This is a genomic window from Streptomyces sp. Tu6071, assembly GCF_000213055.1.
Taxonomy (GTDB): Bacteria; Actinomycetota; Actinomycetes; order Streptomycetales; family Streptomycetaceae; genus Streptomyces; species Streptomyces evansiae.
In genome coordinates this window covers 2069445-2184787 of sequence record NZ_CM001165.1, presented here as the reverse complement: position 1 = coordinate 2184787, position 115343 = coordinate 2069445, and the positions used below count along the sequence as shown (strand labels likewise).

The 115343-nt window shown below is 73.4% G+C and carries 88 protein-coding genes, 3 pseudogenes and 1 riboswitch (1 of these 92 only partly in view); of the genes and pseudogenes, 59 read left to right on the top strand and 32 right to left on the bottom strand.

The window, feature by feature from the left end:
* Positions 1-915, bottom strand: the 5' portion of a protein-coding gene (locus STTU_RS08785; RefSeq protein WP_007821904.1) for a M4 family metallopeptidase. 618 nt of this gene lie to the left of the window's left edge; only the first 915 of its 1533 coding nucleotides appear in the window; it begins with the start codon at positions 913-915; its stop codon lies off the left edge, out of view.
* Positions 916-1539: 624 nt separating this feature from the next.
* Positions 1540-2187, bottom strand: coding sequence for a TetR/AcrR family transcriptional regulator (locus STTU_RS08780; protein ID WP_007821903.1), 648 nt, complete (start codon positions 2185-2187; stop codon positions 1540-1542).
* Between the two features lie 126 nt (positions 2188-2313).
* Here STTU_RS08780 and STTU_RS08775 point away from each other — a divergent pair, with 126 nt between their 5' ends.
* Positions 2314-3762 carry an MFS transporter gene (locus tag STTU_RS08775; RefSeq protein ID WP_007821901.1) on the top strand — a complete coding sequence of 483 codons (1449 nt, stop codon included), beginning with the start codon at positions 2314-2316 and terminating at the stop codon, positions 3760-3762.
* 121 nt (positions 3763-3883) lie between these two features.
* Here the strand turns inward: STTU_RS08775 and STTU_RS08770 are convergent, their stop codons facing one another.
* Together STTU_RS08770 and STTU_RS08765 are read right to left on the bottom strand one after the other, a co-directional pair.
* Positions 3884-5968 carry an ABC transporter ATP-binding protein gene (locus STTU_RS08770; RefSeq protein WP_043254613.1) on the bottom strand — a complete coding sequence of 695 codons (2085 nt, stop codon included), beginning with the start codon at positions 5966-5968 and terminating at the stop codon, positions 3884-3886.
* Positions 5965-7671 carry an ABC transporter ATP-binding protein gene (locus STTU_RS08765; RefSeq protein ID WP_043254610.1) on the bottom strand — a complete coding sequence of 569 codons (1707 nt, stop codon included), beginning with the start codon at positions 7669-7671 and terminating at the stop codon, positions 5965-5967. The genes STTU_RS08770 and STTU_RS08765 overlap by 4 nt, the downstream gene beginning before the upstream one ends.
* A gap of 316 nt (positions 7672-7987) precedes the next feature.
* Here STTU_RS08765 and STTU_RS08760 point away from each other — a divergent pair.
* The 3 genes and pseudogenes from STTU_RS08760 to STTU_RS08750 form a co-directional block, all read left to right on the top strand.
* Positions 7988-8704: pseudogene (locus tag STTU_RS08760) on the top strand (ABC transporter ATP-binding protein); the annotation flags it as partial.
* A gap of 77 nt (positions 8705-8781) precedes the next feature.
* Positions 8782-9474 (top strand): hypothetical protein, encoded by a 693-nt coding sequence (locus tag STTU_RS08755; RefSeq protein ID WP_007821892.1) that lies wholly within the window; start codon positions 8782-8784, stop codon positions 9472-9474.
* 170 nt (positions 9475-9644) lie between these two features.
* Positions 9645-10940 carry a hypothetical protein gene (locus STTU_RS08750; RefSeq protein ID WP_043254608.1) on the top strand — a complete coding sequence of 432 codons (1296 nt, stop codon included), beginning with the start codon at positions 9645-9647 and terminating at the stop codon, positions 10938-10940.
* 43 nt (positions 10941-10983) lie between these two features.
* Here the strand turns inward: STTU_RS08750 and glgX are convergent, their stop codons facing one another.
* On the bottom strand, positions 10984-13296 hold the full coding sequence (gene glgX, locus STTU_RS08745) for a glycogen debranching protein GlgX (RefSeq protein WP_007821888.1): 2313 nt from the start codon (positions 13294-13296) through the stop codon (positions 10984-10986).
* Positions 13297-13654: 358 nt separating this feature from the next.
* Here glgX and STTU_RS08740 point away from each other — a divergent pair, with 358 nt between their 5' ends.
* The 4 genes from STTU_RS08740 (at position 13655) to STTU_RS08725 (ending at position 17568) form a co-directional block, all read left to right on the top strand.
* Positions 13655-14908: a L,D-transpeptidase gene (locus STTU_RS08740; RefSeq protein ID WP_007821887.1), complete on the top strand. Its 1254-nt coding sequence runs from the start codon at positions 13655-13657 to the stop codon at positions 14906-14908.
* A 178-nt stretch (positions 14909-15086) separates the two neighbouring features.
* Positions 15087-15854 carry an enoyl-CoA hydratase/isomerase family protein gene (locus STTU_RS08735; RefSeq protein ID WP_043254606.1) on the top strand — a complete coding sequence of 256 codons (768 nt, stop codon included), beginning with the start codon at positions 15087-15089 and terminating at the stop codon, positions 15852-15854.
* 210 nt (positions 15855-16064) lie between these two features.
* Positions 16065-16667 carry an ATP-binding protein gene (locus STTU_RS08730; RefSeq protein WP_007821885.1) on the top strand — a complete coding sequence of 201 codons (603 nt, stop codon included), beginning with the start codon at positions 16065-16067 and terminating at the stop codon, positions 16665-16667.
* A gap of 73 nt (positions 16668-16740) precedes the next feature.
* Complete coding sequence (locus tag STTU_RS08725; RefSeq protein ID WP_007821883.1) at positions 16741-17568, top strand: polysaccharide deacetylase family protein; 828 nt, start codon at positions 16741-16743, stop codon at positions 17566-17568.
* Positions 17569-17595: 27 nt separating this feature from the next.
* Here the strand turns inward: STTU_RS08725 and STTU_RS08720 are convergent, their stop codons facing one another.
* The gene (locus tag STTU_RS08720) at positions 17596-18237 is read right to left on the bottom strand and encodes a hypothetical protein (RefSeq protein ID WP_007821882.1); all 642 of its coding nucleotides are present in this window, start codon (positions 18235-18237) and stop codon (positions 17596-17598) included.
* Between the two features lie 104 nt (positions 18238-18341).
* On the opposite strand from STTU_RS08720, the gene STTU_RS08715 reads away from it, so the two are divergent.
* Positions 18342-18557 carry an EF-hand domain-containing protein gene (locus STTU_RS08715; RefSeq protein ID WP_010270056.1) on the top strand — a complete coding sequence of 72 codons (216 nt, stop codon included), beginning with the start codon at positions 18342-18344 and terminating at the stop codon, positions 18555-18557.
* 56 nt (positions 18558-18613) lie between these two features.
* On the opposite strand, the gene STTU_RS08710 is transcribed toward STTU_RS08715, so the two are convergent.
* From STTU_RS08710 to STTU_RS08685, 6 genes are all read right to left on the bottom strand, one after another.
* Entirely contained in the window at positions 18614-19459 is an 846-nt protein-coding gene (locus STTU_RS08710) for an ABC transporter ATP-binding protein (RefSeq protein ID WP_007821880.1), read from the bottom strand.
* Positions 19460-19584: 125 nt separating this feature from the next.
* Positions 19585-20622 carry an iron-containing redox enzyme family protein gene (locus STTU_RS08705; protein WP_007821879.1) on the bottom strand — a complete coding sequence of 346 codons (1038 nt, stop codon included), beginning with the start codon at positions 20620-20622 and terminating at the stop codon, positions 19585-19587.
* A 160-nt stretch (positions 20623-20782) separates the two neighbouring features.
* Positions 20783-21874 carry an ATP-binding SpoIIE family protein phosphatase gene (locus STTU_RS08700; protein ID WP_043254603.1) on the bottom strand — a complete coding sequence of 364 codons (1092 nt, stop codon included), beginning with the start codon at positions 21872-21874 and terminating at the stop codon, positions 20783-20785.
* On the bottom strand, positions 21862-22284 hold the full coding sequence (locus STTU_RS08695; protein ID WP_043254600.1) for an anti-sigma regulatory factor: 423 nt from the start codon (positions 22282-22284) through the stop codon (positions 21862-21864). Before STTU_RS08695 ends, STTU_RS08700 begins: the two co-directional genes overlap by 13 nt.
* A complete protein-coding gene (locus STTU_RS08690) occupies positions 22281-22658 on the bottom strand; it encodes an STAS domain-containing protein (RefSeq protein ID WP_009068791.1) in 378 nt (125 codons plus the stop codon). The genes STTU_RS08695 and STTU_RS08690 overlap by 4 nt, the downstream gene beginning before the upstream one ends.
* The gene (locus STTU_RS08685; protein ID WP_007821875.1) at positions 22655-23524 is read right to left on the bottom strand and encodes an STAS domain-containing protein; all 870 of its coding nucleotides are present in this window, start codon (positions 23522-23524) and stop codon (positions 22655-22657) included. The genes STTU_RS08690 and STTU_RS08685 overlap by 4 nt, the downstream gene beginning before the upstream one ends.
* 204 nt (positions 23525-23728) lie before the next feature.
* Here STTU_RS08685 and STTU_RS08680 point away from each other — a divergent pair, with 204 nt between their 5' ends.
* Positions 23729-24085 (top strand): hypothetical protein, encoded by a 357-nt coding sequence (locus STTU_RS08680; protein ID WP_007821873.1) that lies wholly within the window; start codon positions 23729-23731, stop codon positions 24083-24085.
* Positions 24086-24319: 234 nt separating this feature from the next.
* On the opposite strand, the gene STTU_RS08675 is transcribed toward STTU_RS08680, so the two are convergent.
* The 5 genes from STTU_RS08675 to gcvT all read right to left on the bottom strand — a co-directional run bounded on the left by STTU_RS08675 (position 24320) and on the right by gcvT (position 31766).
* Positions 24320-27073: a SpoIIE family protein phosphatase gene (locus tag STTU_RS08675; protein WP_007821866.1), complete on the bottom strand. Its 2754-nt coding sequence runs from the start codon at positions 27071-27073 to the stop codon at positions 24320-24322.
* 178 nt (positions 27074-27251) lie between these two features.
* A complete protein-coding gene (locus STTU_RS08670; RefSeq protein WP_007821864.1) occupies positions 27252-28619 on the bottom strand; it encodes an L-serine ammonia-lyase in 1368 nt (455 codons plus the stop codon).
* Positions 28620-28789: 170 nt separating this feature from the next.
* Entirely contained in the window at positions 28790-30058 is a 1269-nt protein-coding gene (gene glyA, locus STTU_RS08665) for a serine hydroxymethyltransferase (protein ID WP_007821861.1), read from the bottom strand.
* Positions 30059-30105: 47 nt separating this feature from the next.
* Positions 30106-30489 (bottom strand): glycine cleavage system protein GcvH, encoded by a 384-nt coding sequence (gene gcvH / locus STTU_RS08660; protein ID WP_007821858.1) that lies wholly within the window; start codon positions 30487-30489, stop codon positions 30106-30108.
* Between the two features lie 137 nt (positions 30490-30626).
* Positions 30627-31766 (bottom strand): glycine cleavage system aminomethyltransferase GcvT, encoded by a 1140-nt coding sequence (gcvT, locus tag STTU_RS08655; RefSeq protein WP_043254596.1) that lies wholly within the window; start codon positions 31764-31766, stop codon positions 30627-30629.
* A 144-nt stretch (positions 31767-31910) separates the two neighbouring features.
* A riboswitch (glycine riboswitch) is annotated at positions 31911-32014 on the bottom strand.
* A 251-nt stretch (positions 32015-32265) separates the two neighbouring features.
* Here gcvT and STTU_RS08650 point away from each other — a divergent pair.
* From STTU_RS08650 to STTU_RS08600, 11 genes are all read left to right on the top strand, one after another.
* Positions 32266-33201: an AAA family ATPase gene (locus tag STTU_RS08650; protein WP_007821854.1), complete on the top strand. Its 936-nt coding sequence runs from the start codon at positions 32266-32268 to the stop codon at positions 33199-33201.
* A gap of 227 nt (positions 33202-33428) precedes the next feature.
* A complete protein-coding gene (locus STTU_RS08645) occupies positions 33429-34199 on the top strand; it encodes an enhanced serine sensitivity protein SseB (protein ID WP_007821847.1) in 771 nt (256 codons plus the stop codon).
* A 182-nt stretch (positions 34200-34381) separates the two neighbouring features.
* A complete protein-coding gene (locus tag STTU_RS08640) occupies positions 34382-35227 on the top strand; it encodes an enhanced serine sensitivity protein SseB C-terminal domain-containing protein (RefSeq protein WP_043254593.1) in 846 nt (281 codons plus the stop codon).
* Positions 35228-36126: 899 nt separating this feature from the next.
* Positions 36127-37125 carry an ABC transporter permease gene (locus STTU_RS08635; RefSeq protein WP_007821844.1) on the top strand — a complete coding sequence of 333 codons (999 nt, stop codon included), beginning with the start codon at positions 36127-36129 and terminating at the stop codon, positions 37123-37125.
* A 62-nt stretch (positions 37126-37187) separates the two neighbouring features.
* Complete coding sequence (locus STTU_RS08630) at positions 37188-38975, top strand: ABC transporter substrate-binding protein (RefSeq protein ID WP_007821842.1); 1788 nt, start codon at positions 37188-37190, stop codon at positions 38973-38975.
* 122 nt (positions 38976-39097) lie between these two features.
* Complete coding sequence (locus tag STTU_RS08625) at positions 39098-40096, top strand: ABC transporter permease (protein ID WP_007821840.1); 999 nt, start codon at positions 39098-39100, stop codon at positions 40094-40096.
* On the top strand, positions 40093-41277 hold the full coding sequence (locus STTU_RS08620; protein ID WP_043254590.1) for an ABC transporter ATP-binding protein: 1185 nt from the start codon (positions 40093-40095) through the stop codon (positions 41275-41277). Before STTU_RS08625 ends, STTU_RS08620 begins: the two co-directional genes overlap by 4 nt.
* Complete coding sequence (locus STTU_RS08615; protein ID WP_043254587.1) at positions 41274-42635, top strand: ABC transporter ATP-binding protein; 1362 nt, start codon at positions 41274-41276, stop codon at positions 42633-42635. Before STTU_RS08620 ends, STTU_RS08615 begins: the two co-directional genes overlap by 4 nt.
* A gap of 29 nt (positions 42636-42664) precedes the next feature.
* Complete coding sequence (locus STTU_RS08610; protein WP_009068804.1) at positions 42665-43327, top strand: trimeric intracellular cation channel family protein; 663 nt, start codon at positions 42665-42667, stop codon at positions 43325-43327.
* Positions 43328-43404: 77 nt separating this feature from the next.
* Positions 43405-44262: a thioesterase family protein gene (locus STTU_RS08605; RefSeq protein WP_007821833.1), complete on the top strand. Its 858-nt coding sequence runs from the start codon at positions 43405-43407 to the stop codon at positions 44260-44262.
* 138 nt (positions 44263-44400) lie between these two features.
* Complete coding sequence (locus STTU_RS08600; RefSeq protein ID WP_007821832.1) at positions 44401-45294, top strand: SRPBCC domain-containing protein; 894 nt, start codon at positions 44401-44403, stop codon at positions 45292-45294.
* 176 nt (positions 45295-45470) lie between these two features.
* On the opposite strand, the gene STTU_RS08595 is transcribed toward STTU_RS08600, so the two are convergent.
* The gene (locus tag STTU_RS08595) at positions 45471-46136 is read right to left on the bottom strand and encodes a TetR family transcriptional regulator (RefSeq protein ID WP_007821830.1); all 666 of its coding nucleotides are present in this window, start codon (positions 46134-46136) and stop codon (positions 45471-45473) included.
* A 126-nt stretch (positions 46137-46262) separates the two neighbouring features.
* Here STTU_RS08595 and STTU_RS34885 point away from each other — a divergent pair, with 126 nt between their 5' ends.
* The 3 genes from STTU_RS34885 (at position 46263) to STTU_RS08580 (ending at position 48201) form a co-directional block, all read left to right on the top strand.
* Positions 46263-46427 (top strand): hypothetical protein, encoded by a 165-nt coding sequence (locus tag STTU_RS34885; protein ID WP_007821828.1) that lies wholly within the window; start codon positions 46263-46265, stop codon positions 46425-46427.
* Between the two features lie 188 nt (positions 46428-46615).
* Entirely contained in the window at positions 46616-46828 is a 213-nt protein-coding gene (locus tag STTU_RS36175; RefSeq protein WP_050781489.1) for a hypothetical protein, read from the top strand.
* Positions 46829-47037: 209 nt separating this feature from the next.
* Positions 47038-48201: a cysteine desulfurase family protein gene (locus tag STTU_RS08580; protein WP_007821824.1), complete on the top strand. Its 1164-nt coding sequence runs from the start codon at positions 47038-47040 to the stop codon at positions 48199-48201.
* A 226-nt stretch (positions 48202-48427) separates the two neighbouring features.
* Here STTU_RS08580 and STTU_RS08575 read toward each other — a convergent pair whose 3' ends face one another.
* The 4 genes from STTU_RS08575 to STTU_RS08560 form a co-directional block, all read right to left on the bottom strand.
* Positions 48428-49690: a hypothetical protein gene (locus STTU_RS08575; protein WP_007821822.1), complete on the bottom strand. Its 1263-nt coding sequence runs from the start codon at positions 49688-49690 to the stop codon at positions 48428-48430.
* A gap of 355 nt (positions 49691-50045) precedes the next feature.
* Positions 50046-50429 (bottom strand): VOC family protein, encoded by a 384-nt coding sequence (locus STTU_RS08570; protein ID WP_043254584.1) that lies wholly within the window; start codon positions 50427-50429, stop codon positions 50046-50048.
* Positions 50426-50683, bottom strand: coding sequence for a hypothetical protein (locus tag STTU_RS08565; protein ID WP_234019191.1), 258 nt, complete (start codon positions 50681-50683; stop codon positions 50426-50428). Before STTU_RS08565 ends, STTU_RS08570 begins: the two co-directional genes overlap by 4 nt.
* A 43-nt stretch (positions 50684-50726) precedes the next feature.
* Positions 50727-51437: an N-acetylmuramoyl-L-alanine amidase gene (locus STTU_RS08560; RefSeq protein WP_043254582.1), complete on the bottom strand. Its 711-nt coding sequence runs from the start codon at positions 51435-51437 to the stop codon at positions 50727-50729.
* Positions 51438-51568: 131 nt separating this feature from the next.
* Here STTU_RS08560 and mnmA point away from each other — a divergent pair, with 131 nt between their 5' ends.
* Positions 51569-52717 carry a tRNA 2-thiouridine(34) synthase MnmA gene (gene mnmA, locus STTU_RS08555; RefSeq protein WP_009068814.1) on the top strand — a complete coding sequence of 383 codons (1149 nt, stop codon included), beginning with the start codon at positions 51569-51571 and terminating at the stop codon, positions 52715-52717.
* A 59-nt stretch (positions 52718-52776) separates the two neighbouring features.
* On the opposite strand, the gene STTU_RS08550 is transcribed toward mnmA, so the two are convergent.
* The gene (locus STTU_RS08550) at positions 52777-53103 is read right to left on the bottom strand and encodes a DUF427 domain-containing protein (RefSeq protein ID WP_007821812.1); all 327 of its coding nucleotides are present in this window, start codon (positions 53101-53103) and stop codon (positions 52777-52779) included.
* A gap of 143 nt (positions 53104-53246) precedes the next feature.
* Between STTU_RS08550 and STTU_RS08545 the strand changes: the two genes are divergently transcribed.
* The 14 genes from STTU_RS08545 (at position 53247) to STTU_RS08480 (ending at position 72832) form a co-directional block, all read left to right on the top strand.
* Positions 53247-53789 carry a TIGR00730 family Rossman fold protein gene (locus tag STTU_RS08545; RefSeq protein ID WP_009068816.1) on the top strand — a complete coding sequence of 181 codons (543 nt, stop codon included), beginning with the start codon at positions 53247-53249 and terminating at the stop codon, positions 53787-53789.
* 182 nt (positions 53790-53971) lie between these two features.
* Positions 53972-54661: an SDR family oxidoreductase gene (locus STTU_RS08540; protein WP_043254579.1), complete on the top strand. Its 690-nt coding sequence runs from the start codon at positions 53972-53974 to the stop codon at positions 54659-54661.
* A 268-nt stretch (positions 54662-54929) separates the two neighbouring features.
* Positions 54930-55937 carry a methionine synthase gene (locus tag STTU_RS08535; protein ID WP_043257218.1) on the top strand — a complete coding sequence of 336 codons (1008 nt, stop codon included), beginning with the start codon at positions 54930-54932 and terminating at the stop codon, positions 55935-55937.
* A 61-nt stretch (positions 55938-55998) separates the two neighbouring features.
* Positions 55999-58314 (top strand): NAD-dependent DNA ligase LigA, encoded by a 2316-nt coding sequence (ligA, locus tag STTU_RS08530; protein ID WP_007821806.1) that lies wholly within the window; start codon positions 55999-56001, stop codon positions 58312-58314.
* A 1074-nt stretch (positions 58315-59388) separates the two neighbouring features.
* Positions 59389-61569, top strand: a complete 2181-nt coding sequence (locus STTU_RS08525; RefSeq protein ID WP_007821804.1) for a putative bifunctional diguanylate cyclase/phosphodiesterase — start codon at positions 59389-59391, stop codon at positions 61567-61569.
* Positions 61570-61984: 415 nt separating this feature from the next.
* Positions 61985-62281, top strand: coding sequence for an Asp-tRNA(Asn)/Glu-tRNA(Gln) amidotransferase subunit GatC (gene gatC, locus STTU_RS08520; RefSeq protein WP_007821802.1), 297 nt, complete (start codon positions 61985-61987; stop codon positions 62279-62281).
* A gap of 4 nt (positions 62282-62285) precedes the next feature.
* Positions 62286-63779 (top strand): Asp-tRNA(Asn)/Glu-tRNA(Gln) amidotransferase subunit GatA, encoded by a 1494-nt coding sequence (gatA, locus tag STTU_RS08515; RefSeq protein ID WP_007821800.1) that lies wholly within the window; start codon positions 62286-62288, stop codon positions 63777-63779.
* Entirely contained in the window at positions 63776-64018 is a 243-nt protein-coding gene (locus STTU_RS08510; protein ID WP_009068823.1) for a hypothetical protein, read from the top strand. The genes gatA and STTU_RS08510 overlap by 4 nt, the downstream gene beginning before the upstream one ends.
* Before the next feature lie 16 nt (positions 64019-64034).
* On the top strand, positions 64035-65546 hold the full coding sequence (gene gatB / locus STTU_RS08505) for an Asp-tRNA(Asn)/Glu-tRNA(Gln) amidotransferase subunit GatB (protein ID WP_007821795.1): 1512 nt from the start codon (positions 64035-64037) through the stop codon (positions 65544-65546).
* A 426-nt stretch (positions 65547-65972) separates the two neighbouring features.
* Positions 65973-68243, top strand: coding sequence for an MMPL family transporter (locus STTU_RS08500; protein WP_007821792.1), 2271 nt, complete (start codon positions 65973-65975; stop codon positions 68241-68243).
* Positions 68244-68270: 27 nt separating this feature from the next.
* Positions 68271-68858 carry a GNAT family N-acetyltransferase gene (locus STTU_RS08495; protein ID WP_007821790.1) on the top strand — a complete coding sequence of 196 codons (588 nt, stop codon included), beginning with the start codon at positions 68271-68273 and terminating at the stop codon, positions 68856-68858.
* A gap of 157 nt (positions 68859-69015) precedes the next feature.
* Positions 69016-69402 carry a hypothetical protein gene (locus tag STTU_RS08490; protein WP_007821789.1) on the top strand — a complete coding sequence of 129 codons (387 nt, stop codon included), beginning with the start codon at positions 69016-69018 and terminating at the stop codon, positions 69400-69402.
* A 62-nt stretch (positions 69403-69464) separates the two neighbouring features.
* Positions 69465-72485, top strand: a complete 3021-nt coding sequence (locus tag STTU_RS08485) for a helix-turn-helix transcriptional regulator (protein ID WP_007821787.1) — start codon at positions 69465-69467, stop codon at positions 72483-72485.
* Between the two features lie 83 nt (positions 72486-72568).
* Positions 72569-72832, top strand: a complete 264-nt coding sequence (locus STTU_RS08480) for a DUF6191 domain-containing protein (RefSeq protein WP_007821785.1) — start codon at positions 72569-72571, stop codon at positions 72830-72832.
* Positions 72833-72879: 47 nt separating this feature from the next.
* Here the strand turns inward: STTU_RS08480 and STTU_RS08475 are convergent, their stop codons facing one another.
* Together STTU_RS08475 and STTU_RS08470 are read right to left on the bottom strand one after the other, a co-directional pair.
* On the bottom strand, positions 72880-74067 hold the full coding sequence (locus STTU_RS08475; protein ID WP_007821783.1) for a PQQ-dependent sugar dehydrogenase: 1188 nt from the start codon (positions 74065-74067) through the stop codon (positions 72880-72882).
* A 354-nt stretch (positions 74068-74421) separates the two neighbouring features.
* The gene (locus STTU_RS08470) at positions 74422-75528 is read right to left on the bottom strand and encodes an aldo/keto reductase (protein ID WP_007821781.1); all 1107 of its coding nucleotides are present in this window, start codon (positions 75526-75528) and stop codon (positions 74422-74424) included.
* 108 nt (positions 75529-75636) lie between these two features.
* Here STTU_RS08470 and STTU_RS08465 point away from each other — a divergent pair, with 108 nt between their 5' ends.
* The 6 genes and pseudogenes from STTU_RS08465 (at position 75637) to serA (ending at position 87144) form a co-directional block, all read left to right on the top strand.
* The gene (locus STTU_RS08465) at positions 75637-76590 is read left to right on the top strand and encodes a 2-hydroxyacid dehydrogenase (protein ID WP_007821780.1); all 954 of its coding nucleotides are present in this window, start codon (positions 75637-75639) and stop codon (positions 76588-76590) included.
* 510 nt (positions 76591-77100) lie between these two features.
* A pseudogene (locus tag STTU_RS08460) lies at positions 77101-79902 on the top strand (putative bifunctional diguanylate cyclase/phosphodiesterase); the annotation flags it as partial.
* A 1591-nt stretch (positions 79903-81493) separates the two neighbouring features.
* Positions 81494-83374, top strand: coding sequence for an acetolactate synthase large subunit (locus STTU_RS08455; protein ID WP_043257214.1), 1881 nt, complete (start codon positions 81494-81496; stop codon positions 83372-83374).
* Positions 83375-83401: 27 nt separating this feature from the next.
* Positions 83402-83926, top strand: coding sequence for an acetolactate synthase small subunit (gene ilvN / locus STTU_RS08450; protein WP_009068835.1), 525 nt, complete (start codon positions 83402-83404; stop codon positions 83924-83926).
* Positions 83927-84197: 271 nt separating this feature from the next.
* Positions 84198-85196, top strand: coding sequence for a ketol-acid reductoisomerase (gene ilvC, locus STTU_RS08445; protein WP_007821766.1), 999 nt, complete (start codon positions 84198-84200; stop codon positions 85194-85196).
* 352 nt (positions 85197-85548) lie between these two features.
* On the top strand, positions 85549-87144 hold the full coding sequence (serA, locus tag STTU_RS08440; protein WP_007821764.1) for a phosphoglycerate dehydrogenase: 1596 nt from the start codon (positions 85549-85551) through the stop codon (positions 87142-87144).
* Between the two features lie 269 nt (positions 87145-87413).
* On the opposite strand, the gene STTU_RS08435 is transcribed toward serA, so the two are convergent.
* Complete coding sequence (locus tag STTU_RS08435) at positions 87414-89048, bottom strand: MFS transporter (protein ID WP_007821762.1); 1635 nt, start codon at positions 89046-89048, stop codon at positions 87414-87416.
* A 164-nt stretch (positions 89049-89212) separates the two neighbouring features.
* Here STTU_RS08435 and STTU_RS08430 point away from each other — a divergent pair, with 164 nt between their 5' ends.
* Positions 89213-89803 carry a TetR/AcrR family transcriptional regulator gene (locus tag STTU_RS08430; protein ID WP_007821760.1) on the top strand — a complete coding sequence of 197 codons (591 nt, stop codon included), beginning with the start codon at positions 89213-89215 and terminating at the stop codon, positions 89801-89803.
* Positions 89804-90013: 210 nt separating this feature from the next.
* Here STTU_RS08430 and STTU_RS08425 read toward each other — a convergent pair whose 3' ends face one another.
* On the bottom strand, positions 90014-90973 hold the full coding sequence (locus STTU_RS08425; RefSeq protein WP_007821758.1) for a hypothetical protein: 960 nt from the start codon (positions 90971-90973) through the stop codon (positions 90014-90016).
* Positions 90974-91139: 166 nt separating this feature from the next.
* Here STTU_RS08425 and STTU_RS08420 point away from each other — a divergent pair, with 166 nt between their 5' ends.
* Positions 91140-93944, top strand: coding sequence for a M4 family metallopeptidase (locus tag STTU_RS08420; RefSeq protein WP_007821757.1), 2805 nt, complete (start codon positions 91140-91142; stop codon positions 93942-93944).
* Positions 93945-94195: 251 nt separating this feature from the next.
* On the opposite strand, the gene STTU_RS08415 is transcribed toward STTU_RS08420, so the two are convergent.
* Complete coding sequence (locus STTU_RS08415) at positions 94196-94594, bottom strand: hypothetical protein (protein ID WP_043254574.1); 399 nt, start codon at positions 94592-94594, stop codon at positions 94196-94198.
* 96 nt (positions 94595-94690) lie between these two features.
* Entirely contained in the window at positions 94691-95821 is a 1131-nt protein-coding gene (locus tag STTU_RS08410) for a PucR family transcriptional regulator (protein ID WP_007821750.1), read from the bottom strand.
* Between the two features lie 260 nt (positions 95822-96081).
* Between STTU_RS08410 and STTU_RS08405 the strand changes: the two genes are divergently transcribed.
* From STTU_RS08405 to STTU_RS35850, 4 genes are all read left to right on the top strand, one after another.
* On the top strand, positions 96082-97008 hold the full coding sequence (locus STTU_RS08405) for a proline dehydrogenase family protein (RefSeq protein WP_009068842.1): 927 nt from the start codon (positions 96082-96084) through the stop codon (positions 97006-97008).
* 84 nt (positions 97009-97092) lie between these two features.
* The gene (gene pruA / locus STTU_RS08400; RefSeq protein ID WP_007821748.1) at positions 97093-98724 is read left to right on the top strand and encodes an L-glutamate gamma-semialdehyde dehydrogenase; all 1632 of its coding nucleotides are present in this window, start codon (positions 97093-97095) and stop codon (positions 98722-98724) included.
* A 333-nt stretch (positions 98725-99057) separates the two neighbouring features.
* The gene (locus STTU_RS08395; RefSeq protein WP_007821746.1) at positions 99058-100878 is read left to right on the top strand and encodes an acyl-CoA dehydrogenase; all 1821 of its coding nucleotides are present in this window, start codon (positions 99058-99060) and stop codon (positions 100876-100878) included.
* 422 nt (positions 100879-101300) lie between these two features.
* On the top strand, positions 101301-101432 hold the full coding sequence (locus STTU_RS35850; protein WP_007821745.1) for a hypothetical protein: 132 nt from the start codon (positions 101301-101303) through the stop codon (positions 101430-101432).
* Between the two features lie 335 nt (positions 101433-101767).
* Here the strand turns inward: STTU_RS35850 and STTU_RS08390 are convergent, their stop codons facing one another.
* The gene (locus STTU_RS08390) at positions 101768-103354 is read right to left on the bottom strand and encodes a purple acid phosphatase family protein (protein WP_007821743.1); all 1587 of its coding nucleotides are present in this window, start codon (positions 103352-103354) and stop codon (positions 101768-101770) included.
* 128 nt (positions 103355-103482) lie between these two features.
* On the opposite strand from STTU_RS08390, the gene STTU_RS08385 reads away from it, so the two are divergent.
* From STTU_RS08385 to STTU_RS08365, 5 genes are all read left to right on the top strand, one after another.
* Positions 103483-104523 (top strand): 3-isopropylmalate dehydrogenase, encoded by a 1041-nt coding sequence (locus tag STTU_RS08385; protein ID WP_007821742.1) that lies wholly within the window; start codon positions 103483-103485, stop codon positions 104521-104523.
* A 263-nt stretch (positions 104524-104786) separates the two neighbouring features.
* Positions 104787-105869: a branched-chain amino acid aminotransferase gene (locus STTU_RS08380; RefSeq protein WP_007821741.1), complete on the top strand. Its 1083-nt coding sequence runs from the start codon at positions 104787-104789 to the stop codon at positions 105867-105869.
* Positions 105870-105963: 94 nt separating this feature from the next.
* Positions 105964-107295 carry an MFS transporter gene (locus STTU_RS08375; RefSeq protein WP_007821740.1) on the top strand — a complete coding sequence of 444 codons (1332 nt, stop codon included), beginning with the start codon at positions 105964-105966 and terminating at the stop codon, positions 107293-107295.
* Positions 107296-108026: 731 nt separating this feature from the next.
* A complete protein-coding gene (gene cimA / locus STTU_RS08370; RefSeq protein WP_007821737.1) occupies positions 108027-109682 on the top strand; it encodes a citramalate synthase in 1656 nt (551 codons plus the stop codon).
* Positions 109683-109809: 127 nt separating this feature from the next.
* Positions 109810-111186, top strand: coding sequence for a hypothetical protein (locus tag STTU_RS08365; protein ID WP_007821735.1), 1377 nt, complete (start codon positions 109810-109812; stop codon positions 111184-111186).
* Between the two features lie 211 nt (positions 111187-111397).
* Here STTU_RS08365 and STTU_RS08360 read toward each other — a convergent pair whose 3' ends face one another.
* Complete coding sequence (locus STTU_RS08360) at positions 111398-112012, bottom strand: YceI family protein (RefSeq protein ID WP_007821727.1); 615 nt, start codon at positions 112010-112012, stop codon at positions 111398-111400.
* Positions 112013-112331: 319 nt separating this feature from the next.
* Between STTU_RS08360 and STTU_RS08355 the strand changes: the two genes are divergently transcribed.
* The 3 genes from STTU_RS08355 to STTU_RS08345 all read left to right on the top strand — a co-directional run bounded on the left by STTU_RS08355 (position 112332) and on the right by STTU_RS08345 (position 115069).
* A complete protein-coding gene (locus STTU_RS08355) occupies positions 112332-112850 on the top strand; it encodes a hypothetical protein (RefSeq protein ID WP_007821726.1) in 519 nt (172 codons plus the stop codon).
* A 361-nt stretch (positions 112851-113211) separates the two neighbouring features.
* A complete protein-coding gene (locus STTU_RS08350) occupies positions 113212-114807 on the top strand; it encodes an acyl-CoA carboxylase subunit beta (protein ID WP_007821725.1) in 1596 nt (531 codons plus the stop codon).
* A 46-nt stretch (positions 114808-114853) separates the two neighbouring features.
* Entirely contained in the window at positions 114854-115069 is a 216-nt protein-coding gene (locus STTU_RS08345; RefSeq protein ID WP_007821724.1) for an acyl-CoA carboxylase epsilon subunit, read from the top strand.
* Positions 115070-115142: 73 nt separating this feature from the next.
* Here the strand turns inward: STTU_RS08345 and STTU_RS08340 are convergent.
* Positions 115143-115343 (bottom strand): annotated as a pseudogene (locus STTU_RS08340) (ATP-binding protein); the annotation flags it as partial.

Sequence of the window (115343 nt, the reverse complement as noted above, 5' to 3'; positions counted from 1 at the left end):
CGTCATGCAGAAGCAGCTGTCCTGCCAGAAGGCGTTGACGTAGTTGTTGCCGTAGTGGACCCGCGAGGTCGCGCCCTTGCCGTCCCCGGCGATGCCGGAGCGGCCGTGCACGTCCTTGTAGTAGTCCCAGGTCTCGGCGGCGCCGTAGGCGGCGTCGACGGCGGCGGTCTGCGGGTCGCTCGCGGTGCCGTCGCCCCACTCGTCGTCGTCGTCCGTGAAGAGCGTGCCGGTCCCGGAGGAGCCGTTGTCGAGGTTGTACGTCTTGTGCCCGCCGCGCTCCGCGTCGGTGAGCGTGTAGCTGCCCGCCGAACCGCTCGTGCCGAGCTCGACGTCGCCGTTGTACTCGCTGTGCCCGAGGCCGGTCTCGACGCCGTCCCACCGGGCGAGGCGCTTGCCGCTCGTCGCGTCGGTGACGGTGTGGATCTCGCTCGGCGTGCCGTCCTTCTTGACGGACTTCGCGACGGACTCGTAGGCGAGCACGGGGCCGCTGTCGCGCGGCGCCCACACGACCTTCGTGGCGTTGTCCGGTGCGGCCTTGAGCGTCTTCGGGCTCGTGTCGACCTTGAGCCCTGCCTTGCTCGCGCGGTTGACGCCGAGCTGCTTCCCGCTCTTCGCGGTGTGCACGACGAGGTCGCCGCCGAGGACCTTGAGGCCCTGGTACGTGCGGTCGTAGCGCGTGTGGACCGTGCCGTCGCGGTCCTTCACGACGTCCTTGACGTGCAACTCCTCCTGGGCGCCGAGCCCGAGGGTGCGCGCGGTGGCCGCCGTGTCCGCCTTCGCCTCCTTCAAAAGGCCGGCGCGCAGCGAGACGGTCATCGTGAGCGGCGTCGCGGACGGGGTGCGGTCCGCCGCCGTGGCGGGGGCGCCGAGGGCCCCCGCGAGCAGAGCGGCGGAGGCGACCGCGGTGGCGGACACCAGAACCGTTCTGGGGAAACGGGAGGTACGGGACGTGCCGGGGTTACGGGACAACGCTGACTCCCAGTCGATTCGTTCCAGTGGGGGGAGCGCGGTCCGGCGCCGTGACCCGGCGGGGCGTGGCCCTCGGTGGGGCGGTGCCTCGGCGGGGTCGTGCCTCGTGGGGGAGGCGGACGACGGGCCGCGCGGTGAACTGACGGGCGTGCGGGTGCTGCGGGGCCGGATCGTCCGAGGGCGATCCGGCCCCGAGGGGTGGGGGGTGTGGCCGACCGTGGGGGGTGGCGCATCGCCACCTTCGCATCGCGGGGCACCGCGTGTCATGACCACGAAGAGAGCTTGGCCGGAACCATGTCCCGCTCCGGCGCCGCCCGCCGGCCGCCGTCCGCGGGCCCCCGCGCGCCACCGCCGTTACGCGTCGGTAGCTCAACAAGGCCGGGGGAGCGGTTTCCGCGCACATGCCACGACGCGGTGCGCCGGGCCTGTGCGGCGGCTGTGGGCGAGGCTGTCAAGGGCCCGATGGGTGTCGGCCGTTGGCTGGAAAGTGGGGGGTGGGGGCTGCTGGTGCCGGAGGGGGCTCGCCGGGGATGGCGGGGTGGGGCCGCCGGGCGCCGCGGGTGCCGTCCCTCAGCCGTCCTCCGTACCCCCGCTCCACACCCCCGCCCGTGCCGCCGTCGCCGCCGCGTGGGCCGCGCGGCGGGCGTGGTGGTCCGTGAGCGGGGCGCCGAGGTTGAGGAAGGCGTAGTACAGCGGGGCCGATACGGCGGCGACGACCGCGTGCGCGTCCGTGCCGGGCGGGAGTTCACCGCGTGCCACGGCGTCCGTGACGCACCCGGCCCACTCCGCGACCCGCACCTCGTAGAAGCGGTGCAGTGCCGCTGCCGTCTCCGGGTCGCAGAGCGAGGCGGCGACGAGGGCGCGGAAGAGGCGGCCCTGGCGCGGGTCCGTGAGGGTCCTGACGACGAGGCGCGCGTTGGCGAGGAGGTCGCCCTCGACGGTGCCGGTGTCCGCGCGCGGCAGGGACTGCTCCGCCATGTCGGCGAGCAGGTCGGCGGCGAGCGCGGCCGGGGTGCCCCAGCGCCGGTAGACCGTCGTCCTGCCCACCTCGGCGCGGCGGGCGACGTCGGCGAGGTCCAGGGCCTCGAAGCCCCGCTCGGCGAGCGCGTCGCCGCTCGCGCGCAGGACGGCCTCCCGTACGCGGGCGGTGCGACCGCCGGGGCGGACGGTGCCGGGGGGCGGGGTGCCGGGCGGGGGCGGAGCGGCTGCGTCGGTCATGACCCCAGCTTAACGGAATTAGAGTTCCCTTACGGCGCCCGGCGGTGCTACGTTCTTCGCCGTAACGGGAATCCAGTCCCGTTACGGCGAACGGCGCGCCCGCGCCCTCGTACCGAAGGGTTCGTCATGTCCGTACTCCGCGCCGAGTCCGCGCCCGCGACTCCCGCGCCACCGCCCGGGGCCCCGCGCCTCACCGCCCGCCTCAAGCTCGTGCTCGCCGTCCTGCTCGTCGCCCAGTTCATGCTGGCCGTCGACTTCTCGATCCTGAACGTGGCGCTGCCCGCGATCGGCGAGGGGCTCGGCTTCTCGCTCGCGAACCTCCAGTGGATCGCGACGGCCTTCGCGCTGTGCGCCGCCGGGTTCACGCTCTTCTTCGGACGGATCGGCGACCTGATCGGCCGGAAGCGGATCTTCGTCGGCAGCATCGCGCTGCTCGGCACGGCCTCGCTCGTCGGCGGTCTCGCCACCAGCCCGGGAGTGCTGCTCGCCGCCCGCGTCGCGCAGGGCCTCGCGACGGCGGCGGCGACCCCGGCGGGCCTCTCGCTCCTCACGACGTCCTTCCCGGAGGGCCCGCTGCGGCAGAAGGCGCTCGGCATCAACGGCGCGCTCATGTCGGCCGGTTTCACGACGGGCGCGATCCTCGGCGGCGTCCTCACGGACCTGCTCTCGTGGCGCTGGGCCTTCTTCGTCAACGTGCCCGTCGCCGTCGCCGTCCTCGTGATCGCGCCGACCGTCATCAAGGAGTCGCGGCCCCCGGTGCGCCCGCGCCTCGACCTGCCCGGCGCGCTCGCCGTCACGCTCGGCCTGCTCGGCCTCGTCTACGGGCTCACGCAGGCCGGCGAGTACGGGTGGACCGGCGGCCGGGCGCTGACCGGGCTGCTCGGCGGGGCCGCCCTGCTCGCCGTCTTCGCGCTGGTCGAACGGAAGGCGCGCGAACCGCTCGTCCCACCGCGGGTCCTGCGCCGCCGGGGCGTCGCGCTCGGCAACGTCCTCGGCCTGCTCGCCTTCGTCACCGAGACCTCCCTCGTCTACCTCCTGACGCTCTACCTCCAGAAGACCCTGGGCTTCTCGCCGCTCGCGGCGGGCGTCTCGTTCGGTGTGCTCGGACTCGGCACCGTCGCGGGCGGCCTCCTCGCCCCGAGGGCCATCGCCCGCACGTCCACACGGGCCGTGCTCCTCGCGGGCGGCCTCGTCCAGACCGTCTTCACGGCCGCGCTCCTCTTCCTCGGCCTCCTCGGTACGGGCGCGGGCGCGGCGCTCGGCCTGCTGCTCCCCGCGACGTTCTTCGGCGGTGTCGGCAACATGCTCGTGATCGTCGGCTTCATGGTCACGGCGACGAGCGGACTCCCCGACGAGGAACAGGGTCTCGCCACGGGCCTCGCCTCGATGTCCCAGCAGATCGGCATCACGATGGGCACGCCCCTCATGTCGGCGGTCGTCACGGCGAGCACGACGGGCGCCGCCACCGCCGCGGCCGTCCGCCACGGCGTCACCACGGCGCTCGCGGTCAACGCGGCCCTCGTCCTGCTGGGCGTCCTCGTCGCCGCACTGCTCCCGCGCGAACGCCCCGCCTGACCGCCGACGCGGTGCGCGCAGGGCGGCGGTACGCGGGTGGCTGGGGCGCGCAGGGGGCGGTACGTGGGGGGCGGGCCGGTTCGCGTGAACCGGCCCGCCCCCCACGTGAGTCGCTGCGGTCTCAGGCCAGGCTCTCCCGCCACGTCCGGTGCAGGCCCGCGAACGTGCCCGTGCCGGCGATCAGTTGGTCCGGGGCGCCGTCCTCGATGACGCGGCCCTTGCTCATGACGAGGACGCGGTCGGCGATCGCCACCGTGGAGAGGCGGTGGGCGATGACGACGGCCGTGCGGCCGTGGAGGACCGTTTCCATCGCCTCCTGCACCGCGCGTTCGCCCGGGATGTCGAGCGAACTCGTCGCCTCGTCCAGGATCAGGACCGCCGGGTCGGCGAGCAGGGCGCGCGCGAAGGCCACCAACTGGCGCTGGCCCGCCGAGATGCGCCCACCGCGTTTGCGTACGTCCGTGTCGTAGCCCTCCGGGAGCGCGGCGATGAACTCGTGCGCCCCGATCGCCTTCGCCGCCTGCTCGATCTCGGCGCGGCTCGCCTCCGGACGGCCGATCGCGATGTTGTCCGCGATCGTCCCGGAGAAGAGGAACGCCTCCTGCGTCACCATGACGACGCCGCGCCGCAGCTCCGCCATCGGCAGGTCGCGCAGGTCGGTGCCGTCGAGCAGGACGCGACCCTCGGTCGGGTCGTAGAAGCGGGCCAGGAGCTTCGCGAGTGTCGACTTGCCCGCCCCCGTCGAGCCGACGACGGCCACCGTCTTCCCGGCGTCGAGGCGCAGACCGAAGCGCGGCAGCACCTCGCCGCCCGTCCGGTACGAGAACGAGACGCCCTCGAAGTCGACCTGGCGGCCCGGGAGTCCGGCCCGCGCCGGGGGCAGCTCGCGCGGCACGGCGGGTTCGGGCACGCCCGGCTCCTGCGCGAGCAGCCCGGCGACCTTCTCCAGCGAGGCCGCCGCCGACTGGTAGGCGTTGAGGAACTGGCCGAGCCGGTCGATCGGGTCGTACAGGCGCCGCAGGTAGAGCGCCGCCGCCGCGAGCGTGCCGAGCGCGAGCGTCCCGTCCGCGACCCGGTAGGCGTCCCACAGCACGATCGCGGCGATCGTCGTGTTCGCCACGAGCCGCGAGCCGACCACGTACCGCGCCATCTCGATGAGCGAGTCGCCGTTGCTGCGCTCGTGCTTCCGGTTGAGCGCGTCGAACTCGGCGTCGTTGACCGCCTCGCGCCGGAAGGCCCGCACCGGGCGGATGCCGTTCATCGTCTCGCCGAACTTCACGATGACCGAGGCGATCGCCGTCGAGCGCCGCGCGAAGACCCGCCCCGCGCGCCGCTGGTAGAGCCGCACGAGCAGGTACAGCGGGACGAAGGACAGCACGGCGAGCGCGCCCGTCCAGCCGTCGAGCACGAGCAGCACGACGGAGATCGACAGGAAGGAGAGGAGCGTGTTGATCAGCTCCTGGAGGCCCTCGTCGAGCAGTTCGCGCAGCGACTCGACGTCCGTCGTCGAACGCGAGATGAGCCGCCCCGAGGTGTACCGCTCGTGGAAGTCCACGCTCAGCACCTGCGCGTGCCGGAAGATCCGCCCGCGCAGATCGAGCAGCACGTCCTGGCTCACGCGGCCCGACAGCTTCGTGTACACGAACTGGAAGACGCCCGAGCCGAGCGCGCACAGCGCGTACGCCGTGCCGAGCGCGACGAGCGGCCCGTAGTCCTCGCGCCGCACCGCGGGGACGCCCTGGTCGATCGCGTACGCGACGAGCAGCGGGCCCGCCTGCATCGCCGCCTGCTGGAGCAGCAGGAACAGCACCGTGAGCGCGACCCGCCCCCGGTGCGGGCGCAGCAGCGCGCCGAGGAGCGCGCGCGTGGCGCCCTTGGCGACGGGCAGGTCGTCCTGGTCGAAGGGATCGGGCGGCGGGGTCGCGCCCGCCGGGGTCCCCTTCGCCGGGGCCCCGCCCGCCGGGGTCGCGTCCGTCAACGCCCCGTCCGTCAACGCCCCGTCCGCCAAGGTCGCGTCCGCCGGAGCGGCTTCCGCCAGAGTCCCGTCCGCCGGAGCGGCCTCCGCCGGGGTCGCGTCCGCCGGAAGCGGGGGCAGGGGCGTGGGCGGCGAGGTCAGCAGCGCCTCCGTGCCCGTACGCCCGGCCTGTGCGTCGCCCGGCCCGTCGCCCGCTCCGTCCGGGTGTCGCCGATCGGCTCCCGTCGTCATGCCTGTCCCTCCAGGGCCCGTTCCGCGCCCGACATGAGCCAGGCGTACTCGGCGTTCTCGCGCAGCAGTTGATGATGGGTGCCGACGGCCGTGATCCGGCCGTCGGAGAGGAGCGCGACCCGGTCGGCGAGCTGCACCGTCGACGGCCGGTGCGCCACGACCAGCGCCGTCGTCCCCTCCAGGACGCGGCGCAGCGCCGCCTCGACGGCCGCCTCGGTGGCGACGTCGAGCGCCGAGAGCGGGTCGTCGAGCACGAGGAAGGGCGGCGAGCCCACCACCGCGCGGGCGAGTGCGAGCCGCTGCCGCTGCCCGCCCGACAGGCTCAGCCCCTGCTCGCCCACCTCGGTGCTCTCCGCGTGCGGCAGGTCCTTCACGAAACCGGCCTGCGCCACGTCGAGCGCCCGCGCGAGGTCCTTCGTGCCCGCGTCGGGGCCCGCGCCCATCAGCACGTTCTCCGCGATCGACGCCGAGAAGAGCGTCGGCTCCTCGAAGGCGACGGCGACGAGGGAGCGCAGCCGCTCGCGCGGCATCGCCGTGATGTCCTCGCCGTCGAGCGTGATCCGGCCCTCGCTCAGCTCGTAGAGGCGCGGTACGAGGTGGGTCAGTGTCGTCTTGCCGCAGCCCGTGGCGCCCACGAGCGCGACGGTCTCGCCCGGCCGTACGTGCAGGTCCACGCCGTCGAGCAGCGGGGGCGCGTCCGGCGCGGCGTCGGGGAAGCGGAAGCCGACCCCGTGGAAGCGCAGCCCGTCCGCCGCGCCCCGTGCCCCTGCCCGTACCTCCGCGCGCGCCGCGGCGGCCGGAGCGGGCACGTCCTCCTCGGGCCGCTCGTCCATGACCTCGAAGTACCGCTCCGCCGCTGCCGCCGCCTCCTGGCACATCGCGAGGAGGAAGCCGATCGACTCGACGGGCCAGCGCAGCGCGAGCGCCGTGGAGAGGAAGGCGACGAGCGTGCCCGCCGAGAGGTCGCCGTCCGCGACACGGATCGTGCCGAGCACGAGCGCCGTCACGATCGCCAGCTCGGGGAGCGTCGTGATGACCCCCCAGATCCACGCGAGCAGGTGCGCCTTGCGCAGCTCCGTGGCCCGCAGCTCCTTCGCCCGCGCGCGGAAGACGCGCGCCTGGCTGCGGTGCCGACCGAAGCCCTTCACGACGCGGATGCCGAGGACGCTCTCCTCGACGAGCGTCGTGACGTCCCCGATCTGGTCCTGCGCCTGCCGCGCCGCGGTGCTGTACCGGCGCTCGAAGTACGTGCAGAGCGGGACCAGCGGCGCGACGGGCACGAGCAGCAGCAGCCCCAGCCCCCAGTCCTGGATCACCAGGATCACCACGCCGACGCCGATCGTCACGCCGTTGACCAGGAGGAACGTCAGCGGGAAGGCGAGGAACATGCGCAGCATCATGAGGTCGGTCGTCGCGCGCGAGAGCAACTGGCCCGAGGCCCACCGGTCGTGGAACGAGGTGGGCAGGCGCTGGAGGCGCCCGAACAGGTCCCGCCGCAACTCCGCCTCGACCCCCGCGAGCGGCCTCGCCACGAGCCAGCGCCGGAAGCCGAAGAGAACCGCCTCCGTTATCCCGAGCAGCAGCAGCCCGAGCGCCCCGAGCCACACCCCGCCCGGGTCGTGGTCCGCGACGGGGCCGTCCACGATCGCCTTGAGCACGAGCGGCACCACGAGGCCCACGCAGGAGGCGAGCACGGCGATCACGGCGGCGGTCGCGAGCCGAGCCCGTACCGGTCTGACATAGGGCCACAGGCGCGACAGGGTCCGCGCCGCCGAGCGGGTCTTGGGGGAGTCGGGAAGATCTGCTGTCACAGCGGCGAGATTACGTTCCGCCACTGACAATGCCCACCGGGTTTTCCTGTACGCCCCAAACATCCGGCCACCGCGCGCCGATCCGGTCACGCCGCCGCACCCCCTCCTGCTCCGGGCCGCGCCGCCGAGGCCCCCTCGACCGATCGGATGAGGGGCCCTGGCGAACTGGCCGATACCAAGCGCCCGTCCGCCCCGCGAGCCTGGGGCCATGACCGCACACCCGGACCCCGAAGGCCCCGCCACCGGCGCGGCCCCCGTCCTCGTCGACGTCCGTGACCTGCGCAAGAGCTAAGGGGGGCGCCGCGTCGTCGACGGCGTCTCCTTCCGCGTGCACGAGGGCGAGGTCTTCGGCGTCCTCGGACCGAACGGGGCGGGGAAGACGACGACCGTCGAGTGCGTCGCGGGACTGCGCGCCCCCGACAGCGGCTCCGTCCGCGTCGCCGGGCTCGACCCCCGCGCCGAACACCCCGCCGTCAGCCGCCTCCTGGGCGTGCAGCTCCAGGAGAGCGCCCTCCCGCCGAAGATCACTGTGCGTGAGGCCCTGCTCCTCCACGCCTCCTTCCACCCCGACCCCGCCGACTGGCGCGCCCTCGCGGAGCGCCCCGGGCTCGCCGACCGCCTCGACGCGCGCTGGGCGAAGCTCTCGGGCGGCCAGAAGCAGCGCCTCTCGATCGCCCTCGCGCCCCTCGGCCGCCCCCGCGTCCTCCTCCTCGACGAACCCACCAAGGGCCTCGCCCCCTGCGGCCGCCACGAGACGTGGCAACCGGTCGAGGAGATCCGCGACAGCGGCGTCACGATCCTCCTCGTCACGCACTTCATGGAGGAGGCCCCACGCCTGTGCGACCGCGTCGCGGTGATCGACGCCGGACGGGTCCGGGCGCTCGACACCCCGGCACGGTTCGTACGGTCCACGAGCGTCGCGACGGGCTATGAGCGCGGCGTTCTCGGGACGGGGCGCGCGGGGGTGTGACAACCTCTGCGGAGAACTGAAGGGGGCATGCCATGGCAGGGGAGAGCGAGACCAGGACCGGGGAGAGCCCGGCCCTCACCCCGATCGACTGGGCGGCGGCGGCACGCTCCCGGTCCCGGGCCCGTCGGCGCCGGGTGTGGACCGCGCTCGGGATCGCCGCCGTCCTCGTCGCGGGCGGCGTCACGGCGGGGGTCCTCCTCAGCGACCGGCAGTCCCCGTCCGGCGCGTACGAGGCCCGGGTACCGGCCTCCTTCGGGCACTACCGGCTCGCGAAGAAGGACGAGACGCTGTGGCCGGCCGGGGAGCGGCGCGAGGTCGGGCGCGGTCCGCTCGACGCGCGCGTGAGCTACGTGCCGGAGGAGGGCGGCGGCGACCCGTACCTCGTGAGCGTCGTGCTCGCCGAGAAGGGCGACGACCTCGCCGAGGCGGCCGGGGAGACGGACATCCTCTCCACGCTCCTCGGTGTCGAGGTCCGCCCGGAGGAGGCGAAGACGTTCCCGGCGGGCCGCAACGGCGGCCTGCTGCGCTGCGCGCGGATCACGGTCGCGTTCGAGCCCGTCACGCGCTGCGGCTGGACCTCGTCCCACGCGGCGGCCCTCATCCAGCCCGTGACCCCGGTCGGTCACCGGCCCACGCCCGCCGCGGCGGCGGAGGGCGCCCGCGCCTTCCTCGACGCCTTCGAGGTGTACGACACGGGGGACCACCACCGCGTGACGTCCCGCTGACGCACCGCACCCCCCGCCCCTCCCGGCCCCCCGCCGCTTCCCCCGCCCCGTAGGATTCACCCCCAGGACACCCCCGCGCCCCGTACCGGCGACGCGCGGGAACCCGGGTGGTACGTCCCCGGCGGGGTCCCGGACAGGCGGAATCACGGAGCGGAGCGGAGGCGGCGGCCATGCGGCGTGTGGTGCGGATGGCCGGGAGCGGGCTCGTGCTCGCCGGGCTGCTCGGCGGGGTGAGCGCGTGCGGAAGCCCCTTCGGCGGCGAACACGCCGTGTTCGGGAAGCCGCTCGGCAAGCAGCTCCAGGCCGCCTCGCGGGCGAGTCAGGAAGGGCTCACCGCGCGCTTCACCTCACGCCTCGACTACGGCGGGACGGGCACGAAGGCCACCGACGTCGTCGCGGGCACGCTCGACTGGGACCAGGACGTCGCCCGCGCCGAGCGCACCGTCCACGTCCCCGAACCGCTCGCCGAGTCCGACGCGAGCGCCATCGGCGGACGTGAGGGGCGCCGCGACGTGCGGCAGACGTACGCCGTGCGCGGCCACGGCAGCGTGTACGTCGCCGCGGACGGCGCGAAGGGCCGCACCTGGGTGCGCTTCACACCCGCCGAGCGCGAGAAGCGCGGCCTCAACGGCGACAGCGACCTCAACCGCCTCAACGGCGCGGTCCTGCCCTACGGCGGCACCCTCGCCGAGGTCCTGCCCCACGCGAAGCCCGGCAAGGAGCCCGCGCACCTCCCGGGGGGTGGCCGCCGCTACACCGCGACGGTGTCCGCCGCGCACGCCGCCGACGTCCTGCCCGCCGCGCTCGCCCGGCCCCTGCGCCAGGCCGAACACCTCGGCCACGCCAAGGGCTTCACCGTCACCGTCACGACCGACGGCAAGGGCCGCGTCGTCAGGATGACCGCCGACCTCGCCGCCCAGCTCGACGAGCTGCACACCCAGGGCCTCCTGAGCGACGTCACGACGCTCCGCTCCGAGCTGCGCCTGAGCCGCTACGGGCGCTGGCAGCGCGAGGACTTCCCCGGCGCGCACCGCCTCGTGACCTCCACCGAGACCGTCCGCACGGCACGCGGCTTCCGGCCCGGCCAGTGCGCGGACACCCAACTGCTCGGCCTCGGCAGCCGCGCCCTCTTCCCCGTCGACTGCGCGGACCCGCACGACCTGTGGAAGTTCCCGAGCGGCACCTACGAGCGCACCCTCGGCACCCTCGACGGGCTCGACACCCTCCCGCTCGCCGCCTGCCGCGCGGGACTCGCCGACGCCCACCCGGTCAACGGCGCCCCGGACCCGAAGACGCTCACCGTCACCCGCGACGGCCTGCGCTACGCCGTCATGGAGAAGAACGGCACGGACAAGAACCCGGACTGGCGCGGGACGCCGCCCACGAAGCTCCCGAAGAACACGGAGCTGCGCGTCGAGGGCGACGCCTCGTGCCTCGTCACGACCGCGTACGAGCCGCTGTCGTAGCCGCGCCGTCGCGTGAAGCAAAACGGCGTCCGGCGCCGCGCCGTCAAGGGCGATCGCCCTCCCGCACCCGCAGCACCACCACCGACCGCCCCTCCACCCGCACCGTCGCCCCCGCCGCGTGCACCGTCCCCGGCGCCTCCTCCTGGTCCTCCGCCGCCGTGTCCACGACGACCTCGTACGACGCCGCCCACGGCGGCCCCGGCAGCGTGAGGCCGACCGGCTCGGGGCCGGCGTGGAGGAACAGCAGGAAGCTGTCGTCCACGACCGGCGCGCCTCCCGCGTCCCGGGCGGGCAGGTCGCGGCCCGAGAGGTACATGCCGAGGCTGCGGCCCGGCGCGTACCAGTCGTCCTCGGTCAGCTCCTCGCCGCGCGCCGTGAACCACGCGACGTCGCGCCGCCCGTCGGCGAAGAGGGCGCGGCCCGTGAAGAAGGACCGCCTGCGCAGCACCGGGTGCGCGCGGCGCAGCGCGACGAGCCGCGCGACGAGCGCGCACTGCGCGCGCCACTCCGGCGCGTCGAGCAGCGACCAGTCGAGCCAGCCGATCCCGTTGTCCTGGCAGTACGCGTTGTTGTTGCCGCCCTGGGTGCGGCCCAGTTCGTCCCCGGCGACGAGCATCGGCACGCCGGTGGACAGGAGCAGCGTCGTGAGGTGGTTGCGGAGCTGCCGCCGCCGCAGCGCGCGGATGCCCGCGTCCTCCGTCTCGCCCTCCGCGCCGTGGTTCCAGGAGCGGTTGTCGCCGGTGCCGTCCCTGTTGCCCTCGCCGTTCGCCTCGTTGTGCTTGTGGTCGTAGGTGACGAGGTCGCGCAGCGTGAAGCCGTCGTGCGCGGTGACGAAGTTGACGCTCGCCTGCGGACTGCGCCCGCTCCACGCGTACAGGTCGCTCGACCCCGACAGGCGGTAGCCGAGGTCGCGCACGTCGGGCAGCGCGCCGCGCCAGAAGTCCCGCGCCGCGTCCCTGAAGCGGTCGTTCCACTCCGCCCACAGCGGCGGGAAGGCGCCCACCTGGTAGCCGCCGGAGCCCACGTCCCACGGCTCCGCGATGAGCTTGACACGGCGCAGGACCGGGTCCTGGGCGATCACGGCGAGGAACGGCGCGAGCATGTCGAAGCGCTGCTCCTCGCCGTCCCGTCCGGCGCGCGCGAGCGCCGCCGCGAGGTCGAAGCGGAAGCCGTCCACGCCCATCTCGCCGACCCAGTACCGCAGCGAGTCCGTGAGCAGCCGCAGGACCTGCGGCTGGACGACGTTCAGGGTGTTCCCGCACCCGGTGAAGTCGCGGTAGCGGCGCGCGTCCTGCTGGAGCCGGTAGTAGCCCCGGTTGTCGATGCCGCGCAGCGAGAGCATCGGGCCGCGCTCGTCGGCCTCGGCGGTGTGGTTGTAGACGACGTCGAGGATGACCTCGATGCCCGCCGCGTGCAGCGCGCGCACCATGTCGCGGAACTCGCCGACCTGTTCGCCGCGCGTCCCGCGCGAGGCGTACGCGGCGTGCGGCGCGAAGTAGCCGATCGAGTTGTACCCCCAGTAGTTCGTGAGCCCGCGCCGCAACAAGTGGTCCTCGTGCGCGAACTGGTGCACGGGCAGCAGTTCGACGGCGGTCACGCCGAGTCGCTTGAGGTGCGCGAGCGCCGCCGGGTGGGCGAGGCCCGCGTACGTGCCGCGCAGGTGCTCCGGGATGCCGGGGTGCCGCATCGTGAAGCCCTTGACGTGCACCTCGTAGAGCACCGTGTCCGCCCACGGCGTCTTCGGGCGGCGGTCGTCGATCCACTCGGCGGCCGGGGACTCGTCGTGCACGACGACGCCCTTGGGGACGTACGGCGCCGAGTCGCGGTCGTCGCGCACGGTGTCGGCGACGTGCTGCTCGGGCCAGTCGCGCACGTGCCCGTAGACCTCGGCCGGGAGCCTGAAGTCGCCGTCCACGGCGCGCGCGTACGGGTCGAGGAGGAGCTTCGCCGGGTTCCACCTGGCCCCCGTCCACGGGTCCCAGCGGCCGTGCACCCGGTAGCCGTACCGCGTGCCGGGTGCGACGCCCGGCACGAAGCCGTGCCAGATCTGGTCCGAGCACTCGGCGAGGCGCACGCGCCGCTCGTTGCCCTCCTCGTCGAACACGCACACCTCGACGGCCTCGGCGCCGCCCGCCCACAGCGCGAAGTTCGTACCCGTGCGGCCTTCGGGGCCCCGGTGCCAGCGCGCGCCGAGCGGCGTCGGGGCGCCGGGCCAGGCGACGTCGCGGGCGAGGGCCGCGGGGCGCGCGGGGCGCGGGGGCGGGCCGTGCCCGGTGCCCGCGGTCGTCGGCGGCCGCCCCGGGTCCGTACCCGGCTGCCGCCTCCCGGTCTCCTCCTGCTCGGCTGCGCTCGTCACCTTCCGGCCTCCTGGCGGCTCCGGGGACGCGGACGCCGCGCGGCGCCCGGGGCACGTGGTGCGTGGTGTGCCCGCGGTGCGGCGTGCGGCTCCCGGCCGTGGCTCGGCGGCTTTCGTCCCACCCCTGTTCTTCCCCTCGCGAGGGCTTCGCTCACGTTTCGCCCGCGCGGGGCGGGGCGTTCACCCGGGGCCCCGGGACGCCCGAGGGGAAGAGCGCAGGTGGGGGCGGGAGTTGGAACGCAACGGTGACAAACGCGGGGGTCTCGCGTGTGCGGGTGTGTGGTTATCTGACTGTGCGGATCGAACGCGGGGGCGGCGCTCAGGCGGTTCCCGTGCGTATGCGAGGGGAGACACAGGAGTGAGCGGGCGACCGACGGCGTACGCGGGTGCGGGGTGGCTGCGGGGGAGCGGTGGCGGGGCGCGGGCCCTGCCCGCGCTGCTGCTCGGCGTGCTCCTGCTGCTCGTGACGGCGTGCAGCGGGGGCGGCGACGGCGGCGGTACGGGGACGGACGGCAAGGACGGGGGGAAGGTCAGGCCGAGCCCGACCCTCTCGCAGGCCGTCGTGACCGTCGCGCCGAAGGACGGCGCGAAGGACGTGGACACGAGCGGGGTCCTGAAGATCAGCGCGAGCAAGGGGAAGCTCACGGAGGTCCGGGTCGCCGACACGAAGGGCACCGAGGTCGCGGGGGACATCGTCCGGGGCGGCACTGCCTGGCAGCCCGAGCTGCACCTCGCCGCTTCGACCACGTACAAGGTGCACGCGGTCGCGAAGGACGCGCACGGCCGCGCGTCGGCGAAGGACACGACGTTCACGACGCTCGTCCCGAAGAACACCTTCATCGGCCGCTTCACGCCGGAGGACGGCTCGAAGGTCGGCGTCGGCATGCCCGTCTCGCTCAACTTCTCGCGCGGCATCACCGACCCGAAGGCCGTCGAGCGCGGCATCAAGGTCACGGCCGAGCCGGACGTCGAGATCCGCCACAAGTGGTACGGCAACGACCGCCTCGACTTCCGCCCGGAGAAGTACTGGGCGCCGGGCACCAAGGTGACGCTCACACTCGCGCTCGACGGCGTCGAGGGCCGTCCGGGTGTCTACGGCGAGCAGGCCAAGACGGTGCGCTTCACGATCGGCCGCAGCCAGGTCTCCTACGTCGACGCGCGGGCGCACACGATGCGCGTGACCCGCGACGGCAAGACGCTCAAGACCATCCCGATCACCGCCGGCGCCCCCAACAGCACGACGTACAACGGGCAGATGGTCATCAGCGAGAAGTACCCGGTGACCCGCATGAACGGCGACACGGTCGGCTACGGCGGCGAGTACGACATCCCCGACGTCCCGCACGCCATGCGCCTGTCCACCTCGGGCACCTTCGTGCACGGCAACTACTGGGCGGGGCCCGGGGTCTTCGGCAACCAGAACGCGAGCCACGGCTGCGTCGGCCTGCGCGACGCGCGCGGCGGCGGCGACTCCTCGACGCCCGCCTCGTGGTTCTACAACAGCTCGCTCATCGGCGACGTCGTCGTCGTCTCGCACTCCGACGACAAGCAGATCCAGTGGTGGAACGGCCTCAACGGCTGGAACCTGCCCTGGGGCGAGTGGCAGAGCTGACGGGCCTTCGGCCGGTACGGGGACGGGGCGGCGCCTTCGCGGGCGGCGCCCCGTTCCCGTACCGGCCGCCGTCCCCGTACCGGCCGCCCGCCCCGTCCTCCGTGCCCCTCCCTCAGCGCCCCGCCCCTGTGGCAAAGCGCACGTCCGCGGCCGTGACCTGGGCACATAAGGTGCAGGCATGACTGTGCTCTTCGACGTCGACGAAAGTGTCGCCACCCTCACGCTCGACCGGCCCCCCATGAACGCGCTCAACGTCGCCGTGCAGGACCGGCTGCACGAACTCGCGGACGAGATCACCCGCAGGGACGACGTGCGGGCCGTCGTGATCCGCGGCAGCGAGAAGGTCTTCGCGGCCGGGGCCGACATCAAGGAGATGCGCGACATGAGCCACAAGGACATGGTCCTGCGCTCGCGCGCCCTCCAGGAGGCGTTCACCGCCGTCGCGCGCATCCCGAAGCCCGTCGTCGCCGCTGTCACCGGCTACGCGCTCGGCGGCGGCTGCGAACTCGCGCTGTGCGCCGACCACCGCGTCGCCGCCGAGAACGCGAAGCTCGGGCAGCCGGAGATCCTCCTCGGCCTCATCCCCGGCGCCGGCGGCACGCAGCGCCTCGCGCGCCTCGTCGGCCCCTCGCGCGCCAAGGACCTGATCTTCACGGGGCGCCAGGTGCGCGCGGACGAGGCGCTGCGCATCGGCCTCGTGGACCAGGTCGTCCCCGCCGAGGAGGTCTTCGCCGCCGCGCACGCGTGGGCCGCGCGGCTCGCCAAGGGTCCGGCGCTCGCGCTGCGCGCCGCCAAGGAGGCCGTGGACAGCGGCCTGGAGACGGACATCGACACCGGCCTCGCGCTCGAACGCACCTGGTTCGCGGGGCTGTTCGCGACCGAGGACCGCGAGACCGGGATGCGCAGCTTCGTCGAGGACGGGCCGGGCAAGGCACACTTCGGCTGAGCGGACCCCTGCGCGTGCGCGGCCCCGTGCCCCCGCCGCCGCCCTCGCCGTCCCCGGGCGCGCGGGGGCGTGCGCACCCCGCGTGCGACGTCTTATGTCCGCCTTAAGTGAACCTTAAGAAACGGTGCGCACCCGGGGTGTGATCACTCGTCCGCACAGCGTCATCACCCCCGGTGACACCCGCCGGAGCTTTCCTTTTGCCCTTGGCATATGCCGGACGTGGTCTTCACGAGCCTCCTGGCGTCCCGTCATATTCCGCCGGAACGCGCCCGCGTACGGCTGAGGACCGCCATCATGGGGGGCATGGCGGGGCTGGAGGGCACAGAGCACACGCGGCGGGCCGAGCAGGGCGGGCCCGCGGCACGGTGGACGCCGGGCGCGAAGGACGAACGCGCCCTGGCGGCCTTGGACGCGCACGGGAACCCGGCGGAGTCGGAGATCCGTGTCGAGGCGACCCCTGAGTCGGGGGGTGAGTTGCGCCGCCTCGCCGCGCTCGTCGTCACCGAGGAGTGGCGGTTGTCCCCGGCACTTGCGGAGACGACCGCGCTCCTCGTGTCGGAGCTGCTGGGCAATGCGGTGCGGCACGCGGGCGCGCGTTCCTTCGGGCTGCGCATGACGCGTCGGCCGGGCCGCATCCGCGTCGAGTTCCGCGACCCCTCGCGGGCCCTGCCCTGCGTCATGCCCTCCTTCGGGATGGCGGTCACGAGCGGGTACGGGCTCGCACTCGTCGAGCGGCTCAGCGAGCGGTGGGGCGTGGACCTGCTGCCCGTCGGCAAGAAGACGTGGTTCGAGCTGCGCGTGACGGACCGCTGAGGTACCTCGCCCGCGCGGGTGGGCGTGTCGTGTCGCTCCCGTCCCCCTTGTCTTCGGCGGATTGAATGCCGATATGACTGATCCGAGTCGTCGTGTCCTGCTGCGCGCGGGCGCCGCGCTCTCCGCCCTCCCACTGGCCCCCGCGCTGCTCGGCGGCTGCTCGGCACCCGCCTCCCTCCCCGACGCGCGGACGGATACGGGGCCCGGGGCCGCCCCGGACCCGGTGGCGGCCCAGCCGCTCGCGGTCACCCCGGCCCGCCGCGCCCCCCTGCGCATCCCCGGCGCGCCCGTCCAGCTCACCCACGGGCCGGGCACGGACGGACGGCTCGCGCTCACCTTCAACGCCGAGCCCGGCGCGGACCCCGCCGTCGCCGCGCGCACCCTCGACCTGCTGCGGGGGCGCGGACTGCGCGTCACCGTCCTCGCCGTCGGCACCTGGCTCGCCGCCGAACCCGCCCTCGCCCGCCGCCTGCTCGACGAGGGCCACGAACTCGGCAACCACACCGAGCACCACAAGGACCTGAGCCTGCTCACCGAGCCCGCCGTCCGCGCCGAGATCGAGCAGTGCGCCCACCGCCTCTTCCGCCTCGGCGGCGGCATCGGCCCCTGGCTGCGCTCCCCGCGCCACCGCGAGTCCGACCCCCGCGTCATCCGCGCCGCACAGCGCGCCGGGTACCCGCACCTCCTCGCCTACGACACCGACCCCGCCGACTGGCGCGACCCGTCCCCCGCCACGATCCGCGCCCGCGTGCTGCGCACCGTCGGCCCCGGCGGCATCGTCACCCTCCACCTCGGCCGCCCCCACACCCTCCAGGCGCTCCCCGCCCTCCTCACGGCGCTGTCCCGCAGAAACCTGCGCCCGGTCCCGGCGAGCGAACTCTTCCTGCCACGCGGCACCTGAGCCACCACCACCCGGCACCACGCGGCCTCACTCCGGGGCCCGCCACAGCAGCGCCTCGGCCCCCACCGCGCGGTACCCCGCCGCCTGGAAGGCCCGCACGCTGCGCGCGTTCCCCGGCGCCTGCTGCGCCCACACCGCCGCGCCGGGCACGAGGTGACGCGCCGCCAGCGCGAGGGCCCGTCCCCGTCCCCGTGCCCCCGCCCCCGCCGTCTCGATCGCCGTCTCCCAGCGCCCGCCCGGCCCCCGGCCGAGGAGCACCACGTCCCCCTCGGCCGTCTCCCAGACCCGGACCTCCGTGCGCCGCCGCAGCGCCCTGGCCACGCGCGGATGGCCGTGCGGCGCGCTCTCGCGCAGCTCGAGCGGGGGCGGGCCGGGAAGCGCGGGCGCGACCGTCAGGAGGTCCACCGTGTCCATCCGCCGCCCGGTCCGCTCCAGGAGCGCCGCGAGGAAGGACGGGTGCAGACTCGCGGCGAGCGGGTCGGAGCCCGTGCGCGCGAGCCGTTCCCACACCCATCCCTCGTCCGCGTCGGCGAAGACGAAGGACCGCGCCGTCAGCGCGAGCACCCCCGCCTCGCGCTCCCCGGCCAGCGGCCACACCGTCGTCGTCCCGTCGGGCGCGGGAAAACGCCCCCGCGCCAGGTCCGCGAAGAGCGCGCCCAGGTCCGTCACGGTCCGTACTCCTTCCGCCCGTCGTGGTCTCGCCCTCCTCGCGCCGGGGCGGGCCGGATACCCTGACCGCCGTACAGAAGCACCGAGAAGGGGTGGACGGGCCGATGGCCGACATCGAAGAGGCACGCAAAACGTTCCAGCAGTTCGACGCCGACGGGGACGGCTTCATCACCGCCGACGAGTACAAGTCGGCCATGGCCCGCATGGGCGACTTCTACGTCACCGCGTCCGTCGCCGAGGCCATCATCGCCTCGAAGGACGCCAACGGCGACAAGCTCCTCTCCTTCGAGGAGTTCTGGGCGGGCGTCCACAAGGGCTGACCCGCGCGAGGGGGCGGCCCGCACCCACGGACCGCCCCCACGTACCGCCCCCGCCCTCAGACCTCCACGGCGCGCGCCCGCCCCGCCGTGCGCACGCTCCACCTGCCGCCGTGCCGTTCGAGCCGCAGCGGGTGCCCGAAGCACTCCGACGCGGACTCGCTCGTCAGCACCTCGTCCACGGGCCCGCTCCCGAGCACCTTCCCGCCGCGCAGCAGCAGCGCGTGCGTCGTGCCCGGCGGCAGCTCCTCCAAATGGTGCGTCACGAGGACGGAGGCGAGCGCGGGCCGCCCGGCGGTCAGCGCCTCGATGCTCTCGATGAGCTGCTCGCGGCCCGCGACGTCGAGTCCCGTCGCCGGCTCGTCGAGCAGCAGCAGCCGGGGCTCCGGCATGAGCGAGCGCGCGATGAGCGCCCGCCCTCGCTCGCCCTGCGAGAGCGTCGGCCACGTCGCCCCGGCGCGGTGCCCGAGCCCGAGCGTCGCGATGAGCCGCTCGGCGCGCTCGCGCTGCTCCGCGTCCGGCTGCCAGCGCGGCAGCGGCTCGACGCTGTTCGTCAGCCCGGTCAGCACCACGTCGCGCACCTTCAGCGCGCTGCGCAGCGGGTGCCGAGGATTGACGTGCCCCACGTACGTCCGCAGCTCCCGCAGGTCCACGCGCCCGAGCCGCCGCCCGAGCACCTCGACCTGCCCGCGCGTCGGGTGGCCGAGCGCCCCGAGCAGGCTCAGGAGCGTCGTCTTGCCCGCGCCGTTGGCGCCGAGCAGCGCCCAGTGCTCGCCCTCGCGGACGGTGAGGGAGACCCGGTCCAGGAGGAGCGCGCCCTCGCGGACGAGCTCCACCTCCTCGGCGTGCAGGACCGCCGTCGTCCGGTCCTCGTCTTCTGCTTCGCGTACGGGAGTGGTGGTCATAATGCGCCGAAAGGTACGCCCGCGTGCCCGCACCGCGTCCCGCCCGTTCACGATGCGGACGCGACCACGGCGGTACGGGGCAGGGGCGCCGCAAGGCACGACACCGCCCCGGCCCCTCACCCCCCTCAGTTCTCCGCGACCGCCACCGGCAGCCGCAGCGCCGACTCGTCCGCGCCCCACGCCGTGAGCGCGTGCGCGGCGAGGCGGTCCTCCAGGAGGCTCGTCGCCTCGATGCCGAGGACCACGTCCGCCTCCAGGCCGGGCTCCACGAGCAGCAGCTGGGCGAGCACCTCCGAGCGCAGCACCTGCTCCTCGGCCGCGCCCGCCTCGGCCCGCGCCTCCAGGTAGCGCCGCGCCTCCTCCGGCGCGTCCGTCCGCTCCAGCGCCGCGGCCACGCGCCCCGCCGCGCGCGGCAGCAGGACGCCCCACGCCGCCGCGTGCCCCACGAGCGCGCCGCGCAGCGCCCCGTGCAGGCCGAAGAGCGCGCCCAGGTTGGCGAGCGCGAGGGACGCGGCGGGCACCGCGTCCACGTACCTGCCGGGCGCCGGGTCGAGGCCGAGCGCGCGCAGGTGCTCCTCGGCGAGCGCCGCGTGGCCGCGCGCCGGCTGCCCGTGCCCGGCGCGCGCGTGCAGGACGGAGAGGAACCCGGCCCGGGGGCGCGCGGGCAGCCGGGGCAGCGCCCAGGCGGGGCCGTCGTCCTCGAAGGCGCGCGCGGGCGCCCGCAGCACCGCGTACTCGCGGATCTGCCAGGGCTTCCCGTCCCGCTCCAGCGCGCCGCTCACACTCGTCGGATCGCCGCCCTCGGGCTGCACGAGCAGGTCCGCGAAGGCCGCCGAGACGTCCTCGGCGCCGCGCGTCAGGCCGCGCAGCGCCTCCAGGAAGCGCCGCTCCAGGGGGCGGCGCAGGCCCAGCAGCAGCGGCTCCCACTCGGCGGTGGGCGGGAGTCCCGCCCAGCCGCCGCGCTGGAGCCCGTACAGAACGAAGAGGGCGAGTTGCAGGTCCTCGCCGAGCGGGTCCACACGCGCCGCCTGCGGCCCCCACGGCGGCGCGTCGCGCCCCGCGCGCAGCGCCGTGAGCAGGTGCGAAGAAAGATCACCACGCGCCTCGGGAAGCTCCGGCGGCTCCCACCGCGCCCCGCTGACTTCACCCGTCGCCGTCATCATGCCCCCCAGCCTGCTGCCCCCGAGCGCCCCCCACCACTCGGGCGGTCCGCACGCGGCACACAAGGACAGCCCCTCCGGCGTTTGAGGAGCGGGGCCCGGGGCGGAGCCCCGCGAGGTCCACACGTCGAAACGCGAGGCCCCCGCCCCCACGCCCCCCCCGTCAGGGAACCCGCACCACGACCACACCCCCATCGTCCCGACGAACCGCCGCCTGGTTGAAGATCTGCCCCGCCACGGTCAGCGGCGCCAGGGCGAACAGCCCCGGGAAGTCGTTCGGCTCCCACCGCGACGTCAGCCCGTCCGAGTGCAGCACCAGCGTCCCGTCCACGCCCGCCATGACCTCCTCGAACACCCGCAGCCGCGGCAACTGGTGCCCCACGATCCCGGGCGCCGAGCCCAGCGAGCGCCGCCGCCCCTCGCCGATCACGTACGCGCTGATGTTCCCCGCACCGCAGAACCGCACGCGCCGCGTCGCGAGGTCGAGCCGCGCGATCCCCACCGCCGCGCCGCGCCCGCCCCGCAGCGCCCCGTGGAGCAGGCGCAGCACTTCGTCGGGCTCCTCCGCCGTACTGCCGAGGAACGCCTCCACGGCGAGTTCCCCGGCGCGCGACGCGAGCGGCCCGTGCCCGAGCCCGTCGCACATCATCACGAGGACCGAGCCCGGCCCGTCGTCCGCCGCCGCCACCGGCCGCGCCGCCCACGCGTCCCCGCACACGGTCTCGCCGCTGATCGGCCGCGTCAGCCCCGCGACGAGCGGTTCGGGCCGGTGCGGCCCCCGCTCGCGGTCCGGCCAGAACCGCGCCGTGAGCACGGTCCCGCGGCCGGGCAGCGAGTGGATGCCGAAGCTGTCGGCGAGCCGCGCGATCGTGCCGAGGCCCACGCCGAGCGTCCCCGCCGACGAGGCCCCGTCGCGCAGCGAGTACGCGACGTCGGAGATGCCGGGCCCGCTGTCGAGCGCGAGGAATTCGAGCGCGGCCTCGTCGGGGGTGCGTACGAGGCGCAGCAGCAGCGAACCGTCCCCCGCGTGCCGCTGGAGGTTCGTCGCCGCCTCGGTCACCGCGAGCGCGACCTCCGAGGTGCGCCGCGTCCCGAAACCCAGCCGGTGGCACAACTGCGCCGCCGCGCTGCGCGCCGCCGCGGGCAGCGCGACGTCCACGCGCAGCCACGCGACGTCCTCGGCGCGCGGCATGTCGTACGCGTCGACCTGCCGCCCGTGCCGCCCCTGCCCGTACGTCCCCTCTAGCGCGCCCACTTCGTCACCGTCACCGTCGTCCCTTCGCCCAGCGAGGTGTCGAGGGTGAAGTCGTCGACGAGCCGGCGCGAGCCGCTGAGCCCGAGCCCCATGCCGTCCCCCGAGGTCCAGCCGTCGGTGAGGGCGAGATCCGGTTCCGGGATACCCGGCCCGTCGTCACGGAACACGAGCCGCACCCCTTCGTGCCCGGCCGCGCTGACCCGGCTCGCGAGCAGCTCGCCGCCGCCCGCGTGGACGAGCGTGTTGCGCGCGAGTTCGCTCGCCGCGGTCACCAGTTTCGTCTGCTCCACCAGGGAGAGCCCGCTCTCCTGGGCGAGGGTGCGCACCAGCTGGCGGGCCTTGACCACGTCGTTGTTGGTGGCGATGGTCATCGTCTGCGTCGGCGCGGGCGCCGGCTGGGGACTCGTCATCCGCGTTCCGGACCTGTCCGTCCCGCCCGGCGCAGCACCCGCAGCCCCTGCTCCAGGTCGAGCGCGGTGCGTACGCCGCCGAGCGAGAGCCCCAGCTCCACGAGCGTCATCGCGACGGCGGGCCGCATCCCGACGACGACCGTCTCCGCGTCGAGGACGCGCGAGACGGCGGCCGTCGTGGCGAGCATCCGCCCCACGAAGGAGTCGACGATCTCCAGCGCCGAGATGTCGATGACGACGCCGCGCGCCCCCGTCCGCACGATCTCCTCCGAGAGGTCCTCCTGGAGATCGAGGACGCTCTGGTCGTCCAGTTCGACCTGGATCGGTACGAGGAGCGTCCCGCCGATCCGCAGGATCGGGACGCGTTCGCTCACAGCAGGCCCCCGGGCACGATCGAGCCGTCCGCCTGGTCCGCCTCGCGGTCCGCCCTGATCCGGCGCAGGGCGTGCGCGAGGGCGTCGGCGAGCGAGGACTTCGTGACGATGTCGCCGAACTCGATGCCGAGCCCGACGATGGTCTGCGCGATCTGCGGCCTGATCCCGGAGATCGTGCACTCGGCGCCCATGAGCCGCGCCGCCACGACCGTCTTCAGGAGGTGCTGGGCGACCTGGGTGTCCACGGCCGAGACCCCGGTGATGTCGATGATCGCCTGGGTCGAGTTGTGGTCGATGAGCGCCTGGAGCAGCTTCTCCATGACGACCTGGGTACGGGCCGAGTCGAGCGTCCCGACGAGCGGCACCGCGATCACGCCGTCCCACACTTTCACGACCGGCGTGGACAGTTCGAGCAGTTGCTCGGCCTGCGCCGTGATGATCGCCTCGCGCGTCGTGGCGTGCGCCTCGACGGTGAAGAGCCCGAGACCGTCCACGAGCCGCGAGAAGTCGAGGAACACGGCCAGGTCGGCGCGCGAGCCGGACAGCTCCGGCTGCAGGATCTCCTTGAAGAGGAAGACGCCGAGCGCCGTCTCGGTCGGGGTGAAACCCTGCCTGGCCCGGTTGCGCGACAGCTCCACGAGCAGCCCGCGCACCTCCGTGTACTGCTCCGCGCGGTGGTCGAGCGAGCCCCCGCGCAGCGCCCCGAGCACGGCCGCGTACAGTTCGCGGATTTCCTGTCCCACCTCGGGCGCGCTCACCCGGCCCTGCAGCGCGGGCAGCGCCAGCTCCACCCACTCCGTGGTGAGCCGCTCCTGCTCGGCGGCCAGTAGCTCCGCCAGCCTCTCCACGCTCCCGGCAGTGGCCATCGGCTCGCTTCCTCCTCGGCGTCACGGGTACGGGGACCATGCCCCCGGCTGAGTCACCGACCCTACGCCGACCCGCCGCGACGGCGGGAAAAACCCTGATCATTGTCGTGCGACAAATATCGCATGCGTGGGAGACGGCGGGAAGGGCACCCGGCTCCTTACAGCGGAACCGCGACGGGCGGTTCCCCAAAGTCGGGAGACACCATGACGGACGGCAACCTGTGGAACTACGGTCCCGAGGTCACCAACTACGCGGACGCCGAGATCGTCGGCTACAAGGTCGAGGCCCGCGACGGTCACATCGGGAAGGTCGACAAGCACTCGACGGACGTCGACAGCCAGTACATCGTCGTGGACACCGGCGTCTGGATCTTCGGCAAGGAGGTCCTCCTCCCGGCCGGCACCCTCACGGGCATAGACCACGAGAACAAGACGGTGACGGTCAGCCGCACCAAGGACGAGATCAAGTCGGCCCCGGAGTTCGACAAGGACAAGCACCTCACGGACCCCGGCTACCGCGGCGAACTCGGCACGCACTACGGGCGCGGCGGCGCCCTCTGACCCCGCCTCTCACGCCTCCGGCCCGGACCACCACGGTTCGGGCCGGAGGCGTGTCCGGGGGCGTGTGGGGGGCGGTGCGTGTGCGGGCCGGGGGTGTCCGGGGCGTGTGCGGCTCACGCAGCGGCTGACCAAGGCGTCCGCTGACCAAGGCGTCCGCCGACCCCGGCATCCGCCGACCCCAGTGCCCGCCGACCCGGCTATCCGCCACCCCGGACACCCCTCCGTCAGCGCGGGTCAGCCCAGGTCCTCGTCCGACCACTGGTCGAGAAGGGCGTCCGCGTCCTGCTCCCCGGCCTCCCGGTCGCCGTCCGTCAGGAGCTGCTCGGTCCAGATCACCTTGCCGCGGTTCAGGTAGCGGGTGCCCCAGCGGTCGGCGAACTGCGCGACGAGGAAGAGCCCGCGCCCGCCCTCGTCGCTGCTCTTGGCCCGTCGCAGGTGCGGCGCGGTGCTGTTGCTGTCGGTGACCTCGCAGATGAGCCCCGACACGTCGTGCAGCAGCCGCAGGCGCGCGGGCGGGGCGCCGTAGCGGATCGCGTTGGTGACCAGCTCGCTGGTGATCAGCCCCGTCGTGTACGAGAGGTCGTCGAGGCCCCACGCGTCGAGCCGCGCCAGCACCTCCCCGCGCAGCCGCGAGACGGCCGCCGGGTCCGAGGGGATGTCCCACTCCGCGATCCGCTCGGGGGACATCCGCCGGGTACGGGTCACGAGGAGCGTCACGTCGTCGCCCGGCTCCGGCACCAGCAGGCGGTCCATGACGGCGCCGCACGTCTCCTCGGGCCCGCGCCCCGGCACCGCGAGCGTGTCGCGCAGCAGCGCCAGCCCCGTGCCGATGTCGCGCTCCCTGTCCTTGACGAGCCCGTCCGTGAAGAGCACGAACAGGCTGTCCGGGGGCAGGACCAGGTCGGTCTTCTCCACGGGCAGCCCGCTGCCGAGGCCCAGCGGCGGCGAACCGGGGATGTCCGGGTACGAGGCCACCCCGTCCGGGGTCACGAGCGCGGGCCCCGGGTGCCCGGCCCGCGCGACCGCGCACACCCCGGAGACCTGGTCGTAGACCGCGTACAGGCACGTGGCCCCGGTGACGGCGGGATCGTCGCCGCCCGGCGACTCGGCGTTGTCCTCGTCCTCGTCCATCCGCGCCACCAGCTCGTCGAGGTGGGCGAGGAGTTCGTCGGGAGCGAGGTCGAGCGCGGAGAAGTTGTGCACGGCGGTGCGCAGCCGCCCCATCGTCGCCGCCGCGTGCACCCCGTGCCCCACGACGTCCCCGACGACCAGCGCGAACCGGGCCCCCGAGAGCGGGATGACGTCGAACCAGTCCCCGCCGACCCCGGTCTTCGTGGGCAGGTACCGGTACGCGACCTCCAGCCCCGACTGCTCAGGCAGCGCCCGCGGCAGCAGGCTGCGCTGGAGCGTCACGGCCATCGAGTGCTCGCGCGTGAACCGCCGCGCGTTGTCGACGGCGACGGCCGCGCGGGCGGCCAGCTCCTCCGCGAACGAGACGTCCTCCGCGTCGTACGGGGGCTGCTCCGAGCGCCAGAAGTCCGCCATGCCCAGCACGACACCGCGGGCCCGCAGCGGCACCGAGACGAGCGAGTGGATGCCGAAGTCCACGACCTCCCGGGCCCGCTCGGGGGCGTGCGTGCTCCACTCGGCCGAGTCCGTCAGATCGGTCCGCAGTTGCGCGCGCCCCGTCACGACGGCGTCCGCGACGGGGCTACCCGGCAGGAAGTCGATGACTTCCCCGGCCGGGAGGAGCGGGTGGTCGTCCCGGATGCCCCGGGCCGTGACCCGGCGCATCTCGGTGCCCACGAGCGTCGGCTCCTCGCCGCGCAGCACGGGTTCGAGGAGTTCGACGCTGACGTAGTCGGCGAAGCGCGGCACGGCGATCTCGGCCAGCTCCTCGGCGGTGCGCACGGTGTCGAGCGTCGTCCCGATCCGTACGCTCGCGTCGTACAAGAGCTGGAGGCGGTCGCGGGCGAACTCGGCCCGGTTCGCCAGTTCCCGCAGCTCGGTAGTGTCGCGCAGCGTGGCCACCGAGCCCTGCCGCCCCTCGCCGTCCTCGCTCACGGGACGCTGGTTGAAGGCGACGAGGCGGTCACCGACCGCGCGCATCTCATCGTTGGCCGCGTGTCCCGAGGCGAGGAGCGAGGCGATGCCGGGGGCCATGCCCACCTCGTGCACGTCACGGTCCGTCACCTCCTCGCCGGTCAGGCCGAGGAGCCGCCGTGCCTCGTCGTTGACGAGCAGCAGCCGTTCGTCGGGGCCGACGATGACGACGCCCTCGCGCACGGCGTGCAGTACCGCGTCGTGGTGCTCGTACATCCGCGTCATCCCGGCGGGTCCGAGCCCGTGCGTCTGCGAGCGCAGGCGTCGGCTCACCAGCGCGGTACCCACGACGGCGAGGGCGAGCGCCACCGCGAACAATCCGCCGAGGACGGGGAGCTCTCCGACGAAGACGTCGTTGATGCTCTGCAGGCGGATGCCCGCGGAGACGAAACCGACGATGTGGTGCCGCCCGTCGAGGACGGGGCTCGTCGTCTCGACGGCCTCACCGAAGCGGCTGCTGTCGAATACCTCCTGGAAGGGCTTGCCCGCGCGCGCCCGTGAGAAATCCCCCGAGACGTGCTTGCCGATGAGCGAGGGATCGGGGTGGCTCCAGCGGATACCGGCCGGGTCGAAGGCGACGACGTACGTGACGTCCGCCTTCTCGCGCGCGGCCTCGGCGCTCGGCTGGAGGACCGCGCTCGGGTCGCGCGAGCGCATGGCGGCGACGGTGCCCGGCGCGTGCGCGAAGGTCTCGGAGACGGCACGGGAGCGGTCGTACGCCTCACGCGTCGCCCGGAAGTGCACCTCGCGCACGAACACGGCGGCCATCAGCAGGGCGAGCACGACGATCACGAGCAGCTGCAGGGCGAAGACCTGGCCGGCGAGGCTGTGGGGGCGGCGCGGGAACAGAGCCCGCGCACGCCGGAGGACTCGTGTCGCGCGCATGGACAAGTTGTAACGCGCCCGCCCTGGCCCGCTCGCGACGGCGCTCCGCGCACCACCCGCCCGACACGCGGGACGCCCCGCGCGTGCCCCCGGGACGCTCGCGCCGCGCGGGGGTGGGTACGGGGGTGGCCGGGGTCGGCGGTGGCCCCCGCGCCCCTCGCCCGCCTGGGTCCGGCCCTCAGCACTCGATGATGTTCACCGCGAGCCCGCCCCGGGCCGTCTCCTTGTACTTGACGGACATGTCGGCGCCCGTGTCGCGCATCGTCTTGATGACCTTGTCGAGCGAGACGAGGTGGCTGCCGTCGCCGCGCAGCGCCATGCGGGCCGCGGTGACGGCCTTCGCCGCCGCCATGCCGTTGCGCTCGATGCAGGGGATCTGGACGAGGCCGCCGACGGGGTCGCAGGTCAGGCCCAGGTTGTGCTCCATGCCGATCTCGGCCGCGTTCTCGACCTGCTCGGGGCTGCCGCCCAGCACCTCCGCGAGCGCCCCGGCGGCCATCGAGCACGCCGAGCCCACCTCGCCCTGGCAGCCGACCTCGGCGCCCGAGATCGACGCGTTCTCCTTGAAGAGCATCCCGACCGCGCCCGCCGCGAGCAGGAAGCGCACGACGCCCTCCTCGTCGGCCCCCGGCACGAAGTTCATGTAGTAGTGCAGGACCGCCGGGATGATGCCCGCCGCGCCGTTCGTCGGCGCCGTCACGACGCGACCGCCCGCCGCGTTCTCCTCGTTCACCGCCATCGCGTAGAGCGTGATCCACTCCATCGCGCGGGCGAGCGGGTCCCCCTCCGCGCGGAGCTGACGCGCCGAGGCCGCCGCCCTGCGGCGGACCTTCAGGCCGCCCGGGAGGATGCCCTCGCGCGACATGCCGCGCGCCACGCAGTCCTTCATGACGCGCCAGATCTCCAGGAGCCCCGCCCGGATCTCGTCCTCGGTGCGCCACGCCTTCTCGTTCTCCAGCATGAGCGCCGGGATCGAGAGCCCCGTCTCCCGCGTGAGCCGCAGCAGCTCGTCGCCCGTGCGGAAGGGGTACCTCAGCACGGTGTCGTCGAGCTTGATGCGGTCCTCGCCCACCGCGTCCTCGTCCACGACGAAACCGCCGCCGACCGAGTAGTACGTCTTCTCCAGCAGCAGCGCGCCCGCCTCGTCGAACGCGAACATCTTCATGCCGTTCGCGTGGTACGGCAGCACCTCGCGGCGGTGCAGGAGCAGGTCCTCGTCGTAGTCGAAGGGGATCTCGTGCGCGCCGAGCACCGAGATGCGCCCGCCCGTGCGGATCTCCTCCACGCGCGCGTCGGCGTGCTCGACGTCGACGGTACGGGGCGAGGCGCCCTCCAGCCCGAGCAGCACCGCCTTCGGGGTGCCGTGCCCGTGCCCGGTGGCGCCGAGCGAGCCGAACAGCTCGGCGCGCACCCGCGCGGTCGGCACGAGCAGCCCCTCGTTCTTGAGCCGGCGGGCGAACATGCGCGCCGCCCGCATGGGGCCCACGGTGTGCGAGCTGGAGGGGCCGATGCCGACGGAGAACAGGTCGAAGACCGAGATGGCCACGGAACACTCCTCAAAAGACGGACGTCGTTGTCCGTCCGGGAACGGGGGACGTGCGGAAGAACAAACGGGTACGGGGGGCGCGCGGCCCGTCCCGCGCGCCGGGGGTCACTCCCCAGTGTGCGGGACGGGCCGGAAAGGGGCGAAAGGCCCCCGCGGGGTCGTACCCGGACTCAGGCGCCCAACGCCGGGTACAGCGGGTACTTCTCGGTGAGCGCCGTCACCCGCGCGCGCAGCGAGGCCGCGTCGTAGCCGGGCTTGAGCGCCTCGGCGATGATGTCGGCGACCTCGGCGAAGTCCGCCGCGCCGAAGCCGCGCGTCGCGAGCGCCGGGGTCCCGATGCGCAGACCCGAGGTGACCATCGGGGGACGCGGGTCGTTCGGGACCGCGTTGCGGTTGACCGTGATGCCGACTTCGTGGAGTCGGTCCTCGGCCTGCTGGCCGTCCAGCTCCGAGTGGCGCAGGTCGACGAGGACGAGGTGCACGTCCGTACCACCCGACAGGACCGAGACACCGTGCTCGGTGACGTCGGCGGCGACGAGGCGCTCCGCGAGGACGCGCGCGCCCTCCAGGGTCCGCGCCTGGCGGTCCTTGAAGTCGTCCGAGGCCGCGACCTTGAAGGCCACCGCCTTGCCCGCGATCACGTGCTCCAGCGGACCGCCCTGCTGACCGGGGAACACAGCCGAGTTGATCTTCTTCGCCAGCTCGGCCGTCGACAGGATCACGCCGCCGCGCGGCCCGCCCAGCGTCTTGTGCGTCGTCGTCGTGACGACGTGCGCGTGCGGCACCGGCGAGGGGTGCAGACCCGCCGCGACGAGCCCGGCGAAGTGCGCCATGTCGACCATGAGGTACGCGCCGACCTCGTCCGCGATCCGGCGGAACGCGGCGAAGTCGAGCTGACGCGGGTACGCCGACCAGCCGGCCACGATGAGCTTCGGCCGCGCCTCGCGCGCCAGCTTCTCGACCTGGTCCATGTCGACCCGGCCGGTCTCCTCGTCGACGTGGTACGCGACGACGTTGTAAAGCTTGCCGGAGAAGTTGATCTTCATGCCGTGGGTCAGGTGACCGCCGTGGGCCAGGTTCAGGCCCATGATCGTGTCGCCCGGCTTGAGCAGCGCGAACATCGCGGCGGCGTTCGCCTGCGCGCCCGAGTGCGGCTGCACGTTGGCGTGCTCGGCGCCGAAGAGCGCCTTGACCCGGTCGATCGCGAGCTGCTCGACCACGTCGACGTGCTCGCAGCCGCCGTAGTAACGACGGCCCGGGTAGCCCTCGGCGTACTTGTTGGTGAGCACCGAGCCCTGCGCCTCCATGACGGCGACGGGCGCGAAGTTCTCGGAGGCGATCATCTCCAGCGTGGACTGCTGGCGGTGCAGCTCGGCGTCGACCGCCGAGGCCACCTCGGGGTCGAGCTCGTGGAGCGGGGTGTTGAGGAGCGAAGACAAGAGTTCAGTCCCTATCGTGCGTCGTCTCGAACGTCGTCCGTGCGCCGTCAGGCGTCGGAGCCGGCGAAGGCCGCGTACTCCTCGGCGCTCAGCAGGTCGCCGGGCTCCTCGCTCACGCGCACCTTGAAGAGCCAGCCGCCCTCGAAGGGGGCAGAGTTGACGAGCGAGGGGTCCTCGACGACGTCCGAGTTGACCTCGGTGACCTCACCGTTGACGGGCGAGTACAGGTCGCTCACCGACTTCGTCGACTCCAGCTCGCCGCAGGTCTCGCCCGCCTCGACGCTGTCGCCGACCTCGGGGAGCTGCGCGTAGACGACGTCACCGAGCTGACCGGCGGCGTACGCCGTGATGCCGACCGTCGAGACGCCGTCCGCGGCGGCCGACAGCCACTCGTGCTCTTTGCTGTACCGCAGGTTCGTGGGGTTGCTCATGGCCTGAATTCTCCTGTACGCGGGGGAGTGGTGGGGAAAGGGGATGCGGGAGGCACGGGTACGGGACCGCGCCGTACGCGGAGCGCGCGCTCCCGTACGGACAGCGCCCGCGCGGCGCGCCCGGCGACTCGCGGACGCTACTTCTGCCGCTTGTAGAAGGGCAGCGCCACGACCTCGTACGGCTCCTGCTTGCCCCGGATGTCGACGCCGACGCCCTCCGTGCCCGGCGCGGCGTGCGCGGCGTCCACGTAGGCCATCGCGAGGGGCTTGCCGAGCGTCGGGGACGGGGCACCCGAGGTGACCTCGCCGACGACCTGCCCGTCCGCCACGACCGCGTACCCGGCGCGCGGGACCCGACGCCCCGCGGCGATCAGCCCGACGAGCTTGCGCGGCGGGGTGCTCGCGGCCTTCTCGGCGGCGGCCTCCAGTGCCTCGCGGCCGACGAAACGGCCCTCGTTCGACGTCTTCTCGAACTTCACGACGCGCCCGAGGCCCGCGTCGAACGGCGTGAGCGCGGTGCTCAGCTCGTGCCCGTACAGCGGCATCCCGGCTTCGAGCCGCAGCGTGTCGCGGCAGGCCAGCCCGCACGGCACCATGCCGGACCCGGTCCCCGCCGCGAAGAGCGCGCCCCACAGCTTCGGCGCGTCGGCAGGGGCGCAGAACAGCTCGAAACCGTCCTCGCCCGTGTAGCCGGTGCGCGCGATCATGACCGCGACGCCACCCGCGGAGCCGGGCAGGCCCGCGTAGTACTTGAGCCCGTCGAGGTCCGCGTCGGTGATCTTCGCGAGGATGCGGGCCGCCGCCGGACCCTGCACGGCGAGGAGCGCGTACGCGTCCCGGTCGTCGCGCACCTCGGCGTCGAAACCGGCCGCGCGCTCCCGCAGCGCGTCGAGGACGGTCTGCGCGTTGGAGGCGTTGGCGACGACGAGGTAGGTGTCGGCACCGGTGCGGTAGACGATGAGGTCGTCGAGGATGCCGCCGTCCTCGCGGCAGATCATCGTGTAGCGGGCGCGGCCCTCGTTCACGGAGCCGATGTTGCCGACGAGCGCGAAGTCGAGGAGGTCTACGGCCTGCGGCCCCGCGACGGTGATCTCGCCCATGTGGGAGAGGTCGAAGAGCCCGGCGCGCTCGCGCACCGCTGTGTGCTCCTCGCGCTCGCTGCCGTAGCGCAGCGGCATGTCCCAGCCGGCGAAGTCGGTCATCGTCGCGCCGAGCGCGCGGTGCGCGGCGTCGAGCGCGGTCCTGCGGAGGGGGGCGGTGTCTGGCGTGTCGCTCATGCGGTCGGCTCCCAGAAACGAGACGGGCGAGGTGGTTCCTCCCCATCTGTCATCGGGACCTGAGAGGTTCGCCATGACCCGCGCGCGGCGGGCGGACTTGCACCGTGGGTGGGACCGGTCGCCCGGCCCGCTTTTCAGATGTGCCTCGCCCGCGCGGTATCGGGGCCTGAGAGATTCAAGGGAGGGACTTGCTCCTTCGGCGCCCCGGAGCGGCTGTGCGGCTCCCGGGACTCTCCCGCGCGGATTCAAGCGGCCGTTATGAGGTTGTCCAGCCGTCCGGCCCTGGAGCCGTCGCGCTGGGGTGAAGCGGTCGATCGCCGCCATCATCGCACGCCTCTCCGGGCGACAGAAGGGGCATCCCGCCCCCCGGTGGCGAGGTGCGTCACGCCGGGATTCCCGCACCCCCGGGCTGGGCACTGTCCCGGTAGTCCGCATTACCTTCTCTTTACTCTGAGGGGGCGTGCGGCGGGCGGACCGCGAGCACGGGGGAGGAATCGCGATGCGGCAGCAGACCGGCACGGAGCGTGGCGACACGGGTACGGGGGGACGGGCTGGGGCGGGGGCGGGTACGGGAGCGCGGGGCGGGGCGGGTACGGGGGAGCGGGCCGAGGTGGGCGCGGGGGCGAGTGCGGGGGAGCGCGGCCGTGCGGGCGCGGGCGGTGGCGGGGGAGTGGGCAGTGGTGCGGCGGAGCGGGCCGAGGTGGGCGCGCGTAGTGGTGCGAGGGAGTCCGGCGGTGCGAGGGGCGCGGCACCGTACGCCGGGGACGCGCCCGCGCACCGGGCCGCGCCCCGCGTCCTGGACCTGCGCGAAGGCGCCCCGTACGCCCCCCGGCGGCTACGGTTCGCCGAGGGCGACCTCGTGGCCGTCTCCGGGCTCCCCGGCAGCGGCAAGTCGACGCTCCTGGCCCGCCTCGCCGCCGCCCGCACCATCGACTCGCAGGACACCCGCGAGCGCTGGGCGGCCCGGCTGCCCGCCCTGCCCTACGCCCTCTACCGGCCGCTCGTCCGCCTCGACCACTACCGCGTCCTGCTGCGCGCCGCCCTCACCACGCGCGAGAGCCTCCTCGTGCACGACTGCGGGACGCTGCCCTTCGTCCGGGCCCTGCTCGCCCTCGCCGCCCGCCGCCGCGGCACCCGCTTCCACCTGCTCTTCCTCGACGTCTCCCCGCCGCTCGCCCGCGCCGGTCAGCGCGCCCGCGGACGCGAGGTGAGCCGGTACGCCTTCGCCCGCCACCGCAGGGCCGCGGGCAGGCTGCGCGCACGGGCCGCGCGCGGGCTGCTCCCCCGCGGCTGCGCCCACCTCGTCCTCCTCGACCGCGAGGCCGCGGCGGAACTGGCGGCACTCGACTTCGTACCCCCGCCGCGACCCCGGGCGACACCGCACACGACGAAGGGCCCCGCGCTCCCCGCGCCGCGCGGCGCGGCGGACGGCTGAGCGGGTCCGGGGCCCAGCCGACCCCGGTCCGGGGCCGGTCGGGGACCGGTCCGAGGCCGGTCGGGGGCCAGTCCGAGGCCGGTCGGGGCCGTGCCAGGGCCGGGCCGCCTGTCGGCGCCGCGCGCTACAGTGCGCCCGCAAGCAGCGAACGGCAGCGGCCCCGCGCACAGCGGCGGCCCGGTGAACGACAGCGGGTCAGGCGCCCGCGGGCTCAGGGTGGGAAGCGGATGAACGTTCCGGCGCAGACGACGGCCGAGACCGCGCCGTACGGCGGATGGCCGGGCAACGAGCTGGAGCAGGTGCTCGTCGCCTCGCTCGGCGTGCCGGGCGCGGGCGGGCGCATCGTCGAGACGCTCGGGCGCGCCACGATATGGGTGCCGCTGCCCAAGGGCGGCGGCCCCGAGAGCATGGCGCTCGACCTCCCGGCGGTCGAGCTGGACGGACAGGCGTACGTGCCGGTCTTCAGCTCCCAGTCGCAACTGCTCGGCGTCATGGGCACGTACACGCCTTTCGCCGAGGTCGCCGCGATCGACTTCGCGCGCGGACTGCCCGCGCAGCTCGGCATCCTCCTCAACCCCGAGGGCACCGTCACCGTGCCCCTGCCGCCGCCCGCCGTCGCCGAACTGTGCCGCGCGGGGCGCACGGTGCTCGACGGGCCGGGCGGCGGCGGCCGGGTGCGGCTGCGCGAACCGGACTGGCAGGTGGACCCGGTGGACTTCCTGAGCGCCGCCGCCGAGGAGTTCGCCGTCACCGGGCTCGTCCGCACCGCCCGCCGCTGCCTCGCGGAGGTCGAGGACCAGCCGCCCTCCCTCTTCGTGGGCGTGGAACTGAGCGACCCGGCGGGCGGCGAGGCGGTGCTCGACGCGCTCGGGCGCGCGCTCGGCCGGGCCCCCGTCGCCTGGCCGGTCAACCTGATCCTCCTCGACGTGGCCCAGGACCCGGTCGCCGACTGGCTGCGGGGCCGGGTGCGCCCCTTCCACACGGCCGCGGGGTACTGAGCCGCCGGGGAGCGCGCGAGGACCGGTCCGCGCGCCGAACTGGTTTCATGGGAGGTCGCGCGCGGGTCGGGGACGACGTCGCGCGGCGCTTCGGCACGAGGTCGCGCGCGGCGCGGCCCTGCGCTCCGGGACCGGGGCCAGTACGGTGGGGCGGTCGATTCACGACGAAGGGGCGGTCACAGGTGAGTGCGTCGGGCACGGCGGCCGGGGGCGAGATCCCGGGCCGCACGCGGCCGGGGACGGGGGAGTACCTCGAAGAGGCGTTGCGGCAGGTCGTACCCGGCCGCTTCGACTCCTACGAGGCGCTGTTGCACGCCCTCGCCACGAGCAGCGTCCACATGCTGCTCTTCTCCGGCACCCCGGGCTCGCCCGAGGCGCGGTACAGCTCCATGGACGTGGCCGGGCACTCCTACGCGCCCTGCGTCACCTCGCCCGGCGAACTCGCGGTGAGCGGCTGGAGCCGCGCGCAGGTCCTGGAACGGGGCGAGGCGGTGGCCGCCGCCCTCTACCCGTCCCGCCGCGGCCTGTGGCTCAACCCGCACGCGCCCGGCGGCGGCGTCGGCATCCCCTGGGCCGACCTGCGCCGCGTCGCGCTCGGCCCCGCGACGCAGCCGGCCGGCCCGCTGCGGCTCGCCGAACCGACCATCGAACTCCCGCAGTTCTACGCACTCCTCGCCCAGCAGGCGCACCGCACCGCGGTCGTCCGCGGCCTGCACCGCGCCTGGGTCCAGCCGACCGCGGGCCTGCCGTGCCTCACCATCGGCCTCGACCTCTACGAGGAGGGCCCGCAGTCCGTCGAGGCCGCGCACACGATGCTCCGCCTCTCCTCGACCGCCCTCCCCGAGGACCTCACGGTCATGGCGGTCTCGCTCATGGACCCGCACGACCCGCTCGCCCAGTGGCTCCGCGAACGGACCCGCCCGTTCTACACGCGGGAGGCCCACGCGCCGGGCCAGGCGGCGGGACAGATCCCCGGGCAGGGCCCCGGCCAGGCTCCTGGCCAGGGGTACGGGTACCCGCAGCCGTAGGCGGGGTCGCAGGGCTGAGGGGGCAGGGCTGCCCGCGCGGAGGCGGTTTGGTCGTGGTCCGGTGCAGGCGCCTGCACCGGGTGCGGGGCCGCAGAGCTGAGGATGCGTGGACAGCCCCCTCCCGGCGGTGCGTGGACGGACCCCCACCCGGGGGTGGGTAGAACGGATCCTCCCTCCCGGGGGTGCGTGGACGGCCCCGACGCCCCGCCTCGTACGCGCCCGGTCGAGAGTTCCCTCCCCACGGCTGCGTGGACAGCCCCCTCCTCCCGGGGGGCGACCCCAATACCATCCTCCCGCACCCCCCACCCCGCCCCGCCCCCGCCACCGAAATCTGTGGACAACTCCGCACTTCCTGAAAATCGCCTCACCCCTCCGAGTGAGGCGATTTCGCGTGACGGCCGTTTGTCCACAGCCTGTCCTCGAAGTCGCCCCCGAGGTGCTAATGCCCGCCTCTGCCCCCGTCGCACCCCTCCTGCATGCTCCTGCCCCCTCCTGCGCCCCCATGCCCCCCTGTACCCCCATGTGACGCCTTTCGCCAGGTGACTTGATCATCATCGCTCCCAACTCGTCCACCATGTGGACGAGTTGAAGGGGGTGCTGAGGCTATTTCGTGGTGATGTCCGACATTGACGCAGGTGGTGCATCGGCGCGCTTTGCCATCATCGAACGAAGTAACTCCCCGCTGTTCGGGTTGCGTTGACCGCTTTGCGGATAACGGTGAAACCGAATACGGATCACGGTTGCGCAACCTTTGGCCGGAGGGTCTGGCCGCCGTGTGCGGGCGGGATGAAGACTTCCGTGCTCAGGGACGGACCGTTCCCGCGTACGACTGTTCGACAGGCCGCTTCGGGCGGCAAGTGTGGGCCGGCCACCGCCGGTTGAGAGGGGTCGCTGGCACGATGACGGCACCACTGCATGAGCCGGCGGAGATGGCACCCTCGGCCGCCGATCTCAAGGCCGGCATGCCCAAGGAGAAAGTGCAGGGACGCTCTCTCGGCAGAATCGCCTGGGAGCGCCTCAAGCGCGACAAACTCGCCCTGGGCGGCGGGGTGATCGTCGCCGTACTGGTCCTCGTGGCCGTCTTCGCGCCGCTCATCGCGCACCTGTACGGCCAGGACCCCGACTCGTACCACGAGAACCTCATCGACCCGCTGTTCTCGACCCCCAAGGGCTCCCTCGGCGGGGCGAGCGGTGACCACTGGCTCGGGGTCGAACCGGTCAACGGCCGGGACATCTTCGCGCGCATCCTCTACGGCGCGCGGATCTCGCTCCTCGTCGGCTTCCTCTCCGCCCTCGTCGCCGTCGCCCTCGGCACCGTCCTCGGTGTCCTCGCCGGCTACTTCGGCGGCTGGGTCGACGCGCTCATCAGCCGCGTGATGGACGCGCTGCTCTCGTTCCCGCAGCTCCTCTTCATCATCGCGCTGGTCTCGGTCATGCCCAACGAGATGCTGGGGATGTCCGGTACGAGCGTCCGCGTCTTCGTGATGATCCTCGTCATCGGCTTCTTCGGCTGGCCCAACGTCGGTCGCGTCGTGCGCGCCCAGACGCTGAGCCTGCGCGAGCGCGAGTACGTCGAGGCCGCGACGAGCCTCGGAGCGGGCAAGAGCCACATCATCTTCAAGGAACTGATGCCCAATCTCGTGGCGCCGATCATCGTCTACACGACGATGATGATCCCCACGAACATCCTCAACGAGGCCGCGCTGAGCTTCCTCGGGGTCGGCGTGAAGCCGCCGTCGTCCTCCTGGGGGCAGATGCTCTCCAGCGCGCTCAGCTACTACGAGACCGACCCGATGTACATGGTCGTGCCGGGTGTGGCGATCTTCGTGACCGTCCTCTCCTTCAATCTCCTCGGCGACGGCGTGCGGGACGCGCTGGACCCCCGGGGCTCCCGCTAATCGCCCAATCCACGACGGCTCCCGCGACCGCGGGACGTCAACGACACGGAGGAACCCAGATCGTGAAGACCCACTCGACCGGGCGGCGCAAGCAGGCCCTCGCGGCGACCGCGGCGATCGCGGCACTGCTGTCCGTCGCCGCCTGCGGCGGAGGCGACTCCGACGACGGCAACGGCAGCGGTGGCAACGGCGGTGCCAAGGCGGCCGGCTTCGACGCGGCCAACAACAAGGTCGCCAACGCGTCCACCAAGAAGGGCGGCACCCTCAAGTTCGCGTCCGTGCAGGACGCCGACTCCTGGGACACCACGCGTGGTTACTACGGCATGGCGTGGAACTTCATGCGCTACTACAGCCGTCAGCTCGTGACGAACGCGGCCGAGCCCGGCGCCAAGGGTGCCGGAGTGGTCCCCGACCTCGCCAAGGACAAGGCCGAGATCTCCTCGGACGGCAAGACCTACACGTACCACCTGCGCGAGGGTGTCACGTGGGAGGACGGCAAGCCGATCACCTCGCAGGACGTCAAGTACGGCATCGAGCGCCAGTGGGCGCAGGACGTCCTCTCCGGCGGCCCCGTCTACATCAAGAACGTCCTCGACCCGGACGGCAAGTACAAGGGCCCGTACAAGGACACGTCCAAGGAGGGCCTGAAGGTCATCCAGACGCCGGACGACCAGACCATCGTCTTCAAGCTCCCGAAGCGGAACTCCGACTTCGAGGAAATGCTCGCGATGACGTCGTCCTCGCCGGTGCGCAAGGACAAGGACACCAAGTCCAAGTACGGTCTGCACCCCTTCTCCTCGGGCCCGTACAAGTTCCAGTCGTACAAGCCCGCCAAGTCGCTGACCCTCGTGCGCAACACCGAGTGGAAGCAGGCTTCGGACCCGGTCCGCAAGGCGCTCCCGGACAAGATCACGATCACGTTCTTCACCAACGCGGACGACATGGACAACCGTCTGCTCAACGGTGAGTTCGACCTCGACCTGAACCAGACGGGTCTCTCCCCGCAGGGCCGCACCAAGGCCCTCAGGGAGCACAAGGGCAACATCGACAACCCCGTCTCGGGCTACATCCGCTACGCGGTCTTCCCGCAGAGCGTGAAGCCCTTCGACAACATCCACTGCCGCAAGGCGGTCCTCTACGGCGCCGACCACAAGTCGCTCCAGACGGCGCGTGGCGGCCCGCAGGCCGGTGGCGACATCGGTACCAACATGCTGCCGCCGTCGGTGCCCGGCTCCGAGGGCCAGAAGTACGACCCGTACGGCATGGCCGCCAACGACGGCGCGCCGAACACCGCCAAGGCCAAGGAAGAGCTGAAGGCCTGCGGCAAGCCGAGCGGCTTCAAGACCACCATCGCGGTGCGCAACAACAAGCCGGTCGAGGTCGCCACCGCCACCTCGCTCCAGGCCTCGCTGAAGAAGATCGGCATCCAGGCCGACATCGACCAGTACGACGGCGCGCAGACCGCGGGGATCATCGGTAACCCGAAGGTCGTCAAGTCGAAGAACTACGGCATCATCATCATGGGTTGGGGCCCCGACTTCCCGTCGGTCCAGGGCTACGGCCAGCCGCTGTGGGACTCGCGCTTCACGCTGGACAACGGCAACAACAACTACGCCCTGATCGACGACAAGGCGATCAACGGCGACTTCGACAAGTTCAACAACGAGCTGGACAAGACGAAGAAGGAGCAGCTCGCCACCGACATCAACCACAAGGTGATGGAGGGCGGCTACTACCTCCCGTTCGTCTTCGAGAAGTTCATCAACTTCCGCTCCTCGCGGCTGACCAACGTCTACAGCACGAACGGCTACTCGGGCATGTACGACTTCGTCAACCTGGGCGTCAAGTAACACCACGACCGTCGGCACACCCGCCGTACTGCACGAAAGGCAGGTGAAGGCCACGACGGCGTGATCGCGGGCCACCGGGACGACCTCCCGGTGGCCCGCGGACCGCGGCCGGGCCGGAAGCAGTGCTCGCATACCTCATCAGGCGGCTGTTCGCCGTCGTCGTGATGCTGGTGGTCATCATGTTGGTGGTCTTCGGCATCTTCTTCCTCATACCGAAGTGGACCGGAGTCGACCCCGCGACGATGTACGTGGGCAAGCAGTCCGACCAGGCGGCGCTCGACGCCGTCCGGGAGAAGCTGCAACTCGACCAGCCGATCTTCGTCCAGATCTGGGACTTCTTCAAAGGCATCGTCGCCGGCCGCACCTACTCCGGTGGCGGCGAGGTGACGCACTGCGCGGCCCCGTGCTTCGGCTACTCCTTCCGCAGCGAGCAGGCCATCTGGCCGCAGCTCACCGACCGGCTCCCCGTCACGGTCTCCCTCGCCGTCGGCGCGGCCGTGCTGTGGGTCGTCTTCGGCGTCGCCGCCGGTGTCCTCTCCGCGCTCAAGCGCGGCTCGGTCTGGGACCGCGGCGCGATGCTCGTCGCCCTCTCCGGCGTCTCGCTGCCCATCTACTTCACCGGCATGCTCGCCGCCGCGATCTTCCACTTCGGCCTCGGCTGGTTCGATCCCAAGTACGTGCCCATCGAGGAGAGCGTCACGGGCTGGGCCAGCGGGCTGATCCTGCCCTGGGTCACCCTCGCCTTCCTCTATGCGGCGATGTACGCCCGCATCACCCGGGCCACGATGCTCGACGTGCTCGGCGAGGACTACATCCGCACCGCCCGCGCGAAGGGCCTCACGGAGACCAAGGTCATCGGCAAGCACGCGATGCGCTCCACGATGACCCCGATCCTCACCATGCTCGGCATGGACCTCGGCGCCATGATCGGTGGCGCGATCCTCACCGAGACCACCTACAGCCTCCCCGGGCTCGGCCAGGCCGTGCTCAAGGCGATCAACGAGCGCGACCTCCCGGTCATCACCGGCGTCGTCCTCATCACCTCGCTCGCCGTCATCCTCGCCAACCTCCTGGTGGATCTCCTGTACGCCGCGATCGACCCCCGAGTGAGGCTCGCATGACGACCCAGCCCGCCGGCACCACGGACAACGAGCCCGCGAAGACCGGCAGCACGACAACCGACGTCACCAATCCCGACGCGACGAAGGCGAACACCGCCAAGGCCGGCACCGGCGAGGTCACCGCCGCGCGGAGCGGCACCGCACCCCGCGCCTTCCTCGAAGTCCGGGACCTGCGCGTCCAGTTCCCCACCGACGACGGCCTCGTCAAGTCCGTCGACGGTCTCAGCTTCACGCTGGAGAAGGGCAAGACGCTCGGCATCGTCGGCGAGTCCGGCTCCGGCAAGTCCGTCACCTCGCTCGGCATCATGGGCCTGCACACCACCGGCCAGTACGGCAAGCGCAAGCCCCGTATCTCCGGCGAGATCTGGCTCGACGGCGAGGAACTGCTCACCGCGGACCCCGACCGGGTCCGGGCGCTGCGCGGCCGCGACATGGCGATGATCTTCCAGGACCCGCTGTCCTCGCTGCACCCGTACTACACGGTCGGCAAGCAGATCGTCGAGGCGTACCGCATCCACCACGACGTGGACAAGAAGACCGCGCGCAAGCGGGCCGTCGAGATGCTCGACCGCGTCGGCATCCCGCAGCCCGACAAGCGCGTCGACTCCTACGCGCACGAGTTCTCCGGCGGCATGCGCCAGCGCGTCATGATCGCCATGGCGCTCGTCAACAACCCCGAACTCCTCATCGCCGACGAGCCGACCACCGCGCTCGACGTGACGGTCCAGGCACAGATCCTCGACCTTATCCGCGACCTCCAGAAGGAGTTCGGCTCCGCCGTCATCATCATCACGCACGACCTCGGCGTCGTCGCCGAACTCTCCGACGACATCCTGGTCATGTACGGCGGGCGCTGCGTCGAGCGCGGTCCCGTGGACGAGGTCTTCTACGCGCCCCGCCACCCCTACACGTGGGGCCTGCTCGGCTCGATGCCGCGCATCGACCGCGAGGAGACCGAGCGGCTCATCCCCGTGAAGGGCTCCCCGCCCTCGCTCATCAACATCCCCGACGGCTGCGCCTTCAACCCGCGCTGCCCGTACGCGGACCTCCCCAAGGACAACCTGACCCGCACCGTACGGCCCGAGCTGGCCCAGGTCGGCGACGCCCACTGGGCCGCCTGCCACCTCAGCAAGGAGCAGCGCGAGCGGATCTGGACCGAAGAGATTGCGCCGAAGCTGTGAGCGACGACCCCAAGGACGCGGCGATCCCCGCGCAGAGCACCGCACCCAGCGCACCCGCAGCCCAGGAGACCCCGGCCGCTCCGGAGACCCCGGTCGCCCACGGGGACACCCTGCTGCGCGTCGAGGGCCTCCAGAAGCACTTCCCCATCCGCAAGGGCCTCTTCAAGCGGCAGGTCGGCGCCGTCCAGGCCGTCGACGGCCTCTCCTTCGAGGTGCGCGCGGGCGAGACGCTCGGCGTCGTCGGCGAGTCCGGCTGCGGCAAGTCCACGATGGGCCGGCTCATCACGCGGCTGCTCGAACCCACGGGCGGCAGCGTCGAGTTCGAGGGCAGGGACATCACGCACCTGTCGACCGGCGCCATGCGCAAGATGCGCCGCGACGTGCAGATGATCTTCCAGGACCCGTACTCCTCGCTCAATCCGCGGCACACGATCGGCACGATCGTCGGCGCCCCGTTCCGGCTCCAGGGCGTTAAGCCCGAGGGCGGGGTCAAGGCCGAGGTGCAGGCCCTCCTCGAACGCGTCGGGCTCAACCCCGAGCACTACAACCGCTACCCGCACGAGTTCTCCGGCGGCCAGCGTCAGCGCATCGGCATCGCCCGCGCGCTCGCGCTCAAGCCGAAGCTCGTCGTCGCGGACGAGCCGGTCTCCGCGCTCGACGTCTCGATCCAGGCACAGGTCGTCAACCTCCTCGACGACCTCCAGGACGAGCTGGGCCTCACGTACGTGATAATCGCCCACGACCTCTCCGTCATCCGGCACGTCTCGGACCGGATCGCGGTCATGTACCTCGGCAAGATCGTGGAGCTGGCCGACCGCAAGACGCTCTACGCGACCCCCGGCCACCCGTACACCTCGGCGCTCCTGTCCGCGGTCCCCGTCCCCGACCCGCGCCGCAAGGGGCACGGCAACCGGCGGCTCCTGCACGGCGACGTGCCCTCGCCGATCGCCCCGCCCTCCGGCTGCCGCTTCCACACCCGCTGCTGGAAGGCCACCGCCTCCTGCGCGACCATCGAGCCCCCGCTCATCCAGCTCGGTACGGGCCAGAAGGTCGCCTGCCACCACCCCGAGCACGGCCCCGACCAGCTCCCCGGCGACGCGCCGCTGGTCGAGCCGGGCGGAACGGTGACGCTGAGCGAGACGAAGGCGGAGGCCGCTCCGGTGGCGGAGCCGGAGGCCGCTCCGGAGGCGCGGACGAGGACCACCACGGAGGCGAAGCCGGAGGCCGCCGCCACCGCGCCGGAGCCGGTGGACAAGGCCGACAGCGCGCCCGCACCCGACACCGCCCCCGACACCGCCCCCGACGCCGCCGCTCGTGACGAGGCGGCTCGTGACGAGGCCGGTCCGGAAGGGAAGTGAGCCGTGGACCACCCGGCACAATGTCCCGGGTGGTCCATGAACTCTTCTCGCCGGGCGTGCAGCACGTCCTCGACCTCGTCGGCATCTTCGTCTTCGCCATCTCGGGGGCGCTGCTCGCGGTCCGCAAGAACTTCGACGTCTTCGGCATCGTCGTCCTCGCGGAGGTGACCGCGATCGGCGGCGGGGTGCTGCGCGATCTCGTGATCGGCGCGGTCCCGCCCGCCGCCTTCCAGGACCTCGGCTACTTCGGGATGCCGCTCCTCGCCTCGCTCCTGGTCTTCTTCCTCCACCCGCACGTGGAGCGGATCAACTGGGGCATCGCGCTCTTCGACGCGGCCGGGCTCGGTCTCTTCTGCGCGACGGGCACGATCAAGGCGTACAGCTACGGGCTCGGCTACGTCTCCTCCGCCGTGCTCGGCCTCGCGACGGCGGTCGGCGGCGGCCTCATGCGCGACATCCTCGCCAACGACGTGCCCTCGCTGCTGCGCTGGGACCGCTCGCTCTACGCCGTACCGGCGATGGCGGGGGCGGCGATCACGGCGCTGTGCATCCGTTTCGACGTGCTCAACGCCGTCTCCACGGCGGGCGCGATCCTCACGGCCTTCGTCGTCCGCATGCTGGCGCTGCGCTACGACTGGCGCGCGCCCCGCGCCTGGAACCGGCGCAGCGCCGCCGTGGAGGTCGAGGAGTGAGCGCGCGTGAGCGGCGCCACCCTCCCCCGTACCACAGAAAGCTACCGCTCAGTAGCCCCCTGGCGTAGGCTCTGACCATGGCACAGGCAATCGCCCCGGCGAGCATCGGGAACAGCGAGTTCGACCGCGACACGGCCGTGAGCCGACGCGGTCCCGGCGTCTTCGACGCCACCCTCTCCGAGGGCTGGACCATCTTCGACGCCGTCAACGGCGGTTACCTCCTGGCTCTCGTCGCTCGCGCGCTCGGTGAAGAACTCCCGCACGGCGACCCCTTCTCGATCACGGCGCACTACCTCACCGCCTCGCGCCCCGGCCCCGCCGAGATCCGCACCGAGACGATCCGCGCCGGGCGCACCCTCTCCACCGGACAGGCCACGCTCGTGCAGTACGACGCGCAGGGCGCCCCCGTCGAGCGGCTGCGCGTCCTCGCCTCGTACGGGGACCTCGACGCCCTCGACCCGGAGGTGCGCACCAGCGCGAAGCCGCCCGTGCTGCCGCCCGTCGAGCAGTGCCTCGGAGCCTCGGACGCCCCGGACGGCAAGGTCGTCCCCGGCTCGAACGCCATCACCGAGCGGCTGCTGCTCAAGCTCGACCCCGCCACGATCGGCTGGGCGGTCGGACAGCCCTCGGGCAAGGGCGAGACGCGCGCCTGGTTCGGCCTCGCCGACGGCCGCGACCCGGACCCGCTCTCGCTCCTGCTCGCCGTGGACGCGCTGCCGCCCACCGCGTTCGACCTCGGCCTCATGGGCTGGATGCCCACCGTGGAACTCACCGTCCACGTCCGCGACCGCCCCGCCCCGGGCCCCCTCCGCGTCGCCGTAGCGACGCGCAACCTGGCCCACGGCTTCCTGGAGGAGGATGCGGAGGTCTGGGACAGCGCCGACCGCCTCGTCGCCCAGTCCCGCCAGCTCGCCCGGGTCGTCCAGCCGGGCTGAGGCTCCCGCCGTACGCGACGGGGCGGCCCCGTCCCCGTACGGACGGACCCCCCGCGCGCCCCGCCCCGCGCTCTCGTAGCGTTGCCGCGAGCGGCCGGAAACGGTCGTTCGCAGACGCCACCGGCCCCGGGAGCCCGTATGCAGCCGCGTGCCGACACCCTCACGCGCGACGAACACGGCAGGTCGGTCCTGAACCTGCGCCGCCGCCTCCCGCACCCCGCGCGCCGCGTCTGGGCCGCCCTCACCGAGGCCGCCCTCACCGCCCGCTGGATGCCCGCCGAGGTCGACCTCAGCCCCCGCGCGGCGAGCCCGGTCCGCTTCCGCCTCCCCGGGACCGCGCCCGACGGCGGCGAGGTGCTGCGCGCCGTACCGCCGTGGTCCCTGGGCTACACGTGGGGCGCGCACGAACTGCACTGGACGCTGCGCCCCGACCGCGCCGCCGGGGCCGCCGACGCGGACACCGCGCCCTGCGTCCTCGGCCTGCGCCACGTCTTCGACGACCACCGGGGCGCGGCGAGCTACGCGGCGGGCTGGCACACGTGCCTCACGGCGCTCGCGCAGGTGCTCGACGGCGAGGAGCCGGACCACGCGGGCGACGCGGACGGCGCGCTCCACGAGGCGTACATCGGCCTCCTCGGCCTCGCGGGCTCGACGGTCGACGAAGGCCCCGAGAGCCTCACGATCCGCCTGGAGCGCCAGCTCGTCCGCCCCGCCGACGAGGTCTGGTCCCTGCTCACGCGGGGCACGCCCCTTCGACGCGGCGAACGCGCGCCGGACGGGTTCGGCACGGTCGGCACCCCGGCGGGCGAGATCACCGAGCTGTGCGCGCCCCGCCTGCTCGAATACGCCTGGAGCCCGCTCGGCCGCACCCGCTGGGAACTCCTTCCGGGCACCGACCACGGCGCCCGCCTCCTCCTCAGCCACTCCTGCCCCCCGCTCCCCGAACCCGCCGTCGCCGCCGCGCAGGCCGCCTGGCACCAGCGCGTCGAGGAACTCGCGGCCCAGCTCCTGGACACGCCGGCGCCGGGCTGAGGGGCGCGGGGGTACGCCGCACGGCGCGGAGTGCCGCTCGCCCGCCGTGCCGCTCGCTTCGCGGGCTGCGGCGTCGGTCCCCTCGGTGACGACGAGGGGCGCGGGAGACGTCGCGCGTCGGGTGGGCGTGGGCGTGGACTTGGGCGAGGGGTCGGGGCTTCGGGGCGTGCGGGCGGTCAGGCGCCCTCGTCCTGCCAGTGGCGCCGTCCCAGCGCCACCACGCGCAGTTTCCGCCGCGCGCCCGTGAGCACCGCGCGCTCCGCCTCCGAGCCCGGCTCCGTCTCCAGGAGGGACGTCGCGGTGAGCAGGAGCAGGTCCACGTACAGCTCGGCGAGCATCTGGACGTCCCGGACGGTCCAGCCCCGCGACTCCGGCTGCGCGGCGAGCCCCGTCGCGACCTCGTACGAGAAGCCGCGCAGCTCCCGGTCCGTCGCCTCGCGCACGGCCCGTACGCCCCCGTGCCGCTCACGCGCGATGAAGCGCACGTGCGCCGGGTACGCGCGCACGTGCGTGGCGATGAGGGCGACCGCGTCGGCGATCCGGTCCTCGGCGCTCGCCCCGGCCGCGAGCAGTGCCCGCACGACCTGGTGGAGGCTGCCGAGGGCTTCGTCGACGAGGGCGACGCCGAGGGCGGGGATGTCGCGGAAGTGCCGGTAGAAGGCGGTCGGAGCGATCCCGGCCGCGCGCGTCACCTCGCGCAGCCCGAGGCCGCTGAGGCTCTGCTCGGCGAGGAGGCCGAGCGCGGCGTCCAGGAGGGCTCTGCGCGTGCGTTCCTTGCGCACGGCCCTGCTGTTCGACGCGGCTGCCTCGCCGACGGGTGCGGGGGCGTCGGTGTGATCCATGCCATCCAGTCAACAACTGTTCGCCGAAATTCCCAAGCGCCCGGATGTGTAGACTGGGCAGTCAGTGAACAGTTGTACTCACAACTGTTCACCGGATTTCGTCCGTCGGCCCTCAAGGAGGTTCGGATGCTCGTCCTCGTCGCGGCCCTGCTCCTGCTCGGCGTCGTCCTCGGCGCCGTCGCCCACGTCCCGGTCGCCGTCTCGCTCGTCGCGGGCGCCGCGATCGGCGCCTGGCTCGTGGTCTTCGCGGTACGCGAACGCCGCCGCACCCACGGGGCGGCACACCGCTGAGCCCCCGCGCCCGCCGAGCCCGCGCACGCCGAGCCACCACCTGGAGGTACCTCATGAAGACCCTCGATCAGGAACGCCGAACCCACCACCCCGTGCACCTCGTCCGCCTCGCACGCGTCGTGCGCCCCACCTCCACCGAGCCCGCCACGTCCGCCGCGCCCTCCGCGTCCCGGCGTGACGCCGACGCCATGGCCGTCGCCGCCTTCGTGCTCGGGCTCCTCGGCCTGCTTGTGCTCAACGTCGTCCTCGGTCCCGTCGCCCTCGTCCTCGCGGGCCTCGCGCTGTGGCGGGGGACCGCGCGGCGCGGGCGCGCGCTCCTCGGTCTCGGCCTCGGCATCGCCGACCTCGTCGTCTTCTTTGCCCTCGCGGCGGCGGACTCGACGCTCTCGTGGAGCATGTGAGCGGCGGACGGCGAGCGGTGAGCGGCGGACGGCGGACCGGGGCGCGAGCCGTGTGAGCTGCGGGTGGTTCGCCGGGACGCGGCCGGTGTGAGTGGCGGGCCGCGCGCCGGGGCGGACCGCGCCGCGGGGCAGCCGCCGGGCCGGTGTGAGCGGCGGCGCATCGGGGGCGGCCCGAGACGCCCCGTACGGCTCGTAGAATCGGAGCCACCATGGCCTACCTCGACCACGCAGCGACGACCCCCATGCTCCCCGAGGCCGTCGAGGCGCTGAACGCCCAGCTCACCGCCGTCGGCAACGCCTCCTCGCTGCACGCCTCGGGCCGCCGCGCCCGCCGCGTCGTCGAGGAGTCCCGCGAGACGCTCGCCGACGCGCTCGGCGCCCGTCCCAGCGAGGTCGTCTTCACAGCGGGCGGCACCGAGGCCGACAACCTCGCCGTCAAGGGCCTCTACTGGTCCCGCCGCGCCGAGGACCCGCGCCGCGACCGCGTCCTCGCCAGCCCCGTCGAGCACCACGCGGTGCTCGACGCCGTCGACTGGCTCGGCAGCCACGAGGGCGCCCGCGTCGAGTACCTGCCGGTCGACGCGTACGGGCGCGTCGCACCCGAGACGCTGCGCGAGGCGATCGCGCGCGCACCCGAGTCGGTCGCGCTCGCCACGGTCATGTGGGCCAACAACGAGATCGGCACCCTCCAGCCGGTGGCCGAACTCGCCGCCGTCGCCGCCGAGTACGGCGTCCCGCTGCACGCCGACGCCGTCCAGGCGTTCGGCCAGGTCCCCCTCGACTTCGCCGCCTCCGGCCTCGCCGCCGCGACGGTGAGCGGCCACAAGATCGGCGGCCCCTACGGCATCGGCGCGCTCCTCCTGAGCCGCGCCCTGACCCCCGTACCCGTGCTGCACGGCGGCGGCCAGGAGCGGCACGTGCGCTCCGGGACGCTCGACGTGCCCGCGATCGCCTCCTTCGCCGTCGCGGGCCGGCTCGCCGCCGCGCGCCAGGAGGAGTTCGCCCGCGAGGTCGGCGCGCTGCGCGACCGGCTCGTGAAGGAGGTACGGGACGCCGTGCCCGACGCGGTCCTCGGCGGCGACCCGGTCCACCGGCTCCCCGCCAACGCGCACTTCTCCTTCCCCGGCTGCGAGGGCGACTCGCTCCTCCTGCTCCTCGACGCACAGGGCATCGAGTGCTCGACGGGCTCCGCGTGCACCGCCGGTATCGCCCAGCCCAGCCACGTACTCCTCGCGACCGGCGTCGCCCCCGACCTCGCCCGCGGTACCCTCCGCTTCTCCCTCGGCCACACGAGCACCGAGGCCGACATCGACGCGGTCGCCGAGGCCATCGGCCCCGTGGTGACCCGCGCCAGGACGGCCGGGCTGAGCTGACGCCCCGGGGGAGCGCCGAGACGGCGGGGGAGCGGCGCACGGCAGAGGGCGCGCGGAGAACCCCGAGCGACCGACGACCGGCGACCTCCGCCGGTCCCGGGAGGGTACGGGGCTTCCGTCGTCTCCCGGGCGGGTCCGGGCGGCTTGCCGGACGCACGGCGCGGGCCGGGAGGCGAGACCACCCGCCACCCGGCCCGCACGTGCCGTCCCGCCTGCCCTCCCAGCCTCAGTAGTACCTGCGGTCGTCGCGGTCGTAGGACCGATCGTCGTACCGGTCGTAGGACCTGCCGAAGAGGGGCTCACTGGGCTGGCTCAGCAGGTAGTCGTCCTCCGCGGGGGCGTCGTACCGGCTGCCGCGAGGCCGATCGTCCCAGTCGGAGACGCGCGCCCTGCTCTTGGCGCGTCGGCTGGGGCGGTCGTCCTCGTAGTCGAGTTCGACGGGGCGTGCCCTGCTTTTGTCGCGCCTGCTCGGGCGGTCGTCGTAGTCCAGTTCGACGGGGCGTGCCCTGCTCTTGCCGCGCCTGCTGGGGCGCTCGTCGTCGTAGTCCAGTTCGACGAGACGTGTCCGGCTCTTGTCGCGCCTGCTCGGGCCGGGCTCGTCGTAGTCGCGCGCCCTGCTCTTGCCCCGCCTGCCCCGGCGTTCCTCGTCGTCGACGAAGGGGCTCCGGCTCCGGCCACGGCCTCCTTCGTCCAGGTCGAGGTCGTAGCCGCGCTTGTAGGGCGTCCTGGCCAGCCTCTTGAGTGCCCTGCGCTGAGAGCTGCTCTTCTCGCGCGGCGCGTCGAAGAAGTCGGTCAGCTCCTCGCCGTCGGCCGGCCCGCGCGACCGCGTGGGGTACTCGTCGAACCGCGAGCCGCCGTACTCGTCACGCAGTACCTTCACCTTGTCCTGATAGGGAAGCTCCTCGCGATCCCGTAGCTCGCCACGCATGAGATCGAGCCGCGCCTGCTCGCCGGGACGAAGCGAACGGGCGTGGCGCCGTGTGCCGTCGCGGTCGTAGATCGGCGTACGCGGATTGGCCTTGAGCGCACGCCTGAAGCTGGCGTCCGCGGCCTTCCCCTGGCGCGTCCCGCTCATCGCGTGGAAGGACGGTTCCATACCGTATTCGAGCTGGTTGATCTCCAGGGACCCGTACGGGTTGTCGTCGAGGAGGTACTCCTCCTGCCGGTCGCGGTAGTCCCTGCTGTTCATGCCCGTGGAACCGCGCTGGCCGCTGCTGCCGGTGCCCCGGTGTTCGCGGTGGGCCGCCAGCGTCTCGTAGTACGCGAAGATCTCGCCCTCGTGCCGGGTGTTGCTCTTACGGGGCACCGGAGCATGGCGTGCCGTGGACGCGTACCCGTGCGCGTGCTCGACCTGGAAGTGATCGCCGCCCATGTCGGTGTCGAAGGCCTGCTCCAGGTACTTCCGCTCCTTGGCGCGCTTCCCGTACGTCCCCTCCGGGTACTCGTCGCCCCGGACGCGCTGAACGGGGGTGGTCGCGACGCGCTGCACGGCCGGGGCGTCCGACTGCCCGGACAGCGCCCGGACGACGGCGGCGTTGCCCGCTGCCCGCTGCAAGCCGAGGAGCGACGCGGACGCGCCCGGAACGTCTGGGGCGGACGGCCGCTCTTGCGCCTGCCGCGACGGCCGCCGCAGGGGCGTTCGCCCCGCTGGCTGTTGTTCTTCGTGTGCGTGCAAGGCGACGGGCTCCTCTGCGCCTTCGTAGGTGCGTCCTTCACCATGACCCCCTCGCCTCGCTCCGGGCCAGAGCTTCCGGGGCAGTCATCCCTGCCTGTCGGGGCAGCCCTCGTGAGTTCCCCGCCGGGCCCCGGCCCCTCACCCCCCAGCGGGTCATCCGCCCCGGACCTCAGCCGCGCTCGCGCACCAGGCAGAACACATGTCCCGCCGGGTCCGCGTAGACGCGCCAGCCCTTGATGCCGGGTGGGGTCGTCAAGCGGCGCGCGCCTGCGGTGAGGGCGAGGTGCTCCGCCGCGTCCAGGTCGGCCACGCCGAGGTCCAGGTGGCTTTGAAGCGCAACGGCCGGGTCGGGCCAGGTGGCGGCCCGGAAGCGGGGGTCGCGCTGGAAGGAGAGGACCGCGCCGCCCGGGAGGTGCAGCGTCGCGAAATCCTCGCCGAGCGCCCAGCGGGGATCGGGCCTGTCGACCTCGCCGCCGAGCAGCCGGGCGTAGAAGGCCGCGAGGTCGTGCGGCTCGGGGCAGTTGAGCACCTGGGTCTGCAGGGTGGCGATCATGCCGGGAGGCTATCCCGCGTCTTCGCGGGCGGAAGCGCCTTGTCCGGCTTCGGTCGCGCGGACCTGCCGGTCCACAGTTCGGCGCCCAGCAGCGCGCCCGCGCCCGCCGCCGCCCAGCCGAGCAGCGCGAGGAGCGGCGCGAGCGCACCGTGCCCGCCGAAGTACGCCTCGGCGCGCGTCAGGTCGAGGAAGCGCGCGAAAGGCAGCACCGTGTGCAGCGCCCGCCCGAAGCCGGGCAGCATGTCCCCGCTCACCGTGCCGCCCGAGGTCGGTACCCGTACCGCCTCCGCCCCGCCCTCAGACCCTCCGCGCCGCCGCCTTCGTCCCCTCCACCTCCGTACGGGCCTGCCGCACCATGCGCATGTACTTCTCCCACGGCCAGGACCGGCCAGGGTCGATGTGGTCCGCGCCGGGGACCTCGACGTGGCCGATGATGTGCTCGCGGTCCGGCGGGAAGCCGTACCGCGCGCATATCGACGCGGTCAGGCGCGCCGAGGCGCGCAGCATCGCGTCCGTGAAGTCCTGCGGGCGGTCGATCCAGCCCTCGTGCTCGATGCCGATGCTGCGCTCGTTGAAGCTCCTGTTGCCCGCGTGGAACGCGACGTCCAGCTCGCGGATCGTCTGCGCGAGGTGACCGTCGCGGCGCACCACGTAGTGCGCCGCCGCGCCGTGCGCCGGGTCCTTGAAGACCTTGAGCGCCACCGGATAGCTGCCCTGCACGACATGGATCACGACGCGGTCCACGCCGTAGTCCCCCGGCCGGTCCGCACGCCGCCAGTTCGCCTCCGAGGCCGCGACCCACTCCGCGCCCGGCTGGTCCACGGCCCCCTCGACGCGCGACCTCTCGACCCCCGGCGCCCGCCACCACAGGTGCCGCAGCTCGTCGCGCGCGAGCACCCCCGCGCCCACGGCCGCCGCCGCGCCGCCCACGAGCAGCGCGCGCCTGCCGAGCCGCCCGCCGCCGTCCGGCAGGCGGGGCCCGTGTCCGCGACCCGACGTACCCTCCATGCCGCTGTCAACGGTCGCGGACGGACCGGTGTTCCCGCGCGGGCGGCGGAACGACGCGCGGCGAGCCGGGGGCGCGGCCGGTGAAAACCCGGGGGAACCGCGCCCCGCACGGCACGTACTCTGGAAGGGCTATGACTGAGACTTCCCCGCGCCCCCTCAGGGTGCTCGCCGCGATGTCCGGCGGCGTCGACTCCGCCGTCGCCGCCGCCCGCGCCGCCGAGGCGGGGCACGACGTGACCGGAGTGCACCTCGCGCTCTCCGCCAACCCGCAGTCCTTCCGCACCGGCGCCCGCGGCTGCTGCACCATCGAGGACTCGCGCGACGCCCGCCGCGCCGCCGACGTCATCGGCATCCCCTTCTACGTCTGGGACCTCGCCGAACGCTTCCGCGAGGACGTCGTCGACGACTTCGTCGCGGAGTACGAGGCCGGACGGACCCCCAACCCCTGCCTGCGCTGCAACGAGAAGATCAAGTTCGCGGCCCTCCTCGACAAGGCCCTCGCCCTCGGCTTCGACGCCGTCTGCACCGGCCACTACGCGCGCGTCCTCACCCACCCCGACGGCAGCCGCGAGCTGCACCGCGCGAGCGACATGGCCAAGGACCAGTCGTACGTCCTCGGCGTCCTCGACGACCGCCAGCTCGCGCACGCCATGTTCCCGCTCGGCGACACCGAGACGACCAAGGACGAGATCCGCGCCGAGGCCGAACGGCGCGGCCTCGCCGTCGCCAAGAAGCCCGACAGCCACGACATCTGCTTCATCGCCGACGGCGACACCCAGGGCTTCCTCGCCTCCCGCCTCGGCACCGCCGAGGGCGACATCGTCGACGAGAGCGGCACACGCCTCGGCACGCACCAGGGTGCGTACGGGTTCACCATCGGCCAGCGCAAGGGCCTGCGCATCGGCCACCCGGCCGCCGACGGCAAGCCGCGCTACGTGCTCGACATCTCACCGGTCGACAACACGGTCACCGTGGGCCCGCGCGAGTCCCTCGACGTCGCCTCGCTCACCGCCGTACGCCCCCGCTGGTGCGGCACCGCGCCGCTCACCGCCGGTCGCTACACCGCGCAGCTCCGCGCGCACGGCGGCGAGTGCGAGGTGCGGGCGGAGCTGGCGGGCGACGAACTGCGCGTCGCGTTCGACGCGCCCGTACGGGGCGTGGCGCCCGGACAGGCCGTCGTGCTCTACGACGGGACCCGCGTCGTCGGCTCGGCGACGATCGCGACGACGCGGAAGCCGGAACCGGCGGGCGCGACGACCGGGGGCACGGCGCTCGCCTGAGCCGCGGCGGGGGCGGCTGCCGCGTGCCTCCCGGCGGCCGTGCTCCCCGCGTGGGTGGCTCAGTCGGCCAGTACCTCCGTCTCGTAGAAGCAGTAGTGCCCCTTGATGTCCGCGACCTGCGCCTTGGGCTCCTCGTAGGCCCAGACGAGGTCGGGGGCGTCGGGGAGCGACCAGTACGAGGCGTCGCCCTTGAAGGGGCAGTGCGTCGTCGTGTCCGAGGGGACGAGGAGCGCGGTGCGGACGTCCTCGGGCGGCAGGTAGTACCGCACCGGGCAGCCCGTCTCGCGCAGCACGAGCGGGCGGCGGCTCTCGGCGAGCAGCTCGCCGCCGTGCACGGCGCGCACGTGCTCCGTGCCCTGCTCGACCGTGATCGTGTGTCCTGCCATGGCGGAGTCCTTTCGCTGTGACGGCCGCCGGGCCCGGGGCGCGGGCGGCCCTTCCTCCGTTCAGCTTCCCCCGCGCGGCGTCTGTTCCCGGGACGCGCGGGGCCCGTACCGCACGGCGTGGCGCGGGCCGTACCGTGGCGCCCATGAACATCTGCGTCTTCCTGTCCGCCGCCGATCTCGACGAGCGCTACACCCGCCCCGCCCGCGCCTTCGCGGAACTCCTCGGCCGCCGCGGCCACACCCTCGTATGGGGCGGCTCCGACACCGGGCTCATGAAGGTCGTCGCGGACGGCGTCGCGGAGAGCGGCGGCGAACTGCTCGGCGTCTCGGTCGAGTTCCTCGCCCACAAGGCGCGCAAGGGCCTCGACACGATGCTCGTCACGAAGGACCTCGCCGAGCGCAAGGCGGAACTCCTCGGCCGCTCCGACGCGATCGTCGTCCTCGTCGGCGGCACCGGCACCCTCGACGAGGTCACCGAGGTCCTGGAGATGAAGAAGCACAGGATGCACAGCAAGCCCGTCGTCATCCTCAACACCGAGGGCTTCTACGACGGACTGCGCCGCCAGTTCGAGCGCATGCAGGCGGAAGGCTTCCTGCCCGTCCCCGTCAACGAACTCATGTACGTCACGGACGACCCCGAGACGGCGCTGGACTACCTTGAACGGGTGACGACGACGGCTGAGTGACCTCCGGCGGGGCGTACGGAGCGCTGACCGGCGGCCTGGTTGCGGGGGAACGGCCCGGGGGAGCGGGGGCGCGGGGAGCCGGTGGCCCTGCGGCGGACGGTGGGCGGGGCTCCGGTGGCGGCCGGGCGGCGGGTGGCCGGGTGGCCGGGTCGGTGGTGGCGGGCCGGTGCGATCATGGCCGTATGAGTACGTACGTGATCACCGGGGCCGGGTCCGGAATCGGGGCCGCCGTGGCCCGCCGCCTCCACGCGCGGGGCGACGACCTCGTCCTCCTCGCCCGCGACGCGGGCCGCGCGAAGGAACTCGCCGCCGCCCTCCCCGGCGCCCGGACCCTCGTCGGCGACCTCGCCGAGCCCGACCGCCTCTCCTGGGCCTTCTCGCACCAGACCCTGCCCGAGCGGGTCGACGCGCTCCTCCACGTCGCGGGCGTCGTCGACCTCGGCACCGTCGGCGAGCTGTCCCTCAAGTCCTGGCGGCAGCAGATCGACGTCAACCTCCTCGCCCCCGCCGAGCTGACCCGCCTCTTCCTGCCGCAACTGCGCACCGCGCGCGGCCAGGTCCTCTTCGTGAACTCCGGCGCCGGACTCTCCGCGAGCCCCCAGTGGGCCGCCTACGCCGCCTCGAAGCACGGCCTCAAGGCCCTCGCCGACTCCCTGCGTGCCGAGGAGAAGGAGAACGGCGTCCGCGTCACGACCGTCTACCCCGGCCGCACCGCCTCGTCCATGCAGGCGAAGGTCCACCAGCAGGAGGGCAAGGAGTACGACGCCACGGCCTGGATCGACCCGGAATCCGTCGCCACGACCATCCTCACGGCCCTGGACCTGCCGCGGGACGCGGTGGTGACGGACCTGATGGTCCGGCCCGGCGGCTGAACCCGTTCGCGCGGGCGGAAGCGGGGGCGGGTGTGCGTGCGCGTGCGGGGCCGCCTCCGCGGGACCGGTTCGCGTGGAGGCGTCCCGTGCGGAACCGTTCGCCGCGCGTCGGCCTGGCGGCGAACCGGTTCGCGAACCGGTTCGCGCGGAACGGTTGACCTTGCGGAACCGGTTCGCGCCGGGCCCGCACGTCGTGCGGCGCACCTCGCGCGGGGCGCCGCTCGTCCCCGTACACCCGCACCCCCCGGCCCCGCCTACGCTTACCCGCGTGACCGCACCAACGCCCTCCCTCACCTGGCCCTCCGCCACCGCGATCGGCTCACTCCCCGGCACCGACGCCCGCGAGGCCGCCCGCGCGGCGACCGGCTCCTTCGAGGACTTCCCGTACCTCGCCGAGCTGCCCGCGCGAGGCCCCGGCGCGGACATGATCGGCCGCACCATCGGCCTCCTCGCCGAGATCTGGGCCCACCTCGAACCGAGCGGCTGGCGCGTCAGCGACCGTCCGGGCCGCGACACCCGCCGCGCGCGATCCTGGCTCGGCGAGGACCTCGACGCGCTGGAGGAGTTCACCCAACGCCACGACGGCCTCGTCAAGGTGCAGGCCGTGGGCCCGTGGACGCTCGCCACCTCGCTGGAGCTGCGCGGCGGCGAGGCCGCCCTCTCCGACCCCGGCGCCGTCCGCGACCTCGCCGCCTCGCTCACCGAGGGCCTGCGCGCGCACCTCGCCGACGTCCGCCGCCGCGTCCCCGCCGCCACCGTCGTCCTCCAGCTCGACGAACCCTCGCTCACCGCCGTACTCACCGGCACCGTCCCCACCGCGAGCGGCTACCGCACCCACCGCGCCCCCGACCGCCAGCTCGTCGAGTCGACCCTGCGCGACGTCCTCGCCGTCACCGAGGGCCCGACCGTCGTCCACTCCTGCGCCCCGCACGTCCCCTTCGCCCTCCTGCGCAGGGCGGGCGCCGACGCCCTCTCCTTCGACTTCTCGCTGCTCACCGAACGTGACGACGAGGCGATCGGGGAGGCCGTCGAGGCCGGGACGCGACTCTTCACGGGTGTCGTGCCCGGCAGCGACACGGCATTGTCGGACCCTGCCGGTAGCGTCATGGGGGTCAGGTCGTTGTGGCGCAGGCTGGGGCTCTCACCGGCGATTCTGCCGCGTTCCGTGGTGGTCACGCCGAGCTGCGGGCTCGCGGGGGCCTCGCCCGCGTACGCCCGCGCCGCGATGGCGCACTGCGTCCGCGCCGCACGCTCGCTCGCGGACCACCCGGAGTGACGACCGGGGCGACGGGACCGAAGTGACCACGGGCACGCACGGGGATACGGGAGGACGCACGATGGCAGGCGAGAAGACGCAGGACAGCACGGCACAGGCGGAGGACGCCGGGCCCGTCGACGCGGGGACGGGGAGCGCCGGGACCGAGGCCGCCGTGCCCGCCGACGTGCGCGAGGAGCACGACCGTATCGCCCGCGAGGTCGACGAGCACCGCTACCGCTACTACGTCAACGACCAGCCCGTCGTCAGCGACGCCCAGTTCGACGAGTTGCTGCGCCGGCTGACCGCGCTGGAGGAGGAGCACCCGCAGCTCCGCACGCCCGACTCACCCACCCAGAAAGTCGCGGGCGACTACCAGCAGTTCACGCCCTTCGCCTCCGTCGAGCACCGCGAGCGCATGCTCTCGCTCGACAACGTCTTCGACGACGAGGGCCTCGCCGCCTGGGCCGAACGGCTCGCCAAGGAGATCGGCGCGCCCGGCTACCACTACCTGTGCGAGCTGAAGGTCGACGGCCTCGCCGTCAACCTCACCTACGAGAACGGGCGCCTCACGCGCGCGGCGACGCGCGGTGACGGCCGCGTCGGCGAGGACATCACCCCGAACGTACGGACCATCTCGGACATCCCCGAACAGCTCGCCGGGGACCGGGTCCCGGAGCTGGTCGAGGTGCGCGGCGAGGTCTACTTCCCGATGGAGGACTTCGAGGCGCTCAACGCCCGCCTCGTCGACGCGGGCGAGAAGCCCTTCGCCAACCCGCGCAACGCGGCGGCCGGTTCCCTGCGCCAGAAGGACCCCAAGGTCACGGCGACCCGCCCGCTCCACATGGTCGTGCACGGCATCGGCGCCCGCGAGGGCTTCACGATCGACCGCCTCTCGCACGCCTACGAACTCCTCCACGAGTGGGGCCTGCCCACCGCCAGGCACAACAAGGTCGTCGACTCGCTCGACGGCGTGCGCTCCTTCATCCGCTACTACGGCGAGCACCGGCACTCCGTCGAGCACGAGATCGACGGCGTCGTCGTCAAGCTCGACGAGATCCCCCTCCAGGGCCGCCTCGGCTCCACCTCGCGCGCCCCGCGCTGGGCCACGGCGTGGAAGTTCCCGCCCGAGGAGGTCAACACCAAGCTCGTCGACATCCGCGTGGGTGTGGGGCGCACCGGGCGCGTGACGCCGTACGCCGTCGTCGAGCCCATCGTCGTCGCAGGCAGCGAGGTCGAGTTCGCGACCCTGCACAACCAGGACGTCGTCAAGGCGAAGGGCGTCCTCATCGGCGACACCGTCGTGCTCCGCAAGGCGGGCGACGTCATCCCCGAGATCCTCGGACCCGTCGTCGACCTGCGCGACGGCAGCGAACGCGCCTTCGTCATGCCCGCCGAGTGCCCCGAGTGCGGGACACCGCTGCGCGCGATGAAGGAGGGCGACATCGATCTGCGCTGCCCCAACGCGCGCTCCTGCCCTGCCCAGTTGCGGGAGCGCATCTTCTACCTCGCGGGCCGCAAGAGCCTCGACATCGAACACCTCGGATACGTCGCCGCGACCGCCCTCACCCAGCCGATCGAGCCGAGCGACCCGCCCGTGCGCGACGAGGGCGACCTCTTCGACCTCACCGCCGAGGAACTCCTCCCGATCCGCTCCTACGTCCTCGACCAGGACTCGGGGCTGCCCAAGCGCGACCCGGCGAGCGGCGAGGAGAAGATCGTCACCTTCTTCGCCAACAAGGAGGGCGTCGCGAAGAAGAACACCCTCTCCATGCTGGAGAACATCGAGGCCGCCAAGCAGCGCCCCCTCGCCCAGATCCTCACCGGCCTCTCCGTCCGCCACGTCGGCCCCGTCGCCGCCGCCGCGCTCGCCCGCGAATTCCGCTCCATCGACCGGATCTTCGCGGCCGAGGAGAGCGAACTCGCTGAGACCGAGGGCGTCGGCCCGACCATCGCCGCCTCGCTCAAGCAGTGGTACGAGGAGGACTGGCACCGCGAGATCCTCCGCAAGTGGAAGGCGGCGGGCGTCCGCATGGAGGCCGCCGAGTCCGAGACCGACAGCGGCCCGCGCCCGCTCGAAGGTCTCACCGTCGTCGTCACGGGCACCCTGGAACGCTGGACCCGCGACGCGGCGAAGGAGGCGCTCCAGTCGCGCGGCGCGAAAGTGACGGGCTCGGTCTCGAAGAAGACCTCGTTCGTCGTCGTCGGCGACAACCCCGGCTCCAAGTACGACAAGGCACTGTCGCTGAAGGTCCCGGTCCTGGAGGAGGACGGCTTCGCGATCCTCCTGGAAGAGGGACCGGAGGCAGCCACGGAGGCGGCGGTCAGACCGGCCGAGGAGAACGAGGAGCAGGGGGAGCCGGGGGAGCGGGGCGAACAGGAAGGGCAGGAAGCGTAGGAGTTGAGCGCGGCGACGGCGGGGCGGCGGGCGGCTTGGGGCTGCGGGGGACGCTGAGGCCGCTGAGGGCCCTGGGGGGTGGCGGGGAGCCCCCACGCCGTGCCGCGGGGGAGGGGCGCGGAACGGGCCGTGCGCCGGGGCGCTCGGGCGGTGTGCGCGGGCTCGCCCGTACGGGAACGAACGGCGCCCGGCGGGCGGTTGACCGGCGCCTCGCGCGCCGTCGCGGATGGCCGGAACGCGGGTGAAGCTCCGCCCGTTCGGCGCATACCAGACGCATCCGTAAGGCCGGGGCGCATTCGGGCAACCCCGTGCTACGCCTGCCCCAGGAGGCCCTTCGCGGCCTAGTGTGGACTGGCGCGCCCGCCGTCTCCGCCCGCGAGGCCGGAACGGGGGGCTCCGCACCGAAGGCTTCGGGCCGGGGTACGGGTACCGCCGGTGGTGAGAGGGACGGGAATGGAACCGACCGAGAGCGTCGCCCCAGTCTCCAGGCTGCGGCAGCGCATGCGCCAAGCCCTGCGAAGACTGCGCACGCTCGCCGGAAGGGACCCCCTGCCTCCCACCCGCACCCCACCGCCCGCACCCCCCGGGCCCGCCACCCCCACCGACGCCCCCGACCCACCCGAGGGTCCGACCCCTCGCCCCTCTCTCCCGCACCGCCCGGCACAGCCTGCCGGAGGAGCGGGGTCATTGCGGGGAACGGAGCGGCAGCGGCTCGCGGCCGACGCCTCGGATCTACACGGCGGCGGACGAGCCGATGCGGGGGCCGCGGCACGTGGACGACCGGAGTCGCCGGTACGCGGGGCTGAGTTGGCGGTACCTGATGCCGCGTCGGCCGGGTGTGGCTCCGAGGCGGCCGGGCATGGGTCTGATTCGGCGGGGCGTGGCTCCGCGTCGGCGGTGCACGGGGCTTCGGCCGGGCGCGGGTCCGAATCGGCGGCGGGTAGTGGCGAGTCGGCGGCGCGTGAACCTCAAGCCGTAGGGGCTGAGCGGAAGTCCTCGGCGCGTGGAAACGGGGTCGACACGCCTCGGGCGCGGCGCGGAGCGCGTGGGGCCAAGGGCGGGGCGCGGGCGCTGGTGAACCAGGCCGAGGGCGGAGGCTCGGGAACGTACGGAGGCATATCCGGCGGCGTGCGCGGTGGTGGCACCGGCGGCGGGGCGGGAAGCGCGTACGGGAGCCCACCGAGGGGGGCCGGGGCGGCGTCCGGGCGGGGGCTGCCCGCGCTGCCGGCGGCCGTCGTGGCACTCGCCGCCGCGCTCCTCGGTACGGGCGTCGTGCGCGCCCTCGGCACTCGGCACGGACTCTTCCCCGGGGGTGTCGACGGCTGGTCCCTTGCCGTGCTCACCGGCCTCATCGTCGGGCACCTCGTCGCCCTCGGCAGGGACCGCTGGTGGGGCGGCACAGGCTCGGGCGCCGCGCTCACCCTCGCCGTCCTGCTGCTGTACGGGTGGCTGCCCGCCGTCCTCGTGAGCCTCACCGTCGTCGTGCTCGTCGGCCTGGCCCGCCGGCACCGCTGGCGCCGAGGCGTTCTGCACGGTGCCGTCGACATCCTCGGCACCGTCGCCGGGGCCCTCGCGCTCGCCGCCTGCGGCGTCACGCCGAGCGTCGAGCAGCCCTGGCACCCCGAACGCTGGGACCTCTACACCCTCCCCGAACTCCTCCTCACGGGCCTCGCCTACCTCCTGGTCACGCGCGTCCTGCTGTGGCTGCTGAACACCCCCCGGTCCCCGCGCCTGCCCACCGCGACGCGTACCGCGGTGAACCGGCAATTCCTTGTCGCTGTCGCCCTGCTCGGGATCGCCCCCCTCATCTGCGTCGTCGCCGCCTACCGGCCCTTTCTGCTACCCCTGTTCGCCATCCCCCTCTACGCTCTCGACACCTCTCTTTGGATGGCGCACGCTCGGGCTGAAGAACAACTGCGCGATCCGCTTACCGGACTGCCCAACCGGCAGTGGCTCCTCGAACGCATCTGGACCGCGCTCGACGCCGCCGAACGGGAGGGCGGCCGGACCGCGCTCCTTCTGATCGACCTCGATCGTTTCCGTTCCGTCAACGACACACTCGGTCATCTCGCGGGCGACCGCCTCCTCCTCCAGGTCGCCGAACGGCTGCGGGTCTCACTGCCCCGCGAGGCGGAGGCCGCCCGGCTGGGCGGGGACGAGTTCGCGATACTCCTTCCCGCCGCCGACTCGACCACCTCCGCCCAGCGCCTCGCCCGCCGCCTGGTCGGCGAACTCGGCTCCCCCCTCGACCTCGACGGGCTGACCCTCGTCCTGGAGGCCAGCGCCGGCGTGGCCGTCTTCCCCGACCACGCGCTCGACGCGGAAGGGCTGCTGCGCCGCGCGGACGTGGCGATGTACCAGGCCAAGCGCGATCGCACCGGCGTCGAGGTCTACGAGTCGAAACGCGACTCCAACACCCCTGACCGGCTGGGCCTCCTGGGCGACCTGCGCCGTGCCCTCGACACCGGCGACGTCGAGCTGCACTACCAGCCGAAGGTCCGTTTCGACGGCGAAGTCGCGGGCCTGGAGGCACTCGTGCGCTGGGTGCACCCGGAGCGCGGGAAGGTGCCGCCGGACGAGTTCATCGCCATCGCCGAGAGCAGCGGCCTCATGCCGTACCTCACGGAGTACGTGCTGGAGACCGCGCTCGCCCAGGTCGCACGGTGGCGCGCGCAGGGGCTCTACGTCCCTGTCGCGGTGAACGTCTCTCCCCGTGACGTCCACACCCCGGGCTTCGCGGGAGCCGTCGCGGGACGCCTCGCGCGGCACGGCGTCCCGCCGGGCGCCCTTCAACTGGAGATCACCGAGCACGTACTCCTCGAAGACCCCCAGCGTGCGGCGGACACTCTCGCCGGCCTCACCGGGCACGGCGTGAAGATGTCCCTCGACGATTTCGGCACGGGTTACTCCTCCCTTGTCCACCTGCGCCGCCTCCCCGTGAGCGAGCTGAAGATCGACCGCTCGTTCGTCGCCCGCCTCGCCATCGACACCGAGGATGCCGAGATCGTGCGGTGCACCGTGGATCTCGCCCACTCCCTGGGTCTCGTCGTCGTCGCCGAGGGCGTCGAGGACGACGAGACGTGGGAGAGGCTGCGAGACCTCGGTTGTGACGCGGTCCAGGGCTGGCTGGTCTCGGCCGCGATGCCCCCGGAGGAGACCACCGCCTGGCTGCGTGCACGTGGCGCGGCCCGCCGCCTGGAACCTCGGGCGGCGTGCCCGCCGCAGGTCCGGGGAGGGGGAACCGCGGCGGGGTGAGACCGGTAACCCTCGTCGCCCCCTGCGTGCGGCATGCGGCAGGCGGTGGGGGCTGACGGAGCAATGGTGCTTGGTGCTGGGTGAGGCACCGGTCCTCGCGCTGGGCCCACAGTGACACATCTCGGCGGCCCGTGCCCCACGCCGGGAACGCCCGCCACCTGCAAGAGTGAGAGGTTTTTCGGGAAAGGCGAAGTTATCCACAGATTCGGTGGATTGGTGCGGGGAGGGGTGCGGGGGCTGGAAGACTGGTTACGGGGTGCCCCCCTGGGAGGGCGGGGGCTGCGCTCACCTCGCGTACGGGCGCGCGCCTCCCCGCCCCACCCCCATCCCACCCCCGCCCCGCCCCACCGCCCTCCCGCTCGGCCATAGGATTGCCCCCGTAGTCCATGAACCGAGACCCCAGAAGGATCGCCGCATGCCTGGCATTACGCGCGAGGAGGTAGCTCACCTCGCACGGCTGGCGCGCCTGGAGCTGTCCGCGGAGGAGCTGGAGCACTTCGCAGGACAGCTGGACGACATTCTCGGCGCGGTGGCCCGCGTCTCCGAGATCGCCGACCAGGACGTACCGCCGACCTCTCACCCGTTGCCGCTGACCAATGTCATGCGCGCGGACGAGGTCCGACCCTCGCTCACCCCCCAGCAGGCGCTCTCCGGGGCCCCCGCGCAGGAGCAGCAGCGATTCAAGGTTCCCCAGATCCTCGGGGAGGACTGACGCGATGACCGACATCATCAGGCTCACCGCCGCCCGGACGGCGGAGAAGATCGCCTCCGGCGAACTCACCGCCGTCCAGGTCACCGAGGCCCACCTCGCCCGGATCGAGGCCGTGGACGAGAAGGTCCACGCCTTCCTCCACGTCGACCGCGAGGGCGCGCTCGCGCAGGCCCGCGCCGTCGACGAGAAGCGCGCCCGGGGCGAGAAGCTCGGCCCGCTCGCCGGCGTGCCGCTCGCGCTCAAGGACATCTTCACGACCGAGGGCGTGCCCACGACGGTCGGCTCGAAGATCCTGGAGGGCTGGATCCCGCCGTACGACGCGACCGTCACCCGGCGCCTCAAGGACGCCGACGTCGTCATCCTCGGCAAGACCAACATGGACGAGTTCGCGATGGGCTCCTCCACCGAGAACAGCGCCTACGGTCCCACCGGCAACCCCTGGGACCTCACCCGCATCCCGGGTGGCTCCGGCGGCGGCTCCAGCGCCGCGCTCGCCTCCTTCGAGGCGCCGCTCGCGATCGGCACCGACACGGGCGGCTCCATCCGCCAGCCCGCCGCCGTCACCGGCACCGTCGGCGTCAAGCCGACCTACGGCGGCGTCTCGCGCTACGGCATGGTCGCCTTCTCCAGCTCCCTCGACCAGGGCGGCCCCTGCGCCCGTACGGTCCTGGACGCGGCCCTCCTCCACGAGGTGATCGCGGGCCACGACCCGCTCGACTCCACCTCCATCGACGCCCCCGTGCCGCCCGTCGTCGAGGCGGCGCGCAACGGCGGCGTCGTCGGGATGCGCGTCGGCGTCGTCAAGCAGTTCCGCGGCGAGGGCTATCAGGCCGGTGTCGTGCAGCGCTTCGACGAGTCCGTCGAACTGCTCAAGGAGCTGGGCGCCGAGATCGTCGAGCTGGACTGCCCGTCCTTCGACCTCGCGCTCTCCGCGTACTACCTCATCGCCCCCTCCGAGTGCTCCTCGAACCTCGCGCGCTTCGACGCCATGCGGTACGGGCTGCGCGTGGGCGACGACGGCACCCGTTCGGCCGAGGACGTCACCGCGATCACACGCGGCGAGGGCTTCGGGCCCGAGGTCAAGCGGCGCGTCATCCTCGGTACGTACGCGCTCAGCTCGGGCTACTACGACGCGTACTACGGCTCCGCGCAGAAGGTCCGCACGCTCATCACGCAGGACTTCGCGCGCGCCTTCGAGCAGGTCGACGTCATCGTCTCGCCCACCACGCCCACCACCGCCTTCCCGATCGGTGAGCGCAGCGACGACCCGATGGCGATGTACCTCGCCGACCTGTGCACCATCCCGGCGAACCTCGCGGGCAACGCCGCGATGTCCCTGCCCTGCGGCCTCGCGCCGGAGGACGGGCTCCCGGTCGGGCTCCAGATCGTCGCCCCGGCGATGAAGGACGAGCGCCTCTACAAGGTCGGAGCCGCCGTCGAGGCCGCTTTCGTGGAACGCTGGGGGCACCCGCTGCTTGAGGAGGCACCGTCGCTGTGAGCAACGCACTGAGCAAGGCCAAGGGTTTCAAGAAGTCCAAGACCGGCACCTACGTGTCGATCGGCACCACCGCCTTCGGCGCGATCAACGTCGTCAAGCAGGTCAAGCGCGCCCGCACCGATGGCGACAAGCTGCGCCTGATCGACGCCGTCGTGACCGGCGCAGGCATCATCACCGGGCTCGCCATCCTCTACCGGGAGCTGAAGCGCCTCGGTGACGACGACGTCCTGCTGGGCTGAGAGGGAAAGTTTCACCGTGACCGTCACCGCTGACCTGGTGCCGTACGAGGACGCCCTCGCGTCCTACGACCCCGTCATGGGCCTGGAGGTCCATGTCGAGCTCGGCACCAGGACCAAGATGTTCTGCGGGTGCTCCGCCGCTCAGGGCGCCGAGCCCAACGCGCAGACCTGCCCCACCTGCCTCGGCCTGCCCGGGGCCCTCCCGGTGGTCAACGCCGTCGGCGTCGAGTCCGCGATCCGTATCGGTCTCGCGCTCAACTGCTCGATCGCCGAGTGGTGCCGCTTCGCCCGGAAGAACTACTTCTATCCGGACATGCCGAAGAACTTCCAGACCTCCCAGTACGACGAGCCCATCGCCTTCGACGGCTACCTCGACGTGCAGCTGGAGGACGGCAGCGTCTTCCGCGTGGAGATCGAGCGCGCCCACATGGAGGAGGACACCGGCAAGTCCCTCCACATCGGCGGCGCCACCGGGCGCATCCACGGCGCCTCGCACTCGCTGCTCGACTACAACCGCGCAGGCATCCCCCTCATCGAGATCGTCACCAAGCCGATCGAGGGAGCCGGGAAGCGTGCCCCCGAGGTCGCCCGTGCCTACGTCGCCGAGCTGCGCGAGGTCATCCGCTCCCTCGGCGTGTCCGAGGCGCGGATGGACAAGGGGCAGATGCGCTGCGACGTGAACCTGTCGCTGCGCCCCAACGGGACCACGCCGCTCGGCACCCGCAGCGAGACGAAGAACGTCAACTCGCTGCGCTCCGTCGAGCGCGCCGCCCGCTACGAGATCCAGCGGCACGCCGCCGTGCTCTCCTCCGGGGGCACGATCGTGCAGGAGACCCGCCACTTCCACGAGGAGGACGGCTCCACCACCTCCGGGCGGATCAAGGACAACGCGGAGGACTACCGGTACTTCCCGGAGCCCGACCTCGTGCCCGTGGCCCCGCCGAAGGAGTGGGTCGAGGAGCTGCGCGGCGAACTGCCCGAGCTGCCGCTCGCCCGCCGCAACCGGCTCCGCGAGGAGTGGGGCGTCGGCGCGCACGAGATGCAGTCGATGCTCAACGCGGGAGCCCTCGACCCGATCGTCGCGACGATCGACGCCGGGGCCCCCGCCGACCAGGCCCGCAAGTGGTGGATGGGCGAGCTGGCGCGTAACGCCAACGAGTCCGGTCGCGCGCTCGACGAGCTGCCCATCACCCCCGCGCAGGTCGCGCGCGTCACCGTGCTCGTGGCCGCGGGCGACCTCAACGACAAGCTCGCCCGTCAGGTCATCGACGGCGTGCTGGCCGGTGAGGGCGACCCCGACACCGTCGTCGAGAAGCGCGGCCTCAAGGTCGTCTCCGACGAGGGCGCCCTCGGCACCGCCGTGGACGAGGCCATCGCGGGCAACGCGGCCATCGCCGACAAGATCCGCGCCGGGAAGGTCGCCGCGGCCGGCGCGCTCGTCGGCGCCGTCATGAAGGCGACCCGCGGCCAGGCCGACGCGGCCCGGGTCAAGCAGCTCATCCTGGAGAAGCTGGGCGTGAGCGAGTAACAACCGGCCAACCGACCCCTCCGCGGGTCGGCGAGGGCGGTAAGGGGGCGGTTTCCCACTGAGAGGTGGGGAGCCGCCCCTTTGGTGTACACGTGTGCACTCACCCGGCCCGTTCCGATTCGGTGTACGGATGTGCACCCGGCTCGGCCTCGTCCGGGTGTCCGGGTGCCCCTTGCGTGGTTTCGGGTGTACGGGTGTGCGCCCTCCGGGTGACGATGAGTTCCCCGTCCTGAAAAAGTCTCGTAGGGCGGGAATAAGTCCCTGTGAGGCCGCACACGAAACGGTCAAACGATCAGGTTTTGCTGCCACAGTGTCCGAAACCGCCCGCCCCAGGCCGGTTTCGGGGCCTGCCCCCATGGCGTCCGCAGTCGCGATCGCGCCATGTGGCTCCCTCCGCACGTCCACGAAGCCCCCAGGGAGCCGTCCGTGGCAGCACTCGCCCGCTGGTGCGTCAAGCACCGTCTTCTCACCGTCGTCCTGTGGTTCGTGGTGCTCGCGGGCACCGCGGTGGGCGGGCTGCTCGCCGGTTCCGCGTACTCGAACAACTACGACGCCCCCGGCACCGAGTCCGGCCGCGCGACGCGGCTCCTGGAGGAGAACTTCCCCGGGCTCGCGGGCGACAGCGACACCGTCGTGTGGCACACCGACGAGGGCTCGGTCCGTGCCGCCGCCGTCGAGCAGACGATGGGCCGCACCCTCGACGACCTCGCGGACCTGCCCGGCGTCTCCGGCGTCGCGGGCCCCTACCAGGGCACCGGCGAAGGCGGCGGCATCAGCGCCGACGGGCACACCGCGTACGCCACCGTCACCTTCGACAAGTCCGCCGACGACCTGCCCGCCGGACAGGCGCGAGCCGTCGTCGACACCGCGCGGGACGCGGCGGGCCCCGACCTCCAGGTCGAACTGGGCGGCAGCGCCGTCGCCGCCACCGAATCCTCCGGGCTCCACCTGAGCGAGGCCATCGGCGTCGGCGTGGCCGCCGTCGTCCTCTTCCTCGCCTTCGGCTCGCTCCTCGCGAGCCTCCTGCCCATCGCGACCGCGCTCGTCGCCGTCGGCACCGCCTACAGCGCCATCACGCTCCTCGGCCACGCCATGACCGTCGCCGACTTCGCGCCCATGCTGGGGATGCTCGTCGGCCTCGGCGTCGGCATCGACTACGCGCTCTTCATCGTCACGCGCCACCGCAGAGCCCTGCGGCGCGGCGCCGAGCCCGACAAGGCCGCCGTCGACGCGACGGCGACGACCGGGCGCGCCGTCGTGTTCGCCGGGGCCACCGTGTGCATCGCCCTGCTCGGGATGCTCGTCCTGCGGCTCTCCTTCCTCAACGGCGTCGCGATCGCCGCCGCGCTCACCGTCCTGCTCACCGTCGCCGCCTCCGTCACGCTGCTGCCCGCGCTCCTCTCGTACACCGGCCCCCGCGCCCTCAGCCGCCGCGAGCGGCACCGGCTCGCGGAGCGCGGGCCCGAGCCGGAGACGCCGAGCGGCTTCGCGGCGCGCTGGTCGGCGTTCGTCGAACGGCATCCGCGGCTCCTCGGCGCGGGCGCCGTCGCCGTGGTCGCGCTCCTCGCCCTGCCCACCTTCTCCCTCCACCTCGGCACCTCCGACCAGGGCAACAACCCCGCTACGTCCACGACGCGCAAGGCGTACGACCTCCTCGCGGGCGACGGCGGCGAGGGCTCCGGCTTCGGGCCCGGCGCCAACGGGCCGCTCACCCTCGTCACGCACGTCGACGGCGCGCAGGACCGCCTCGCGCTCGACCGGCTCCACGCCGACCTCGCCGATGTCCGGGGCGTCGCCTCCGTCAGCCCCGTCACGTACGACCAGCGCGGCGACGCCGCGTACCTCACCGTCGTGCCCGGCTCCTCGCCGCAGTCCAAGCAGACCAGCGCGCTCGTCGAGCGGCTGCGCGACGACGTGCTGCCGCGCGCCGAGAGCGGCACCTCGCTCGACGTCGCGGTCGGCGGCGTCACGGCCGGGTACGACGACTTCGCCCGGCTCATCGTCGGGAAGATGCCGATGTTCATCGGCATCGTCGTCGCCCTCGGCTCCGTCCTGCTGCTGCTCGCCTTCCGCTCGCTCGCGATCCCCCTCAAGGCCGCCGTCATGAACATCGCCGCCGTCGGCGGGGCCTTCGGCGTCGTCGTCGCGATGTTCCAGTGGGGCTGGGGCAGCGAACTGCTCGGCCTCGGCGCCTCCGGGCCCATCGAGCCCTTCCTCCCGGTGATCATGGTCTCGGTGCTCTTCGGGCTCTCGATGGACTACCAGGTCTTCCTCGTCAGCCGGATGTACGAGGAGTGGCGCGAGACCGGCGACAACCGCCGCGCGGTACGCGTCGGACTCGCCGAGACGAGCCGCGTCATCAACTCGGCGGCCGTCATCATGATCTCCGTCTTCCTCGCCTTCGTCCTCTCCGGCGACCGCGTCATCTCGATGTTCGGCATCGCGCTCGCCGTCGCCGTCGCCCTCGACGCCTTCGTCCTACGGACCCTGCTCGTGCCCGCGCTCATGCACATGCTCGGTGGTGCGAACTGGTGGCTGCCGAAGTGGCTCGACCGGTGGCTGCCCCGGCTCACGATCGAAAAGCCGGTGTCGGACGAGGACGCCGCCTCTAGAGTCGTGCCCCGTCCGTCTCCGGCGGACGGGAGCGGGCGCGCGGAAGCGCCCGTCCACGAGGACGACCGGGTACGGGCCGGCTGACCGGCCCCGCCCCACCCTGGAGGCACCTTGTTCGCCATTCCGCTCGGCCCCGAGGGCGCGGAGCTGCGGCCCCTGGAGACCTGGCACGCCGCCGAGTTCCTCGCCCACGTCGAACGCGGCCGCGACTTCATCGGCACCTACATAGGTTTCGTCGACGCGGTCGTCTCGGAGGACACCGCGCGCGACCTGCTGCACAGGTACGCGACCAAGCGCGCCGCCGACGAGGGCTACCTCTACGGGATCTGGACCGGCTGCGAGCGGTCGGGAGGGGGCACGCTCGTCGGCGGCGTCCTCTTCCGCGTCTTCGACGCCGCGACCGGCGTCTGCGAGATCGGCTGCTGGCTGGAACCCGCCGGTACGGGACGCGGCCTCGTCACGCGCGCCTGCCGCGTCCTCGCCGACTGGGCCTTCCACGAGCGCGGCATGCACCGCGTCGAGTGGTGGGCCGCCGCCGGGAACACCGCGAGCACCGCCGTCGCCCGACGCCTCGGGATGACGCGCGAGGCGGTCCACAGGGAGAGCAACCCGAGGGGCGGGGTGCGCCACGACATGGAGGGGTGGGCCGTCCTGGCCCACGAGTGGGACGCGCCGAAGGACGGCGTAACGCGCGCCTAAGCCCTCCGGGCGCCGTGCGTAAGGCCCCGCGCCGCACGCGCTGAGGCCCCCGCACGGCGCGTCGTGGGCGATCGGCCGACGCGTCGCCCCCGCCTCAGCGCGGAGGCTGGCACCACGCCGCGGCGAGAAGCGCCGCGGCACGGTCCAGGGGGCGCACATGTGGGGCTACGACTACGAGACGTACCGGACGCGGGCGGCGCAACTGCGCGCCGAGGCCCGCGCGGAGGTGCTGACGAGGGAGGCGGTCGCGGCGGCGCGGCACGCGCGGACGACGCGCCGCCGGGCGGCACGGGAGCGCGGCGCGACGGGGCGGCGGGACGGGGCACCGACGCCGCGTGACGTCGCGTCGGGCGGGTCACGTGACGCCGAGTCCGGGTCGCGCGATGTCGCGTCGTCCGGGCCGCGTGACGTCGCGTCGGTTGGGCACCACGTCGCGTCGCCGGAGCCGCGTGACGTCGCGTCGCGGGGACGCGTCGCGAGGGCGGTACGGGTCCTGCTGCGCCGCGTCCGGCGGGTGCGTGCCGCGCAGGGGGTACGGGGGTGAGCGGGGTCCCGGCGGGCGGGGGGCTCGTCGTGCGCGCGGCGGCGTTGTCGTACCCCTGTGCGATGCTCGGACGCGTGCAGAACCAGTCGCTCAGCCCCGTCTTCGTGGGACGGGACGCCGAGTCGGGCGTGCTCGCCGCCGCGCTCGGCGAGGTGTCGACGCCCGCCGCGGACGGGCCGCGCGCGCTGGTGCTCGCGGGGGAGGCGGGGGTCGGCAAGACGCGGCTCGTCGAGGAGTTCGGGCGCGAGGCGCGGCGCGCGGGGGCGCTCGTCGCGGTCGGGGGCTGCGTCGAGTTGGGGGGCGACGGGCTGCCGTTCGCGCCCTTCGCCACGGCCCTGCGCACACTGCGCGCCGCGCGGCCCGACGAGTTCGCGCGCGCGGGCGCCGGCATGGGCGCCGACCTCGCGCGGCTCCTCCCCGAGACCGCCGGGCCGCGCGCGGGAACCGCGGACGCCGGGCCGCACGCGGGAACCGCGGACGCGCCCGGCCCGTCCGGCGTACCGCACTCCGCCGAGGACAGCGCGCGCCTTTTCGGCCACGTCACGCGGCTCCTGGAGGAACTCTCCGCCGCGCGCCCGCTCGTCCTCGTACTCGAAGACCTGCACTGGGCGGACGCCTCGACGCGCCACCTGTACGCGCACCTGCTGCGTACGCTGCGCGCGGGACGGCTGCTGCTCCTCGCCACGTACCGCTCCGACGACCTGCACCGGCGGCACCCCCTGCGGCCCCTGCTCGCCGAGCTGGACCGGCTGCGCGCCGTGCACCGTATCGACCTCGCGCGCCTCGGCCACGCCGACGTACGCCGCCAGCTCGCCGGGATACTCGGCGCCGAGCCCGAAGCGGCCCTCGTCGACGAGATATACGCGCGCTCCGAGGGCAACGCCTTCTTCGTCGAGGAACTGGCCGTCTCGCTGCGCGCGGGGCACCGCCCGGGGCTCAGCGAGAACCTGCGCGAACTGCTCCTGGTCCGCGTCGAGGCCCTGCCGCCGGACGCCGGGCGGGTGCTGCGCCTCGTCGCCGAGGGCGGCTCCGCCGTCGAGCACCCGCTGCTCGCCGCCGTCAGCGGGATGGCAGAGGACGCGCTGCTCGACGCGCTGCGCGCCGCCACGGGCGCCCACCTGCTGAGCCCGACGCCCGAGGGCGACGGCTACCGCTTCCGGCACTCGCTCGTCCGTGAGGCCGTCGGCGAGGACCTGCTGCCCGGCGAGCGCTCCGCGCTCAACCGCCGCTACGCCGAGACCGTCGAAGCCGCCCCGCACCTCGTGCGCGCCGAGGAACGCGACGCCCGCCTCGCCGGGTACTGGTACGCCGCGCGCGAGCCCGCCAAGGCCTTGCCCGCGGCCCTCCGCGCCGCCGCGAGCGCCCGTGACCGGCACGCGTACGCCGAACAGCTCCACCACCTCGACCGCGCCCTGGAACTGCGCGAGCAGGTGCCGGAGCCCGCACCGGGCACCCCCGTTCCCCTCGACCTCCTCGCCGAGGCCGCCACCGCCGGGCGCATGAGCGGCGAGGCCCGGCGCGCCTACACCCTCGTCGGGCGCGCCCTGCGGCTCCTGGAACAGGAGCCCGACCCGCTGCGCACCGCCTGGTTCCTGACCCGCCGCTCGCGCCTCGCCACCGCGCTCGGCCGCGGCGACGGCGGCGCCGAACTGCGCCGCGCCGAGGAACTCGTGCGGGGACTGCCGCCCTCCGACGTCCACGCCGAAGTCCTCGCGCACCTCGCGGGCTGGGAGATGGTCAACAAACCGGGCCCCGACAGCCTCGTCTCCGCCGAACGCGCCGTCGCCTACGCCCGCATGGTCGGCGCCGTCGACACCGAACTCTCCGCGCACGTCACGCGCGGCGTCCTCCGCGTCGCCGCAGGGGACATCGACGGCGGGCTCGCCGAGCTGTACGAGACGAGGGAGCGCGCCCTCGCGCTCGCGCCCCCCGACCACCTCGCGCGCGCCGTCGCGAACCTCCCCTCCGTGCTCGAAGGCATCGGCCGCTCCGCCGACGCCGCCCGCGTCGCCGCCGAGGGCGCCGGGATCTGCGCGCGCCACGGGCTCGTCGGCAGCGCGGCCTTCACGTGGTCCAACGCCGCCGAGTCCCTCCTCTCGCTCGGCCGCCACACCGACGCCGAGGAGGCCCTGCGCCGCGCCGACCAGCCGGGCGCAGGAGCCGACGTACGGGCCTTCACGGCCCTCACGCGCGGCGGCCTCGCGCTGCGCACGGGCGACACGGCGGCGGCGCGCGAGGCGTACGACACGCTGCGCGCCCTCGCCGGGCCCGACGGCCACGCCCCGCAGCGCCGCCTCCCGCTGCTCGCGCTCGGCATCGGCCTCGCGACCGAGGCACGCGACGCCGTCGCCGGACGCGCCCTCCTCGACGAGGCCCTGAGCACACCCTTCTCGCCCAACGTGCATCGCTACGCGTGGCCGCTCCTCGTCGCCGCCGCGCGCCTGGAGGCCACGACGCGCGGCCTGCCCGCCGCCGACGCGGGCCGCGAGGCCGTCCTCGACCGCATCCGCGCGGCTGCCCGCCCTGTCCCCACGCCCGTGCCGGTGTGGCACGGGTACGCGGAACTGCTGCGCGCCGAGCTGCTGCGCGCGCGGGGCGCGGCGACCGTCGCCGACTGGGAGGGGACGTACGAGGCGCTGCGGGACCTCGACCGCCCCCACGAGACGCTGTACGTCGCCCTGCGCCTCGCCGAGACGCTCCTGGCGGCCGGCGAGCGGGAGCGCGCCGCGCACGTCCTCGCCCCGGTCCGTGAGACGGCCGGCCGCTTCGGGTACGCGCCGCTCGCCCGCGAGGCCGCCGAGCTGGCCCGGCGCGGGCGCCTGCTCCCCGCCTCCGAGCCCCCCGCGCGCCCGGCGCTCGCCCCCGCCCAGACACTCGGGCTCACCGCGCGCGAGAGCGAGGTGCTGCGCCTCGTCGCCGCCGGGCACAGCAACCGCCGCATCGCCGAGACCCTCTACATCTCGCCGAAGACGGCGAGCGTCCACGTCTCGCGCATCATCGCCAAGCTCGGCGTGACGGGCCGCGGCGAGGCGGCGGCCGTGGCGCACCGGCTGCGGCTCTTCCCCGAGCGCGAGGAGGTCTAGCCCGTCGCTCTCCCCCGGACGCTTTCACTCGAACGGGCTTACGCTGGCAGAGCGGGCACCCTGCCCGAGGCGGGAGGCCCACCGTGTTCAGCGCGTTCGACATGCTCTTCAATCCCGGCCGCAAGCACACCGACGACGAGCGCAGCCGCCTGGAACTCACCCGTGAGGACGTCGGCGACGGCGACCCCGGCCACGGCCCCATCGACCTGCGCTCCGGCAAGGTCACCGTCCGCGTCGCGACGAGCGGCCTCGTCCCGCCCACCACGGAGAACACCCCCGAGGAGACCCTCGACCCGCCGGCCCCCGAGCCGCGCGCGGTGACGGACCCGGGAGTCTGGCGGATCTGAGGACCGGACCGCCGCCACGCGCCGGTGCCCGCGGGCGGCCCGGCGCGTCACTTCACGCGCAGTTCGAGGATCTTGTCGTCCCCCTTCGACGGGGTGCCGCGCGAATCGGTCTCGTTGGTGAGCAGCCACAGCTTGTCGCCGCCCGCCGCGACGACGGCGCGCAGCCTGCCGTACTCGCCCTTCAGGAACGCCTGCGGCTTCGCGGCGGCCTCGGTGCCCTTGAGCGGTACGCGCCACAGGCGTTCGCCGCGCAGCGAGGCGAGCCACACCGAGCCCTCGGCCCACGCGACGCCGCTCGGCGAGGCGTCGGCCGTCCTCCACTGCTCCAGCGGATCGGTGAAACCGGACTTGCCCGCCTTGCCCTCCGCGTCGGGCCAGCCGTAGTTCTTGCCCGGCTCGACGAGGTTCAGCTCGTCCCACGTGTCCTGGCCGAACTCGGAGGCCCACATGTGCTTCTCCGGGTCCCACGCGAAGCCCTGCACGTTGCGGTGGCCCCAGGACCACACGGGCGAGTCGGGGTCGGGGTTGCCGCGCGCGGGGGTGCCGTCCGGGTTGACGCGCAGGATCTTGCCCGCCAGTGACCCGCGGTCCTGGGCGAGGCCGCGGTCGCCGGTCTCGCCCGTGCCGATGTAGAGCATCCCGTCGGGGCCGAAGGCGATCCTGCCGCCGTTGTGCGTCACGCCCTTCGGGATGCCGCGCAGGACGGTGCTCGGCGCGCCGAGCCGCTGCCCGGCGGGCTTCTTCGCGTCGTAGAGCATCCGCGCGACGCGGTTGTCCGACGCGGTCGTGAAGTACGCGTACACCAGGTGGTCCGTCGCGAAGCCGGGCGAGACCGCGAGCCCGAGCAGGCCGCCCTCGCCCTCGTGCACGACGCCCGGCACCGTCCCGGCGAGGGTCTTCTTGCCGGACCCGGTGTCGACCTGGAGGATCTGGCCGTTGTCCCGCGAGGAGACGAGCAGCCCGTCCTCGGGCAGCGGCGCGAGCGCCCACGGCGCCTTGAGGCCCTCGGCGACGGTGCGTACTACGTCGACCGAGCCCTTCGCGGGCGCCGCCGACGCGCTCGCCGACGCCGTGCCCCGGGGCGCGCCGCTCGCCCCGGAGCCGCTGCTCGCCGCGCCGGAGGGGGTCGCGTCCCGGATCGGGTCCCACGAGCCGTCGGAGCCGGAGGAGCAGCCCGCGAGCAGCAGGACTCCCGCGGTGGCCAGCGCGGCGCGGGTAAACGGAATGCCTCGCACGAAACGGTCCTCTCGGTCGGGCTCGCCCGGTCACGTCCACACGACGCGTTCCCGCGCCGGCTCCCAGCATGACGGCGCGGGACGACTGACGGGGCGTCGCGCGCCGCACGCGTCGCGCGGGGGGACGCGTGCGGCGAATACGGGGCCGGGTCGCGTGGGTGACGTCGCGGGGTACGCGACGCGCGTCCGCACGCGGCGTCTCCCGTACGCGACGTGTCGCCGCCCACGCGACCCAAGCCCGTACGCGACGTGCCGCCGCCCTGCGACCCGCCGCCCCTACGCGTCGCCCCCCGACCCGCCGCCCCTACGCGCCGCCCGCGCCCCCGGCCTGCCGCCCCGTCACCCGCCGTCCCCTCATCCCCACGCGTCCCAGCTCTCCCGTGCCCGCGGGAGCGCGGCTATCTCGCGCAGGTCGTTCTCGTCGAGGCGCAGCGCCGACGCCGCGGCGTTCTCGGCGGCGAAGGGGGCGCGCTTCGTGCCGGGGAGGGCGACGACGCGCGGGTCGGCGGCGAGGACCCAGGCGAGGGCGACCTGCGCGACCGTCGCGCCGTGGCGCGCGGCGACGCGGCGCAGGCCCGCGACGACGGGCTGGTTGGCGGCCATCATCTCCGCCGTGAATCGCGGATGCCTGGCCCGTACGTCGTCCGGCTCGAAGCCCTGGCCGGGGGTGAGCGTCCCGGTGAGGTAGCCGCTGCCCAGCGGGCGAGCCGCGAGGAAGCCGACGCCGCGCGCCACACACCACGGCAGCAGTACCCGCAGCGCCTCGGGCGACCACACCGACAGCTCCGCCTGCACCGCGCTCACCGGGAACACCTGCTGCACCCGCTCCAGGACCCGCACCGTCGGCGCGTACGGGGCCTCACGCGGCGCCGCGAGCACGCCGCGCGCCGTCCGCACCGTCACGCCCCCCTCGCGCGACGTGCCCCCGCGCGAGGCGGCACCCCCGCGCGCGGCGTCGCCCCGTACCGTCGCGTCGCGCACCGCCCGCGCGTCGTGCGCGCACAGGCCGAGCGCGCGGACCTTTCCCGCCGCGACGAGTCCGGCCATCGCGCCCCACGTCTCCTCGACCGGCACCTCGGGGTCGGCGCGGTGGAGCTGGTAGAGGTCGATGACGTCGGTGCGCAGCCGGCGGAGCGAGGCGTCGCAGGCACGCCGCACGTACTCGGGGCGGCCGTTCGCGACGAGGTGCCCGTCGCCCACGAGCAGCCCGCACTTCGTCGCGAGCAGCGCCTCCTCGCGCCGCGTGCCGAGCGCCCGCGCGAGCAGCAGCTCATTGGTGAAGGGCCCGTACATGTCGGCCGTGTCGAAGAGCGTCACGCCGTGGTCGAGAGCGGTCCGCACCGTCCGCTCCGACTCGGTGCCCGAGCGCTGCGAACGCGTGTAGGCCCAGCTCATCGGCATGCAGCCGAGACCCACAGCCCCCGCGCGCAGTGCCCCGGAGCCGACCGTCCTGCGCTCCACCTGGTCTTTCCTCCCCGCCGCACGTACGCGCACCAAATTAACCGCAGCGCCTCGCGCGCCCCGCCCCGCCCTCCCCGGGGCCCCTCGGCGGTCGTTAGCCTCCTGACCATGACAGGCGATGTGTGGCTCCCCTATCCGGCCGATCAGATCCCGGGACTGCCCGGCGAGAAGGAATCGGGACTGACGTACCGCTGCTGGGACGGTGCGGAGACGTTCCCCGCCGACCCCGCCGACTGCGTGTTCTACGTCGTGCCCTACCTGAGCGGCACCGACGTCGCGCTGCGCCCGCTCCCCGCCATGGAGGCCGTGCGCGTCGTGCAGACGCTCTCGGCGGGCACCGACAACGTCGCGCCGGGCGTCGCCAAGCTGCGCGAGGGCGTCGTGCTGTGCAACGCGCGGGGCGTCCACGAGGCGAGCACGGCCGAACTCGCCCTCACGCTCACCCTCGCCTCGCTGCGCGGCATTCCGCGCTTCGTCGAGGGGCAGCGCGTGGAGGAGTGGCGGTCGGGCTTCTACCCGGCGCTCGCCGACCGGACGGTGCTCATCGTCGGGTACGGGTCGATCGGCGCCGCGATCGAGGACCGGCTCACACCCTTCGAGTGTGCGCGGGTCCTGCGCGTCGCGCGCTCCGCGCGTGCCACGGAGCGCGGTGACGTGCATCCGCTCACCGCGCTGCCCACGCTGCTGCCCGAGGCCGACGTCGTGATCCTCTCGACGCCGCTGACCGAGCAGACCCGCGGTCTCGTCGACGCGGAGTTCCTCGCGCGGCTCAAGGACGGCGCGCTGCTCGTCAACGTCGCGCGCGGTCCCGTCGTCGACACGGACGCGCTCCTCGCCGAGGTCGGTACGGGGCGCCTGCGCGCGGCGCTCGACGTCACGGACCCCGAACCGCTCCCGGAGGGCCACCCCTTGTGGCACGCGCCCGGCGTCCTCATCAGCCCGCACGTCGGCGGCTCGACCTCCGCCTTCGAGCCCCGCGCGAAGCGGCTCCTGGCGCGCCAGCTCACCCGCTTCGCCGCGGGCGAACAACCGGACAACATCGTCCTGACGGCGCGCGGCTGAAACCTGGGTCCTCCCCGGGGAGCGGCGCCGCGATACCCCCCGCGTCCCTGCCGTCCCTCCCGCCCGCGCCGTCCCCGTGCGGGCGTGCTTGTTCCGTTCCGGCCCCCCGTGGGTGGTTTTCGCCCCACCATGGGCCGGGAACGGAACCAGCGGACCCGGCTACCGGCACGTACCGCGCACGGATCGCCCCGTACCGTAGGCGATGCATCCGGATAGTCACAGAGAGTAGAGAGACTATGTCGCTCTGTGACGGTTCTGGTGTATCGTCGGCGCAGGGGTGCCGTCGCGGACGGTGACGGTGCCGGGGACGAGCCGCCGGGCGGCCGGGCCGAGGACGCCGGAGACAGGGACACCGAGGGGGCGACGGGGCATGCGGGGCCTTGAGACACGGCAGCCGAGCACGTACGGGGCACGGCCCACACAGCGCGGCGGACACGAGCCGCTGCCCGGTCGCGCCACTTCCTGCCGCCCCACCGGACGGGTGCTCATCCCGCCCACGGGAGCGGTCCGGTGAGCGCGCGCCAGGCCGTGCGCGCCGCGAGCCCCGGTGAAGACGCGAGGCCCGGTGAGGAAGCGAGCCCCGGGAAACGCGGGAGCGGGCGCCCCGCCCCCGGCCTCGTGGGGCAGATCCTGCTCGTCCTCCTCAGCGCCGGGTACGCGATCGGCGCGGTGCTCGGCTGGGGCTCGCCCCGGGTCGCCGCCTTCATGGGCGACTTCGGGCTCAGCCTCGCCGGGCTCGTCGCCTGCGTCTCCTGCGTCCTCTACGCGCGCCGCAGCCGCACCCGCTTCCGGCCCGCCTGGCTCCTCTTCGCCTTCTCCTCGGTGATGGCGGCGGGGGGCAACGCGGTCTGGGGCTGGTACGAGGTCGTCCTCCAGCAGAGCGTCCCCGTCCCCGGCCTCGCCGACCTCTTCTTCCTGCTCTTCGCGCCACCGGCCATCGTCGGTCTCCTCGTGCTCGCCAAACGGCCCGTCACCCGCGCGGGCTGGGCCTGCCTCGCGCTCGACTCCTGGCTCATCGGCGGCTCGCTCCTCACGCTCTCCTGGAGCCTCGCCCTCGCCCACACGACGCAGTTCCGGGGCGAGAGCGTGCCCCGCGCGGCGCTCTCGCTCGCGTACCCGCTCCTCGACATCGCGCTCGTCTCGATGGTGCTCGCGCTGCACTTCAAGCGCTCGTCCGCGGGCAGGTTCGCGATCAACACGGCCGTCGGCGCCTTCGCCCTCACGGTGCTGTGCGACGCGCTCTTCACCTCGCCGCTGCTGCGCGACAGCTACCGCTCGGGGCAACTCCTCGACGCCGGCTGGTTCGCGGGCTCGCTCCTCCTCGCGTACGCGCCCTGGGTCCGCTCCACGCGGCGCGCCCCGGCCGAGGAACCGGTCAGGACATCACCCGATGCGCGTGCGCGCACCAGCACCTTCGCCGCGCTCACCCCGTACCTCGCCGCCGCCGTCTGCACCCTCGGCCTCCTCTACAGCGCCGTCAACGCGCCGAGCGTCGACCGCGTCGTGCTCATCACCGCCTGCACCGTCGTGCTCGCCCTCGTCCTGCGCCAGGGCATCATGCTCGTCGACAACATCGCCCTCACACAGGAACTGGCGCACAAGGAGGAGCACTTCAGGTCGCTCGTCCAGGGCTCCAGCGACGTCATCATGATCGTCGCGCCCAGCGGGGTGCTGCGGTACGTGAGCCCGGCGGCGAGCGGCGTCTACGGGCGCGAGGCGGAGTCCATGCTCGGCTGCGAACTCGCCTCGCTCATCCACCCCGAGGACCTCGGGCAGGTCGTCCACGAGATCCGCCGGTTCCTCGCCGCCGACCCGGGGGCCGAGCCCACGACACGCATCGAGTGCCGCTTCAAGTCCGGCTGCGGCGACTGGCTCAACGTCGAATCCACCGTCAACCGCCTGCACGGCGGCCTCATCCTCAACAGCCGCGACGTCACCGAACGCGTCCGCCTCCAGGCCCAGCTCCAGCACAACGCCGAGCACGACCCGCTCACCGACCTCCCCAACCGCGCCCTCTTCACGCGCCGCGTGCGCCGGGCGCTCAAGGGCCGACGCACCGGCGACACCGGGGTCGCCGTGCTCTTCATCGACCTCGACGGCTTCAAGGGCGTCAACGACTCCATCGGCCACCAGGCGGGCGACGAACTCCTCGTCCAGGCCGCCCGCAGGCTCCACGAGTCGGTGCGCTCGGGGGACACCGCGGCCCGCCTCGGCGGCGACGAGTTCGCCGCGCTCATCGTCGGCGACGGCAGCCGCGACGTCGCGGCCCGCGAGCAGCAGATCAAGGACCTCGCCGAACGGCTCCGCGTCGCCCTCTCGCTCCCGTACACCATCGAGGGCCAGGAGGTGCGCATCGCCGCGTCGATCGGCGTCGCCTTCGCCGAGAACGGCCTCGGCGCGGGCGAGTTGCTGCGCAACGCCGACCTCGCGATGTACCGCGCGAAGGGGCTCGGCAAGGACCGCGTCGAGCTGTACGTCCCGCAGCTCCAGACCGAGGCCGCGCGCCGCACCGCGCTCGCCGGGCGGCTGCGCACCGCCCTCGACGAGGGCGAGTTCGCGCTGCTGCACCAGCCCGTCGTGTGCCTCCACACGGGCGCGGTCGACGTCGTCACGGCCGAGGCGCGCTGGCGCTCGGCGCAGGGCATCCTCTTCACGCCGGAGGAGTTCCTGCGCGGCCCCGGCGACGGCGAACGCGGCGGGGCACTCGGCCGCTGGCTGCTCGGCGAGGCCGTCGCCCAGGCCGCCGAACGCCGCGGCGAGGGCCATACGACGCCCGTCTCGGTACGGCTCGGGGCCCGCGCCCTGCTCGACCGTGCCACCCCGCTCACCTCCGTCGAGGCGCTGCTCACGCGGTACGCGCTGCCCGCGGGCGCCCTCCAGATCGCGCTGCGCCTCGACGACCCCCGCGTCCCGCTCGAAGCCCTCGAACGGCGGCTCAACGTGCTGCGCAGGCTCGGCGTACGCATCGGGCTCGACGGTTTCGGCGCGGGGCACGCCACGATCGAGGCGCTGCGCCGCCTCCCCGTCGACGCGCTCACCCTCGACCGCGGTCTCGTCGGCGGCGTCGTCGACTCGGCCCGGCACTACAAGATCACCGCCGGGGTGCTGCGGATCGCCACCGACCTCGGCCTCTACACCGTCGCCGAGGGCGTCGACCGCGCCGAACAGGTCACCGTCCTCCAGGCGCTCGGCTGCACCCACGCGCAGGGCCTCGCCTTCTCCGGACCGCTCGACGAGCACCGGCTGCGGCGGGCCCTCGCGCACGGCAGCTACCCCCTCCCGGGGCGGCGTCCCGAGCCGGTACGGGCCGCCGCTGCCGCCCGCCCCTCGCTCAACGCCCTCGCACGTCCCGTACGGCACACGAGCGCCGCGCACCTCACGGGCACCGTGCCCCTCGTCCCCACCGCCGTCCCCGTCCAGGTCCGCCCCACGCACACGACCCGCACCCCGCCCGGGGGCGCTCCTGTGGCCGCCCGCCCGGGTGCTCAGCGCTCCGCGCACGCGCTGCCCGAACTCGTCGCCGAGGCGGCGCCTCGCCTCACCGGGACGCCCTGGGACGACCACGCGGGGCGGGCCGGGGTGCCGGACGCGGGCGCGCGGGACCACCTGGCCGGGGCGACGGGCACGGCCACCGTGATCGACGCGGCGCCGGGCGTGGTGACGGTGGGTGGGGGAGTCACGGCGGCCGAGGCGGCGGTGGCGGAGGCGGTGGCCGGGCAGGAGGCCCACGAGTCCGGCGGGATCTACACGGGAACCGCGGCGCTGGCGCCGGGGGAGCCGTGGGGAACGCCCGCGGGGCAGGGAACGGGTTCCTCGGGCCACGTGATCCCCGTGACGGCGACGGAGCTGCGCGCGGCGCTGGCGGAGGCGGGCGCGGACACCTCGACGTCCGCGACCTTCCCCTCGGCGGCCACCGCGTCCCCAGGGACCCCCTCCCCGGCGGCCCCGTCCCCAGCCGCCTCGTCCACGGGGCTCACGTCCCCAGCCGCCTCGTCGACGGCGTTCGCGTCCCCAGCCGCCCCGTCCACGTCCTCCCCGGCCCCGGCCGCCGGGATCGTCCCTCTCCAGCCCTCCGGTCCCGGGGAGGGGGAGGCGGCGCCGCCTCCGCCCGTGTCCGCGCTCACGGCCTCGGGGCTCGGTGTCGTGCAGCCTGTCCGCACCTGGCCCGCCACCGGCGCACGGCCGCCCGTGGTGCCGGTGGTCCTCGTGCCGGGCGTGCTGCCACCGGGCCTCACCGAGGCGGTCACGGCCGCCGGGACCGGCCTGGCCGCGCTCCTCGGCAAGCGGCCCGGAGAGCGGCGCGGCGGCGCCCGTACCGCCGCCGAGGGAGCGGGCACCGTGCAACCGGACGCCTCCGCGCCCCCGCAGTAACCCGGCCCCGGGGCGCCCGTGCGACGCCCCCCGTCGCACCGCCCCCGCGCCCCCTGCCCGCGCACCCCGCGGCGGCGGGACGCACCACCCCGGGCGCCCCCCCCGCCGCCGCTCCCCGCCACCTCCCGCCCCCACCGTCCGCATCCTGGTACGTGGCCTTCACCACTCCCGGGCCGCCGCCCCGCCCCGCCCGGGTCAAGTGCCCCGCGTGGCGGGATCGGCGGGTCCGTACCGCAACCCCTCCGGTGACCACATCGTGAGATCTCCATCCCATCGGCTTGACAGTTGACAGCCGCTGGGAGGAGGGTCACTGCCATGCGCACCCGAATTCTCGTACTTGGACAGCGCGTCGGCTGAAGCCGGAGAACGAACTCCGGCACCCGCACCGACGCGCTCCCCTCGCTTGCCACCCGGCACGAGGGGTTTTTTGTTGCACAGGTGCCCGCCGGACCGGCCCCCACCGCCGCGCGAACCACCACGAAACGCACCCGCCCACCCGTACCGAGAACTCAGCACCGAGAAGAGAATGCCGATGACCGAGCAGGCCACCGGGGCCCCGCATCCGCAGCCGCGGCCCCGTTCCGGCGGACAGCAGTCCGGACACGTCGAGCGCGTGACGGGTGCGCAGTCCCTCATCCGCTCCCTTGAAGAGGTCGGGGCCGACACGGTCTTCGGCATCCCGGGCGGCACGATCCTCCCCGCGTACGACCCGATGATGGACTCGACGCGCGTGCGGCACATCCTGGTGCGCCACGAGCAGGGCGCGGGCCACGCCGCGACCGGCTACGCGCAGGCCACCGGCAAGGTCGGCGTCTGCATGGCGACCTCGGGGCCCGGCGCGACCAACCTCGTCACGCCGATCGCCGACGCCAACATGGACTCGGTGCCCCTCGTCGCCATCACCGGGCAGGTCGCCTCGGCCGCCATCGGCACGGACGCCTTCCAGGAGGCGGACATCGTCGGCATCACCATGCCGGTCACGAAGCACAGCTTCCTCATCACCAAGGCCGAGGACATCCCGCACGCCATCGCCGAGGCGTTCCACATCGCCTCGACCGGCCGCCCCGGCCCCGTCCTCGTCGACATCGCCAAGGACGCCCTCCAGGCCGACACGACGTTCAGCTGGCCGCCCACCCAGGACCTGCCCGGCTACCGCCCCGTGACGAAGCCGCACGCCAAGCAGATCCGCGAGGCCGCCCGGCTCATCAGCGCCGCCAAGCGGCCCGTGCTCTACGTCGGCGGCGGCATCCTGAAGGCGGGCGCGACCGCCGAGCTGAAGGTCCTCGCGGAGCTGACCGGGGCCCCCGTCACGACGACGCTGATGGCCCTCGGCGCCTTCCCCGACAGCCACCGGCAGCACGTCGGCATGCCCGGCATGCACGGCAGCGTCACCGCCGTCACCGCGCTCCAGAAGGCCGACCTCATCGTCGCGCTCGGCGCCCGCTTCGACGACCGCGTCACCGGCAAGCTCGACAGCTTCGCGCCACTGGCGAAGATCGTGCACGCCGACATCGACCCCGCCGAGATCGGCAAGAACCGCACCGCCGACGTTCCGATCGTCGGTGACGCGCGGGAGGTCGTCGCCGACCTCGTGCAGGCCGTCCAGAGCGAGCACGCCGCGGGCAACAAGAGCGACCTGACGCCGTGGTGGACCGACCTCGACCGCTGGCGCGACACGTACCCGCTCGGCTACGAGCAGCCCACCGACGGCACCCTGTCGCCCCAGCAGGTCATCGAGCGCATCGGCACCCTCGCCCCCGACGACACGATCTTCACCGCGGGCGTCGGCCAGCACCAGATGTGGGCCGCGCACTTCATCGAGCACGAGAAGCCCGCGACGTGGCTCAACTCCGGCGGCGCCGGGACGATGGGCTACGCGGTCCCCGCCGCGATGGGCGCCAAGGCCGGACAGCCGGGGCGCACCGTGTGGGCGATCGACGGCGACGGCTGCTTCCAGATGACCAATCAGGAACTGACCACCTGCGCCCTCAACAACATCCCGATCAAGGTCGCCGTCATCAACAACGGCGCCCTCGGCATGGTGCGCCAGTGGCAGACCCTCTTCTACAACCAGCGCTACTCGAACACGGTCCTGTCCGGTGACCCCACCGGCACCGACACCGCCGTGCCCGGCCAGCGCGACGCCGCGCCCCGCCCCGCGGGCACGCGCGTCCCCGACTTCGTCAAGCTCGCCGAGGCCATGGGCTGCGTCGCCCTGCGCTGCGAGGACCCGAGCGAGCTGGACGCGGTGATCGCGAAGGCGAACTCCATCAACGACCGCCCCGTGGTCGTTGACTTCATCGTCCACCAGGACGCGATGGTGTGGCCCATGGTCGCCGCCGGCACGTCCAACGACGACATCATGGCCGCCCTCGGGGTCCGCCCCGACTTCGGCGACGCCGCCGACGACTGAGACGGAAGAGCAGAAACGCACATGAACATGTCCAAGCACACGCTCTCCGTCCTGGTGGAGAACAAGCCGGGCGTCCTCGCCCGCATCACCTCCCTCTTCTCCCGCCGCGGGTTCAACATCGACTCGCTCGCGGTGGGCACCACCGAGCACCCCGACATCTCCCGCATCACCATCGTGGTCAATGTCGAGGAACTCCCCCTGGAACAGGTCACCAAGCAGCTCAACAAGCTGGTCAACGTCCTCAAGATCGTGGAACTGGAACCCGGTTCCGCGATCCACCGGGAGCTGGTCCTGGTGAAGGTCAGGGCCGACAACGAGACCCGTTCGCAGATCGTCGAGATCGTCCAGCTCTTCCGCGCGAAGACCGTGGACGTCTCGCCGGACGCCGTCACGATCGAGGCGACCGGCTCCAGCGACAAGCTGGAGGCCATGCTGAAGATGCTCGAACACTTCGGCATCAAGGAACTCGTCCAGTCCGGCACCATCGCCGTCGGGCGCGGCGGACGGTCCATCACCGACCGCTCCCTGCGCGCCCTGGACCGCAGCGCCTGAGACGGCGGAGCGGCGCACGGCCGGCCCACACCCCGGAGCCCCCGCCGCCGCACCCCGCCCCTCGGACGCACCGCCTCTCGCGCGCGACCCGCGCCGGCGGCCCGCCCAGGACGCACCCCGCGCGTGACCCGCGCACAGGTCTCCTTCGCACCACCCCGTCTCGCCCCGCGCGCCGGTCCCCGCCGGCGTTCGTATCCCGAGACCCGAGCACACACCAGACGGACCCCGCCGTACGGTGGGACGCACCATCCGCACACAAGGAGATAAACCAGTGGCCGAGCTGTTCTACGACGACGACGCAGACCTGTCCATCATCCAGGGCCGGAAGGTCGCGGTCCTCGGATACGGCAGCCAGGGGCACGCGCACGCGCTCTCGCTGCGCGACTCGGGCGTCGACGTGCGGGTCGGTCTGCACGAGGGCTCCAAGTCCAAGGCGAAGGCCGAGGAGCAGGGCCTCACCGTCCTGACCCCCGCCGAGGCGAGCGCCTGGGCCGACGTGATCATGATCCTCGTGCCGGACCCGATCCAGGGCAAGATCTACGAGGAGTCCGTCAAGGACAACCTGAGCGACGGCGACGCCCTCTTCTTCGGCCACGGCTTCAACATCCGCTTCGGCTTCGTCAAGCCCCCGGCCGGTGTCGACGTCTGCATGGTCGCCCCCAAGGGCCCCGGACACCTCGTGCGCCGCCAGTACGAGGAGGGCCGCGGCGTCCCGTGCATCGCGGCCGTCGAGCAGGACGCGACCGGCAAGGCGTTCGACCTCGCCCTCTCGTACGCGAAGGCTATCGGCGGCACCCGCGCCGGCGTCATCAAGACGACCTTCACCGAGGAGACCGAGACCGACCTCTTCGGCGAGCAGGCCGTGCTGTGCGGTGGCACCGCGGCGCTCGTCAAGGCGGGCTTCGAGACCCTCGTCGAGGCCGGTTACCAGCCGGAGATCGCCTACTTCGAGTGCCTGCACGAGCTGAAGCTCATCGTCGACCTCATGTACGAGGGCGGCCTGGAGAAGATGCGCTGGTCCATCTCCGAGACCGCCGAGTGGGGCGACTACGTCTCCGGTCCGCGCATCATCACGGACCAGACCAAGGCCGAGATGAAGAAGATCCTCGGCGAGATCCAGGACGGCAGCTTCGCCAACACCTGGATGAAGGAGTACGAGGCCGGCCTGCCGAAGTACAACGAGTACAAGAAGGCCGACGAGGAGCACCTCTTGGAGACCACCGGCAAGGAGCTGCGCAAGCTCATGAGCTGGGTCGACGAAGAGGTCTGAGCCCCCTGCCCGCCGCAGGGCGGGCGCGACGACGACGGGGGCCGGGCGACCGGTCCCCGTCGTCGTACGGGAGCACGGGAAGTACGGAAAACACGGGGGACACCGGGGGAGCACGGGAGGGCGGCGGCCCGGCGCGAGGCACCCGAAGCGGACGTACGTGCTATGGACACGTGGTCCAATCCCGAACGGGTGAACCCTCCGTACGGGCGGATTGAGCCCCCTCGTTCACCACTACACTGCACTTCCATACGCGTCAGGCCCACAGTGTCGTGCGTCTTCCACGCGGCCAGAACCCCCTCCACCGCATGCGGCCGTCGGGACGGCCGTCCGCATAGGACTTGTGAGGACACACGTGAGCGCGCAAGACAAGCCTGTCGTACTGATCGCCGAGGAACTCAGCCCCGCCACGGTCGACGCCCTCGGCCCCGACTTCGAGATCCGTCACTGCGACGGCGCCGACCGGGCCCAGCTCCTCCCGGCCCTCGCCGAGGTCGACGCGGTGCTGATCCGCTCGGCGACGAAGATCGACGCCGAGGCCGTGGCGGCGGCGCCGAAACTCAAGGTCGTCGCCCGCGCGGGCGTCGGCCTGGACAACGTCGACGTCTCCGCCGCCACCAAGGCCGGCGTCATGGTCGTCAACGCCCCCACCTCGAACATCGTGACCGCGGCCGAGCTGGCCTGCGGGCTCCTCATCGCCACGGCGCGCAACATCCCGCAGGCGAGCCAGGCGCTCAAGGGCGGCGAGTGGAAGCGCTCGAAGTACACGGGCGTCGAGCTGGCCGAGAAGACCCTCGGCGTCGTCGGCCTCGGCCGCATCGGCGTCCTCGTCGCGCAGCGCATGTCCGCGTTCGGCATGAAGGTCGTCGCGTACGACCCGTACGTGCAGCCCGCGCGCGCCGCGCAGATGGGCGTCAAGCTCCTCACGCTCGACGAGCTCCTCGACGTCGCGGACTTCATCACCGTGCACCTCCCCAAGACCCCCGAAACGCTCGGTCTCATCGGCGACGAGGCGCTGCACAAGGTCAAGCCCTCGGTGCGCATCGTCAACGCCGCGCGCGGCGGCATCGTCGACGAGGAGGCGCTCGCCTCCGCGCTCAAGGAGGGCCGCGTCGCGGGCGCCGGGCTCGACGTGTACACCAAGGAGCCGTGCACCGACTCGCCGCTCTTCCAGTTCGACCAGGTCGTGTGCACCCCGCACCTCGGCGCCTCGACCGACGAGGCCCAGGAGAAGGCAGGCATCGCCGTCGCGAAGTCCGTGCGCCTCGCGCTCGCGGGCGAACTCGTCCCCGACGCGGTCAACGTGCAGGGCGGCGTCATCGCCGAGGACGTCAAGCCGGGCCTGCCGCTCGCCGAGCGCCTCGGCCGCATCTTCACCGCCCTCGCGGGCGAGGTCGCGGTCCGTCTCGACGTCGAGGTCTACGGCGAGATCACGCAGCACGACGTCAAGGTGCTCGAACTCTCGGCGCTCAAGGGCGTCTTCGAGGACGTCGTCGCGGAGACCGTGTCGTACGTCAACGCGCCGCTCTTCGCGCAGGAGCGCGGCGTCGAGGTCCGCCTGACGACCAGCTCGGAGTCCCCCGACCACCGCAACCTCGTGACGGTGCGCGGCACGCTCGGCGACGGCGGCGAGGTCGCGGTCTCGGGCACGCTCGCCGGTCCCAAGCACCTCCAGAAGATCGTCGCGATCGGCGAGCACACCGTCGACCTCGCCCTCGCCGACCACATGGTCGTGCTGCGCTACGCCGACCGTCCCGGCGTCGTCGGCACCGTGGGCCGCGTCCTCGGCGAGTCCGGCATCAACATCGCGGGCATGCAGGTCTCGCGCGCCGAGGAGGGCGGCGAGGCCCTCGCGGTCCTCACGGTCGACGACTCGGTCCCGGCGGACGTCCTCGCGGAGGTAGCGCAGGAGACCGGCGCGACGTCGGCGCGGGCGGTCGACCTGACCTGACCCGGCCGAGGCGCTCCGCCGCGCCTCCCGCACGGAGTGCGAAGGGCCCGCTTCCTCCCGCCTGACGGTGGCGGGGGAGCGGGCCCTTCGGCGTGCGGATCCCTTTCGGGCGTCCCGTGGTGCGGGCGGGGGCGTCGTGCGGGGGGCCTGTGCCTGTACGGGCGTGGACCGCGTACGAGGAGCGGGCGTCGGCGGGGGTGGGCCCGTACGGGTGCGGGTCGCTGGTGGGGCGGGGCCCGTACGGGGTGCGGATCGCGGACGAACCGGGATCACGCGTCTTCCGGCAGCGGCGGTACGGGCGCGGGGCCGGCCTCGCGCGGTACGGGGACCGGGGCGGCGTCGGACGCGGGCCCGGTGTGGGCGGCCTTGTCCCCGTCCGTTCCCCTGTCGCGCAGGGTGAGCACGGCGCCGGCCGCGCAGAGGACGAAGAGCGCGGCGCACGTCCAGGCGGCGACGTGCATCCCGGAGACGAAGGCGTCGCGTGCGGCGCGCAGGAGCGCGGCGCCCCGCTCCCCGCCGAGGAGCGTGGCGTGGGCGACGGCGCCGCCGAGGGTCTCGCGGGCGCTGTCGGGGAGGCCGCCCTGTCCGGCGTCCGTGACGTGGGCGCGGTAGAACGTCGTGGCGAGGGAGCCGAGGGTCGCGAGGCCGAGCGCGCCGCCGAACTCCTGGCCCGTCTCCCACAACGCCGAGGCGGTACTGGCGCGTTCGACGGGGACGGCGCCCATCGCGAGGTCGGTGAGCTGCGACAGCGCCGTCACGATACCGACCGCGAGCAGCCCGGCGGCCGTCAGGACGAGGGCGAGCGAGTCGGTGCCGAGCAGCCCGAGCACCGCCATGCCGCTCGCGCTCAGCAGGAACCCGGCGGCGACGACGCGACCGCGCGGGACGCCGCGCTGCACGAGCGCCGTGACGACGGGGGCCGCCGCACCGATCGGCACCGAGGGCACGAGGCTCCACAACGCGGCCTGGAGGGCGCTCAGTCCGAGGACCGACTGGAGGTACTGCGTCGTGAAGAAGGAGGAGCCCATCATCCCGAAGGCGGCGAGCGTGCCGAGGACGAGCGCGCCCCGGTAGCCCCGGACCTTCAGGAGCGCGGGCGGCACCATCGGGCGCGCGGTGGTGCGCTGCCTGCGGACGAAGAGGACCAGGAAGACGAGCCCGGCGGCGAGCGCGAGGGCGTAGGAGGGGCGCATCCCGTTGCCGGGGATTTCCTTGAGCGCCCACACCAGGGGCAGGACGGCGGCGAGCGACAGCGGCACGCTCGGCAGGTCGAACTTCCCGCCCTCGGGGTCGCGGTACTCGGGGATGAGCAGGGGCGCGAGGATCAGCAGCAGGAGCATCGCGGGCAGGTTCACGAGGAAGACGGAGCCCCACCAGTAGTGCTCCACGAGGACGCCGCTGACGACCGAGCCGAGCGCGATACCGCCCGTCAGAACGGCCGTCCACGCGCCGATCGCGCGGGCCCGCTGCTTCGCGTCCCGGAAGAGGACCCGGATCAGGCCCATCGTCGAGGGCATGAGCGTCGCGCCGCCGACGCCGAGCACGGCGCGCGCGGCGATCAGCATCTCGGGGCTCGTCGCGTACGCCGCCGCCGCGCTCGCCGCGCCGAACGCGGCGGCACCGCACAGCAGCAGCCTGCGGCGCCCGATCCGGTCGCCGAGCGAGCCCATCGTGAGGAGGAGCCCGGCGAGCAGGAAGCCGTAGACGTCGTAGATCCACAGTTGCTCGGTACCGCTCGGAGCGAGGTCGGCGTTGATGGCGGGGACCGCGAAGAAGAGGACGGAGGTGTCCATCGCGACCATGAGGAGGGCGAGGAGGAGGACGGTGAACGCGGCCCACTCGCGGCGCCCCGCACGGGGTGCCGGTGCGGGGCGGTGGTCTGCGGCGAGGTGTTCTGAGGTCATGGGAAGGACGCTAAAGAGGATCTGTACGGGTGTCTATGACGAGCGTATAGGACGCTTGTTTAATACGCTCGTTTCATACGTGCGTCTACGCGTTTCGGCGTACGGGGGCCGCGCATCTGTACAAGCGTCTGGGACGCGTGTCAGAACACCGTTACGCTGCCGCCATGGGACACCGTGAGGATCTGCTCGAAGGCGCCAAGTTCTGCTTGCTGGAGAAGGGGTTCGCCGCGACGACGGCGCGCGACATCGTGCGGGAATCGGGCGCGAACCTCGCCTCCATCGGCTATCACTACGGCTCGAAGGACGCGCTGCTCGGCCGCGCCTACGTCGCGCTCGTCGAGGAGATGGACCTGCGGCCGCCCGAGGGCGCGCCCGGCGCCGACGCGCCGCCCGGCACGCTCGCGCACTTCCGCGCGACGTGGGAGGCCGTCCTCGCCTCGTTCCCCGCGCAACGCGCCGTGTGGCGGCTCAGCTTCGAGATGGTGCTCTTCGGCGACCGCTGGCCCGCCGCGCGCGACGTCCTCATCGCCTCCCAGCCCGCGGGCCGGGCCGGGCTCCTCGCGGCCTTCACGGGGCTCGACGAGGACGCCCTGCCGCCCGAACTCGTCGAAACAGAGGGCCGCTTCCACCTCACGCTCCTCAACGGGCTCATCCTCCAGTGGCTCTTCGACCCGGAGTCGGCGACGACGGCGGAGCGGCTGACGGAAGGGGTACGGAGCTTCCTGGCACGGGTGTGGGAGTACGGCGGGGACTGACGCGACGGGGGGAGGGGGCGGAGACGGCGCGTGGTGCGGGGCGGCGACGCGTGCCGCGGTGGACGGCCCGTCGTGAGCGGGCGCCGCGCGTTGTACGGAGCGACATTGCGTCGTGCGGCATGGCGATGTGTCGTGCGGGGGAACGACGCGTCATCCGGGGCACGGCGAGAGGTCGTGCGCGGCGACGACGCCGTGGGCGTTGCGCCGCCCTCACCCCTCTTCCGCCGCCGCCTCGTCGCGCAGGTGCCAGCCGAGCTGGAAGCGGGTGGCCGCGCCCGTGCGGTCCATCATGCGGCGGATGCGGCGGTGGACGGTACGGACCGAGGTGTTGATGCGCTGGGCTATCGCCTCGTCGGTGAGGCCGGCGAGCATGAGGGCCTGGATCGCGCGGTCGTCGTCGCCCCTGGAGTGCCCGCTCAGTGGCCGGGCGCGTTGCCAGACCTGTTCGAAGAGCGCGGTGAGCGCGCCGACGACGCCCGGCGCGTGCACGATCGCCGCGTGCTCGGCGATGTCCTCGGGGTCCTGATGGAGCGGCAGGAGCGCGTGTTCACGGTCCACGACGACGAGTTTGGTCGGGACCTCCGCCGCGACACGGACCTCCTCGCCCAGCGAGACGCCGAGCGTGAGCAGGGAGAGATCCTGCTCGACAACCGCCGGTTCGACCACGACACGGATGTGCACGCCGCGTTCGATGGCGGTGAGCTCGGCCGGGTTGTCCTCACGGCGCACCGCGACGGCGGGGCCTTTGCTGAGGTTGAGGACCTCGCGCTTGGCCCCGCGCTGGAGCTGGAGGAAGCGGTGCCGGATGTTCTCCGGGCCGTGCACGACCTCCAGGCTGTCCCCGCTGCCGCGCCGGGCGACGGTGGTGCGGTACGAGGCGTCGAGCTTCGCGATCTCGGCCGACACGGCGCGCAGTTCGTCCTGGCGCACCGCGAGCAGCGCCCCGAGCGCAAGCTGCGGCGGGGCCGGTTCCCACCACAGGGCCTCGGCGCGTCCCGCTCCGAGCCTGGTCACCAGACCCGCCGCGCGCAGCCCCTCCAAGGTGTCCACGACGCGGGGGAGTTCGAGGGCGCAGGTCTGCGCGAGGCTCTCCGCCGTGGCCGTGCCCGCTTCGACGAGGTGCCGGTAGACGGTCTCCTGGGACCGGTCGAGATCGAGATTGTGCAGCACTTTTCCCTGTTTCGTCCCCGTCCCCGCCCCCGTCTGTCCACGTGATTATCACTGACAAGTTCTTGCCATTGACAGTGATGCGACACGTGGGGCCATTGCCCGCGCACCCGCTCCCTCGCGACGATTCCGGAGGTCCATTCCCCACCCCCTTTCCAGAAGGTCAGGCATGCCCTCCTCCAGCACCAGACGCATACGGCTGGCCGCCGCCACCTCGACGGCCGCGCTCCTGTGCGGGCTGTTCACCGCCCTGCCCGCCCGCGCTGCCGCGCCCAGTACCGGTTCCGGCCACACCCCGGACCGCGTCGCGGGCGAGCACACCGAGGTCCCGTCCTTCGTCACCGGCCTGAAGGACCGCGCCGCGAAGTCCGCTACGGGCGGGAAGGAGACCCCGGCCGTCGCCGCCGTCGAACACCTCGCCCGGCACGACGACGTGTTCCACACCGGAAAGCTCGATCTGTCAGCCCCGAAGTCGAGCACCGTCGACGGCCGTACGACCGTCAGCTTCACGCAACGGCACAAGGGCATCCCGGTCCTCGGCGCCGCGTACAAGGTGCACACCAAGGGCGCCGAAGTCGAGTCCGCGAGCGGCAGCCTCTTCACCGGCCTCACGGTCGACGCGACGCCGAAGCTGACGCCCCGGCAGGCGCAGAAACGTCTCTTCGCCGACGAGAGCCTGCGCAAGCTGAGCCCGGCGGGCCGCACGACCGAGGCCCGTGACCTCGTCGTCCTGCCCAAAGGCGAAGGCATCCTGGCCTACCACTTCACCGTGAAGGGCACCGACCACGCGGGCGCCCCCGTGAGCCAGCAGGTCTACGTGGACGCGCACACGGGCGGCATCGCCTTCTCGTACAACGAGATCGCCGGAGTCGCCGCCGCCGGTACGGCCGCGAGCGCCCCCGCCCAGGCGCCGGCCGAGGACGAGGACCCCGCCGCCACCGAGGGCCCGGTCACCGCGCACGGTACCGACTACGACGGCGCCGCTGTCGAGCTGAACGCCTACCGGCGCGCCGACGGTCAGGTCGAACTGCGCGACCGGACACAGAAGATGTACGCCCGGACCGGCGGCGAGATCCTCACGTACGACGCCCGGGGCGGCGACGTGAAGAACTACCAGAGCGTGCTGCCCGCCGGCACCCCGCTCGCCTCCGCCGACTCCACGGAGTTCCCGGCCGCCGCGACCGACAGCGGCGCCGTGGACGCGCACGCCAACGCCTCCAAGGTCTACGCCTTCTTCAAGAAGGAGCTGGGCCGCGACGGCATCGACGGCAAGGGCGGCACGATGCGCGCCGTCGTCAACGTCACCTCGAACGGCGTCGCGTACCCGAACGCGTTCTGGGACGGCACCAAGATGGTGTACGGCAACATCAACGGGGCCCCCGCCTCCGCAGGGCTCGACGTCGTCGGCCACGAGATGACCCACGGCATCACCGAGCACACCGCCGGTCTCCTCTACGTCTCGCAGTCCGGCGCCCTCAACGAGGCGATCAGCGACTACTTCGGCGAGGCCATGGAGGTCGACGACGAGGGCCTCGCGATGAACGACCCGCAGGCGGGCCTCATCGGCGAGGACTTGTGCGGCCACGACGAGGACCCGGCCGACTGCGCGCTGCGCGACCTCGGCGACGGCCGCCGCGCCGACCGCGACTTCCTCAACATCCCGCTCGCCAACGACAACGGCGGAGTCCACTCCAACTCCACCATCGTCGGCGGGGCGCTGTGGGACATGCGCAAGACCCTCGGCAAGAAGTTCGCCGACAGCGTCGTGTACACGGCGGCGCAGGAGGACTTCACGCCGTGGACGGACTTTCTCCAGGCGCGCTACGGGATCGTGGACGCCGCGCGCCGCCTCGGTGCCACCAGCCCCCAGCTCCAGAAGATCGCCAACGCCTTCGACGCGCACGGCATCGTGCCCGGCTGGGAGGACGTCGAGGCGCCGCGCGACTCCGTCACGCTTGCCAAGGACGTCGCACCCGGCGCCGAGGGCATGGACATGTCGCACAACATCGCCGTCGACGGCGACCGCTGGGCGACGTCGTACGTCGATCTCAAGAGCTTCTTCGACGGCACACCCGAGTACGGCATCAAGACGGGCAGGCTCTCGCAGCCCGAGAAGGGTGCCACCGACCTCTCGACGCCCGGCGTCTGGATGATCGACCCGGCGCTCAAGGGCAACACCCTGTACTACTCCCGCGTGGGCGCGAACGGCGCGGACCTCGTGAGCCGGCCGGCCGGCGGCGGCGAGAACGCCCGGGAGACGGTCGTCGCGGGCGGCCTCGGAGACCAGCGCGAGGCCGATGTGGAGGGCAAGGTCGTGACCTGGGTCGACATCCAGGGCGACGAGGCCGACGTGTGGGTCAAGCAGGGCGACAAGCCCGCCGTCAACATCACCCCGGGGGCCGGTACCAGCGCCGTGCGCCCGCGGATCGGCGGCGGGAAGGTCTCGTTCATCGACTACGGCGGCACGAGGACCACCGAGCTGAACGTCTACGACCTCGGGACGAAGAAGCTCGTCAAGACGGACGCCGGTGACCTGCTCAGCTCCGCGAGCGACTACGTCTCGAACGGCAAGTACGGCTTCGCCGTCATCACCAACCCGTTCCTGCTCGGCTTCCAGTCGGTCAAGGGCTACGACCTCTCCGACCCGGCGAACACCGCCAAGCAGAAGAGTGTCAAGCTCCGTTCGATCGTCGGCAGCGGCGTGCAGCTCGCCGTCAACGACACGCGGCTCATCCGCACCGACCTCATGGCCTCGAAGTTCGGCACCGGCAACGCCAACCAGCCCAAGCTGGAGGTCGCCGACGTCGAGGACGTCATGACCGGCGACGGCGGCACGTGGCAGCGCGTCTCCTGCGCCGTCACCGGCCAGATGTACCCGGGCATGGCCGACGGCTCGCAGCGCGTCGTCTGGGCCGACACACGCGGCACGACCGACATCGTGACCCGCGAGACCCCGGCGGGCACCTGCTCCTGACCCCCGCCGCCGAGCCGGACGCGTCGGGGGGCGCGTGAGGGCACGGCCCGACGCACCGCCGCCGCCCCGTGGCCCACGTCGCGGGGCGGTGACGGCGCGCGGCTCACCTCGCGGGGCGGCGGCGCCGCGTCACGTCGCGGGCGGCGACGGCGCGCGGCTCACGTCGTGCGGCTCGCGTCGCGACACCGCACCGCGCGGGCGCCGACGCGGTGCGGACGGCGGCCTCCCGTACGCGGCGTACGCGGTGCTGGTCACGTACGCGGCGCCGGCCGCGCGTCGTGCACGTACGCCGCCCAGCGTTCCACCAGCGGGCGCTCCGCCTCCCCGGGCGTGGCGAGGAGCACGACGGCGTCGGCCTCGGACAGCTCGCGCGCCGTCAACGGCACGCACAGGAGGCCGGCCGGGTGGGCCGCCGTCGCGGCGTGCGGTGCCACGGCGCGTACGAGCGCGCCCGCCGCGTGCAGGAGGGCGGCGAGCGGCGGCACGGCGGACGCCTCGCCGTCGCGGCACTCCGGGAGACCGAGCAGCAGAACGCGCGCGCCCGCGAGCGGGACGCCGCGCGCGGCGAGCCCCTCGGCGAGGCGGTCCACGACGGGGTCGTGGTCCGGCGCGGGAGTGGCGGGCGCTGTGGCGACATCACCTTCCGTCATGGACGTATATGACCTGAAAAAGTGACCGGCGGGGGTCGATGCGGCGCCCACGCCCGCCGCACCACCCGGACGCCGCACCGGGACGCCCCCCGCACCTCACAAGCGCGCCGCCTTCACCCCCATGTGCAGCAGCAGCCGGTGCTCCCCGTCGTCCAGGTCGAGGCCCGTCAGCTGCTCCACCCGTGAGAGCCGGTAGTACAGCGTCTGGCGGTGGATGCCGAGGGCCGCCGCCGTCCGGCCCGCCTGGCCCGCGTGGTCCAGGAAGACCTCGACGGTGCGCGCCAGCTCCGCGTGGGCGGGGGAGAGGAGGTCGCGCAGCACCGGGTCGTGCGCCGCCCCGGGGGGAAGCGCGGTCAGGAGGCGGTACGGGCCGACCGCGGACCACTGCGCGACCGGGCCCAGCGCGGGTTCCGCCGCCGCCGCGCGCGCCGCCGCGGCGGCCTCCCGCCACAGCTCCGGCACCTCGGCGGGCCCGCGGCGCGGCGCCCCCACGCCCGCCGCCGCGCCCGTCGCGAGCTGCCCCGCCGCGGAGAGCACCGAGGCCGGGACGCCCGTCCCGGTCCGTACCCGCACGAGCACCGCGAGACGCCGTCCGCCGCCCGCCGTCGGGAGCACGCAGGCGGCGGCCGTGCCCGGCACCCGCCGCGCGGGCGGCGGCTCCTCGGCGGGCCACGGCGCGACGCAGAGGACGGTGTAGAGGTCGTCGGCGTGCGGGCCGAGCGCGGCGCGCAGCGCGGCGAGCGCCGTGTCCCGCTCCCAGTCGGTCGTTGTCGTCACGGCACGCCGGAACTCGCGCGTCGCGGCGTCCTCCGCCGTCGCCTCGTCCGCGAGCAGCTCACCGATCCGGTCCGCGACCTGCATCGCTGAGCTGAGCTGCGGCGCGGTGGGCCCGTGCGCGCTGTCGAGCAGCCACACGTAGCCGTACACCGTCCCGCCGTGCCGCACGGGCAGGCAGACGCGGTCGCGCAGGACACCCGCGTCCGGCGCGGCGGGGATGCGCACCGGACCCGTCGCGCGCGCGATGCCGAAGCCCTCGAACCACGCCCGGACGGCGGCCGACGAGGTGCGCGTGAGGATCGTGCGGGTCCGCACCTGGTCGAGCGAGTCCTCGGGGCCGCTGTCGTGGGCGCCGAAGGCGATGAGCCCGAAGTCCTTGTCCTCCAGCGTCGCCGGGGCACCCAGCAGCGCCGAGATCTCGTCCACGAGTTCCTGGTAATCGGCCTTCACCCCGCCATTGTCGCGCGCCCGCCCCGCCCTTTCATACAAATGTCTGAGAACCGGACGGGGGATGCGTGACAGGTGTCGATGGCATACGCGGCGTCGCGTCCCGAGAATCGGCAGTGACTGCGGTGTGTCCCCGTGCACACAGGGCACGCGTGCACACCGGCAGCACCTGCCGCTCCGCCCGGCGGCAGGCCCTCGATCCGCCTTCCCCGCCCCACCCCCCCCGGGCGGGGAAGGCGCCCGTCCGCATCGTGGAGGTCCCCGTGCTGGGTCCCGTGATCCTCGCCGCGTCGCGCAGCGACCGGCTGCGCCGCGTCGTCTCGGCCGCGCCCGTCACCAAGCCGGTCGTGAACCGGTTCATCCCCGGCGAGAGCGTCGACCAGATCGTCCCGATCATCGTCGACGCCACCAGCAAGGGCCTGGAGCTGACGATGGACGTCGTCGGCGAGGACATCACGACGCCCGAGCAGGCCGCCGCCGCGCGCGACGCCTACCTGGAGCTGATCGAGCACCTCAAGGCCCTCGACCTCGGTACCCGCGCCGAGATGTCGGTGAAGCTCTCGATGTTCGGCCAGGCGCTGGAAGGGGGCCACGAGCTGGCCCTCTCCAACGTCCGCCCCGTCGTCGAGGCCGCCGCCGCGATCGGCACCACGGTCACGCTCGACGCCGAGGACCACACGACGCTCGACTCGATGTTCGCGATCCACGAGGAGCTGCGGAAGGACTTCCCGCAGACCGGCTGCGTCATCCAGGCGTACCTCTTCCGCACCGAGGACGACGCCCGCCGCCTCGCCGCCGCGGGCAGCCGCGTGCGCGTCGTGAAGGGCGCCTACAAGGAGCCCGCCTCGGTCGCGTACCAGGAGAAGCCGGAGATCGACAAGGCGTACATCCGCGTCCTGCGCATCCTCATGGAGGGCGACGGCTACCCCATGGTCGGTTCGCACGACCCCCGTATCGTGGAGATAGCGCAGGAACTGGCGCGCCGCGCGGGCCGCAAGCCCGGCGACTTCGAGTTCCAGATGCTGTACGGCATCCGCACCGAGGAGCACGTACGGCTCGCCCGCGAGGGCCACCGCATGCGCGTGTACACCGCGTACGGCACCGACTGGTACGGCTACTTCATGCGGCGCCTCGCCGAGAAGCCCGCCAACCTCCTCTTCTTCCTGCGCTCGGTCCTCACCAAGAACTGAGAACCGGGGCTCCGTCCTCGCCGAGCACCGCCCGCGCGGCGGCCCCCGCACCGCGCACCCCCGAACCCAAGGAGAACGGACACCATGGACGCTGTGACCCAGGTCCCCGCCCCCTACAACGAGCCCGTCCACGGCTACGCGCCCGGCAGCTCCGAGCGTGCCCGCCTGGAGACCAAGCTCAAGGAGCTGGCCGAGAACCCGATCGAGCTGCCCATGACCATCGGGGGCGTCAAGCGCCTCGGCGGCGGCGAGGAGTTCCGGGTCGTCCAGCCGCACGCCCACGCGTCCGTCATCGGTACGGGCCGGGGCGCGACGAAGCAGGACGCCCAGGACGCGATCGACGCCGCGCTCGCCGCCGCCCCCGCGTGGCGCGCGATGTCCTTCGACGACCGCGCCGCGATCATCCTGCGCGCCGCCGACCTGCTCTCCGGCCCCTGGCGCGAGACCATCGCCGCCTCGGTCATGCTCGGCCAGGGCAAGACCGCGCAGCAGGCCGAGATCGACGCGCCGTGCGAGCTGGTCGACTTCTGGCGCTTCAACGTCCACTACGCGCGCGGCATCCTCGCCGAGCAGCCCCCGGCGAACTCGCCGACCGTGTGGAACCGCATGGACCACCGGCCGCTCGAAGGCTTCGTCTACGCGATCACGCCGTTCAACTTCACGGCGATCTCGCTCAACCTGCCGACCGCGCCCGCGCTCATGGGCAACGTCGTCGTGTGGAAGCCGTCCCCCACCCAGACCCACGCCGCCGTCCTCATGATGCGGCTCCTGGAGGAGGCGGGACTGCCCAAGGGCGTCATCAACCTCGTCACCGGCGACGGCATCGCCGTCTCCGACGTCGCGCTGCACCACCGCGACCTCGCGGGCATCCACTTCACCGGTTCCACCAAGACCTTCCAGCACCTGTGGAAGACGGTCGGCACCAACATCGAGAAGTACCGCACCTACCCGCGCCTCGTCGGCGAGACCGGCGGCAAGGACTTCGTCGTCGCCCACCCGAGCGCCGACCGCGCCGTCCTCAAGACCGCGCTGACGCGCGGCGCCTTCGAGTACCAGGGCCAGAAGTGCTCCGCGACGTCCCGCGCGTACATCCCGGCCTCGATCTGGAACGACGGCTTCAAGGAGGAGTTCGCGGCCGAGGTCGACGGCATCGCCATGGGCGACGTCACCGACTTCAAGAACTTCATCGGCGCCGTCATCGACGAGCGCGCCTTCGCGAAGAACAAGGCCGCGATCGACCGCGCCAAGGCCGACGACACCTGCACGATCGTCGCGGGCGGTACGTACGACGACTCGGTCGGCTACTTCGTGCGCCCGACCGTCATCGCGTGCACCGACCCGGAGAACGAGGTCTTCACGACCGAGTACTTCGGCCCGATCCTCGCCGTGCACGTCTACGAGGACGACCGGTACGAGGCCGTGCTCGACCAGATGGAGTCGGTCTCGGACTACGCGCTGACCGGTTCGGTCATCGCGAACGACCGCGCCGCCGCCGCCTTCACGATGGACAAGCTCCGCTACGCGGCCGGCAACTTCTACATCAACGACAAGTCGACCGGCGCCGTCGTCGGCCAGCAGCCCTTCGGCGGCGGCCGTGCCTCCGGCACCAACGACAAGGCCGGGGCCCCGCAGAACCTCCAGCGCTGGACGCTCACCCGCGCCATCAAGGACTCGCTGGTCTCCCCGACCGACTACACCTACCCCCACATGGGCTGACAGCCCGCCCCGGGCACCAGGCCCGACCCCGCGCGCCGGCCCCCACCCCGGCTGTCGCGCCCCTCGCCCCCGCCCCCGGCCTCGGTGCTCATACCGGCCGGGGGCGGTGTCGTGCGCGGGGGACGGGACGGGACGGGGGGAGGGGACGGGAGCGGGGCGCCGCGTGCGACGTGCGTACGAGGGCGCGGGGGGATCGCCTAGGGGCAATCGCCTAGGGGTGATCGCCCCGCCCCGCCGGACGCCCCCCGCCGGGCCTTCCGCCGGACGGCCCTTCCTTCGCGCTAAGCGTCCGCTTAGTATGGTCCGGACGGCCCCCTGCCCCCGGAGACAACCATGGCGAAGCACACCCCCACCGCGAGCGACTCCCTCCTCCTCTCCCGCAGGGACCTGGGCTTCCTCCTGCACGAGTGGCTCCACGTGGAGGACCTGACCGCCCGCGCGCGCTACGCCGAGCACGACCGCGCGACGTTCGACGCGGTGCTCGAACTGAGCGAGACCCTCGCCGCGCGCCACTTCGCGCCCCACAACAAGCTCGGCGACGCGCACGAGCCGACCTTCGACGGCGAGCGCGTGCACGTCATCCCCGAGGTGGGCGAGGCGCTGAAGGTCTTCGCCGAGGCCGGGCTCACGAGCGCGGGACTCGACGCCTCGGTCGGCGGGATGCAGCTCCCGCGCGTCGTCACGGACGCGTGCTTCGCGTGGTTCCAGGCGGCGAACGTCGGCACGTCCGCGTACCCCTTCCTCACCATCGGCAACGCGAACCTCCTGCTCGCCCACGGCAGCCGGGAGCAGATCGACACCTTCGTGCGGCCCATGGCCGAGGGCCGCTGGTTCGGCACGATGTGCCTCTCCGAGCCACAGGCCGGCTCCTCGCTCGCCGACGTGCGCACCCGCGCCGAGCACGCCGGGGACGGCACGTACCGCCTCTTCGGCAACAAGATGTGGATCTCGGGCGGCGACCACGAACTGACCGAGAACATCGTCCACCTCGTCCTCGCCCGCACCCCGGGCGGCCCGGCGGGCGTGAAGGGGCTCTCGCTCTTCGTCGTGCCCAAGTACCTCGTGGACGGCGACGGCGGCATCGGCGCGCGCAACGACGTCGTGCTCGCCGGGCTCAACCACAAGATGGGCTACCGGGGCACGACCAACACGCTCCTCAACTTCGGCGAGGGCGCGCACCGCCCCGGCGGGGAGCCGGGCGCGGTCGGCCACCTCGTCGGCGAGGAGAACAAGGGCCTCGCGTACATGTTCCACATGATGAACGAGGCCCGCATCGGCGTCGGTCTCGGCGCGACAGCCCTCGGCTACACCGGCTACCTGCACGCCCTCGACTACGCGCGCACGCGCCCCCAGGGCCGCCCCGTCGCCGCGAAGGACCCCGCGACGCCGCAGGTCCCGATCATCGAGCACACCGACGTGCGCCGCATGCTCCTCGCCCAGAAGGCGTACGTCGAGGGCGCGCTCGCCCTCACGCTCTACTGCGGGCGCCTCGTCGACGAACAGCGCACCGCGCCGGAGCCCGCCGCGCGCGAGGAGGCCGGGCTGCTCCTCGACATCCTCACCCCCATCGCCAAGAGCTGGCCCTCCCAGTGGTGCCTGGAGGCGAACAGCCTCGCGATCCAGGTGCACGGCGGCTACGGCTACACGCGTGAGTACGACGTCGAGCAGTTCTACCGCGACAACCGCCTCAACCCCATCCACGAGGGCACCCACGGCATCCACGGTCTCGACCTCCTCGGCCGCAAGGCCGTCATGAAGGACGGGGCCGCGCTGCGCCTCCTGCTCGGCCGCGTCGAGGACACGGCGCGCCGCGCGACATCGGCGGGCGGCGACGCCGCGACGTACGCGACGTCCCTGCGCGAGGCGGCGACGCGCCTCGGCACCGTGACGGCGCGGCTGTGGCAGGACGGCGACCCGCGCACGGCCCTCGCCAACGCCTCCGTCTACCTGGAGGCCGCCGGGCACGTCGTCCTCGCCTGGATCTGGCTCGAACAGCTCCTCGCGGCCGGTGCGGGCGAGGGGAGCTTCTACGCGGGCAAGCGGGCCGCAGCGCGGTACTTCTTCCGGTACGAGCTGCCTCGTACGGCGCCGCAGTTCGCGCTCCTCGAAAGCCTCGACACCACGGCGGCCGACATGGAGCCCGACTGGTTCTGAGACCCGGCCGGTTCCGGGGCCCCGTCCGGGGGAGCGGGAGGGGGCGGCTCCGGCGCGCGCGGCGTGGCGCGTGCGCCCCCGCCGTCTCAGATAGTAGGAAGTCCGAGTAATTGTGGAGACAGCGACGCCGAGCTGCCCTAGCTTTGTAGGAGCCGGACTGTTCTCGCCCGACCTGGCGAAGGCGGTCGTGTGCCGTGGCCCCGCGCAGGCGAACCCTGCGGGCCCGGTCCCCGCCCCGGACGGCGCGCACCCCGTGGTCCCCGTACCCCGGCATCCCGCCGGACGTACCCGGCCCCTCGGGCCCCCGTCGCCACAGTCCACCCACCACGCCCCACCCGGCCGCGCCCCGACGCGGACCGGACCGGCGTGCCCCCCCGCCCACGGGCCACCCGTGGACCTGGACCTGCTAGGAGTCGATCCTCATGGCCGCAGAGACGACCGTCCGCCGAGTCCGCCACTCCGCCACGCGCAGCGAGGCCGAGCGCCGCAACGCCGCCGCCGCCCTCCAGCGCGCCCTCGACCGCCGCGACAACGGCGGGCAGACGGGCCACTGACCCGCCGCCGGGCGACCACCGGCCCACGGCCGGAAAGCCACTGACGCGCCGTCGGACCGCGACGCCGCGCGCGGGACGATGGAGCGACGCGGCGCGGCACCACGCGACGCCGCGTACGAACGACGCCCCGCCGCGCGCGAAGCGCCGTCACGCCGCGTACGGCACGACGCCCAGCCCGCCCGTGAGACGACCCCACGCCGTCCACGGGCGCGCGCTCCCGCCCTCTCCCGCAGGGCGCGCCGAGCTGGTACACATACGCCACCGGGAGCCGCCGGTCGACCGGCCGGCCCGCAAGGACGCGGGCCGGCCGGCACCTTCGTGCGAAGCGCCCGGCCTCAGCGCGTGATCGTGAAGTGGTCCACCCGCTCGCCCGTCTCCGCGAGCGCCGTGACCTCCAGGCGCGGTCGCGCCCCCGCCGTCACCCGCACCGCGAGGAACGAGAAGCCCGTGTACCGCACGCGCGACCACTCCACCGCCTCGGTGACCTTCCCCGCGTCCGTCCAGTGGTACGAGGCCACGGAGTCGACGTGCTGCTCGTGCCCCTCGTACGAGTCCGGTGCCGGGAAGTCGTAGAGCGCCTTGCCCGCGCCGCCCGCCGTCACGTAGACGATGCCGTCGCGCGTCGACGAGACGGACTCGCCGATCGGCACGGTGCGCGCGACGTGCCCGCCGCGCAGCGCGTCGGTGCGCTCGTAGACGTGGTTGTGGCCGTTGACGACGAGGTCGACGCGGTACTTGTCGAAAAGCGGCACCCACGCGTCGCGCACGCCGCCGTCCGAGGCGTGGGCGTTCGTCGTCGAGAAGGCGCAGTGGTGGAAGAAGACCACGACGAAGTCGACGTCGCGGTGCGCGCGCAGCTCCTTGAGCCTGCGCTCCAGCCACTTGGTCTGCGCGCCGCCCGTGTAGCCGGTGTTCGCCCTGATCTCCAGGCTCACGTCGTTGGCGTCGAGCGCGACGACGCCGACGTTGCCGTAGACGAAGGAGTAGACGCCCGGCGACTTCTCCGCGTCGAGCCCGCCCTTCGGCAGCGACCAGCGCGCGTTCTGGCCGCCGTAGCCGTTCGGCGAGTACCACGCCTCCATGTCGTGGTTGCCCGTCGTCACCATCCATGGCACTTTCGACGCGACCGACTCGGTCTGCGCGAGGAACTGGTCCCACACGCGGGCGTCGTAGGTGTCGCCCTCCTTGCCCTGCCCGCTGCTGTCGGCGTAGCAGATGTCGCCCGCGTGCAGGTGGAAGGAGGGGTTCTGGCCGAGGATCAGCGCGTCGTTGGCGAGCGCGTCGTAGGAGACGCCCTGGTCGCCGAAGGCCGTGAAGGTGAACGACTCCGGGCGCGCGGGCGCCGTGCGGAAGCTGCCGATCGTGCCGATGTTGCGCGGGTCGGCCGGGTCGAAGCCGGTGTGGCCGATGCCGTAGTAGTACGTCGTGTCCGGGCGCAGCCGCTCCAGTTCGACGTGCAGGTAGTACTGGTCGACGGCCGGGAGCTTCGACGTGAGCGCGGGGGTGTGCAGCGCCCGCACCTCGGCGTCGATCTTCCGGCTGAGGTCCCACGGGTGCGTACCGACGCGCAGGAAGGGCCGCTTGACGGGCAGCGGCACCTGCCAGCTCACCGTCATCTGCGTGCGCGGGTCGGCGCCGAAGGCGAGGTGGCGGGCGAACGGGGCGACGAGCGAGCCGTCGACGCGGGACGCGGCGGAGGACGGCAGGAAGGCGGGCGACGGGGCGGGGGTGCGCGTCGCGACGCGCTGCGCGGCGTTCGCGCTGCCGCTGAGGACGCCGAGGCCCGCGACGGCACCCGCCGTGACGGTGCCCGCGCGCAGCGCCGAACGCCGCGTCAGCCTGCGGCGCAGGTACTCGTGCTGCTCGGGCATCGTCATACGGGAAGCGAGGTGGTCGGGGATGCCGACCCGTGGAGTCTCCATGACCGGAAGGTCCCACTCGCGCGTGGCTTACGTGTGGCGTACAGGTGTCCGAGACACGACCGGACGGCAATGTGTCCGTATGGTGGACGGCGCGTGTCAGGCAGTGGGACGAGGAGTACGGTGCCCGCATGTCGCGCAGCATCAATCTCGCAGTCATTTCCGGTGACGGCATCGGCCCCGAGGTCGTGTCGCAGGGCCTGAAGGTCCTGCGCGCCGTCCTCCCGCAGGACGCCAAGCTGGAGACCAAGGAGTACGACCTCGGCGCCCAGCGCTGGCACCGCACGGGGGAGACCCTCCCGGACGCGGAGCTCGAAGCGCTGAAGTCGCACGACGCGATCCTCCTCGGCGCGATCGGCGATCCCTCGGTGCCCTCGGGGGTCCTGGAGCGCGGGCTGCTCCTCAAGCTCCGCTTCGCCTTCGACCACTTCATCAACCTGCGCCCCTCGCGCCTCTTCCCGAACACGAGGACGCCGCTCGCGGGCAACCCCGAGATCGACTTCGTCGTCGTCCGCGAGGGCACCGAGGGCCCCTACACGGGCAACGGGGGCTCGCTGCGCACCGGTACGCCCGCCGAGGTCGCCACCGAGGTCAGCGTCAACACGGCCTACGGAGTCGAGCGCGTCGTCCGCGACGCCTTCGCCCGCGCCCAGGCCCGCCCGCGCAAGAAGCTGACGCTCGTCCACAAGAACAACGTGCTCGTCTACGCGGGCCACCTGTGGAAGAACACCTTCGACAAGGTCGCGGCCGAGTACCCCGAGGTCAGCACCGACTACCTGCACGTCGACGCCGCGACGATCTTCCTCGTCACGCAGCCCGAGCGCTTCGACGTCATCGTCACCGACAACCTCTTCGGCGACATCCTCACCGACCTCGCCGCCGCCGTCACCGGCGGCATCGGCCTCGCCGCCTCGGGGAACATCAACCCGAGCGGCGCGTTCCCCTCGATGTTCGAGCCGGTCCACGGCTCCGCGCCCGACATCGCCGGGCAGGGCAAGGCCGACCCGACGGCCACGATCCTCTCCGTCGCGCTCCTGCTGCGCCACCTCGGCTACGAGACCGAGGCGGCGCGCGTCGAGGAGGCCGTCACGACCGACCTCACGGCCCGCGACGGCTCGCCCCGTACCACCGAGGAGATCGGCGACGCCCTCGCCGCCCGAGTAGCCGGCTGACCCGGCAGGTACGACCGTACGCAACGGGGCCGTACCACCCCGCTCCACCGAGCACCACAGCCGCCGGGCCGCGCACCACCGCCCGGCGGCTTCGGTGCGTCCGGGGGCACGTGACCCGTGCGACGTCCCGCCCTCCGCGCCCCCGATTCCGCGCCCGCACCGTTCCGCTGTTCGAGTGGGCGAGCGATAATCGGACACGGAGCCGCGACATCGCACGATGCTCGGACGTCCTACTACCCAGACGAGAACGCGAAGGAAGAGTCATGACGCCGACGATCGAGCTGAAGCCCACCGCAACGCCCCTCTCCGACGCCGCGCGCGAGGCGATCCTCACCGCCCCGGGCTTCGGCCGGCACTTCACCGACCACATGGTGACGATCAAGTGGACCGAGGGCCGCGGCTGGCACGAGGCCCAGCTCGTCCCGTACGCGCCGCTCTCGCTCGACCCGGCGAACATGACGCTGCACTACGCGCAGACGATCTTCGAGGGCCTCAAGGCGTACCGCCGCCCCGACGGCTCCGTCGCGACGTTCCGGCCCGAGGCGAACGCGGAGCGCTTCCAGCGTTCCGCGCGGCGGCTCGCGATGCCCGAACTGCCCGTCGAGACCTTCGTCGCCGCGTGCGACGCGCTCGTGCGCCAGGACAAGGCGTGGGTTCCGGCGCACGGCGAGGCGAGCCTCTACCTGCGGCCCTTCATGATCGCCACCGAGGTCGGGCTCGGCGTCAAGCCCGCCAACGAGTACCTGTTCGTCGTCATCGCCTCGCCCGCGGGCGCCTACTTCCCCGGCGGCGTCCAGCCCGTCTCGGTCTGGCTCTCGGAGGACTACGTCCGCGCCGTCAAGGGCGGCACGGGCGCCGCGAAGACCGGCGGCAACTACGCCGCCTCGCTCGTCGCGCAGGCCGAGGCCGCCGCCAAGGGCTGCGACCAGGTCGTGTGGCTCGACGCGGTCGAGCACCGCTGGGTCGAGGAGATGGGCGGCATGAACCTCTACTTCGTCTACGGCGACCACATCGTCACGCCCGAGCTGAGCGGCTCCCTGCTCCCGGGCATCACGCGCGACTCGCTCCTCACGCTCGCTCGCGACCTCGGCTACACCGCCGAGGAGCGCCGCCTCTCGACCGAGGAGTGGCGGCGCGACACCGAGGAGGGGCGCCTCACCGAGGTCTTCGCGTGCGGCACGGCCGCGGTCATCACGCCGGTCGGCACCGTCAAGTCCGCGGGCGCCGAGTGGACCCAGGGCGACGGCACCCCCGGCACCGTCACGATGCGGCTGCGCGAGGGGCTCCTCGGCCTCCAGTCCGGCGCGGTCGCGGACACGCACGGCTGGATGCACGAACTCGGCTGACCGTTTCCCGAAGAAAGCGGACAGTCCCGAACAAGGCTGCCGGTAAGGGGCGTCATCCCGGATGACGCCCCTTACCCGTGGGCACCGTTCCCGCATGGGACGACAGCAAGCCCGGCGGCACTGGAAGAAGATCTGGATCGGCTCGGCCGGGAACATGGTCGAGTGGTTCGACTGGTTCGTCTACGCGAGCTTCGCGCCGTACTTCGCGAGCGCTTTCTTCCCGAAGGGCGACGCGACGGCACAGCTCATGAACACCGCGGGCATCTTCGCGGTCGGCTTCTTCATGCGCCCGGTCGGCGGCTGGCTCCTCGGCCGTGTCGGCGACCGCAGGGGGCGCAAGGCGGCGCTGACCCTCACGGTCTCGCTCATGTCGGCCTCCGCGGTCCTCATCGCCGTCGCGCCCACGTACGGCGTCGCGGGATACGGCGGCGCGGCCGTCCTCCTCGTCGCGCGGCTGCTCCAGGGGCTCTCGGTCGGCGGCGAGTACGCGGCGAGCGCGACGTACCTCACGGAGGCGGCCGCACCGCGCCGCCGCGGCTTCGCGTCGAGCTTCCAGTACGTGTCGATGACGCTCGGCCAGATCCTCGGCCTCGCCCTGCTCCTCCTGCTCCAGCACACCCTGAGCGACGCCGCCCTGCACGCGTGGGGCTGGCGCGTGCCCTTCGCCGTGGGCGCGCTCGGCGCGGGCGTCGTTTTCTGGCTGCGCCGCTCGATGCTGGAGACGGAGGTCTACGAGGCCGAGGCGTACCCGGGGGACAGGGGCACCGTCCGCGCGCTGCTGCGCCACAAGCGCGAGGCGGTGCTCGTCGTCGCGCTGACGATGGGCGGGACGGTCGCGTACTACACGTACACGACGTACCTCACCAAGTACCTCTCGCACACCGCCGGGCTGCCGCAGCGGACGGCGACGCTCGTCTCGCTCGTCGCGCTCCTCGTCTTCGCGGCGCTCCAGCCGCTCGCCGGGGCGCTCTCGGACCGCGTCGGCAGGCGCCCGCTGCTCATCGCCTTCGCGGTCGGCTCGACCTTCCTGACCGTCCCGATCCTCACCCTCCTCGCCCACGTGAGGAGCTTCTGGCCGGCGCTCAGCCTCTCGCTCCTGGCCCTGGTCGTCGTGACCGGCTACACCTCGATCAACGCCTGCGTGAAGGCGGAACTCTTCCCGACGGGCATCCGCGCCCTCGGCGTCGCCCTCCCGTACGCCCTCGCGAACGCGGCGTTCGGGGGCACGGCGGAGTACGTCGCCCTGTGGTTCAAGGACGCGGGCGTGGAGAGCGGTTTCGCCTGGTACGTCGCGGGCTGCGCGGCGGTCTCGCTCGTCGTGTACGCGACGATGCGCGAGACCCGCGACCTGGACCTGACCCGCGTGGGCCCCACACCCGTCCCCCTCCAGGAGACGGCCCCCACACCCCGTACGGAACCGGCCTGACCCGCACCCACCGGCCCGGCTTCTTGGGGATTGCGCGGCTTCCCGTGGGCTGCCCGGTCCCTGTGGGCTGCCCGGCAACTCGGTGCAGCCTGGCTTCCCGGGGTCGCCCGGCAACTCGGGCCTGCCCGGCTTCCCATGGGCTGCCGGCAGCCCGGGGGACTGCTCAGGAACCCGGAGGACTGCCCGGCAACCCGGGCAACTCAGGACCTTCCCGGAAACCCGGAACCCCCCGGGGACCCGGCCCCCCCCGAGAACCCGGAACCACCCGCGGACCGCCCCGCCCCGGAACCACCCGCGACCGCCCCGCCCGGGAACCCCTCTCCCGCCCCGCGCGTTGGGCCCGTCGGGGGCCCAGCCACCCCCTAGGTGAAGCGTTCGACCTCCCCCTAGGTGATCCATTCGCCCCGGCCCCACCGCTCCCGTGCCCCCCTCGGCCCGCATCCTGAGACACCCCCTCCACCCCCGCCCCCCGCTGTGGCACACTGCCTCCATGCTCGTTCGCGCCATGATTATCGGCCGCAGCGCGCCGGTCCTTCGTGGCCGCTGACCCGCGATCCACACCTTCGCGGTCACGGCCACCGAGCCTCGGACCCGCGCGCAGACCTCTCGCACCCGCGAGGGGTCTTTTTCGTTTCCGGCCCCACCCGGCCGACGGACGGAGCGACGCGAGTGGAGAGGCGACGGAGCCACCACGCAGCCCCCTTTCCGATTTCCTCAGGAGCCACCAGCCCATGACCGCGACCCCCGAAGCCCAGGAGACGGCCCCCGCTCCCGGCGCCGCTCCCAGCGCCGACGCCGCCGTCGCCCGCGACTTCCACGTCTTCGACACGACCCTGCGCGACGGCGCCCAGCGCGAGGGCATCAACCTGACCGTCGCCGACAAGCTCACCATCGCCCGCCACCTCGACGACTTCGGCGTCGGCTTCATCGAGGGCGGCTGGCCGGGCGCCAATCCGCGCGACACCGAGTTCTTCGCCCGCGTCCAGAAGGAGGTCCCCTTCCGGCACGCCCAGCTCGTCGCCTTCGGCTCCACCCGCCGCCCGCACACCAAGGCCGCCGACGACGCGCAGGTCCAGGCCCTCCTCGACTCCGGCGCCCCCGTCATCACGCTCGTCGCCAAGTCCCACGACCGCCACGTCGAACTGGCCCTGCGCACGACGCTCGACGAGAACCTCGCGATGATCGCCGACACCGTCGCGCACCTGCGCGCCCAGGGCCGCCGCGTCTTCCTCGACTGCGAGCACTTCTTCGACGGCTACCGCGAGAACCCCGCGTACGCGAAGGCCGTCGTCCGCGCCGCGCACGAGGCGGGCGCCGACGTCGTCGTGCTGTGCGACACCAACGGCGGGATGCTGCCCGCGCAGGTCGGCGCGATCGTGCAGACCGTCCTCGCCGACACCGGTGCTCGCCTCGGTATGCACGCCCAGGACGACTCCGGCTGCGCCGTCGCCAACACCCTCGCCGCCGTCGACGCGGGCGCGACCCACGTCCAGGGCACGGCCAACGGCTACGGCGAACGCGTCGGCAACGCCAACCTCTTCCCCGTCGTCGCCGCGCTGGAGCTGAAGTACGGGCGCCAGGTGCTCCCCGAGGGCGCGCTGCGCGAGATGACGCGCATCTCGCACGCCATCGCCGAGGTCGTCAACCTCACCCCCGCGACGCACCAGCCCTACGTCGGCGTCTCGGCCTTCGCGCACAAGGGCGGCCTGCACGCCTCCGCGATCAAGGTCGACCCCGCGCTCTACCAGCACATCGAGCCCGAACTCGTCGGCAACCGGCTGCGCATGCTCGTCTCCGACATGGCCGGTCGCGCCTCCGTCGAGCTCAAGGGCAAGGAACTCGGCATCGACCTGTCGGGCGACAGGGAACTCGTCGGCCGCGTCGTCGCGCGCGTCAAGGAGCATGAACTCAAGGGCTACAGCTACGAGGCGGCCGACGCCTCCTTCGAACTCCTGCTGCGCACCGAGGCCGAGGGCCGCGCGCCGCGCTTCTTCCGTACGGAGTCCTGGCGCGCCATCGTCGAGGACCGCCCCGACGGCAGCCACGCCAACGAGGCGACGGTGAAGCTGTGGGCCAAGGGCGAGCGCCTCGTCGCGACCGCCGAGGGCAACGGCCCCGTCAACGCGCTCGACCGCGCGCTGCGCGTCGCCCTGGAGCGCATCCACCCCGAGCTGGCCGGCTTCCGCCTCACCGACTACAAGGTGCGCATCCTGGAGGGCCGCCACGGCACCGAGTCCACGACGCGCGTCCTCATCTCCACGGGTGACGGTGTCACGGAGTGGTCGACGGTGGGCGTCGCCGACAACGTCATCGCGGCCTCGTGGCAGGCCCTGGAGGACGCCTACACGTACGGCTTGCTGCGCGCCGGGGTCACCCCTTCCGAGTGACGCGGCGACCGTGCCCGGGTGAGGAGTGACCCGCACGGGTGGACGAGGGAAAAGACCCGGGCCGCAAGGTGTAAAAGGAAGCTTTTGCCGCTCGGCCCGGGGCTCCCCCTCGGCTAGCGTCGAACGCATGAACCAGATCAGGCCGGGCCGCCCCGCGGTCGCTCCCCGGCCGGTCGCCGCCGTCCCCGCCCGTACCCCCGTGGTGCCGGCCGCGCTCGGGCCCCGCACCCGCGCGTTCCCCCGCGGACCCCGCACCCCCGGGGTCCCGCCCCGGCCCCGCACTCCCGGGGTCCCGTCCCGGTCGCCCCGTACCCCGGCGGCCCCCCGGCTCCTGGCCCCGCTCCTCACCCTCCTGCTCGCCGTCGGTTCCTTCCTCGTGGCCGCCCCGGCGGCGGTGGCCGCGGACGCCGGGGTGCGGTCCGTCGCGCGGGCGCTGCGCGCCGACCCGGTGTACGTGGACCCCGCGATGCGCGCGGAGTTCTCGAAGGCGGGGGAGCGGGCGCTGGAACGGCGCATCGAGGACGGCGACCGCGCCGTCTTCGTCGCCGTGCTGCCGAGCGGCAGCGGCGCCGGACGGCTCCTCGACGAGCTGCGGCAGTCGACGGGCATCGCCGGGGTCTACGCGGTACGTCTCGGCGACACCCTGCACGCGCGCGCCGACGACGCGGTCCTGCCCGCCGACACGGTGCGCCGCGCCGTGTCGGCCGTGCGCGCGCAGACCCTGCCGCGTCAGCTCGACGCCTTCGTACGGCTCACGCTGCGCTCCGCGCGCGGCTCGGCCCCCGCCTCCTGGGGCCTCGCGGCGGGCGACGACGAGGGCCCCCTCGTCCCCGCGCTCCTCGTCTCCGGTGCCTTCGTCCTCCTCCTCGCCGGGACCTGGGCCGTGCTGCGCCGTCGCCGCGGCCGGCGCGAGCGCGCCCGCGCCGACGTGCTCGACAAACTGCGCGCCGCCGCCGAGGAGGACCTCGCCGCCTTCACCGAACAGCTCGAAGGGCTCGACTTCCATCCCGCCGAACCCGGCGCGGACGACACCCGCCGCGCCGACCACGAACGCGCCCTCGACGCCCTCGACCAGGCCCGCTCCCTCCTCGCCGCCGTGCTCGTGCCCGCCGATCTGCGCGCGGTCACGCGCGCCCTGGAGGAGGGCGGCCACAGCCTCGCGACCCTGCGCGCCCGCCGCGCGGGCGTCCCGGTCCCCGACCGCAGGCCGCCCTGCTTCTTCGACCCGGGCCACGGCCCCTCGGCGCTCGACGTGACCTGGGCCCCGCCGGGCGCGGCGCCGCGCGCCGTCCCGGTCTGCGCCGCCGACGCCGCGCTCCTGCGCGCGGGCGGGGCCCCCGCGGCGCGCACCGTCCCCACCGTCCTGGGCCGCCGCCCTTACTGGGAGGCCGACCCCGCCTGGTGGGGCCCCTGGGCCACCGGCTGGTACGGCGAGGACCTCGCCCCCGCCCTCCTCACCGGCACCCCGCTCGCCGCGGGCCTGCCCCACCACGCCCCTGCCTGAGCCCCGCGCCGCGCCGCGCCGCGCCCAGAGCGCCGCCCCGTACGCACGACGAGCGCCGCGCCGTAGGCGCCCCGCCCCGTACGCGCCCCGCCCCGTACACCCGACGATGCCCCGCCCCGTACGCACGACGATGCCCCCCTCGCCGTCCTCCGGCCGGACCGGAGGGCGCCGAGAGGGGCACCGGGCAGGGTGCGGGGCGGCCCCGCCTCGCTCACGCGTTCTTGATCGCCGAGATCTCCAGCGTCAGCTTGATCTTGTCCGAGACGAGCACGCCGCCGGTCTCCAGCGCCGCGTTGTACGTGAGGCCCCACTCCGAGCGCAGGATCTCCGCCTTGCCCTCGAAGCCGACGCGCTCGTTGCCGAAGGGGTCCTTCGCGGAGCCGTTGAACTCCAGGTCGATCACGAGCGGCTTGGTCGTGCCGTGGATCGTGAGGTCGCCCGTGATGCGGTACTCGTCGCCGCCGAGCGCCTCGGCGGAGGTCGAGCGGAAGCTCATCAGCGGGTGGTTCTCGACGTCGAAGAAGTCGGCGCTCTTGAGGTGGCCGTCGCGGTCGGGCGCGCCGGTGTCGACGCTGTCGAGCTTGACGTCGATCGAGGCGCTGGACCGCGAGGGGTCCGAGCCGTCGAGGTGCAGCGTGCCCTCGAAGTCCTTGAAGGAGCCCTTGACGTTGGTGACCATGGCGTGACGCGCCGAGAAGACGAGGCCCGAGTGCACCGGGTCGATCGTGTAGTCACCGGTCAGCGCGGCGAGGTCGGGGCTGACGGCGGCGGGCGCGGCTGCCCCGGCGGGGGCGGTGTTCTCGTTCTTGCGGCCGAAGAGACCCATGGTTGCTCCTTGGGAAACGAAGGGGGGGACGAAAGCCATCGAAAGCCCGGCTTCCGCGCTCGACGTGAAGTTGAACTTTCAATGACGCCGACAGTAGACCTATTCGGTTCAACTTTCAACAGCTAGCCCGGAGTGTCCGCGCGAACACGGGCGAATGCGCTCCATGCTCGCGTTCCCCTGCCCGCCCGGCACCCGCCGCGCGCCCGCTCGGGTGAGAGCGCCCCCGAGGCACCCTGGCGCCCCGCCCGCCCCGTACGGCACGATCGCCCTTGCTCCACCGCGCCACCCCCATGACCCGACGCGTGCACAGGAGACCTCCATGCCCTCCACCCCCCGCCTGCGCCCCCTCCTCGCCACCGGCGCCCTTCTCGGCGCCGCCCTCTTCGCCCCCGGCGTCGGCGCGCTCGCCGCCGCCCCCGCCTTCGCCGTCGACAAGATCAGCCACGCCACCGCGACCTCGATGTTCAGCGCCTCCGGCATCACGTGGTCCTCGTCCGGCGGCTGCTCGGACCGCAACGTCTCCACCTGTACGTCCTTCGACCAGCTCAACCTCGCCACCGCCCAGGGCGCCCAGACCCTCAAGTCCGCCTCGGGCTGCGCCCTCAACATCACCGGCGGCACCGAGACCGGCCACGCCTCGGGAACGTACTCGCACTGGAACGGGTACAAGCTGGACTTCGGCAAGAACACGTGCCTGACCAATTACGTCAAGAACACGTTCACGTACATCGGCCTGCGCGGCGACGGCTACCCGCAGTGGCAGGCGGCCTCCGGCAACCTCTACGCCGACGAGGGCAGCCACTGGGACGTGACCTTCAAGACCTGCGGCGGCTGCTGACCCCTCCCGCGCACGCCGCAGGGGGGCCCGCGCCCTCCCGCGCACGCCGTACGCGGGGGCCCGCACCCGCCCGCGTTCGGCGTACGCGAGCGGCCCGCACCCCTCCGCGTACGGCCCCCGCCCCGCCGCGCGCCGGACCCGTACGGCGGGACCGGACAAGACGCGCCCGCACCGCTGTGGCGCATCTCTCGTACGAGGCCCCCGGCCCCCTCTTGTCGGACCCCGACAAGAGCCACACCCCTTCACGCAGGGCCGATGCGCCCCGCCCGCGCGTTTCTGTGCAAGGACACCAGGAAATGCCGCGCGAGACTGTGCGAATCCGACGGACCCTTTGGGGTGCCCGATTTCGTATGGTCGCTACATGACCGTTTTGGACGAGACGCCGGACGCGACCCCGGACGAGCCCAAGGACGCCAAGGGCCGTGTGGCGGAACTGCTCGCGGTACGTGCCGAGGCGCTGCGAGGCCCCAGCGACCGGGCCACCGAGGCCCAGCACGCCAAGGGGAAGCTCACCGCGCGCGAGCGGATCGACCTGCTCCTCGACCCCGGCTCCTTCCATGAGGTCGAACAACTGCGGCGCCACCGCGCCACGGGCTTCGGCCTGGAGGCGAAGAAGCCCTACACGGACGGTGTGATCACCGGCTGGGGCACCGTCGACGGACGCACCGTCTTCGTCTACGCGCACGACTTCCGGATCTTCGGCGGCGCCCTCGGCGAGGCCCACGCCGCCAAGATCCACAACATCATGGACAAGGCCATCGCGGCCGGCGCCCCGCTCGTCTCGCTCAACGACGGCGCGGGCGCCCGCATCCAGGAAGGCGTCTCCGCCCTCGCGGGCTACGGCGGCATCTTCCAGCGCAACACCAAGGCGTCCGGCGTCATCCCGCAGATCTCCGTCATGCTCGGCCCCTGCGCGGGCGGCGCCGCCTACAGCCCGGCGCTCACCGACTTCGTCTTCATGGTCCGCGAGACCTCGCAGATGTTCATCACCGGGCCCGACGTCGTCAAGGCCGTCACCGGCGAGGAGATCACGCAGAACGGACTCGGCGGCGCCGACGTCCACGCCGAGACCTCCGGCGTCTGCCACTTCGCGTACGACGACGAGGAGACCTGCCTCGCCGAGGTCCGCTACCTCCTCTCGCTGCTGCCGAGGAACAACCGCGAGAACCCCCCGGCCACCGAGAGCGAGGACCCCGCGGACCGCCGCGGCGACGCCCTCCTCGACCTCGTCCCCGCCGACGGCAACCGCCCCTACGACATGCGCAAGGTCATCGAGGAGATCGTCGACGACGGCGAGTTCCTGGAGGTCCACGAGCGCTGGGCGACCAACATCATCTGCGCCCTGAGCCGTCTCGACGGCCAGGTCGTCGGCATCATCGCCAACCAGCCGCAGTCCCTCGCGGGCGTCCTCGACATCGAGGCGAGCGAGAAGGCCGCCCGCTTCGTGCAGATGTGCGACGCCTTCAACATCCCGCTCCTCACCCTCCTGGACGTCCCCGGCTTCCTCCCGGGCGTCGACCAGGAGCACGGTGGGATCATCCGGCACGGCGCGAAGCTCCTCTACGCGTACTGCAACGCGACCGTCCCCCGGATCTCGCTGATCCTGCGGAAGGCGTACGGAGGTGCCTACATCGTCATGGACTCGCAGTCCATCGGCGCCGACCTCACCTACGCCTGGCCCACCAACGAGATCGCCGTCATGGGCGCCGAGGGCGCCGCGAACGTCATCTTCCGCCGCCAGATCGCCGCCGCCGACGACCCCGAGTCCATGCGCCAGAAGATGGTCAAGGAGTACAAGTCGGAGCTGATGCACCCGTACTACGCGGCCGAGCGCGGCCTCGTGGACGACGTCATCGACCCCGCCGAGACCCGCGAGGTGCTCATCGCCTCCTTCGCGATGCTCCGCACCAAGCACGCCGATCTCCCCTCGCGCAAGCACGGCAACCCGCCGCAGTAAGCGCCCGCGAGTCCACCCGAACCACTACGAAGCAGAACGGAACGACATGAGCGAGCCCGTCACCGTCGACCCCGGCCTCCTGCGCGTCGAGAAGGGCCACGCCGAGCCCGAGGAACTCGCGGCCCTGACCGCCGTGCTCCTCGCCCGCGCCGCCGGAACCGCCGCGGCCCCCACGACCGCGCCGTCCGCCCGCGCCCCCCGCGCCGGCTGGCGCCGCCTGGAGCGCGAGAACGGCTTCCACGCCCCGCACAGCTGGCGCTGAACCGCCGCCGAGAACGCCGAAAGGGCCCGTACTCCCCAGGAGTACGGGCCCTTTCCGTGCCACCGGGACCCGCTTACCGCAGGCGGGCCATGAGGGCGTGTTCGACGAGGGTGATGAGGGCGGATTTGGCGTCGGCGCGGTGGCGGGCGTCGGTGGTGATGATCGGGGTGTCGGGTCCGATCTGGAGTGCTTCGCGGACTTCGTCGGGGGTGTAGGGCTGGTGTCCTTCGAAGCCGTTGAGGGCGATGACGAAGGGGAGGCCCGAGTTCTCGAA

Bases quoted from the DNA above. Each gene is read 5' to 3' on its own strand.
- STTU_RS08780 (WP_007821903.1), bottom strand. From the start codon at position 2,187: ATGACCGACGCAGCCGCTCCGCCCCCGCCCGGCACCCCGCCCCCCGGC.
- STTU_RS08775 (WP_007821901.1), top strand. From the start codon at position 2,314: ATGTCCGTACTCCGCGCCGAGTCCGCGCCCGCGACTCCCGCGCCACCG.
- STTU_RS08770 (WP_043254613.1), bottom strand. From the start codon at position 5,968: ATGACGACGGGAGCCGATCGGCGACACCCGGACGGAGCGGGCGACGGG.
- STTU_RS08755 (WP_007821892.1), top strand. From the start codon at position 8,782: ATGGCAGGGGAGAGCGAGACCAGGACCGGGGAGAGCCCGGCCCTCACC.
- STTU_RS08750 (WP_043254608.1), top strand. From the start codon at position 9,645: ATGCGGCGTGTGGTGCGGATGGCCGGGAGCGGGCTCGTGCTCGCCGGG.
- STTU_RS08735 (WP_043254606.1), top strand. From the start codon at position 15,087: ATGACTGTGCTCTTCGACGTCGACGAAAGTGTCGCCACCCTCACGCTC.
- STTU_RS08730 (WP_007821885.1), top strand. From the start codon at position 16,065: ATGCCGGACGTGGTCTTCACGAGCCTCCTGGCGTCCCGTCATATTCCG.
- STTU_RS08725 (WP_007821883.1), top strand. From the start codon at position 16,741: ATGACTGATCCGAGTCGTCGTGTCCTGCTGCGCGCGGGCGCCGCGCTC.
- STTU_RS08715 (WP_010270056.1), top strand. From the start codon at position 18,342: ATGGCCGACATCGAAGAGGCACGCAAAACGTTCCAGCAGTTCGACGCC.
- STTU_RS08710 (WP_007821880.1), bottom strand. From the start codon at position 19,459: ATGACCACCACTCCCGTACGCGAAGCAGAAGACGAGGACCGGACGACG.
- STTU_RS08705 (WP_007821879.1), bottom strand. From the start codon at position 20,622: ATGATGACGGCGACGGGTGAAGTCAGCGGGGCGCGGTGGGAGCCGCCG.
- STTU_RS08695 (WP_043254600.1), bottom strand. From the start codon at position 22,284: ATGACGAGTCCCCAGCCGGCGCCCGCGCCGACGCAGACGATGACCATC.
- STTU_RS08685 (WP_007821875.1), bottom strand. From the start codon at position 23,524: ATGGCCACTGCCGGGAGCGTGGAGAGGCTGGCGGAGCTACTGGCCGCC.
- STTU_RS08680 (WP_007821873.1), top strand. From the start codon at position 23,729: ATGACGGACGGCAACCTGTGGAACTACGGTCCCGAGGTCACCAACTAC.
- STTU_RS08675 (WP_007821866.1), bottom strand. From the start codon at position 27,073: ATGCGCGCGACACGAGTCCTCCGGCGTGCGCGGGCTCTGTTCCCGCGC.
- gcvH (WP_007821858.1), bottom strand. From the start codon at position 30,489: ATGAGCAACCCCACGAACCTGCGGTACAGCAAAGAGCACGAGTGGCTG.
- gcvT (WP_043254596.1), bottom strand. From the start codon at position 31,766: ATGAGCGACACGCCAGACACCGCCCCCCTCCGCAGGACCGCGCTCGAC.
- STTU_RS08650 (WP_007821854.1), top strand. From the start codon at position 32,266: ATGCGGCAGCAGACCGGCACGGAGCGTGGCGACACGGGTACGGGGGGA.
- STTU_RS08645 (WP_007821847.1), top strand. From the start codon at position 33,429: ATGAACGTTCCGGCGCAGACGACGGCCGAGACCGCGCCGTACGGCGGA.
- STTU_RS08635 (WP_007821844.1), top strand. From the start codon at position 36,127: ATGACGGCACCACTGCATGAGCCGGCGGAGATGGCACCCTCGGCCGCC.
- STTU_RS08620 (WP_043254590.1), top strand. From the start codon at position 40,093: ATGACGACCCAGCCCGCCGGCACCACGGACAACGAGCCCGCGAAGACC.
- STTU_RS08605 (WP_007821833.1), top strand. From the start codon at position 43,405: ATGGCACAGGCAATCGCCCCGGCGAGCATCGGGAACAGCGAGTTCGAC.
- STTU_RS08600 (WP_007821832.1), top strand. From the start codon at position 44,401: ATGCAGCCGCGTGCCGACACCCTCACGCGCGACGAACACGGCAGGTCG.
- STTU_RS08595 (WP_007821830.1), bottom strand. From the start codon at position 46,136: ATGGATCACACCGACGCCCCCGCACCCGTCGGCGAGGCAGCCGCGTCG.
- STTU_RS34885 (WP_007821828.1), top strand. From the start codon at position 46,263: ATGCTCGTCCTCGTCGCGGCCCTGCTCCTGCTCGGCGTCGTCCTCGGC.
- STTU_RS36175 (WP_050781489.1), top strand. From the start codon at position 46,616: ATGGCCGTCGCCGCCTTCGTGCTCGGGCTCCTCGGCCTGCTTGTGCTC.
- STTU_RS08580 (WP_007821824.1), top strand. From the start codon at position 47,038: ATGGCCTACCTCGACCACGCAGCGACGACCCCCATGCTCCCCGAGGCC.
- STTU_RS08570 (WP_043254584.1), bottom strand. From the start codon at position 50,429: ATGATCGCCACCCTGCAGACCCAGGTGCTCAACTGCCCCGAGCCGCAC.
- STTU_RS08560 (WP_043254582.1), bottom strand. From the start codon at position 51,437: ATGGAGGGTACGTCGGGTCGCGGACACGGGCCCCGCCTGCCGGACGGC.
- mnmA (WP_009068814.1), top strand. From the start codon at position 51,569: ATGACTGAGACTTCCCCGCGCCCCCTCAGGGTGCTCGCCGCGATGTCC.
- STTU_RS08550 (WP_007821812.1), bottom strand. From the start codon at position 53,103: ATGGCAGGACACACGATCACGGTCGAGCAGGGCACGGAGCACGTGCGC.
- STTU_RS08545 (WP_009068816.1), top strand. From the start codon at position 53,247: ATGAACATCTGCGTCTTCCTGTCCGCCGCCGATCTCGACGAGCGCTAC.
- STTU_RS08540 (WP_043254579.1), top strand. From the start codon at position 53,972: ATGAGTACGTACGTGATCACCGGGGCCGGGTCCGGAATCGGGGCCGCC.
- ligA (WP_007821806.1), top strand. From the start codon at position 55,999: ATGGCAGGCGAGAAGACGCAGGACAGCACGGCACAGGCGGAGGACGCC.
- gatC (WP_007821802.1), top strand. From the start codon at position 61,985: ATGCCTGGCATTACGCGCGAGGAGGTAGCTCACCTCGCACGGCTGGCG.
- gatA (WP_007821800.1), top strand. From the start codon at position 62,286: ATGACCGACATCATCAGGCTCACCGCCGCCCGGACGGCGGAGAAGATC.
- STTU_RS08490 (WP_007821789.1), top strand. From the start codon at position 69,016: ATGTGGGGCTACGACTACGAGACGTACCGGACGCGGGCGGCGCAACTG.
- STTU_RS08485 (WP_007821787.1), top strand. From the start codon at position 69,465: ATGCTCGGACGCGTGCAGAACCAGTCGCTCAGCCCCGTCTTCGTGGGA.
- STTU_RS08465 (WP_007821780.1), top strand. From the start codon at position 75,637: ATGACAGGCGATGTGTGGCTCCCCTATCCGGCCGATCAGATCCCGGGA.
- STTU_RS08455 (WP_043257214.1), top strand. From the start codon at position 81,494: ATGACCGAGCAGGCCACCGGGGCCCCGCATCCGCAGCCGCGGCCCCGT.
- ilvN (WP_009068835.1), top strand. From the start codon at position 83,402: ATGTCCAAGCACACGCTCTCCGTCCTGGTGGAGAACAAGCCGGGCGTC.
- STTU_RS08435 (WP_007821762.1), bottom strand. From the start codon at position 89,048: ATGACCTCAGAACACCTCGCCGCAGACCACCGCCCCGCACCGGCACCC.
- STTU_RS08430 (WP_007821760.1), top strand. From the start codon at position 89,213: ATGGGACACCGTGAGGATCTGCTCGAAGGCGCCAAGTTCTGCTTGCTG.
- STTU_RS08420 (WP_007821757.1), top strand. From the start codon at position 91,140: ATGCCCTCCTCCAGCACCAGACGCATACGGCTGGCCGCCGCCACCTCG.
- STTU_RS08415 (WP_043254574.1), bottom strand. From the start codon at position 94,594: ATGACGGAAGGTGATGTCGCCACAGCGCCCGCCACTCCCGCGCCGGAC.
- pruA (WP_007821748.1), top strand. From the start codon at position 97,093: ATGGACGCTGTGACCCAGGTCCCCGCCCCCTACAACGAGCCCGTCCAC.
- STTU_RS08395 (WP_007821746.1), top strand. From the start codon at position 99,058: ATGGCGAAGCACACCCCCACCGCGAGCGACTCCCTCCTCCTCTCCCGC.
- STTU_RS35850 (WP_007821745.1), top strand. From the start codon at position 101,301: ATGGCCGCAGAGACGACCGTCCGCCGAGTCCGCCACTCCGCCACGCGC.
- STTU_RS08390 (WP_007821743.1), bottom strand. From the start codon at position 103,354: ATGGAGACTCCACGGGTCGGCATCCCCGACCACCTCGCTTCCCGTATG.
- STTU_RS08385 (WP_007821742.1), top strand. From the start codon at position 103,483: ATGTCGCGCAGCATCAATCTCGCAGTCATTTCCGGTGACGGCATCGGC.
- STTU_RS08380 (WP_007821741.1), top strand. From the start codon at position 104,787: ATGACGCCGACGATCGAGCTGAAGCCCACCGCAACGCCCCTCTCCGAC.
- STTU_RS08375 (WP_007821740.1), top strand. From the start codon at position 105,964: ATGGGACGACAGCAAGCCCGGCGGCACTGGAAGAAGATCTGGATCGGC.
- cimA (WP_007821737.1), top strand. From the start codon at position 108,027: ATGACCGCGACCCCCGAAGCCCAGGAGACGGCCCCCGCTCCCGGCGCC.
- STTU_RS08365 (WP_007821735.1), top strand. From the start codon at position 109,810: ATGAACCAGATCAGGCCGGGCCGCCCCGCGGTCGCTCCCCGGCCGGTC.
- STTU_RS08360 (WP_007821727.1), bottom strand. From the start codon at position 112,012: ATGGGTCTCTTCGGCCGCAAGAACGAGAACACCGCCCCCGCCGGGGCA.
- STTU_RS08355 (WP_007821726.1), top strand. From the start codon at position 112,332: ATGCCCTCCACCCCCCGCCTGCGCCCCCTCCTCGCCACCGGCGCCCTT.
- STTU_RS08350 (WP_007821725.1), top strand. From the start codon at position 113,212: ATGACCGTTTTGGACGAGACGCCGGACGCGACCCCGGACGAGCCCAAG.
- STTU_RS08345 (WP_007821724.1), top strand. From the start codon at position 114,854: ATGAGCGAGCCCGTCACCGTCGACCCCGGCCTCCTGCGCGTCGAGAAG.